Genomic DNA, 112770 nt, shown 5'->3' on the forward strand with positions numbered 1-112770 from the left:
GGTGCGCTACAGCGGCTCCCCCCTGCCGCTGGCGGTGGACGAGGAGCCCTACCCGCATCAGGTGGTGCTGGCCGATTTCGCGGAGGGACGGCTGGCTAATGTCGAATCGCTGCGGGTGCCCCGCTTCGTCGCCATCCGGCGAATCCCCGGCGGCGGGCGGTTCACGGCGCCGGAGGACGCGCTGACGGCGCTGGCTACGCTGGAACTGGACGAGGAGCTGCCGCGCGAGGCTTGGCCTTACATAGAGGTCTCGGTGGAACTGCCGGCGCCCCGGCCGGCCCTGCGCGAGGAGGTGGTCGCGGCGCTGGTCGGGCGCCCGGCGCGGCTGGTCAAGCTGGCCCTGCGGCTGACCGGAAGCGGCGCGGCGCTGGCCGAATCGGTGCCTCTGGCCGATCTGGCCGACTTGGCGCCGGAGGACGTCTTCCTACGGCTCTACCGCCGCCATCACGAGGGCGAGCCAGAACCGGCCTTGCTTGCCGCCTTCCACGAACTGGTGGCGACCGTGCAGGAGGGTGCGTGATGCGAATTCTGGCGATTCGCGGCGGCAATCTGGCCAGCCTGGACGGCACCTTCGCGGTGGAACTGGCCGGGGGGCCGCTGCGCCACGCCGGCCTCTTCGCCATCACCGGTCCGACCGGCGCGGGCAAGAGCACGATCCTGGACGCGCTGTGCCTCGCCTTGTTCGACCGCATGCCGCGGCTGCCGGACGGGCGCGGCGTGGCGCTGGGCGCCAGCGGCGACACCGACGCCATCAGCACCACCGACGTGCGCAGCGTCCTGCGCCGCGGCGCCGGGGCCGGCTGGGCCGAGGTGGATTTCGCCGGGATCGACGGCGCCGCCTACCGGGCGCGCTGGGAGCTGCGGCGGGCGCGGCAGAACGCGCGCGGCCAGTTGCAGAAGCAGACGATGAGCCTGACCGCGCTGGCCGACGGCAAGCGGCTGGGCGACGGCAAAACCAGCGTGCTGGACGAGATTTCCAACCGGCTGGGGCTGAGCTTCGAGCAGTTCCGCCGCGCCGTCCTGCTGGCCCAGGGCGATTTCGCCAACTTCCTGAAGGCCCCGGCGACCGAGCGCTCCGCCCTGCTGGAGCTGCTGACCGGCACCGAGATCTACTCCCGCATCTCCGTCGCCGCGCATGAGCGCTCCCGCGAGGAGCATCGGGCGCTGGAGGCGCTGGAGGCGCAAGGCGCGGGAATCGGCGTGCTGAGCGACGAGGAACGCACCGCCCTGGACGCCGAGGCCGGCGCGGCGGCCGAGGCGGTCCGCCGGGAGGAAGCGGCGTTTGAACAGGCCCGCGCCGCGGTCGCCTGGCACGAGCAGGACGCCCGGCTGGCCAAAGCGGAGAACGAGGCCGCCGCCGCGAGCCTGCAAGCCGAGCGGGTCTGGGAGGAGGCCGGGACGCGGCGCGAGGAGGCCGCTCTGCTGCGCCGTCTCCAGCCGATGCGGGCCCGGTTGAGCGAGGCGGACCGCTGCGCCGCGGCCGCTGCGGAGGCGCGGGAAGCGCTGGACCGGGCCCACGCCACGGTGACGGAGGCGCAGGAGCGGCTGGTCCAGGCCGAGGCGCGTCATCGCACGGTGCGCGGCGCCTACGAGGCGGCCCGCGGCGCCATCGAGGCCGCCGAGCCGGAGCTGGAGCGGGCCGCGGCGCTGGATGCCGAGATCGCCGCGCTGGCCGGCCAACAGGCCGGGGCGCTCGCCGACGCGGCGACCGCGGAGGCGGACGGTCACGGGATTCGGGAGGCTTGCACCGCCATCGGGACGGCGCTGGAGAAGGCCCGCGCCGACGCGGCGGAGCGGGAGAGCTGGCTGGCCGGCCAGACGGCGCTGGTTCCGGTGGCCGACCAATGGGCGCGCTGGGACGCGCTGCTGCTGCGCCACCGCGATTCGGCGCGGGCGGCGCAGGACGCCGAGGGGGAGGCGGACCGCGCCGCCGCGGAGGCCGCCGGCCATGAGACGGAACGGACCCGCCTGACCGCCGTCCGCCAGGACGCTGCCGCGCGGCGGGAGGAGGCGGAGCGGGCCCTGGCCGCGCTGAAGGGCGAGGCGGTGGAGTCGCTGGACACCCTGCACGGCCGCCGCACGGCGCTGGCGCAGCGGCGTGACGGACTGGCGGCCTTGGCCCAACTGGCGGAGCGGGCCGCGCGGCTGGCGGCGGACGCCGCGGAGGCCGGGACGGAACGGGAGCGCCAGCGCACCGCCGCCATGGAGGGGGAAACCCGCGCGGCGGACAGCAAGGCCCGGCTGGACCGGCGCCGTGCGGCCTTGGCGGAGGCGGACGGCACCCTCCATCGCCTGCGCCTCGCCCGCAGTGAGGATGTGGCGTCGCTGCGCGCCCAACTGTCGGAGGGCGAGGCCTGCCCGGTCTGCGGCGCCACGGAGCATCCCTGGGGCGCCGGCCACACCCCGCTCGACCGGCTTGCCGAGGAGCAGGAGCGCCACGTCGCCGCGCTGCACGCCGAGGTGACCGGGCTGGCCACCGATCAGGGCGCCCACAGCGCCGCGGCGCGGGCGGCGCGGGAGCGCGCGGCGGTCCTGGATGGACGGTTGGCCGCCCTGGCGGCGGAGCGGACGGCCGCGGCGGAGCGCTGGGCGGAACAGGCGCCGGGCTTCGACCTGCCTGCCGAACCGGACGCGGAAACCGTCACCCGGCGGTTGGCCGATGTGGACGCGGAGCTGGCGGAGGCCGGTCGGGCCGAGGCCAAGGCGCTGGATCACAAGGCGCGGTTCGACGCGGCGGTGCAGGCGTGCCGGGAACGGGACGCGGCGCTGGCCGATGCCGAGCGGGCGATCGAGACGCGGACCCGTCAGGGCGACTCCGCCCGCCACGCCGAATCCCTGGCCGTGGCGCGGCGCGACCAGGCGGCGGGCGCACGGGCGGCGGCGCGGGCGGAACTGGCCCAGCCCTTCGCCGGGCTGGCGGGCTGGGAGAGCGGCCTCGACCGCGATCCCGACGCGTTCCGCGAGACGATCGGCAAGCGGGTCGCCGAGGTGCTGCGCCAGCGCGAGGGGTTGGTCCAGGCGCAACGCGACGTGGAGGCCCTGGAGCGGCAGGCCGGCGCCAAGGCGGCGGCGCTGGAGGGGGCGCGGCAGGCTGAACAGGCGGCACGGCGGCGGTGCGAGGGTCTGGCCGCGACGATGGCGGAGCGGCGCGCGGCGCGGGCGGCCCTGCTGGGCGGACGGGCGGTGGCCGCGGTGAAGAAGGACTTGGCCGACGCCTGCCAACGGGCGGAAGCCCTGGTCGAGCAGGCCACGATCGCCCGGCAGGACGCGGCGGCCCGCCTGTCCGGGGCGGAACAGACCGTCGCCGCGCGTGGCGACTCCGCCCGCCGTTGCGCCGCCGAGGCGGACGCGGCGGCGGACGCCCTGGCCGCGGCGGCGGAGCGTTGCGGTGTCGGCGTGGAGGCGGCGCGCGCCCATCTGGTCCGGGACGAGGCTTGGCTGACCGAGGAGGAGCGGACTCTCGCCGCCCTCGAGTCGGCGCGGCGCGAGGGCGCGCTCCTGGTCGCGGAACGGACGCGGCTGCGTCAGGAGCATCACGCCGCCGGCCGGCCCGCACTCGGTGCGCCGGAGGCCGGCGAGGCCATGCCCGAGGCCGGCCGGCGCCTGCAGGAGGCCCGCGGCCGGCTGGGCGAGGCCCAGGCCCGGCTGCGCGCCGATACGGAGAACCGCGGTCGCCTCGCCGCCGTGCTCGACCGGGTGGAGGCCCAGCGCAAGACGCAGGCGCTGTGGGCGACCATGGCGCAGCTCATCGGCTCGGCCGACGGGCGGAAGCTGCGCAACTTCGCTCAGAGCCTCAGCCTCGACCTGCTTCTGGTGCAGGCAAACCACCATCTGGCGGATCTCGCCCGCCGCTACCGGCTGGAGCGGGTGGGCGGGGCCGACCTGGAGATCCAGGTGGTGGACGGCGAGATGGGCGACGAGCGGCGCGGCGTGCACAGCCTGTCCGGCGGCGAGATGTTCCTGGTGTCGCTGGCCCTGGCGCTCGGCCTGTCGGCCATGGCGGGGGGTGGCGGCGCCGGGATCGGCACGCTGTTCATCGACGAGGGGTTCGGCACGCTGGACCCCGGCAGCCTCGATCTGGCGCTGTCCTGTTTGGAGGCGCTCCAGGCCACCGGGCGGCAGGTCGGCGTCATCAGCCACGTCCCAGCGCTGGTGGAGCGGATCGGCGTCCAGGTGCGCGTCATGCCGCAGGGCGGCGGGCGCAGCGCCGTGACGGTCACCCGCGGGGCGCTGGCGACGCCGGAGGCGACGGCGGAGCGGGAGCAGCTGCTGCCGCTGTAGCGCCGCCGGTTCCGGGCGGCGTCAGGCCAGACGGAAGGCCAGATAGCTGTCGGCGCCGACCTGCCCGGGCATGGTGATGACCGAGCCGACGGCTTTCCCCGTGAAGGTGATGCTGCCGTCGATGCTGCCGTTGCCGTCGAAGTCGATGTGCGCCGTGGCGCCCTTGAACCCCTCGGCGCCCGCCATGGCCTCCCAGGTGAGCGTCGAGACCCCCGGCCTCCATCCCCAGGCGGTGGCCCACTCGTTCGGCTCGAAATCGGTGATGGTGGACCAGGTCACTCCACCGCCGCGCCCGTCCAGGAAGAAGGTGTCGGTGCCGGAACCGCCCGTCAGGAAGTTCGAGCCGGTGCCGCCGTCCAGAACGTCGTCGCCGTCCTTGCCGTCCGCGGCGTCGTCGCCGGCGCCCAGGTTGAAGAAATCGCCGACGTTGCTGCCGACGATGATCTCGATGGACCTGCCGCCCAGAAACAGGTTCTTCAGCGTGGCGACCGGACCGACATAGATTTCCATCTGCACCTCGCGGCTGGAGGTGCCGTCGTTCACCACCGCGCGCCGCTCCGATTCGGGAGCCGGCGGAGCGTTCGAGATGTAGGAGTCGTTGGCCGACAGGGCGTCCTTCAGCCAATAGGCGTGGCCGCCGAGCGCGGTGGCCCCGACGGCGGTCGACACGACGCCGACCGCGAAGACCTTGTCTCCGGAGCTGTAATAGATCGGTCCGCCGGAATTCCCCGGATTGATCTCCAGATCCCCGTTCACATAGTAGACCGTATCGACGGCCGAGCGGCGGATGGTGCCGCTGTCGAAGGTCTCGTAACGCCCGTACTTGGCGGGATAGCCCAGCACGCTGGCCGGACCGCCGCTGTAGCTCCAGTCGATCCCGAAATAGCCGTAGGTGTCGCCGATGGGCTGGGACAGGGTGAGCAGGGCCACGTCGATCTCCGACCCGCTCTGGGTGGTCCGGTAGAAATCGCCGGTGATGAGCTTGCCGTCCGAATCCGGGTCGAAATTGGTGAAGAACTGGGATTTGGCCACGCCGTAGGCGACGTTGTCCGTTTTGCCGGGATTGTAGGACGGGTAGATCTTCAGGCTGCTCGGCTTGCCACCGAGCGCGGCGTTGTAGACCATGTGGGACGCGGTGATGACGTCGTTGCGGCCGACCAGGAAGCCTGAGCCGACAAAGCTCCGGCTTCCCCACGTGGCCTCGATCGAGACCACGGCGCGCGCTGGGTAGAGATCGTCGTCGACCCTGTAGGACATTGGACCCGGTCCTTTCACGGCATCCGATGCGGGAACCACGCCGGATGGTTGCAACCGGTGAACAATGTCACGCCCTGGTCGTGTCTTTCAACAGCGCTCGTCGCCCTTCGGGCCGATCCGCCCGCGGCACACAACCGCAACCTCGGTCCACGCGTCCTTGCCCGCGCGTCCTCAGCCGCGGACGGGGCGCAGGACGAGGTGCTTGTTCGACGGCACGGCCGGCGCCGAGGGGCGCAGAACGAGGCCCTTGGAAGTCGGCTCGATGTTCGCGTCGGGATAGACGGCCATGACGTCCTTCAGCGCTTCCTTCAGGCGGAAGGCCAGGACGCGGTGCTCGCTGACCGAGCCGAAATGCTGCGACAGGGCGTGCCACGGCACCACCGTCTGCTTGTCCAGCCGGTGCAGGCGGTGGACCAGCCACACATAGGCGTCGAGCGCCAGGGCGGAGTTCTTGAGCTTGGCGATGGCGTGCTCGTCCAGCGGGACGGCGTGTTCCATCAGATGCTCGAAGAAGCTCTGGGTCAGGCGGACGAAGCGCACCCATTCGCCGCCGGTGCGGAAGAGGTCGGGCGTGTCCTCCTCGTCGCGCCACAGCTTGATGCCGTCGATCAGGCGCTGGTCGGAGATCTCCGCCGTCGAGGGTCCGGTGGTGGTGCGCAGGGTGAACTCGCTACGGGCGATCCGCAGCACCTGCTCGCGCACCGGCTTGTAGTTGCCGCGCTCGCCCCCCGTCGGAGCCAGCCCGAGGCGGCGCAGCCACGCGCTCATGCTCGGCCCCAGATCGACGTGGGCGCTGCGCGTCTTGCGGGCCTCGGTCTGCAGGTAGATCATGATCAGGCGCGCCTTGGCGCCGTAGGGAACGCCGACGTCCAGGACCGTGCCGTCGCGCAGCGGCAGGATGCCGGGACGGACGACGAGCTGGTACTTGCCGTTGTTGCGCACCCAGGGGGCGGTCTCGTCCTTGGGCTTGCGGTGCGGCAGGGAGGCTTGGCAGAAGCCGGCGTGGAGATAGCCGATCGCGTCCATCTCGTTGGACAGCGCTTCATGGGCCATCATCACACGGCGGCGCTCCTTGGGGTCTTCGGTGCGGGCAAGAACCGCCTCGAATCCCTCCAGGGTAAGCTGCTCGTGGATTTTCGCCATGGGACCCCTCCGGCCTCGTTCGGTCACGTTCCTGTCATTTCAGAAAACACAAAATGTGGTGGCTGTGAAGCGCGTCCATCCCACGAATCGCTGAAGTTGCAACGGAAGCTGCAGATTCCGACTCAACTTCAGCGAAGCGCCCACCCGACCTCGCCACCGCCCTCCCCACCGGCCCGGCCGCGGCCGGCAACCGCCGAGCCGGCGTTTCAAAATCAGCGTCGCCAACGGATTGCCCAGCCCCGGAGGAGCGCTTGTCCACAGCCTCGGCGGCTTGTCCACGCTGAGTTGGAATCGCAACGGGCGAAACGGGCCGGATCGGCTCGCTGATTCCGCAACGGCGAGGACGCCGAAGTCGCAACGGGGACTCGCTCATCCACGCTGAAGACGAGTCACGAAAGGCGGTTATCCACGCTGAACTCGCAACCATGTCCTATATGAGTCCCTATAGGATTCTCCGGTTAGACCGGTTGCGCGAGTGCTGGCGCGACCCCCTTCGCTGAAAACGCAACGTCGGCAGGGGCGAAGAATCGCCAACCGGGCATTCGAGGGTGATCCGGACCCTGATCCTCCACCGGAGCGAGCATCGACGCGGATCGAGGTTTTCCGACCGGGACCGTCAACTGTCAACCGGCTCCAACGCTGAATTTGAAACAAAGACGACTCGCGTCCGACGCTGAATTGGTAACATTCGACTCGGAAACCCAAGGCTTTCCAGGGCTTAGCCGAACTCGACGAGTCTCGCGCAGATCTTGCAACGCATACACAAACCAGCGAATCGAAGACCAACGCTGAATTTGAAACATCAGAATCCAGGCGATTCAAGGCCCGAATCGAAACCACCCCCGCCAGCCAACGCTGAATTGGTAACGCTTTGGAAAATGGGCTTGACGGGGTCCCATTCGATTCGCCACCGGAACGGTTTTCCGGCGTGCGGAATGGCCGATAATGGCGGCGCTTTTCTATGACCATAGTCCCATACGACGTCGCATGACCCAGGATCCCGCCGCCGTTTGACGCAATTCGGCGCGCTCCGGCTTGACCAGTTGCGTCAAATTTTGCAAGAAAGGACCACACACAGGGAAAGCCGGAGGCCCGATGAACGGGGAAGAACTGCGCGCCATCCGCGAACGGCGCGCCGAGGACCAGTTGAGCTTCGCGACTTGGCTCAACGGCGCACTGAACCGCCGCTACGACCGTTCCCGGATCAGCCGGTGGGAAAGCGGGGCGGAGCGCATCCCCCAGCAGGTCGCCGGCTTCCTGGCGGGCCAGGGCGGGATGGCCGCCGTGCCGCAGAACATCGGAATGCCCAAGATTCAGCGCGCCGTGGTGGCGGTGGCCAACCAGAAGGGCGGCGTCGGCAAGACGACGACGGCGGTCAACCTGTCCTATGCGCTGTCCACGCTGGGCCTGAAGGTGATGCTTCTCGACAGCGATCCCCAGGGCAACGCCACCGTCCATATGGGGCTCGACCCCGGCGAGATCGAAACCCAGCGCAAGGGCATCTATAATGTGGTGCGCGGCGGGGCGTCCTTCGACAGCATCCTCCAGCCGGTGTGCGGCGGGGCCGTCATGCTCGCCCCGTCCAGCATCGGGCTGGCCGCGGCGGAGACGGAGCTGGTGGCCGAGCCGGACAACTCCCTGGTGCTCAAGGAGAAGCTGGCGGAGGTGCGGAACCGTTACGACGTCATCGTGATCGACTGCCCGCCCAACCTCGGCCTTCTCACCATCAACGCGCTGGCGGCCAGCGACCTCGTGCTGATTCCCGTGCAGACCGAGGTGTTCGCCGGGCTCGGCGTGCCGCTGCTGCTGGAAACCATCGCCAAGATCCGCCGCCGTTCGAACCCGTCGCTGAACATCTTCGGCATCCTGCCGACCATGTTCTCGTCCCGCTTGACGCAGGATCAAGCCAGCCTGCGCGAGATTCAGGAGCATTACGAGGGGCGCACCCGCGTTCTGAACGCGGTGCCGCGCGCCACCCTGTTCGCCCAGGCGTCGGGCGCCGGCCGTCCGGCCATCGAGGCCGATCCGAATTCCAACAGCGTCCAGGCCTACGGCGAACTGGCGCGTGAACTGGCCGCCCACCTCCAGACTGCGGAAGACGCCCATGTCTCGTAAACTCGAACGGACCAGCACCCGCATTTTCGACAAGGCGGCGCAGCGCGGCGGGGACGCGCTGTTCGGGCTGTCCGCCGACTTCCCGCGGCTGATCGAGGTCGATCTCGACCGGGTGCACCCCAATCCCGACCAGCCGCGTCGCCATTTCGACGACCAGTCGCTGCAGGAGCTGGCCAACTCCATCGCCCGCCACGGGCTGAAGCAACCGGTCCTCGTCCAGGATCTCGGCGATGGGGACTACCGGCTGATCGCCGGTGAGCGGCGCCTGCGCGCCTGCGGGCTGGCCGGGCGCCAGACCATCTTCGCCATCGTCACCGACGGCGATCCCGACGAACTGGCGCTGATCGAGAACATCCAGCGCGTTGACCTCGACGCCATGGAGCTGGCCCGCGCCTTCGCCCGGCTGATCGAGCGGCACGACTACACGCACGAGGCGCTGGGGCAGGTGATCGGGCGCAGCCAGGCGGAGGTGACGCGCACCCTGTCGCTGCTGCGTCTGCCGGCCGACATCGTCGCTGAATTTGAAACGCGTCACCGCTCCGTCCCGAAAAGCATCCTGACGGAGATCGCCGCGGTGGACGATCCGGTGCTGCAAAGGAAGCTGTGGGACACCATCAAGGACGGCGGCACCGTCAAGGCGCTGCGCGAGGCCAAGCGCGCCCAGATGGGCGGGGGCGAGCCGGAGTCCGCGGCAACGGCGCGGGTTCAGCCGGCCCCGGCGGTGCGCTTCGTCTCCGCCGTCCAGCGCATCGCCAAGGACTTTTCCGCCGTCGATGCCGGCGAGCTGCGGGCCCACCGCAAGCAGCTCAGCGAGGCGCAATGGCAGGAGCTGCGCCGCCTCCACGCCCTTCTCGATGAGCTGCTGGCCTGACCGTCAGCAACGCTGAATTTGTAACGGATACCCGCTGACGTCAGCGGCGGGTGTCAACTTCAGCGTCGATGACCCGCCTGACCTCGCGGAACCAGCGCAGCTTTTCCGCGAAGGGCAGGCGGGCGAGCCCGCTGGGCGAGGGCAGCACGACGTCCACCGGACCGTCGAACAGGCGGTCCGGCTGCACGCCCCACTCCGCCCGCGCGCGGTCGGCGGCGGCGAGATAGACTCCTTTTCCCGTGTAGGCGATCACCCGCGGCCGGAATTCCGCGACCAGCGCGCGCAGCCGCGGCACGCCGCCGCGCAACTCCGCGCGGCTGAGATCGGCGGCGCTCGCCGTCGCCCGCGCCACGAGGTTGGTGGAGCCCAGCCCGAACTCCGGCAACAGCCGGTCCTCCTCCGGGCGCAACAGGCGCGGCGTCAGGCCGGCCGCGGCCAGCAGTCTCCAGAACTGGTTGCCCGGTCCCGCGTAATTGTGGCCGAGCCGGCCGGAGCGCGTTCCCGGATTGAATCCGACGAACAGGGCGTCCAGGCCGGGGGCGATGATGTCGGGGATCGGGCCTTCGGAATCGGTCATGTTGTGTCAACACTTGAAAGCGGCGTCCGGCAACGCTGAATTTGAAACGCTTCTACTCCGCCGTCCGCCATTCGGCGAGAATCACCGGGGCGGCGAAGCCGGCGAGGATGGCCGCCAGCGTCACGAACAGCATGGCGCCCCAGGCGCTGTAGCCCAGAACTCCCAAGACGCCGCCCAGGAAGAAGGACCCGACGGTCGGCAGATGCGTCTTCAGCTTGTCGAGCGTCACCCGGATGCGATCCCGGCCGTTGCGGTGGTAGAGATCGTCGATCAGGTTGCCGAGTTCGATCCCGATGTCGGTGATCATGCCGGTGACGTGGGTGGTGCGGACGCGGGCGTTGGAAATGCGCGTGACGATGGCGTTCTGCAACCCCATCAGGAAGCTCAACCCCATGACCAGCGCGGCGCCGCGCAACTCGTGCAGCCAGACGTCGGCGGCGCCGAGCCCGGCGAGCAGCAGGGCTTCGAGGCAGACGCTGTAGGCGTAGATCGCCGACAGGCCGCGGCGCTGCCCGGCGTTGATGAGCATCGCCGACACCATTGCCCCGGCGATGAAGGTCGCCACGATGGCCAGCGCCACGCCGAAGGCGCCCATCTCACCCAGCGCCAGATGATCGGCCATGGTCGAGACGGTGCCGGTCATGTGCGAGGAGTAGAGGCCGGCGGCGTAGAATCCCGCGGCGTTGACGGCGCCGGCGATGCCCGCCAGCGACCAGGCCAGACTGCGGTCCGCCGACACGCCACGATGTTCACCCTGCCGGACCAGCATGCCCCACTCCCTGAACCAAACGGGGCGCCATCATAGTGGCGACCGTAGGCTCCAAGCACCCGCTGGTTTGGAGGATCATCAATGCGTTGCCGCACCGACCGGCATGGTCTTGACGACGTCGAGGAACGCCCGCAGGGCCGGCGGTACGGCGCGGTGTCCGGGGTAATACACCGCCGCCCGCTCCGGCTTGTGCATCCAGGCGGGCAGAACGGTCCGCAACCGCCCCTCCGCCAGCGCGGTTTCGGCCGCCCAGTTCGCCACATAGGCGATCCCCAGCCCCTGGGCGGCGGCCTCCGCCATCAACTCCTCATCGTCGAGGACCACCGGTCCGTTGACGTCGACCGTCAACTCCTGCCCGGCCCGCTCGAACTCCCAGCGGTACAGCCGGCCGCCGGGCAGACGGTGCCCGATGCAGCGATGGCGCTGCAGATCATCGGGCGTCGTCGGCTCCCCGGCGCGGTCGAGATAGGCGGGGGAGGCGACGCAGACAAAGCCGATCGGGTCCGGGAAGGGCACCGCGATCATGTCCTTCGGGATGGATTCGATCAGGCGGACGCCAGCGTCGAAGCCGCCGGACACGATGTCGACCAGCCGCCCCTCGACGACGATGTCCACCGTCACGTCGGGAAACCGCTCGACCATGCGGGGAAGGACGCCGCGGACGAGAACCGCAGCGGCGACGCGCGGCGCGTTGATCCGGACCCGTCCGGCGACGTTGCCGCGAAAGGCGGTGACCGCGTCGAGCGCTTCATCCAGCGAGGTCAGCGCGATCGTCAGACGGCCGAGCAATTCGAGCCCCGCTTCGGTCGGCGACACGCTGCGGGTCGTGCGGTTGAGGAGGCGCACGCCCAGCCGATCCTCAAGGCCGCGCATCGCGTGGCTCAGCGTGGACGGCGCCGTTCCCAGCTCATCCGCCGCGCGGCGAAAGCTGCGGTGGGTGGCGACGGCCACGAAGGCATTGAGGTCGTTCAGGGAGGGGCGCGTCATTAATGGTGATTTTGCATCAGCTTGTGCCGATTTCAACGTCTAATCGCGCAGTTCCCAAGCGGCTATCTCCTGCTCCAGGTCCAATCCGAACGGGAGACTTCGATGTCCAAGCGCGACGCCCTCTTTCCTGCCGGCCGGCAGGCGCTCTACGAGATCCACCGCTACTCCGCCGCCATCCGGTCGGGCGATCTGCTCTTCGTGTCGGGACAGGTCGGCGGCCGCGAGGACGGTTCGCCCGAGCCCGACTTCGCCAAGCAGGTTCAACGGGCCTTCGACAATCTGCGCGAGGTCCTGAAGGCGGCCGGAGCCACCTTCGACGACATCGTGGACGTGACGACCTTCCACACCGATCCGGAGGCGCAGTTCGAGACCGTCCTGTCGGTCAAGGACCGGATGTTTCCGCGGGAGCCCTATCCCAACTGGACCGCGGTCGGCGTGACGTGGCTGGCCGGCTTTGATTTTGAAATCAAGGTGATCGCACGGGTTCCACAGACCGCCTGAACCGCATCGATTCTGATGGAACTGGCCTGATGGAGCGGGCGGGGTCGCATCGTCGCTGACGCGTCGGCGCCGTCCCGTTCCCTGGCCTGCGAGCCGGGGCCATGCGGACGGCTTGCCGCGACTCGCGCTCTTTGGCACTATTGAGGGGACGCACCGTCACCGGTCCGACCGAACCTTGATCACCCGGTCTGAGAAGTGAATTGGCGTTTCAGTATAATCGATTGACTAAGGGCTTGAAGTGAAACGCCTCACAGCCCGATCTGGGCCGCGGTGATGACGCTTTGCGCGATGTCGGCGATGCGGCGGCCCTGCTTCATGGCGGCCTTGCGCAAGGCGGTGTAGGCCGCCTCCTCCGTCAGGGATTTCTGCTGCATCAGGATGCCCTTCGCCCGCTCGATCAGCTTGCGGTCGGCGAGCTGCGAACGCGCCTCGTCGCGTTCGCGTTTCAGCGTTTCAAAAGCAGCGAATCTGGCCAGCGCGGTTTCCAGGATCGGCCGCACGCGGGCGGGATGCAGCCCGTCGAGGACGAAGGCGGCCACCCCGGCCTCGGCCGCCTGGGCCGCCGCCCCCGGCGGGGCCTTGTCGGCGAACAGGACGACGGCGCAGGCTCCCGACCGGGCCAGCCGGAAGACGCCGTCCAACACCGCTGGGGCCGATGTTTCCAAAACAGCGACCACCGCGTCCGGCGCCAGCGCGGCGACGCGGGCCGGCAGATCGGTGATGCCATGCACCAGGGTGATCCGGTCGCGGCCCCCCGCCCCGGCCAAGCCGTCCTCCACCGGCCGTGTGGCGTCGGCGTCGGGGCCGGCCACCAGAATGGTCAGGGGTTTGTTCGCCATGGCCGCTCCGCCCTCCCCTTCACGCCGCCTTCACCGTCCCGTGGTGCCCGCCTTCCAGGAAGTTCAGCAACTCCTCCCGGTAGGCGTAATAACGGGGGTGCTCCAGCAGGGCCTGCCGGGTCCGGGGGTGGGGGATGTCCACCTCCAGGATGTGGCCGATACGGGCGTTCGGCCCGTTGGACATCATCACCACACGGTCGGCCAGCAGGATCGCCTCGTCGACGTCGTGGGTGACGCAGATGGCGGTGACCTGGGTGCGCGCCCACACCTCCATCAGCACCTCCTGCAGCTCCCAGCGGGTCAGGCTGTCCAGCATGCCGAAGGGCTCGTCCAGCAGCAGCAGCTTCGGCGACAGGGCGAAGGCCCGCGCGATGCCGACGCGCTGCTTCATGCCGTTGGACAGCTCCGCCGCCCTCTTGTGCATGGCGTCGCCCAGCCCGACCCGCGACAGGTAGTAGCGGGCGATGTCGTTGCGCTCCGCCCGGCCGGCCTGCGGGTAGACGCGGTCGACCCCCAGCATCACGTTCTCCAGCGCGGTCAGCCAGGGGAACAGGCTGGGCGCCTGGAAGACCACCGCCCGGTCGGGGCCGGCGCCGTCGACCTCCCGACCATCCAGAACGATGCCGCCGCTGGAGACGTCGGCCAGCCCGGCGACCATCGACAGCACCGTCGACTTGCCGCAGCCCGAATGGCCGATCAGCGAGATGAACTCCCCCTTGCGCATCTTCAGGTCGAAGCCGTCCACCACGGTCAGCGGCCCCTTCGGCGTGGCGAAGGTCTTGGTGACCCGGCTGAACTCCACATAGCGGTCGTCGGACAGGCCGCCGGCTTGCCCGGCCAGATAGGATTTCGGCGGAGGGGCAGCGGTGATCGGCGTCGCCGCCGGCAGGGTCAGGCTCTCGTCCACCGCGGCGGCGGCGCGGCTGGCCCCGGCCTCCATCAGCCACGCCGTGACCTCGGCGCGCAGGCGCTTGAAGTCCGGGTCGTGGTTCACGGCGGTGCGGTCGCGCGGGCGCGGCAGGTCCACCGGGAAGGCCGGGCCGAGCGTCGCCCCCGGACCCGGCGTCAGCGGGATGATGCGGTCGGCCAGCAGGATCGCCTCGTCCACGTCGTTGGTGATGAGGACGACGGTCTTGCGGTCCTTGCGCCATATCGCCTCGATCTCGTCCTGGAGCTTGGCGCGGGTCAGCGCGTCCAGCGCCGACAGCGGCTCGTCGAGCAGCAGCATCTCCGGGCTCATGGCGAGCGCACGGGCGAAGCCGACGCGCTGGCGCATGCCGCCCGACAGCTCCTTGGGGCGGCGGTCGGTGGCATGGCCCAGGCCGACCGTCTCCACCGCCCGGCGGGTCAGCACGCCGCGCTCCGGCGAAGCCTTGCCCTTGTGCACGGCGTCCACGGCCAGCGCCACGTTGTCCTTCACGCTCAGCCAGGGCATCAGCGAGTAGTTCTGGAACACGACGCCGCGCTCCGCCCCCGGCCCGCGCACCGGCGCGCCGCGGAACAGCACCTCCCCCGCGTCGGGGGCGGCCAGCCCGCCCATCAGGTTGACCAGCGTGGTCTTGCCGGCGCCGGAGAAGCCGACGATGGCGACGAACTCCCCCTCCGCGATGGACAGGTCGATTCCGCGCAGCACCTCGGTCCCGCCGTAGAACTTCGCGACGTTCTTCAGCTCAAGGATGGCCATGCTCGGGGACTCCTCAGCGGGTGCCGGTGTGGGAAACGGCGGCCTGGAAGGCCAGCATGACGCGGTCCAGCAGGAAGCCGATCAGGCCGATGGTGAAGACCGCCACCATGATGCGGGCGAGCGAGGAGGAGGAGCCGTTCTGGAACTCGTCCCACACGAACTTGCCGAGGCCGGGGTTCTGGGCCAGCATCTCCGCCGCGATCAGCACCATCCAGCCCACGCCCAGCGACAGCCGCAGGCCCGTGAAGATGTAGGGCAGCGCCGAGGGCAGCACGAGCCGGCGCACCATCGTCGGGCCGGAGAGTTGCAGCACCTTGCCGACATTCATCAGGTCCTTGTCGATGGAGGACACGCCGACCGCCGTGTTGATCAGCGTCGGCCACAGCGAGCAGAGCGTGACCGTGATGGCGGAGGTGAGGAAGGATTTCTCGAAGGTCGGGTTGTCGCTCGACACGGTGGCGCTGACCACCATGGTGACCAGCGGCAGCCAGGCCAGCGGCGACACCGGCTTGAAGATCTGGATCAGCGGGTTCATCGCCGCGTTGACCGTGCGCGACAGGCCGCAGGCCACCCCCAGCGGCACCGCCACCAGCGCGCCGAGCAGGAAGCCGGTGAAGACCGTCTTCAGGCTGGTCAGGATCTGGTCGAGGTAGGTCGGCTTGCCGGCGTAGGGGCGGGTCTTTACCTCGGCGCTCGGGTCCTTCGCCAGCAGCTCGGCGTTGCGCTTGGCCTGCCGGTCGTAGAAGGCGGCCTCCTTGGCGCGTTCGGCCTGATGGTCGGCGTGCAGGACGCCGACCTGCTCCCACACCTGGGCCGGGCCGGGGATGGCGCCCAGGCTGGTGTTCACCTGCGGCGCCAGCCACGCCCAGGCGGCGAGGAACAGCATCAGGGCGGTCAGCGGCACGCCCATCTGCTGCCACAGCTCCCGCCCCTGCTGGCGCGGGCTGTCGCCGGCGGCCATGCGGAGCAACGGGCTGAGCCAGCCGAGCCCGACGATCTGCATGGTCGCGGCGGCACGGTTCAGGCCATGGGCGAGGCGGGCCTTGCGCCGGGCGCGCATCGCCTCGGCGGAGGAGAGGGTGGAGGCTTCGGTCACGCTGGTCATGGGGTGATCTTTCTGTTTGGCGCGGGGCGCCGCGGCCCCCCTCCCAACCTCCCCCCGCTTCGCAGGGGGAGGAGTGGATTCCCTCCCCTGCGTAGCGGGGGAGGGTTAGGGTGGGGGCCCGTCGCGACCACTGCGCAGGTCATCCGGGGAGAAAGGCGCTCAACCGCCGACCAGTTGGCCGCCCTGCACCGCCTGCCCGCCCTTCAGGCCGATGGGCAGCTTCGTCAGGTACTCGTTGGGCTTGCGGCCGTCGTAGGCGATGCCGTCGATGAAGCCCTCGTCCAGCGGCTTGTAGCCGTCGCTGGCCCAGGGAAAGTCGGCCTCCTTGGCCTTGCCCTCCTCCACCAGCAGCCGCGCGGCCTTCAGGTAGATCTCCGGCTTGTAGACCTTGCGGGCGGTCTCGTCGTACCAGGAGTCCGGCTTGGCCTCGGCGATCTGGCCCCAGCGGCGCATCTGCGTCAGGTACCAGACCGCGTCGGAATAGAAGGGATAGGTGGCGTTGTAGCGGAAGAAGACGTTGAAGTCGGGAACCGCCCGCTTGTCGCCCTTCTCATACTCGAAGGTGCCGGTCATCGAGTTGGCGATGACCGTGGCGTCGGCCCCCACATACTCCGACTTCGCCAGGATCTTCACCGCCTCGGCGCGGTTGGCGTTGCCGTTCTCGTCCAGCCACATGGCGGCGCGGATCAGCGCCTTGACCAGAGCCAGATGGGTCTTGGGATTCTTGGCGGCCCAGCCCTCGGTGACGCCGAAGACCTTCTCCGGGTTGTTCTTCCAGATCTCGGTGTCGGTGATGACCGGCACGCCGATGCCCTTCATCACCGCCTGCTGGTTCCACGGCTCGCCGACGCTGTAGCCGAAGATGGTCCCGGCCTCCAGCGTCGCCGGCATCTGCGGCGGCGGGGTGACCGACAGCAGCGCGTCGGCCTGAATCTGCCCCGACACGTCGTTGGGGGCGTAATAGCCGGGGTTGATGCCGCCGGCGGCCAGCCAGTAGCGAAGCTCGTAATTGTGGGTGGAGACGGGGAAGACCATGCCCATGGTGAAGGGCTTGCCCTCCGCCCGGTACTGGGCGATGACCGGCTTCAGCGCGTCCGCCTTGATCGGATGCAGCGGCTTGCCGTCCGGCCCCTTGGGCAGGTTGGGCTTCATCCGCTCCCAGACCTCGTTCGACAGGGTGATGCCGTTGCCGTTGAGGTCCATTGAGAAGGCGGTCACCACGTTGGCCTGGGTGCCGAAGCCAATGGTGGCGCCCAGCGGCTGACCGGCCAGCATGTGGGCGCCGTCCAGCTCCCCGGAGATCACGCGGTCGAGCAGCACCTTCCAGTTGGCCTGCGGCTCCAGCGTCACCGACAGGCCCTCGTCCTCGAAGAAGCCCTTCTCCGCGGCGATGGCGAGCGGGGCCATGTCGGTCAGCTTGATGAAGCCCAGCTTGAGCTGGTCCTTCTCCACGTCGAGCGGAGCGGCCTGGGCGGAGCCGAGCGCCAGCGCCAGCGTGGCGGCGGCGGACAGCAGGGCGGTGCGGGGGGAGGCGGGCAGTCGGGTCACGGCTCGGATCACGTCTCGCGTCACGTTGGTCGCTCCATCTCTCGTTCCGGACCCCCGCGGCACGCCCGACCTCGATCCAACGCCCCACCGGCGACGCGCCGTTGAGGGCTCTCCAGCCATGAAGGGCTGTCGAACCGGGTCAGCGACGGTGCCGAGGGGCCCAACCTTGGGCGTATGGGATGGACGCGTCGCCGTTGGCGCGTCCCGCCGTTCCTCTCGCAAGGACCATGCCAAAGGCTGAAACGGCGTCCAAACAGAGCCAAAAGTCTTTGTTTCTGCGGCTTTGACGCGAGTTGCCTATTCTTTGTGCTAGTACCTTGGTGGTGACGCGTTGCACAAATTGTCGGCTTTCGGACCGCTTTTTGGTCGAAGCGGGACAAAAGCGCGTGTTCCGGTCCCGACATTCCCGTCCCGCATCCGCGCGGGCGAGGTCGTAAAAACGGCGGAAATCCGCTGTTCTGGCCCCTTTCTCATACCTTGGTGCCGGTGTTGGCACGCGGATTGCCAGAAGGACGGGCAGATCAGGGCCAGGGCAACGGCGCCATGGCCGGTTCGACGGCGAACCATCCGGACAACGGCGTCCGAAACCCTGGGAATCCCGCGGGAGTCCCCAGGGCTTCGGGCGCCTTTTTCTTTTCGGCCTCGCGGCCTCGCAAGAGGGCACACAGCATGAGCACGCACACCAATCCACCGACGAAGCGCGAACGGCTGGTCGTCGTCGGCAACGGCATGGCCGGCATCCGCACGCTGGAGGAACTGCTGGCCAAGGCGCCGGACCGTTACGACATCACCGTCTTCGGCGCCGAGCCTCATCCCAACTACAACCGCATCATGCTCTCCCCCGTGCTGGCCGGGGAGAAGACCTTCGAGCAGATCGTGCTGAACGGGCGCGACTGGTACGAGGCCAACGGAATCAATCTGTTGACCGGCGACCGGGTGGAGGTGATCGACCGGGCGAACCGCACCGTCACGGCCATGTCCGGCCTGACCGTGGGTTACGACAAACTGCTGATCGCCACCGGCTCCACCCCCGTCATCATCCCGGTTCCGGGCTCCACCCTGCCCGGCGTCGTCGGTTTCCGCGACCTCGCCGACGTCGACACGATGCTGGAGGCGGCGGCGAAGGGCGGGCGCGCCGTGGTCATCGGCGGCGGCCTGCTCGGGCTGGAGGCGGCCAATGGGCTGACGGTCAAGGGCATGGACGTCACGGTCCTGCATCTGATGGACACGCTGATGGAACGGCAGCTCGACCGCTCCGCCGGGGCGCTGCTGCGGCACGAACTGGAAGGCCGCGGCATCGCTGTGCTGACTGGTGCCGACACTGCCGAAATTGTGGGCAACGAGAAAGTTTCCGCGGTTCGCCTGAAAAATGGGCAGGAGCTTCCCGCCGATCTGGTGGTCATGGCCGTGGGCATCCGCCCGAACACGACGCTGGGCAAGGCGGCGGGGCTGGCCTGCGGGCGCGGCATCCAGGTGGACGACGCCATGACCACCTCCGATCCGGCGATCCTGTCGGTCGGCGAGTGCGTGGAGCACCGCGGCCAGACCTACGGCCTCGTCGCCCCGCTGTTCGAGATGGCCAAGGTCGCCGCCGCCCGGCTGGCCGGCGGTGCGGAGGCCGCCTACACCGGCTCCGTCACCTCGACCAAGCTGAAGGTGACGGGGGTGGACGTCTTCTCGGCCGGCGACTTCACCGGCGGCAAGGACTGCGAGGACATCGTGTTCCGCGACGCCGCCCGCGGCGTCTACAAGCGCGTGGTGGTCAAGGAGAACCGCATCCTCGGCGCCGTGCTCTACGGCGACACCAAGGACGGCGGCTGGTACTTCCAGATGCTGAAGGACGGGACCGAGGTGGCGCCGGTCCGCGACACCCTGATCTTCGGCCAGAGCTTTGGAGGCGAGGGGGCGGCAAACCCTAAGGCCGCCGTTGCGGCGCTCCCCGACAGTGCGGAGATCTGCGGTTGCAACGGCGTGTGCAAGGGCACCATCGTCACGGCGATCACCGAAAAGGGCCTGTCCAGCCTGGACGAGGTGCGGGCTCATACCAAAGCCTCGGCCTCCTGCGGAAGCTGCACCGGTCAGGTGGAGCAGCTCCTGGCCCTGACGCTGGGCGACGGCTACGCGGGCGAGGCGAAGGCCAAGCCGATGTGCAAGTGCACCGACCGCACCCACGACGAGGTGCGTCGGGCCATCACCGCTCTGGACCTGAAGTCCATCCCCGACGTGATGCAGCGGCTGGAATGGCGCACGCCCGACGGCTGCCACCATTGCCGCCCGGCGCTGAACTATTACCTGCTCTGCGAATGGCCGGGCGACTACAAGGACGACAGCCGGTCCCGTTACATCAACGAGCGCGTCCACGCCAACATCCAGAAGGACGGCACCTACTCCGTCGTCCCGCGCATGTGGGGCGGGCTGACCAGCGCGAAGGAGCTGCGCGCCATCGCCGACGTGGTGGACAAGTTCGCCATTCCCACGGTGAAGGTGACGGGCGGCCAGCGCATCGACCTGTTCGGCGTGAAGAAGGAGGATCTGCCCGCGGTGTGGGCAGACCTGAACGCTGCCGGCATGGTGTCCGGCCACGCCTACGCCAAGGGGCTGCGCACGGTGAAGACCTGCGTCGGGTCGGAATGGTGCCGCTTCGGCACGCAGGACAGCACCGGCCTGGGCGTCAAGCTGGAGCGGATGACCTGGGGCACCTGGACCCCGCACAAGGTGAAGTTGGCCGTCTCCGGCTGCCCGCGCAATTGCGCGGAGGCCACCATCAAGGACCTCGGCGTCGTCTGCGTGGACAGCGGCTACGAGCTGCATGTCGGCGGCAACGGCGGCATGCATGTCCGGGCCTGCGACCTTCTGGTGAAGGTGGAGACCGAGGCGGAGGTGCTGGAATACACCGGCGCCTACATGCAGCTCTACCGCGAGGAGGCCCGCTATCTGGAGCGCACTGCCCCGTGGGTCGAGCGCGTCGGGCTGGACCACATCAAGCGGCGGCTGGTCGAGGACGCTGAGGGCCGCGCGGCGCTCAACGCCCGCTTCCTCTTCTCCCAAAGCTTTTCGCAGGACGATCCGTGGGCCGAGCGGGCCAGCGGGTCGGTCGACCGTCACGAATTCGCGCCGCTCGCTCAGGTGGGGTAACGACACATGGATCAGAGCATTTCCTGGATCACCGTCGGCTCGGTCGAGGACATCCCCCGCCAGGGCTCCCGCGTGGTGCGGACCGGCTTCGGCGACATCGCCCTGTTCCGCACCGTGGCGGACGAGGTCTACGCGCTGGAGGACCGCTGCCCGCACGCCGGCGGCCCGCTGTCGCAGGGCATCGTCCACGGGGCGCGGGTGACCTGCCCGCTGCACAGCTGGGTGATCGACCTCGCCAGCGGCGAGGCGGTCGGCCCCGATGAGGGCTGTGCCGGCCACTGCCCGGTGCGGGTGGTGGACGGCGCGGTGCAACTCGGGCTGGCCGCCTTCCGTCCGGGACGCGGAGGCTGCGGCCATGGGTGAGGAAAGGCCCTATTCCCCTCTTTCTTCCCCCTCTCCCCCCGGGGAGAGGGTTGGGGTGAGGGGGTTGCGCGTGTCGGTACGTTCGGCACAAGCGCAACCCCCTCACCCTCCCCTCTCCCCGGAGGGGAGAGGGAAATCGCGGCGGGGAAGCCCATCCGCACCACCTGCCCTTACTGCGGCGTCGGCTGCGGCGTGCTGGCCTCCGTCTTCAGCGACGGCACCGTCTCCGTCTCCGGCGATCCCGACCACCCCGCCAACCGGGGGAAGCTCTGCTCCAAGGGCACCAACCTGCCCGACACGCTGGGCCTCGGCGAGCGTCTGCTGCACCCGGAGGTGGACGGGCGGCGCGTCGCCTGGGACGAGGCCATCGCCGCCGTCGCAACGCGTCTCTCCGACACCATCGCCAGGCACGGGCTGGACTCGGTGGCCTTCTACGTCTCCGGCCAGTTGCTGACCGAGGACTATTACGCCGTCAACAAGCTGGCGAAGGGCTTCCTCGGCACCGCCAACATCGACACCAACTCGCGCCTCTGCATGGCCTCCAGCGTGGCGGGCCACAAGCGCGGCTTCGGCGCCGACGCGGTGCCGGTGACCTACGAGGATCTGGAGGAAGCCGATCTGGTCGTGCTGGTCGGCTCCAACCTCGCCTGGTGCCACCCGATCCTGAACCAGAGGCTGCTGGCGGCCAAGCACACGCGCGGCACCCGCATCGTCGTCATCGACCCGCGCCGCACCGCCACGGTGGACGGGGCCGACCGTCACCTGCCCATCCGACCCGGCACCGACGCCCTGCTGTTCAACGGGCTGCTCGTCCATCTCGCCGACAACGGCGTTCTGGACGCCCGCTTCGTGGCCGAGCACACCGCCGGTCTGGCCAAGGCGCTGGAGGCCGCCCGCGCCGACGCCCCCTCCCCCGCCCATGTCGCCGCCCGCTGCGGTCTGCCGCTGGCCGAGATCGAGGCCTTCTACGCTGAAGTCGCAACGGTCCGCCGCACCGTCACCGTCTATTCCCAGGGGGTGAACCAGTCCTCCCAGGGGACGGACACGGTCAACGCCATCCTGAACGTCCATTTCCTGACCGGGCGGATCGGCGCGCCGGGCATGGGGCCCTTCTCGGTCACCGGCCAGCCCAACGCCATGGGCGGTCGGGAGGTCGGCGGGCTCGCCAACCAGCTCGCCGCCCATATGGGGTTCGAGCCGGAGTCGCTGGACCGGCTGCGCCGCTTCTGGAACGCTCCGCGCGTGGCCGACAAGCCCGGCCTGAAGGCGGTGGACCTGTTCCGCGCGGTGGAGGCGGGCACGGTCCGCGCCGTCTGGGTGATGGCGACCAACCCGGCGGTCAGCATGCCCGACGCCGCCCGCGTCCGCCGCGCGCTGGCCAAATGCGAAACCGTCATCGTCTCCGACTGCATCGCCGACACCGACACGGCGCGGCTGGCCCACATCCGCCTGCCCGCCGCGGGCTGGAGCGAGAAGGACGGCACCGTCACCAACTCCGACCGGACGATCTCCCGCCAGCGGGCCTTCCGTCCCCTGGCGGGCGAGGCGCGGCCCGACTGGTGGATCGTCACCCAGGTCGCCCGCGCGATGGGCTTCGCCGACGCCTTCCCCTTCGAGACGCCCGCCGCCGTTTTTCGCGAGCACGCCGCCCTCTCCGCCTTCGAGAACGACGGCACACGGGCCTTCGACATCGGCGGCCTCGCCAAGCTGTCCGACGCTGAATTTGAAACGCTCGCTCCCGCCCCCTGGCCGCGGCGGGTCGGCGAGGGTCCGACGCGCCGTCTCTTCACCGACGGGCGCTTCTTCACCGAGGACGGGCGGGCGCGCTTCATCCCGGTCATCTCCCGCCCCCTGCCCCGCTCCGTGGAGCCGGGTTCGCTGATGTTGAACACCGGCCGCCTGCGCGACCAGTGGCACACCATGACGCGCACCGGCCTGTCGCCGCGCCTGTCCGCCCACGCGCCGGAGCCCTGCCTGGACCTGCACTCGCAGGACGCCGCGGCGCGCGGCCTGGCGGACGGCGCCCTGGTCAGCCTCTCGACTCCCGTCGGCACGGCCCTGGCCCGGCTGCGCGTGACCGAGGCGCAGCGGGTGGGGGACGCCTTCCTGCCCATGCACTGGACCGACCGCTTCACCGCCGCCTGCGTCGTCGGGCGGCTGGTCGACGACATGGCCGTGGATCCCATGTCGGGCCAGCCGGACCTGAAGCGGATGCCGGTGACGCTCACCCCCTACCCCGCCGCCTGGACCGGCTTCCTGATCGCCCGCGAGCCGGTGGAGCCCACCCATGGCGGCTACTGGTCGCGCCGCGCCGTCCCCGGCGGCCACCTGATCGAACTGGCCGGCGAGGGCGCCCTGCCCGCTCCGGAGACGCTGGCGTTCGGCTTCGCCGGGGCGACGGTCGATTACAGCGACGCGGCCCGCGGCGTGCTGCGCCGCGCCTGGGTGACCCACGACCGGCTTGAGGCCTGCCTGTTCCTGTCCACCTCCGGTGGTTTGCCCAGCCGGGGCTGGCTGGTCGAACTGCTGTCGGCGGAGGCGCTGGACGGTGCCGCCCGCCGCGCCTTGCTCTCCGGCCGCTCGCCGGTTCCCACGGCCGACGAGGGACGGACGGTCTGTTCCTGCTTCGGCGTCGGCGTCAACCGCCTGATCGCCGCCATCCAAAGCCAAGGTCTGACCACGGTCCAGGAGGTCGGAGCGGCCCTGCGGGCCGGGACCAACTGCGGCTCCTGCATCCCCGAACTGAAGGAGATCCTTGCCGATGCCCAGCGCAGCCATGTGGCTTGACGGTCTTGTCTCCCGGTCCGGAGGCAAGCGTTTCAACTTCATCGTCGCCCTGCGCGCCGCGTTCGGCTCGGCGCTGCGTCCGCGCACGGCCCGCCGCGTCGCCCGCGCCATCCCGGAGGTCTCCGGGCGGACGCCCCACGTCACTTTGGTTGGTGCCGGGCCGGGGGACCCCGACCTGCTGACCGTCGCGGCGGCGCGGGCCATCGCGCAGGCCGAGGTGATCCTCTACGACCATCTCGTCGGGCCGGGCATCCTCGCCCTGGCGCAGCCGGGGGCCGAGCTGATCTGCGTCGGCAAGCGGTCGGGCCGGCACTCCCATTCCCAGGAGGCCATCAACGCGCTGATCGCAGCGCAGGCCCGCAGCGGGCGGCGCACCGTCCGGCTGAAGGGCGGCGACCCGATGATCTTCGGCCGGGCCGGCGAGGAGATCGAGCATCTGGAGCGTATCGGAATCAGCGTGTCGGTGATCCCCGGCATCACCGCAGCGCTCGGCTGCGCGTCGAGCGCCGGGCTGTCGCTGACCAAGCGCGGCGTGTCGCGCGCCGTCACCTTCGTCACCGCCCACGCCCGCGAAGGCGACGCGACCGAGCCGGACTGGGCGCGGCTGGCCGACCCCAAAGGCACGCTGGCGATCTACATGGGGCGTGAGGCCGCCCGCCGCGTCGGGCGCGGCCTGACCGCCGGCGGGCTGTCCCCTGACACGCCGGTTCTGGCGGTGGAGAACGGCTGCCGTCCCGACGAACGCCACCACCGCACGACGCTGGGCGCCATGGCCGAGCGGGGCGTGGCGGCGGGCGACGGCCCGACGCTGCTTTTGATCGGCTGGGCGCTAGAGAGCCGGGCGGCGCACGCCGGTGATGCCCTCGGCGCGGGCGGTCACGTCGGCCAGGGGCTCGGTCACGACTGACATGGTGAAGACGGTGGCGTGCAGCAGCGTGGCGCCGTCCAGCATGATGCCGACATGGCCGGGGAAGAACACGACGTCGCCGCGGCGGTAGTCCATCCCCTGCCCGTCCGTTGAGACCATCGGTCCCAGCCGGTCGTCGTTGCGCTGCATCCCGCTGCTGTGGTGGGTGGTGATCCCCGCCGCGCGCAGCGCCACCTGGACGAGGCCGGAGCAGTCGATGCCGAAGGCGCTCCGCCCGCCCCAGACATAGGGGGTTTCCAGGAAGCGCAGCGCCGTCTCCACCGGGACGCGGTCCTGCGGCACGGCTACCGGCTCCAGCCGCTTGCCGAAGGTCCACAGCCCGTTGTCGAGCCGGACCCAGCCGCTATCCAACTGTTCCGCTACGGTCACCAGACTGCCGAAGCTCAGCGCCCCCACCGGCACCGCCTTGTGGGTGGGCGCCGGGTGCAGGTTCGCCACGCGCCCGGACACGCGGTGGGTCGGGGAGACCGGCTCCGTCAGGTCCGTGCCGGGGGGAAGCCAGCCGACATGGCCATCGGTGCGGTTTTCCACCTTCACCCAGTCGCCATCCCGATCGAGCGGCGTACATGTTTCACCGAACAGCATCTCGCTGGTTTGCGGGACGCCGTGCCTCGGCTGTTCCAGAAGAACGGCCAGCGGAGCGGCGAGCCGGCGAATTGGGGTGGTCAGTGCATCGGTCATGCCGGTCACGCTAGAGCCCGCCCCGCCGGAATGCAAGCCAGAGGACCGTTCCGGACAATCCTCCGGGAGATGGGGATTTGCTATGGATTTGACGCTTTTCGACAGGAGAGTGCGATGGGCAACCGTGTGAGGCGTCTGGGACTCGCGGCGGCGGTGGGCTCATGCCTGCTGGCCGGTGTGGCCACGGCGCAGACGGCCTCCCAGGCGGCCACCCAAGGCCCCCTGCGGCTCCTGCCGCAGCCCAGTCCTTCTCCAGCGGTGGAGCCGTCTTCTCCCCCGTCGAGCCTCGTTCCACCGCAGCCGGCGCCGGCAACCGCGGTGGTCCGGCCGGGTCAGCCCGCGGCCAACCCTGCGCCCATCCCGCAGGCGGCCCCGAGCGCTGACCCGGCCCAATTCACTCCGCCGACGCACCGCCCCCAACCGACCGACCGGGTCGCGGCGGTGCGCGCCTTCTATGACGCCTTGGGGCAGGCGGACGCCGCGCGGGCCAACACCTACGTCATTCCCGAAAAGCGGGGCAGCGGGGCCTACGACATCGCGTCGATGAACCGCTTCTACGGCAACATGAGCGTCCCCATCCGCCTGCTGGCCGCGGAGGCCGCCGGGCGGGATGCCGTGCGCGTGCGCTACCACTATGTCCATGTGAGCGGCCGCGCCTGCGACGGCGCCGCCGAGGTCGCGCTGGCCGAGCGCGATGGGCTGGCGCTGATCGAGCGCATCAAGGCCCTCAACGGCTGCTGAGGTCTTGTCCCCTCTCCCCTCCGGGGAGAGGGTTAAGGTGAGGGGGATGCGCGTGACGTCACGTCCGGCACACGCGCAACCCCCTCACCCTCCCCACGCCGTAGGCGTGGGTCCCCTCCCTCTCCCCGGAGGGGAGAGGGCTACCGTGCCCGTCCCATCGGCTTGCCGGCCTTGGCCGGCGCCCGGCGGCCCTTGCCCGCTTGCTGGGTGTAGAAGGTCTTGCCCGGCTTCGGCTTGTCCGTCTTTCCCACGCCCCCCGTCGTCTGCCAGGCCGGAACGAGCTGGTGCTCGCCCGGCCCGATCAGGTCGCTGCGGCCCATCGCCTTCAGCGCGTCGCGCAGCACCGGCCAGTTCTCCGGGTCGTGGTAGCGCAGGAAGGCCTTGTGCAGGCGGCGCTGCTTCAGCCCCTTGGCCGAGAACACCGTCTCCGAGCCCTCGCGGCGGATCGGGCGCAGCGGGTTGCGGTCGCTGTGGTACATCGCCGTGGCGAGCGCCATGGGCGAGGGCAGATAGGTCTGCACCTGATCGGCCTTGAAGCCGTTCCGCTTCAGCCACAGGGCGAGGTTCATCATGTCCTCGTCGCTGGTGCCGGGGTGGGCGGCGATGAAGTAGGGGATCAGGTAGAGCTTCTTGCCCGCCGCCTTGGCCGCCTGCTCGAACATCTCCTTGAAGCGGTCGTAGGTGCCGATGCCCGGCTTCATCATCTTGGACAGCGGGCCGGGCTCGGTGTGCTCCGGAGCGATCTTCAGATAACCGCCGACATGGTGGGTCACCAGCTCCTTTACATATTCCGGGCTGCGGACGGCGAGGTCGTAGCGCAGGCCCGAGGCGATGTTGATCTTCTTCACGCCGGGGATGGCGCGCGCCTTGCGGTAGAGCTGGATCAGGTCGCTGTGGTCGGTGTTCAGGTTCTTGCAGATGTCCGGGAAGACGCAGGACGGGCGGCGGCAGACCTTCTCGATCTCCGGGTCCTTGCAGGCCATGCGGTACATGTTGGCGGTCGGCCCGCCCATGTCGGAGATGACCCCGGTAAAGCCCTTCACCTTGTCGCGGATCTCCTCGATCTCCTTGAGGATCGAGCCCTCCGACCGGCTCTGGATGATGCGCCCCTCATGCTCGGTGATCGAGCAGAAGGAACAGCCGCCGAAGCAGCCGCGCATGATGTTCACCGAGAAGCGGATCATCTCCCAGGCCGGGATGCGCGCGTCGCCGTAGGCCGGGTGGGGCGCGCGGGCGTAGGGCAGGCCGTAGACCCCGTCCATCTCCGCCGTGGTCAGCGGGATCGGCGGGGTGGTCAGCCAGACCTCGCGGTCGCCGTGCCGCTGCACCAGCGCGCGGGCGTTGCCGGGGTTGCTCTCCTGGTGCAGCACGCGCGAGGCGTGGGCGTAGAGCACCTTGTCGGCGCTGACCTGCTCGAAGGAGGGCAGGCGCACCACCGTGCGGTCGGCCCCGGCGGCGCGGGGGGCGGCGGGGGTCAGCTCGTCGATGCTGCTGCTGTCGATGACGGTCCAGCCGTCCGGCACGCGGCTGCGGACGATGGAGGTGCCGCGGACGTCGTCGATCTCCCGCGCCTTCTCCCCGGCGGCGATGCGGTGGGCGACGTCGATGATCGCGCGCTCGGCGTTGCCGTAGCACAGGATGTCCGCCTTGGAATCCACGAGGACGGAGCGGCGGACCTTCTCGCTCCAATGGTCGTACTGGGCGATGCGGCGGAGGCTCGCCTCGATGCCGCCGAGCACGATGGGCACGTCCTTGTAGGCCTCGCGGCAGCGCTGGCTGTAGACGATCACCGCGCGGTCGGGCCGCTTGCCGCCCTCGTCGTTGGGAGTGTAGCTGTCGTTGTGACGCAGGCGGCGGTCCGAGGTGTAGTGGTTCACCATCGAGTCCATGTTGCCGCCGGTCACCCCGAAGAACAGGTTCGGCTTGCCCAGCGCCTTGAACGGCTCCGCGCTGCTCCAATCCGGCTGGGCGATGATGCCGACGCGGAAGCCCTGCGCCTCCAGCAGCCGCCCGATGATCGCCATGCCGAAGCTGGGATGGTCGACATAGGCGTCGCCCGTCACCACGACGATGTCGCAGGAATCCCAGCCCAGCCGGTCCATCTCCGCCCGCGTCATCGGCAGGAAGGGCGCCGGCCGCCGGGCCTCCGTCCGGTGCCGGGGGAGGGAGAAGATGTCCCGCGCCGCCGGAACGGCGACGGTGGGCGTGGCTTCGTTGAGCATGACGCTCTCCGTTCGGGCCGCCGGTGCGCGGGACGCGCGGCCGGGGCGGGGTGCTTGATGGTCGGGTGCCGGTTTCATACCGGCAATGTCCGGCATGGTCCACCGCGCGAGTCCCTACGGAAGTGCCGCGGCGCGGTCAAGGATTGCCTGACCGTCGGGGTCAACTTTATACGCGATTATGACGCCGTGATGTGTGCAGCCGGGCCTCCATCGGCAAGGGGCCACGGGAAAGAGGGGCCGCAACAGGTGTTCCGGCACCCTGTTGGGAAGGGCGGAGATGCAAGCCTCACTCACGGATAGGAATTGTTCATGAGCACCGACAAGCGTTACGGCGACCAGCGCGACGAGCCGCTCGACATCAAGAACACCCGCGCCGACCCCGATATCGACGAGGAAAAGATGGGCTTCCAGAACATCGAAGGGCCGGGTGCCGAAACCAGAAAGGATAAGGCGCCAAAGGAGAGGGCGCCGGGCACGGACGACTCTCCGGACAGCGCACCCCAGCCGTGAATGGGACCCCCACGGGCACCACGGGCGTTGTTCGTTGGAAGCACAACAAAACGGAGGTTCGCCATGGCTGATGAGAAGACACCGGACAACCCGCCCGAGGCGGGGGCCGGGAAGGATGCCCCGTTGGATGACAAGACCAAGACGCCCGGCGACGGGACGCTCCAGGACGCCGTTCCCGCCGGAGCCACGTCCGACGAGCTGCGGCGTCGGGCCGAAGAGGATGACGGGTCCGTCCAGCCGGGCACCGGCTGACGCGTCGTCGGCGTCGTCGGTTTCATCATACGACGTCGTATGAGAGCTACCGGGTGACGCTCTCACCCGCGGGCGCGGCCAGTCCGACCATGGCATAGCTGCTGCGGATGGCCGCGTCCAGCGTCGGGGGCAGCGGCTGGATGCGCTGCTCCCGCGCCGCCCGGCGGGCGAAATCGGGGTCCGCCGCCAGGGCCCGTGTCGCCGCCGCCTTGGCCTCGTCCATCCGGCCCATCTCCACATAGGCGACGGCCAGGGCGGCCTGGGCAGGCGCGGCGGCGGTCACCTCGAACTCCAGCTTGGTGCTGTCCGGGTGGCCGTGGCGCTGGAGGGCGAGGCTGTAGGCGGGCAGGAGCCGTTCCCGCTGCGCCGGGTCGCGCTCCATGGCCTGTTCGAGCAGGGGCAGGCCTTTCGCGGATTGTCCGGCTTCGACATGCCACAGGCCGAGGTCGCCCAGCACATGGGCGTTTCCGGGCGACGCCTGAAGGGCGCGGTGCCCGGCGGCGAAGCAAGGGCCGTATTGACCGCGCAGGCAGTAGGCGGTGTAGAGCGCCGTCAGCGGGCGCAGACCGGCCGGCTCCAGTTCGGTGGCGCGCAGGGCGGCGGCCAGCGCGTCATTCAGGGCGGCCTCGTTCCGGTCCACCCGATAGGCGTCCGATTGCAGAAGGGACAGCGCCGACCAGAAGCGGGCCGCCTCGCCGGCGCTGGTCGCGAGAGCGCTGGCCGCGGAGGTCAGGCAGCCGCTCAAGGCGCTCCGCTCGGCCGGCTGGGTCTCGTGCCGTCCGGTGGCGAGGGCGGCGCACTCGCGCGGCGACAGGCTGGCGGCCGGTTTGGCGCGCAGGCGCGCGGTGACGGCGGGCAGCAGAGGGCCTTGCGGAGCGGTCATCGGCTCGATGATGCCGGCCGCCAAGGCCTGCGGCATCGGCACGCCCTGCGGTCCGGACGGGTGGTCCAGGCTGGTGGACCACAGCACCGTCCCGGTGGCGAGGTCGGTGAGATGCACGACCAGACGCACCGCCGCGTCGTGACCCTGAAGGCTGCCGGACAGGCGAAGTCCGTGATGGGGCGGGGCAGCGGTCAGTGGCGGATCGATCCGCACCGGCAGGTCGGTCCGGTTGGCGAGGCCGCCAGCGATCTCGTCGGTCAGCATGGCAGCGAGGGCGGCGTCCTCCGCCGACTGCCCGGTGGTTCGGAAGGGACCGACGACGAGGGTCAGGGACGTGGTGTCCCTTGCCGACGGGAGCGCCGACGGGGGTACCGATGCGGGCGTGGGCGCGGGTGTCACGGGCTCGCTGTCCCGAGGCTCCACGCCGGCCATGATCGGGTGGGGGCCGAGCGCCAGCGCCTCCTCCAGCTCGGCGGGCGTGGCGAGGGTCCGGCCGACCAGCAGGCCGGCCAGCGCGACCGCGATCAGCACCACGGCGGCCAGCCCGGCGAGGCGCGGAGACATGGCGCGCCGGGGCGGGTCCCCGGCCGGCACGGCGCGGGGGGCGGGCAGGGCGGTGGGCGGTTCTTCGCTCATCCGCTCGAAGCGGGGGGCGTAGCCGCCCTTCGGCACGACGATGCGGATCGGGTCGTCGCGGCCGGCGGTCAGATAGTAATGCTCCAGGCTGCGGCGCAGCCGCCCGGCCTCCAGCCGCACGATGGGGTCGGATTGCGGGTCGAAGCTCGGCTCGCGGTTGAAGACGCTGACGGCGATGCAGTAGGCCTTGATCTGCTGCGCCCGCCCGTCCAGGCACTCCTCGACCACATAGCGCAGGAAGCGGCGGTTGCGCTCCGACGCGTCGAAATGGTCGCTCGCCAAAATCCGCTCAAGCTGAGTCCTGACGGCACGATCATCCAATGCCCACCCCTGCGCGGGCGGCGTTTCCTCGGTCATTCGTGACATCTCCCGAACGTTGAGACAGACGACGTGCGATCTTTCTCAAAAGGGGTGGGTCGATGTGTTGCCGGCATTCTTTCATCGGGAAAAATTGATGTCCATCAACCCTGTGCTTTTAGGCCGGGCGCTATTCCCGAAGTCCGCTCCGATCTCTGTTCGTTGGGGTGGGGCGCTCATCCGAAGGTGGAGGCGGCCCGGCCGAAGGCGGCGAGGACCACCCCCGCCGAACGGGGCGTAAACTACCGTATGCTACCCGCCGCTGCGGAACGGTCGGGCCATTGTCCGGGTTACCCGCCGCCGGACAGGGGACTCGACAGGGAAGGGTCCGAACGATGGCTGAAGACCCTTCCCGTTCCCACGGCACGCCTGGATCACCGACGCGCGTCCCCCGCTGTCATCAGCGCGTGCCGACATTTTCCGGTTTTCCCTGTTCACGGCTTCGGTAACGCAACGCACCGGTGGTTCCATGCCTTTTCTGTCTTCGTCTTTTTTGCCGTCCCTGAACGCTTCCTCCCTTCGCTCTCCCGCTTCCCACCCTCAAGCGTCGTCCCCAAAATCCCGGATGGCCCAGTCCGCCGCCGCCGCGCTGACGCGCCGCGGCATCTTCGGGCTGGGGGCTGCCGTCGCGGTCGGCGTCTGCAACAGCCGCAGCGCCGCGGCGTGGGAGCCGGCGCCGGAGCGCACGCTGCGGATCTACAATTGTCTGACGGGAGAAAGCTTCGACGGCGTCTATTGGGCGGAGGGGCGCCCGATCGCGGAGGCGATGGCCCGCATCGACTGGGTTCTGCGCGACCATCGCAGCGACGACTGTCACCGCATCGACCTCGCCCTGCTGAACCGGATGTCGGAAATGCAGGAAAAGTTGGACAGCCAGCATCCGTTCGAGGTGCTGTCGGCCTTCCGCTCCAAGGAAACCAACCGCCGCGTGAAGGGGGCGGCGTCGGGCAGCCTGCATCTGCAGGGGCGGGCGGTCGACCTGCGTTTGCAGGGTCGGCGCGCCGTGGACCTCTACCGCTGCGCCCTCTCCTTCGGTGACGGCGGGGCCGGTTGCTACGCCAAGCGGAACTTCGTCCATGTCGACACAGGGCCGACGCGGCGCTGGGTTGGGGCCTGAGGAACAGCGGGGCGGAATCGGGACTTTTCGTCGCAGAACCTTTTGCCAGGGGGCATCGGGCGAAGGGCATTACGCCGATGGATGGATTGTGCGCAGGACGGAGGAAGCGCACCATAGCCCGAAAAAGAAGGCCATACGATTAGGCCAATGCTCTTTGGGAGGAGCCCATGCTAACCCCAACCGACCTTGCGGACCCCCGGGGCCGCAGCTTGTCGGCGCGCCGTCACCCACTCACCGATCCGGCCCGGATGGCCCAGGCCCGCACGCTGGCGGGCTGGATCGCCGTGATCGCCGAGGACCGCGGCCTGGACGAGCGGGGCGTGGCGGCCGCCACCGGCCTGGACATCGAGGATGTCCGGGCGGTTCTGGGCGGCACCGTGTTCATGATGCCCGTGAGCACGCTCGACCGCGCCCTGCGCCGCCTGGAAGGCCGCCCGCACTGAGGAGCCGCAGAGCCCCGCCTTCCCCCGTTGGCCCGGGAGGATCGGCACAGGAGGACCGCATGAACCACCACGTCCGCAAACGGAGCAGCGCCATGGACCGTACGGAGAAACGCGACGCCATCACTCGCATCCGCCACGCCGCCGAACAGCAGGGGCTGGACGCCGGCGATCTGGCCCGCATGACCGGTCTGGCACCGGGGCACGCCCGCGCGATCCTGTCCGGTTTCGGCTCGACGGTTCCGCGCGCGGCTTTGGACCAGACCCTTACCGTCCTGCCGGAGTGATGGAACGCTCGTGACGGCACGCTGAAATGGAAACGGCGGCGCACCGGGTGCGCCGCCGTTTCCATATAAGATGTGCTGTGGCTCAGGCGACCGAGAGCACGTCCAGATAGACGTTCGCCGGCTCGGTCAGGTGAATGCGGTACAGCATGCCTGTCTGGTCGACGATGATGCTGGCGACGGGGTTCTTCGCGGCCATGTCGGTGACGGCGGCGCGCACGTTGCGCGGCAGGCTGTCGAGTTCGACGTCGCGGTAACCGTTCTTGTCGGAGAACTTGATGGTCTTCTGGCCCATGGTCAGGCGCCTTGTGCATATGCTCTGTTTGCGGTGGGCGGACCATGATCCCGCCGGGTTAAGGAAGCACTAACCAAAAACCGCGCAAACGCAGGACTGATGAGCGGCGGCTGCATCGGTGTCCTTGGAATAATTCGCGCGGCACTTTGCCCCCACCCTTCCCACGGCTTTGCCGCGGGCCCCTTCCCTCCCCCGCTTCGCAGGAGAGGGAGGCTTGTCCCCTCCCCTGCGAAGCTCTCGCGCAAACCAGAGGTTTGCGCTGACGCGGCAGGCGGACCTTTGGTCCGCCGAGAGCGGGGGAGGGTTAGGGAGGGGGCATCAACTTACCCATGAAAACTACCCATGAAAATGCTCGAACACCCGCCGGGCCAGCGCGGCGCTGATGCCGGGGGTGGCCTCCAGATCCTTCAGCCCGGCCGAGGCCACCGCGGTGGAACTGCCGAAATGATGCAGCAGGGCCTTCTTGCGCGACGGGCCGACGCCGGGGATGCCGTCGATGCGGGTGTGGTCCATCGCCTTCAGGCGGCGGGTGCGGTGGGCGTCGATGGCCGTCCGGTGGGCCTCGTCGCGCAGCCGTTGCAGGAAGTAGAGGACCGGGTCGTTGGGCTCCAGCCGGAAGGGCTCGCGGTCCGGCAGGAAGAAGCGCTCGCGCCCGGCGTCGCGGTCCGGTCCCTTGGCGATGGCGGCCAGCGGAACCCCCGCGATGCCCAGCCCGTCGAGAACCGCGCGGGCGGTGTTCAATTGGCCGAGGCCGCCGTCGATCAGCACCAGATCGGGCCATTGGCCGCCGCTGCGCTGCGGGTCCTCGCGCAGGGCGCGCCCGAAGCGGCGAGTCAGCACCTCGCGCAGCATCGCGTAATCGTCGCCGGCCGCGGCGGGGTCCTTGATGTGGAAGCGGCGGCACGCGTTGCGCTGGATGCCCTCCGGCCCGGCGACCACCATGGCGCCGACCGGGAAGGCCCCCTGGATGTGCGAGTTGTCGTAGATCTCGATACGGGTCGGAGTTTTCGGAAGGCCGAAGACGCGCGCCACCCCGGCCAGCAGCTTGCCCTGGGCGGAGCGTTCGGCCATGCGGCGGCCATGCGCCTCGCGCGCGTTGGTCAGGGCGTGTTCGACGACGCGGCGCTTGGGGCCGCGCTGCGGGACCTCGACCTCCACCCGCCGCCCGGCGGCGAGCGTCAGCGCCTCGGCGAGCAGGGCGCGCTCTGCGATGGCGTGGCTGAGCAGCAGGTGGCGGGGCGGCGGCGCGCCTTCGTAGAGCTGCGCGGCGAAGGCGGCGAGGATCGCGGCGGGCTCGTCCTCCCCGTCATGCCGGGGAAAGAAGGCGCGGGTGCCCTGGTTGCGCCCACCGCGGAAGAAGAAGGCCTGGACGCAGGCGGTCCCGCCCTCGGCATGGACGGCCAGCACGTCGGCGTCCTCCAGCACGCCTTCCAGATTGATGTCCTGGCGGCTCTGCAGGGCGGTCAGGGCGCGGATGCGGTCGCGCCAGCGGGCGGCGTCCTCGTAGGCCAGCCGGTCGGAGCAGTCCATCATGTGACGGGCGAACTCCGCCTGGACGGCGGCGCTGCGCCCGGTCAGCACGTCGCGCACGCCCTGCATCTGCGCGGCATAGTCCTCCGCCGAGACGCGGCCGACGCAGGGGGCGGAACAGCGCTTGATCTGGTGCTGAAGGCAGGGCCGCGTGCGCGCGGTGAAGGTGGCGTCGTCGCAGTTGCGCAGCAGGAAGGCGCGCTGCAACGCCCCGATGGTCATGCCGACCAGGGCAGGGGAGGCGTAGGGGCCGAACAGGTCGCGCTTCTTCCCATGCCGGTCGGCACTGCCGCGATGGTGCATCAGGCGCGGAAATTCGTGACCCTCGCCAAGCGCGATGTAGGAGAAGGAGCGGTCGTCCTTCACCAGCACGTTGAAGGGCGGCAGCAGGCGGCGGATCAGGTTCGCCTCCAGCAGGAGGGCCTCCGCCTCGGTGTGGGTGGTGACGAACTCCATGGAGCGGGTCAGCGCCACCATGCGGCGGGTGCGGTTGGGCAGCCCGTCCGTCCGGGTGTAGCTGGCCACCCGGCGTTTCAAGTTCTTCGCCTTGCCGACATACAGGATGCGCCCGTCCGCCCCGATCATCCGGTAGACGCCGGGCGTGTCCGGCAGCGTCGGCAGGGTGGCGCGGATCACCGCGACTCCATCCATCGCCCTATTCCGGTGTGTTAACCACGATGGGCCGGAAGGAAGCAGGGGAACGAACCGTGGACAAGGGACAATCGTCGGCCCTGTCCTTCCGGGATAAACTCATTCCGCCGTCTGCCGCTCCACGCCCGCATCGGCGTCCGGGCGGGTGCTGTCGCGGACGACCAGCTCGCAATCCAGCCCGTGGTGCGGCTGGGCCACCGTGGTGCCGTTCAGCCGGGCCAGGATCTGGCCGGCGGCCAGTTCGCCGATCTCGCGCTGCGGTGGGCGGACGGTGGACAGCGGCGGCAGGCAGGCGGCGCTGAAGGTCAGGTCGCCGAAGCCGATCACCGCCAGATCGTCGGGCACGCTCAGCCCGCGCCGGTTCGCCTCGAACAGCACGCCCAGCGCCATGGCGTCGTTGGAGCAGACCACCCCGTCGATGTCCGGATGCAGCGCGAACACCTCGTCGATCAGCCAGATGCCGACGGGGGTCGAGGCGGTGTCGGGGGCGGTGAAGGCGATCGGCTCGTGCAGGCCGCGGCGGCGCACCTCGTCCTCATAGCCGTCAGTGCGGCTGCGCACGCGCATGTCCTGGTGCACGGCGGCGCCGATGTAGGCAACCTTGCGGCTGCCCTGGTCGTAAAGGTGGCTTGCCTGCCGGCGCCCGACCTCGAAGTGGGAAAAGCCGACCGTCATGTCCACCGCCGGGGTCTGGGCGGAGGGGATGTCCCACATCTCCACCACCGGCACACCGGAGGAGCGCAGCATGGCGCGCGTCCGCTCGGTGTGGTGCAGGCCGGTGACCACCACCGCGGCGGGCGACCAGGCGAGGAAGGCGCGGATCAGCTCCTCCTCGCGCTCCGGATCGAACTCGCTGACGCCGAGCAGCGTCTGGTAATGGGCGGTCTGGAAGGCGCTTTGCAGCGTGTTGTAGGTCTCCGCGAAGAAGGAGTTGGTGATGGAGGGCAGGATCACCCCCACCGTCCGGCTCTTCGCCGCGGCGAGGCTGCCCGCCACGAGGTTGGGCACGTAGCCGAGCTGATCGATCACCGTCCGCACACGGGTCGCCAACTCCTCCGACACCGCCTCCGGCTTGCGCAGATAGAGCGAGACGGTGCTGGGCGACACGCCGGCGGCGTTGGCCACGTCCGTCATGGTCAGCCGCTGGGTGGCGCGGCGGGTTTTCTTGCGGATGGGCTTGGCGGGCTTCGGCGGGATCGGCTTGGCGGGCGGCTGTGCGGTCATTCTCGTCCTTCCCTGCGGCGAACCCCGCCGCGCGGCGTGGCGGCATCATAGCACGCCGTTGGAAAAGCGGGGGAAAAGCGGGAACGGTCAGGGCGCGGCATGGGGTTCCGCCTCGGCCGGCGCCGTTTCCGCCAGGGCGGCGCGCGCCTGCTCCGCGAAGAAGTCGATGAAGACGCGGATCTTTGCGGGCAGCAGGTTGCGGTGGGGGTAGAGCACGGCGAGCGTCACCGGCTCCGGCGGGCAGTGCGGCAGGACGACGCGCAGATCCCCACGGCGCAGATGGTCGGCGACTTCCCATAATGGTTTCAGCACGATGCCTTCCCCGGCCAGCGCCCAGCCGGTCAGCACGTCGCCGTCGTCGGCGTCGAACTGGCCGGACACCGGCAGGGTCATCGGGCCTTGCGGGGTGTTCAGCGTCCACTGGAACTGCTGCGATCCGGGAAAGCGCAGCAGCAGGCAGTGGTGGGACAGCAGCTCCTCCGGCCGGGCCGGCACGCCCCGCCGCTCCAGATAGGACGGCGCGGCGCAGAGCACCCGCGGCAGGTCGGCGATCTTGCGCGCGACGAAGCTGGAATCCTTCAGCGGCGCCATGCGGATGGCGACGTCGGTCGCCTCGCGCAGCAGGTCGAGCAGATGGTCGGACAGGCGCAGCCGCAGGTCCACCTGGGGGTAGGCGGCGTGGAAGCGCGGCACCATCGGGGCGAGGATGCGTCGCCCGAAGCCCAGCGGCGCCGTCACCCGCAGGCTGCCCACCGGCGCCCCGCCGATGGCGCCGACGCTGCTCTCCGCCCGCTCCGCCGCCTCCAGAACCTCCAGGCAGTGTTCGAAGAAGACCTTGCCGGCCTCGGTGAACTGCACCTGCCGGGTGGTGCGGTTGAGCAGGCGGGCGTTCAGATGCTCCTCCAGGCTTTGCAGCCGGTGGCTGACCACGGCGGGCGACAGGCGCAGGCTGCGCCCGGCGGCGGACAGGCTGCCCAGTTCCACCACCCGCACGAACACCCGCATGTTCTCCAGCAGCGCCACGCTTCTTGGCCCTTTCCCCACACGCCATGGGGAATCCTCCCACCTTTCCGTTTTTTTTGAAAGTGCTGGCGCACGCATCCGCTTCCCCGCTGCGCTGCGGCAACCGTAGAGTTCAGGGTGGGGATCACCGAACGGAAGAGGCCGCGACGCATGGAGCCGATCGTCTGGGAGTGGGTCAATTTTCTGGTGCGCTGGCTGCACGTCATCACAGCCATCGCCTGGATCGGGTCGAGCTTCTATTTCATCCACCTCGACCTGTCCCTGCGGCGGCGCGACGGCCTGCCCAACGGCGTGGCGGGGGAGGCGTGGCAGGTCCACGGCGGCGGCTTCTACAACATGATGAAATACACGGTCGCCCCGCCGGAGCTGCCGGAGAAGCTGACCTGGTTCAAATGGGAAGCCTACGCCACCTGGCTCAGCGGCTTCTGCCTGCTGTCGGTGCTCTACTACCACGGCGCCGCGCTTTACATGATCGACCCGGCGGTGCTGGACATCCCCTGGTGGGGCGCGGTGCTGCTCAGCCTGGGCGCGCTGGGGCTGGGCTGGCACGTCTATGACCGGCTGTGCAAGTCGCCGCTCGGCAAGGACGACGTGAAGCTGGCGGCGGCGGGCTTCGTCTTCCTGGTGCTGGTCGCCTGGGGCCTCAGCCATGTCTTCAGCGGGCGGGCGGCGATGCTGCATGTCGGCGCGCTGATCGGCACGATGATGTCGGCCAACGTCTTCCGCATCATCATCCCCAACCAGACCAAGGCGGTGGCCGCCATGAAGGCGGGGCAGGTGCCCGACCCGGCGCTGGGCAAGCAGGCCAAGCAGCGGTCGCTGCACAACAATTACCTGACCCTGCCGGTCGTCTTCCTGATGATCTCCAACCACTACCCGCTGGCCTTCGGCACGCGCTACAGCTGGGTGATCGTCGCGGTGGTGCTGGTGGTGGGGGCGGTGATCCGCCACTTCTTCAACAGCCGCCACGCCGGCAAGCCGGCGCCCTGGTGGACCTGGGCGGTGGCCGCCGCGGGCGTCGCCGTCATCGTGGGCCTGAGCGCCGCCGGGACGCGGACCGAGAGCGCCGCCGCAGCACCGGCCAGGGTCGAGTTCGCGCAGGTGGAAGAGGTGGTGCTGTCCCGCTGCTCCATGTGCCACGCGGCGCAGCCGGTGTGGGAGGGGATCGGCGTGGCGCCGCGCGGCGTGATGCTGGACAGCGCGGAGGCGATCGGCCGCCACGCCCCTCAGATCCGCGTCTGGGCGGCGCTGTCCGACGCGATGCCCCCCGGCAACGTCACCGGGATCACGCCGGAGGAGCGCCGCCTGCTCGCCGCCTGGACCGATCAGCTTCCCCGGTAGGTCGAGTAGCTGTAGGGGGAGACGAGCAGCGGCACATGGTAATGCTGGTCCGCGTTGGCGACGCCGAAGCGGATCGGCACCACGTCGAGGAAGGCGGGTTCGACGATCTCCAGGCCGGAGGCGCGGAAATAGGCGCCGGCCTCGAACACCAGCTCATAGACGCCCGGCGTCAGGTCGGCCCCGGCGAGGAGCGGCGCGTCGCAGCGCCCGTCGGCGTTGGTGCGCGTCTGGGTCAGCCGCTCCCGCTGGTCTCCGTCGATGCGGTAGAGGGTGACGGCGATCCCGGCGCCGGGCCGTCCGTGCGTCGTGTCGAGAACATGGGTGGTCAGGCGCCCGCTTCCGGACATGGGTTTCTCCTCGCCATGGAATGCCGCGAAGAGACCTTATACCGCACCCCATGCCGCACCGCCGCGCGGTCCGAACGGGGCCTGCGCAAAAAGACTTTCAAACGGATCGAAAAAGCGGACCTCGGCGATTGCGGTTATGCTGCGGGGCAGGGGACCGATCAGGGAAGGCCGGGATGCGACCGAGCGAGATGGACCGTGCAAGTTTCGTCGCCCGATTCGGCGGCGTGTTCGAACATTCGCCCTGGGTCGCCGAAGGCACCTGGGATGCCGTCAATCAGGGGGAAACCTGCCGGACGACGCGGAGGGCTTGCACGCCGCCATGATCGCCGTCCTGCGCGCCGCCGATCATGACCGGAAGCTGGCGTTGCTGAACGCCCATCCCGATCTGGCGGGCCGGCTGGCGCTGCGCGGCGAGCTGACGGCCGACAGCACGGCGGAGCAGGCCAGCGCCGGGCTGGACCGCTGCACGCCGGAGGAGTTCGCCCGCTTCACCGAGTTGAACGACGCCTACAAGGCGCGCTTCGGCTTCCCCTTCATCCTGGCGGTCAAGGGCCGCAGCCGCGCCGACATCCTGGAGGCCTTCGAAACCCGCCTGTCCAACGGGCCGGAGGAGGAGTTCGCCACGGCGCTGGCCCAGGTCGAGCGCATCACCTGGCTCCGTCTCCAGGATTTGCTGCCCAAGGACATCGAGCCATGACGACGTTCGGCGCGGACCTGATGGCGCGGCTGGACGCCTTCGCCGGCTTCACGGAGGAGCCGGGGCTGCTGACCCGCCTGTTCCTGACCCCGCAGCACCGCGCCGCCGCGGATTGGCTGATGGAGCTGATGGGCAAGGCCGGGATGAACGCCCGGCTGGACCCGGCGGGGACGGTGGTCGGCCGCTACGAGGGGACCGTGCCGGGCGCGCCGGCCCTGCTGATCGGTTCCCACATCGACACGGTGCGCAACGCCGGCCGGTATGACGGGAATCTGGGCGTGCTCGCCGCCGTCGCGGCGGTGGCGGAGCTGGACCGGCGTGGCGAGCGCCTGCCCTTCGCCATCGAGGTGCTGGGTTTCGGCGACGAGGAGGGGGTGCGCTTCCCCGTGACCCTGACCGGCAGCCGCGCCGTGGCCGGCCGCTTCGACCGGGCGGCGCTGGAGACGCGCGACCGCGACGGCGTGCGCATGGCCGACGCGCTGCGCGCCTTCGGCGGCGACCCGGAGGCCATCGCCACGGCGGCCCGCAAGCCGGGCGAGGCGCTGGCCTTTCTGGAGGTCCACATCGAGCAGGGGCCGGTGCTGGAGGCCGAAGGGTTGCCGGTCGGCATCGTCACCGCCATCAACGGCGCCACGCGCTTCGCCATCCGGTTGCGCGGCATGGCCGGCCATGCCGGCACGGTGCCCATGGCGCTGCGCCGCGACGCGCTGGCCGCCGCCGCCGAGATGACCCTGGCGGCGGAGCGGGTGGCCGCGGCCTCGGACGCCGGGGCCCCCGAAGCTGGATTGGTGGCGACGGTGGGCCGGATCGAGGCGAAGCCGGGCGCCGTCAACGTCATCCCCGGCGAAGTCGCCTTCACCCTCGACGTCCGCGCGCCGGAGGACGCCGTGCGGCGCGACGCCTGCGCCGCCATCCTCGCCGATTTCGAGGCGATTGCCGCCCGCCGCGGCGTGGAACTGACGGTGGAGACCACCCACGACGCGGCGGCCGCCCCCTGCTCCCCCGGCATCCGGCGGCAGATCGAGGCGGCGGTGGTCCGCGCCGGCGTCCGTCCCCGGTCGCTGCCCAGCGGCGCCGGGCACGACGCCATGGCCTTCGCCGGCGTGCTGCCGATGGGCATGCTGTTCGTCCGCTGCGCGGGCGGCATCAGCCACAACCCCGCCGAATCCATCACTGCGGAGGACGCCGACCTCTCGGTGCGCATCCTCCTGGACATCATCCGCCACTTCGAGCACGAGACCGCGACAGCATGACCGACGCCGCCCAACAGGCCATCCACGCGTTCCTGGAACAGACCCGCGACGCGCAGGTCCGCTTCCTGGCCGAACTGGTCAAGGTGCCCTCCGACAACCCGGCCGGCGACTGCGCCCCCCATGCCGAGCGCGCCGCCGCGCTGCTGGAGGCCATGGGGCTGACGGTGGAGCGCCACCCGGTCCCGGCGGATCTGGTGCAGGCCAACGGCATGATTTCCGCCACCAACCTGATCGTGCGCCGCCGCTTCGGCGACGGGCCGACGGTGGCGCTGAACGCCCACGGCGACGTGGTGCCGCCGGGCGAGGGCTGGACCCGCGACCCCTACGGGGCGGAGGTGGTGGACGGCTGGATGTACGGGCGCGGCGTCGCCGTCTCGAAGTCCGACTTCGTCACCTACACCTACGCCCTGCTGGCGCTGGAGAAGGCCGGGCTGGCGCGCGGCACGGTGGAGCTGCACCTGACCTACGACGAGGAGGCGGGCGGCGAGATCGGGCCGAAATGGCTGCTCGACGAGGGGCTGACCAAGCCGGACCTCGCCATCGCCGCGGGCTTCAGCTACGGCGTCGTCACCGCGCACAATGGCTGCCTGCATCTGGAGGTCGAGGTCACCGGAAAATCCGCCCACGCCGCCCTGCCGATGACCGGCATCGACGCGCTGGAGGCGACCACCGCGATCCTCGGCGCGCTCTACGAGCACCGCAAGGGCTACGCGGACACCGTGTCGGCGGTGGGCGGCATCGGCTCGCCGCAGTTGACGGTCGGCCTCATCAAGGGCGGCATCAACACCAACGTCGTTCCCGACCGCGTGACCCTGCGCCTCGACCGCCGCATGATCCCGGAGGAGGCGCCGGAGACGGTGGAGGAGACCTTGCGCGCGGTCATCGCCGCGGCTGCTGCAGCCTTCCCGACGGCCCGCGTCGAGGTCCGCCGCATCCTGCTGGCCCGCCCGCTGACCCCGCTGCCCGGCACCGACCGGCTGGCCGCCGTCCTCTGCGCCCAGGCCAGCCGCGTGATGGGCGAGCCGGTGGAAACCAAGGGCGTGCCGCTCTACACCGACGCGCGCCATTACTCGGACGCGGGCGTGCCCATCGCCCTGTTCGGCGCCGGCCCCCACACCATCGAGGAGGCCAACGCCCACCGCGCCGACGAGCGCCTGCCGCTGTCCGACCTGTTCAAGGCGACGGAGGTTGTGGCGCTGTCGCTGTTGGAGGTGTTGGGCGAGGGGTGAGGCCCCCACCCTAACCCTCCCCCGCTGGGCGGGGGAGGGGACTGCCGCCGCTTCGCGAATATCTCCCTCCCCCGCCCAGCGGGGGAGGGCCGGGGTGGGGGCAATGGCGCTTCCACAACGATAAGAACGACAAGGACGACCCGCCGGTGATCATCGAGAACGATCTGAAGCTGGACTTCAAGGACGTGCTGATCCGCCCGAAGCGCAGCACCCTGGAAAGCCGCAACGACGTGGACATCGAGCGGACCTTCCGCTTCGTCCACAGCGGGCTGGAATGGACGGGCTTCCCGCTGATCGCGGCCAACATGGATGTGGTCGGCACCATGGCCGTCGCCCGCGCCCTGTCGCGCTTCGGCGCGATGACCGCGCTGCACAAGCACTACCCGGCCGACGCGCTGATCCCCTTCTTCCGCGACGAGGACACGGCCAACGTCTTCTATTCGCTGGGCACGACCGAGGCCGACTACGACAAGTTCCAGGCGGTGAAGGCCAAGGCCCCGGTGGCCAAGCTCTGTCTGGACGTCGCCAACGGCTACACGGAGCGCTTCGTGCGCGTCATCAGCCGGTTGCGGACGGAGAACCCGGACATGGTCATCATGGCCGGCAACGTGGTGACCGGCGACATGACCGAGGCGCTGGTGCTCGCCGGGGCCGACATCATCAAGGTCGGGATCGGGCCGGGGTCGGTCTGCACCACCCGCAAGATGACCGGCGTCGGCTATCCGCAGCTCTCCGCCATCATCGAATGCGCCGACGCCGCGCACGGGCTGAAGGGGCAGGTCTGCGGCGACGGCGGTTGCACGGTGCCGGGCGACATCTCCAAGGCCTACGGCGCCGGTGCGGACTTCGTGATGCTCGGCGGAATGCTGGCCGGCCATGACGAGTGCGAGGGCGACATCCGCTACGAGGAGCGCGACGGTCGGAAGGTGCCGGTGGCGATGACCTTCTACGGCATGTCGTCCGACACGGCGATGCACAAGTACGCGGGCGGCGTCGCCTCCTACCGCGCGTCGGAAGGCAAGACCGTGGAGGTCCCCTACCGCGGACCGATCGACGGTACGATGCAGGAGATCATGGGCGGCGTGCGCAGCATGATGACCTACATCGGCGCCACCAAGCTGAAGGAGGTGTCGAAGCGGACCACCTTCGTCCGAGTCGGCGCGCAGCTCAACACCGTCTTCGGAGGCTGACGCCACGGGAGGTACCCAGCCCCGGGTACCTCCGTCTCCACCGCCTTCCTCCGGAACCACCGGCGGGTTCCACCGTTCGCAGGATGTGCGGACGGGTGGGGCGCCGGACGGTGTGCTCCCCTTGTCCGCCTTTTGGCAGGACGAGGAAGGCAGAGCTTATGCGTGATTTCGATGGGGCTGCTCCGGCGTATGTGGGGCGGACGGACGGACCGGCGGTCTTTGATTACCTGATCGTCGGCGCCGGCTTCGCCGGCAGCGTGCTGGCGGAGCGGCTGGCGGCCGGGCTGGGGAAGCGGGTGCTGCTGATCGACCGGCGCCCGCACATCGGCGGCAACGCCTACGACCATCACGACGACGCGGGCGTGCTGATCCATCGCTACGGCCCGCACATCTTCCACACCAATTCGCAGCCGGTGGCGGACTATCTGTCCCGCTTCACCCAGTGGCGCCCCTACGAGCACCGGGTGCTCGCCCACGTCGACAGGCAGCTCGTCCCCATCCCGATCAACCGGACGACGGTGAACAAACTGTACGGGCTGGACCTCGACGAGGCCGGCGTGGCGGCGTTCCTGAAGAGCCGGGCGGAGCCGGTCGCCGACGTCCGCACCTCCGAGGACGTGGTGGTCGGCGCGGTCGGGCGGGAGCTGTACGAGAAGTTCTTCCGCGGCTACACGCGCAAGCAATGGGGCCTCGATCCGTCGCAGCTCGACAAGGCGGTGACGGCGCGGGTGCCGACGCGGACCAACGACGACGACCGCTATTTCGGCGACAGCTTCCAGAACATGCCGCTGCACGGCTACACGCGGATGTTCGAGACCATGCTCGACCACCCGAACATCACCATCCGCCTGGGCGCCGATTTCCGCGACGTGGTGCGCGACGCGCGCTACCGCAACCTGATCTTCACCGGCCCGGTGGACGAGTATTTCGAGTACCGTTTCGGCAAGCTGCCCTACCGCTCGCTGACCTTCCGGCACGAGACGGTGGACCAGGAATGGTTTCAGCCCGTCGCCGTGGTGAACTACCCCGGCGAGGAGGTTCCGCACACCCGCATCACCGAATACAAGCATCTGACCGGCCAGACCAACCCGCGGACCAGCCTGACCTACGAATACCCGTCAGCGGAGGGCGACCCCTACTACCCGATCCCCCGCGCTGAGAACGCGGCCCTCTACCGCAAGTACCAGGAGCTGGCCGACGCGACGCCGAACGTCCATTTCGTCGGGCGGCTGGCGACCTACCGCTACTACAACATGGATCAGGTGGTGGCGCAGGCGCTGGCGCTCTACACCCGCATCGCCAAGGCCGAAGGCGCGGTGGCGGAGGGCGCGCGCGGCATTTCCGGGATCGGCACCGCCCAACCGGCCTCCCCATCGTCCGCGCCGGTCCACAGCAGGAGGGAAGCCTCATGAAAGCGTTCGGAATGGCCCTGGCCACCGCGGTTGTCCTCGCCATCGGCGCCAGCGTGATCCTGGAAGGCACGCTGGGCCGCACCGCCGACCAGACCTACGCGGCACCCTCGGTCCGGTTGAGCCAGGACAACACCGTGCAGTACCGGAACTTCATGGGCCACCCGGCGGAGTGACGGCTGCCGCTCCGCAGGTTCGATCCCGTCACTGAAGCCAGGGCGAGATGAGGGATGTGTGGACGCCGCGGCCGGGTCAGGCGGCGTCCTTCACCGCCTCCAGCACGATGGTGATCTCGTCGACCACGTTGTTCTGGCTCTCGATGGCCTCGGCGATGTCCTGGTTGGTGACCTGCCCCGCCTTCAGCCGTTGTTGCCAGCGCGGCATCAGCTTGTAGCCGACCGACAGGATGCGGAAATCCACGTTCAGATGCATGGCCAGCCGCGTGTTCGGCCAGCCGCGCTCGATGAACTTCCGGTTCTCCTCCATCGAGAACAGGCTCAGCACGTTGGGCGTGATCGGCCGGACATGGGTCGGGTCGCCGAGGAAGCCGTCGCTGCGCGGGTGCGGCACCTTGATGGTGATCCGCGCGCCGTGCCGGCAGACGCGGTGCATCTCCGTCATGATGTTCAGGAACTGCCCGGTTGTCTGGCCCATATGCTCCAGCGCGTGGATGAGCTGGATGTCGGCGACGCTGTTCGTCTCGAACGGCCAGGGCACGGCTTCCAGGTCGGCCTGGATGTCCGGCCCGAAGGTGCCGTACTTGTCCACATTCACATAGCCGGGAAGCCGCGTGTCGCCGCAGCCGAGGTTGAGCTTGAGGTCCGACATCCTGCGCGCCTTCGGTCCGCCGTTGTTGCCACCGGCAGGACCGTACACCGCCCGCGGCCCAAACGACAGATCGGGGACGCCCACCCTACATGTCCAAACCAACGTCCAAATTCGGCGCGCTGTGGGTCAGCCAGCCGACCGAGATCATGTCGACGCCCGCTTCGGCGATGGCCCGCACGGTGGACAGGGTGACGTTGCCCGACGCCTCCGTCACCATGCGGCCGTCGACCATGGCGACGGCGCGGCGCAGCGTCGGCGGGTCCATGTTGTCGAGCAGGACGACGTCGACCGGCAGGGTCAGCAGCTCCTCCAGTTGGGCCAGCGTGTCCACCTCGACCTCCACTTTCACCATGTGGCCGATGGCGGCGCGGACGCGCTCGACCGCCGGGAGGATGCCGCCGGCCACGGCGATGTGGTTGTCCTTGACCAGAACCGCGTCGTCCAGCCCGAAGCGGTGGTTGAAGCCGCCGCCCAGCCGCACCGCGTGCTTTTCCAGGACGCGCAGGCCGGGGGTGGTCTTGCGGGTGCAGACGATGCGGGCGCGGGTTCCCTCGACCTCGCGGACCAGCGCGCGGGTCGCGGTGGCGATGCCGGACAGGCGGCCCAGCAGGTTCAGCGCCGTGCGCTCCGCCGTCAGCAGGGCGCGGGCGCGGGCCGTCACGGTGGCGATGGTGGCGCCGGGGGCCACGTCGGCGCCATCGCCATGCTCCACCCGCAGCTCCGCCGCCGGGTCGAGCATGCGGAAGGCGGACAGGGCGACCTCCAGCCCGGCGACGCGCCCGTCCCTGCGGGTGGCCACCCGCGCCGTCGCCACGGCGTCCGCCGGGACGATGCTGTCGGTGGTGATGTCGCCGGCCCGCCCGAGGTCCTCCGCCAGGGCGGCGCGGACGATCGGCTCATAGGTCAGAGGATGGAGCATGCGGCGTCTCCGGAAAGGGGGCCGGCGGCCCCGGTCAGGTCGGTGAGGGTGAAGCGGTGGCGCTGCGCCGCCGGGTCTTCCTGCGGGAAGTCGGTTCGGAAATGCGCCCCGCGGCTTTCGCTGCGGGCGAGCGCCGCGTGGACGATCAGCCGCCCGGCCAGCAGGCGGTTGCGCGCCTCGCCCCAGCGGCGGACGGCGACGAGGTCCACCGGGCCGTAGCCGCACAGCGCGTCGAGCGCCACGGCGAGCCGGTCCAGCTTGCGCCGGGCGGTCCACAGACCCACCCCGTCGCGCACCAGCCCGGCGCCCTGGTAGAGCGTGCGGCGGGATTCGTCGGTGATGGCGTCGAGCAGGCCGGCCCCGATCTCCCCGGCGACGGCCGGGATGTCGGGCAGGGCGAAGGGCGGCAGGGGAGGCAGCTCCCGCCCGGCCACGTCGCGGGCCACCCGCGCACCGAACACCAGGGCCTCCAGCAGGGAATTGCTGGCCAGCCGGTTGGCGCCGTGGACGCCGGTGCAGGCGACCTCGCCGCAGGCCCACAGCCCGTCCAGGCTGGTCCGCCCGGCGGGATCGGTGACCACCCCGCCCATGTGGTAATGCGCCGCCGGGGCGACCGGCACCGGCTCCCGCCAGGGGTCCAGCCCGTGGGCGGCGCAGAGCGCCAGCACGGTGGGGAAGCCGTCCGGCCTGGCGGCCAGCGCCGGGCGCAGGTCCAGCCGCACCGGCTCCCCCGCGGCGACGCGGGCGCCGATGGCGCGGGCCACCACGTCGCGCGGCGCCAGTTCGGCCAACGGGTGTTCCGCCGCCATGAAACGGACCCCTCGCCGGTCGAGCAGCAGCGCCCCGGCGCCGCGCAGCGCCTCGGTCAGCAGCGGGGCGGGGTCGGCGTTCACGGCGAGCGCCGTGGGGTGGAACTGCACGAATTCCACATCGGCGAGCAGAGCCCCGGCCCGCGCAGCCAGCGCCAGCCCGTCGCCGGTCGCCTCCGGCGGGTTGGTGGTGCGGGCGTAGGCCCCACCGACCCCGCCGGTCGCCAGCACCACGCGCGGCGCGCGGTGGAACACCCAACCTTCGGCGTGGCAGGCCAGCACGCCGCAGACCCGCCCGTGGCGCACCGCCAGATCGACGGCGAAGGCATTGCTCTCCACCCGGATCGACGGGGTGGCGCGCACCCGCTCGGCCAGCGCCGCGACCAGCGTCGCCCCGGTGGCGTCGCCGCCGGCATGGACGATGCGCGCCGCCCCGTGCGCCGCCTCCCGCCCCAGCAGGGGGGCGCCGCCGGCGTCGCGGTCGAAGGGCAGCCCGGCGAGGAGCAGCGCCCGCACCCGCTCCGCCCCCTCGCGGGTCAGCAGCAGGGCGCGGTCCGCGTCCACGAAGCCGGCCCCGGCGGCCACCGTGTCGGCGGCGTGCGCCTCCGGCCCGTCGCCGGGGCCGATGGCGGCGGCGATGCCGCCCTGGGCGTGGTTGCTGGAGCCGCCCGGCAGGTCCGGCGTCTTGGTCAGCAGCGTGACGGCGCGCGGCGCCAGATGCAGGGCGGCGGTCAGCCCGGCCATGCCGGAGCCGATGACGACCACCTCCGAATCGCGGACCGTGTAAGGGGTGGGCATGGAAGGCCTCCCGACGAGGGGGAATTGTGACGAAGGCATCCCCTCTCCCGTCCCGGGAGAGGGAGGGGCCCGCCGCGGCGCGGCGGGAGGGTGAGGGTACCGGCAAGGATCAGCGCCTTGATCCTCGCGCAACCCTCACCCGGCCCTTCGGGCCACCCTCTCCCGGGACGGGAGAGGGGATGGACGATGGAGATCAGCGCGGCTTCACCGCCAGCATCCGTTCCACCGAACGGCGGGCGCGGTCGGCCACCTCCGGGGCGATGGTCACCTGCGGTTCCAGCGTGCGCAGGCTGTCCAGGATGTTCGCCAGCGTGATCTTCTTCATGTGCGGGCACAGGTTGCAGGGCCGCACGAACTCCGTCTCCGGCGCGGCGGCGGCGATGTTGTCGCTCATCGAGCATTCGGTGACCATCAGCACCCGCGGCGGGCGGCGGTCCGCCACGAAATCGACCATGCGGGCGGTGGAGCCGACGAAGTCCGCGGCTTCCAGGACGTCGGGCGGGCATTCCGGATGGGCGATGACGACCAACTCGTCGAAGCGTCCGCGGAACTCGCGGATCTCGTCGCCGGTGAAGCGCTCGTGCACCTCGCAGTGGCCCTTCCAGGCGATGATCTCGACGCTGGTCTGGGTGGCGACGTATTTCGCCAGATACTCGTCGGGCAGCATGATGACGCGCGGCGCGCCCAGCGATTCCACCACCTCCACCGCGTTGCCGGAGGTGCAGCAGATGTCCACCTCCGCCTTCACGTCGGCCGAGGTGTTGACGTAGGCGACCACCGGCACGCCCGGATAGCGCTCGCGCAGCAGCCGCACGTCGGCGGCGGTGATCGATTCGGCCAGGGAGCAGCCCGCCCCGGTGTCGGGAATCAGCACCGTCTTGGCCGGGTTCAGCAGCTTCGCCGTCTCCGCCATGAAATGCACGCCGGCCACGACGATCACGTCGGCGTCGGTCTCGGTCGCCCGTGCGGCCAGCGCCAAGCTGTCGCCGACGATGTCGGCCACGCCGTGGAAGATCTCCGGCGTCTGGTAATTGTGCGCCAGGATCACCGCGTTGCGCTCGCGCTTCAGGCGGTTGATCTCGTGGACCAGCGGAGCGTGGAACGGCCACTCGACGGCGGGCATCACGCGCTTCATGCGCTCGTAGATCGGCTGCGTCGCCGCGGCGATGTCGGGCGTGTAGGCAAGGCCGGTGGTGTCGCGCATGGCGCCTTCCTTTAATGCTCGCTGTGAGCAAAACCATAAATGCTCGATTGGAGCATATCAAGCGGAAAAGAATGCGTCGTGCGGAACGTCGGTGATTCGCCCTACTTGGCTTCCTGGCTGCTCAGGTCGGACGGGTTTTCGGAGCGGGTCGGCTCGTGCCCCATGTCGGGTTCGCTGGCCCATTGGTTGGGGCGCGGCACCGGGTTGCCGTGAAGGTCGGGCGGCGCCCGGCGCAGGTCGGTCAAGGCCTGCTGCAACTCCGCTCCCTGGGTCTCGCCGCTGGTGCTGGATTTGGGCGCGCGGACGCCCTGTTCGTTGGGCGGCGGCTCCTGGCTCTGCTGCACCTTGATGTCGTTGGACAGCGACTCCTTGTTGACTTCCTGGGCGATGACGTTGCCGGTCATCAAAAGCCCGGCGACAAGGCCGGAAGAGACGAGACCGGAAGAAATGAGGGCGGCGAGCAAGGCGGCGGACTCCTTTTGAAGGAAGGGGTGGCAAGGCCGTCCCTCCCACCAACAGGCGTTGGCACCAACCCTCCCGTTCGCGCGTTATCAGGGGCATGGACCCGACCGACGCCCCGACTCTGCCGCCCATTTTCCAGCCCTGGCCCGCCGAGGCGGACGGCCCCTTCGCCACCGCCCGCCGCTTCGCCGCGGAGGGGGCGGCGCCCGGCACGCTTGTCCACAGCGGCCGGCGCGACCGGCTGGACGTGGCGGTGGTGCTGGTTCCCGACCGCCCGGACGCCGGCGACGGCCTTGCCGCCGTCACCCTGGTCGCGCTGGCCGACGCGCTGGAGGCGCTGGGGCCGCCGAACCAGAGCATCCGCTTCGACGGCGCGGGCCGCCTGCTGTTGAACGGCGCGGTGGCCGGCGGGGTGACCGTCGCGCTCGGCCCCGGCGCCGAAGACGGGCTGCCCGCCTGGGCCGTGGTCGGGGCGGAGCTGGAGGTGCTGGGCGATCCCGACGACCCCGACCCGGGGCGACACCCCGATCGCACGGCGCTGCGCGAGGAGGGCTTTGGCGACACCGACGCCGTGGCGGTGCTGGAGAGCTTCACCCGGCATTTCCTGACCTGGATCGACCGCTGGATGGACGCGGGGTTCGAGCCGGTGCGGCGGGTCTGGGAACAGCGGTTGATCGCAACGGCACAGGGAAGGCGATCATGAGCGGGCAGGCCGAACGGCGCGGCGTCGGGATCACGGTGGAGCGCCAGCGCATCGACAATCCGTGGGTGGACGCCCGCTGGCGCGTCACCGGCGCCCTGCCGGCGCTGCCCGACCGCGCGCCCTGGACCGTGCTGGCGCAGGATGGCGAGCGCACCGGCTATTACGCGGGTGCGGCGGAGATCGTGCTCCATCCCGGCGAGACGGAGAATTACGTCGAGAATCTGAAGGGCGGCCACCCGATGCTCTACGTCATCCTGCGCCGCTGCGCGGAGGAGCCGGGGCTGCGGCTGCTCGCCGTCACCGTCGATCCCGGCGAGGTCGACGCCCATTCCGACGCGGGCGACGACCTGATCGAAGCGATTCCGCTGCCGCCCGATCTTTCGGAATGGATGTGCGACTTCGTGGCCCGGCACCACACCGAACGGCCCTTCTACAAGCGCCAGCGCGACCGCGCCGACCCGGAGGCGCTGGCCCGCCGTGCCCCGGTTGCTCATCCTGAAAAGGATCACCGCCATGGATGACGGGTCCGAAGGATTCCTGTCCCGCTGGTCGCGGCGCAAGCAGGAGGCGCGTACGGCGCCCGTCGAGACCCCCGAGCCTCATGAGAATCAGGAGGCGGCGGAGGAGCCGCAGGCCATTGCCGTTCCAACGCCGGAACCCTTCGATCCGGAAAGCCTGCCGCCGGTGGAGAGTCTGGGCGCGGACAGCGACTACACCGGTTTCCTCGCCAGCAACGTCCCGCAGGAGCTGAAACGGCTGGCCCTGCGCAAGGCCTGGACCAGCGACCCGGTGATCGCGGGCTTCCGCGGCTTCGCCGAGTATGACTGGGACTGCAACGCTCCCGGTTACGGCAAGCTGCTCGCCACCGACCGCATCGCCGACCTGCTGGACCGCATCGCCACCGACGAGAAGCCGGCGGAGGAGGAGAAGGTGGAGGAGGTGGTGGTTGCCGAGGTGGACGAGTCTGAGGAAGTGGACAGTGCTGCCCCCACCCCGGCCCTCCCCCGCTCCGCGGGAGAGGGAGATGATCGCGAAGTGGCGGCAGTCCCATCCCCTGCGAAAGCGGTGGAGGGTTAAGGGTGGGGGCAGCACCGAGGCGCGAAGGCAAGTCCACCCCGCTTAGACTGCGCAACCTTTGAGCATTCCCGCTGTTGTCCCTGATGAGCCGGACCTTAACCGGCCACGGAAAAGGCGAAGCGGGGCAAGGGCATGGCGGAAACGGCCATCATCGACGACGCGGATCGGCTGCGGGCGCAGGCGTACGGCCTGCTGGCCCACCTGTTGGCGCGTCCGCCGTCGCGCGACCTGCTGGCCACGGTCGGCGCTCTGGCCGGGGACGGTTTGCCGCTCGGCCGGGCCATCAGCGATCTGGCCGTACGCGCCCGTACGCTCGCCGACGCCCTGGACGGCGAACACCGGGCCGAGCGCGAGTATCATGAGCTGTTCCTCGGGGTGACGCGGGGCGAGCTGGTTCCCTTCGCCTCCTACTACCGCACCGGCTTCCTGATCGACCGGCCGCTGGCCCGCCTGCGCGAGGACATGCAGGCGCTGGGCATCGAGCGCGCCCCCGGCGTCAGCGAGCCCGAGGACCACATCGCCGCCATCGTCGAGATCATGGGGGCGATGGCCGCCGGGACCGTCGGCACGGCGGACGGCGAGCCGGACCTGCCGCGCCAGAAGCGCTTCTTCGAGCGCCACCTCGCCCCGTGGGCGGGCCGCTTCTTCCAGGATCTGGAGGAGGCGTCGGCGGCGCATTTCTACCGGCCCGTGGGCACCTTCGGGCGGCTGTTCCTGGACATCGAGACCAACGCCTTCGCGATGATCGCGTCCGCCCCTCCGGGCGCGCCGCGCGGGGCCGACCAGCGGGAGGGCACGATCCATGCACCGTGACGACAGCCAGAAGAAAACCGGACTGGAACGCCGCAGCCTGCTGAAGGGCCTTGGGCTGGGTGCGGCGGGTGCCGCCGCCGTGGCCGCGACCTTGCGCGCCACCCCGGCGGAAGCGATGGAATCGCGGCAGGAACAGGTGAAATCCCGCTACCGCGAAACCGACCATGTGAAGCGTTTCTACGCGCTGAACCGACTCTGACCGCGACGTTTCTTATCCAAAGGGCCGCCCCATGCTCGTCAAGCGCAACGCCGGAACCGCCGCCACCCGCGCCTCCCTCGCCCGCCGCCTGAACGGATTGTCGGCCAACGGACTGTCCGCGGGCACCGCCGGGCTGGGGGAAACCGTCGACCGCCGCGGCTTCCTGAAGACCTCCGGCCTCGCCGCCGGGGGCATGGCGGCTCTGAGCGCGCTGCCCGCCGCGATGATCCGGAAGGCCGAGGCCGGGCCGACCCTGCCCAACGTCGAGGTCGTCACCCGCAAGAACGTCTGCACCCACTGCTCGGTCGGCTGCACGGTGATCGCGGAGGTGCAGAACGGCGTCTGGACCGGGCAGGAACCGGGCTGGGAAAGCCCGATCAGCCAGGGCGCGCACTGCGCCAAGGGCGCCTCGGTGCGCGAGCTGACCAAGGGCGAGCGGCGGGTGAAGTACCCGATGAAGCTGGTCGACGGCCAGTGGCAGCGCATCTCCTGGGATCAGGCCATCGAGGAGATCGGGACCAAGCTGCTGGAGATCCGCCAACAGTCCGGGCCGGACGCCACATTCTGGCTGGGCTCCGCCAAATTCTCCAACGAGGGCGCCTATCTCTTCCGCAAGCTGGCGGCCTTCTGGGGAACCAACAACGTCGATCATCAGGCGCGCATCTGCCACAGCACCACGGTCGCCGGGGTGGCGAACACCTGGGGCTACGGCGCGATGACCAACAGCTACAACGACATCCAGAATTCCAAGGCGCTGCTGATCATCGGCGGCAACCCGGCGGAGGCCCATCCCGTCTCGCTGCCGCACATGCTGCGCGGCAAGGAGCACAACCGCGCCCCCTTCATCGTCATCGACCCGCGCTTCACCCGCACCGCCGCCCATGCCACCGACTATGTGCGCATCCGTCCCGGCACCGACATCCCGGTCACCTGGGGCATCCTCTGGCACATCTTCGAGAACGGCTGGGAGGACAAGGAATACATCCGCCAGCGGGTCTACGGCATGGACGAGATCCGCGCCGAGGTGAAGAAGTGGGACCCCGCGACGGTGGAGAAGGTCAGCGGCGTGCCCGGCGAGCAGCTTTACCGCGTGGCGGAGGCGCTGGCGAAGAACCGGCCGTCCACCGTCATCTGGTGCATGGGCATCACCCAGAAGACCACCGGCACCGCCAACGTCCGCGCCCTGTCGATCCTGCAGCTGGCGCTGGGCAACATCGGGGTGGCCGGCGGCGGCGCCAACATCTACCGCGGCCACTGCAACGTGCAGGGCGCCACCGACTTCGGGCTCGACGTCTCCACGCTGCCCTCCTACTACGGGCTGGCCGAGGGGGCGTGGAAGCATTTCTGCCGCGTCTGGGACGTCGACTACGACTGGATGAAGGCCCGCTTCTCCTCCAAGGAGCTGATGGAGGCCAAGGGCATCCCGACCACCCGCTGGTTCGACGGCGTCACCTACAAGCCGGAGGAAATCCAGCAGCCGTCGCCGCTGAAGGCGATGGTCGTCTTCGGCCACGGCGGCAACACCGTCACCCGCATGCCGGAGATGCTGAAGGGGCTGGAGCAGCTGTCCCTGCTGGTCATCGCCGATCCGCACCCGACCACCTTCGCCGCCTTCAAGGAACGCAAGAACGGCACCTACATCCTGCCCGCCTGCACGCAGTTCGAGACGGACGGTTCGCGCACCTGCTCCAACCGGTCGATGCAGTGGGGCGAGAAGGTCGTGGAGCCGATCTTCGAGTCCAAGGACGACTACACGATCATCTATCTGCTCGCCCGCAAGTTCGGCTTCGCCGACGAGATGTTCAAGCACATCACGGTGGAGGAGACCCGCCCGGTGCCCGAGGACATCCTGCGCGAGATCAACCGCGGCTGCCTGTCCACCGGCTACACCGGCCAGTCGCCGGAGCGGCTGAAGATGCACATGAAGCATCAGGCCGACTTCGACAAGATCACCATGCAGGCGACCAGCGGCCCGCTGAAGGGCGAGTATTACGGCCTGCCCTGGCCCTGCTGGGGCCATCCGGAGCTTCGCCACCCCGGCTGCGCCGTGCTCTACGACACCTCCAAGCATGTGATGGAGGGCGGCGGCGTCTTCCGCGCCCGCTTCGGGGTGGAGCGCAACGGCGTCAGCCTGCTCGCCGACGGCTCCTATTCCAAGGGGTCGGAGATCGAGGACGGCTATCCCGAATTCACCATGGCGATGCTGCGCAAGCTGGGCTGGGACAAGGACCTGACGGCGGAGGAGATGCGCGTCATCCAGGCCATCGGCGGCGACAAGGTGGACGAGGTGAGCTGGCAGACCGACCTGTCCATGGGCATCATCCGCGTCGCGCTGAAGCATGGGTGTTCGCCGCACGGCAACGCCAAGGCGCGTGCCGTCGCCTGGAACCTGCCCGACCCGGTGCCGCTGCACCGCGAGCCTATCTACTCGCCACGGCCGGAGCTGGTGAAGGAATACCCGGCGATCGAGGATCGGCGCGACTACCGCCTGCCGCAGCTCGCCCGCTCGCTCCAGTTCAAGATAGCGGACAGCGACATCCGCCAGCGCTTCCCCTTCATCCTGACCTCCGGACGGCTGGTCGAATACGAGGGCGGCGGCGAGGAGACCCGCTCCAACCCATGGCTGGCCGAGCTGCAACAGACGATGTTCGTGGAGATCAACCCCAAGGACGCCGAGCGTCTGGGCATCCGCGATGGCGGCATGGTCTGGGTCTACGGGCCGGAGGACAGCTCCAAGGCGCGGATGCGCGCCCTGGTGACCGAACGCATCGGCACCGGCACGGTCTTCATGCCCTTCCACTTCTCCGGCTACTGGCAGGGCAACAGCCTGCGGGAGAACTACCCGCCGGGCACCGACCCCATCGTCCTGGGCGAGCCGGCCAACGGGGTGACGACCTACGGCTACGACCCCATGACCTTCATGCAGGAAACCAAGGTGACGCTGTGCCGCGTCGAACCGGCCTGACGCGCAAGGAGGACAGACAACCATGGCCCGCATGAAATTCCTGTGCGACGCGGAACGCTGCATCGAATGCAACGCCTGCGTCACCGCCTGCAAGAACGAGCACGACATCCCCTGGGGCATCAACCGGCGCCGCGTCATCACGCTGAAGGACGGCGTGCCGGGCGAGCGGTCGATCTCCATGGCCTGCATGCACTGCAACGATCCGCCCTGCGCGGCGGTCTGCCCGGTGGACTGCTTCTACCAGACGGCGGACGGGGTGGTGCTGCACTCGAAGGACCTGTGCATCGGCTGCGGCTATTGCTTCTACGCCTGCCCCTTCGGTGCGCCGCAGTACCCGCAAGCGACCAACTTCGGCGGGCGCGGCAAGATGGACAAATGCACCTTCTGCACCGGCGGTCCCGAAGAGGACAACACGATGGAGGAGTACCAGAAATACGGCACCAACCGGCTGGCCGAGGGCAAGCTGCCGCTCTGCGCGGAAATGTGTTCCACTCGCGCGCTGATGGCCGGTGACGGGGACGTCCTAGCCGACATTTACAAGGAGCGGACGGTGCGCCGCGGCTACGGCTCCGGCGCCTGGGGCTGGTCGACCGCCTATGGCCGGAACGACCGCGGCGACGCCTTCAGCCCGGGCCGCGAGGGCACCGGCGGGAGCTGAGCGGGTGGGGTTTTGCCCCCTCCCTAACCCTCCCCCGCTGGCGCGGTGGAGGGGACTGCCGCCGCTTCGTGTACAGCCCCCTCTCCCGCGCAGCGGGGGAGGGCCGGGGAGGGGGCAACAGCATTCCAACGCAAAGCCCCCGCCAAGGCAAAGCGCACACTCTCTAGGGAAGGACGCGCCATGACGAAGCTCCTGCGCCCCCTGCTGGTCCTGTTCGTTCTGCTGCTCGCCGCCCCGGCGGTGCAGGCGCAGTTCTACCAGACGCCGGGGCCGACCTCGCCGACCTCGAAGGACGAGGTGCAGCTCTACCAGACGCCGGACGGCAAGCTCACCGGGCGGGTCAGCATCCCCGACGGGAAGCTGGGCGTCCTGGTCCAGCCGGAAGGGCGGGAGTGGCGCGAGTTCCGCATGGTCTGGCTGAAGATCATCGCCGGCGCCCTGATTCTGGGGCCGATCGCGGTGCTGGCGATCTTCTACCTGATCCGCGGCACCATCCGCATCCAGGGCGGTCGGTCGGGGCGCCCGGTGCCGCGCTTCAGCGGCATGGACCGCTTCGCCCACTGGACGACGGCGGTCAGCTTCCTGCTGATGGCGCTGACCGGGCTGATCCTGACCTTCGGGCGCATGCTGCTGATCCCGCTGATCGGCCACCCGAACTTCACGATGCTGGCCGAGGCCAGCAAGTACATGCACAATTTCTTCAGCGTGCCCTTCGTCCTTGGCCTGCTCATGATCTTCGTGCTGTGGGTGCGCGACAACATCCCGGAGAAGGCCGATCTCGTCTGGCTGAAGACGCTCGGCGGCGTGTTGAGCAAGTCCGGCGAGCATCCGGAGGCCGGGCGCTTCAACGCCGGTCAGAAGGGCGTCTTCTGGGCGGTGGTGTTCGGCGGCTTCGCGCTGTCGCTCACCGGCTTCCTGCTGATGATGCCCTTCGCCGTCACCGGGATCGGCGGCATGCAGATCCTGCATGTGGCGCACGGGGTGGTGGCCGCGCTGATGATCGCGCTGATCATCGGGCACATCTACATCGGCACCATCGGCATGGAGGGCGCGTTCGACGCCATGGGCAGCGGCGTGGTGGACGAGAACTGGGCCAAGGACCATCACCGCCGCTGGTACGAGGAGCAGCTCCGCAACGGGCAGGCCAATCAGGACGGACGGCTGCGGCATCATGCGGCGGAGTGAGGCGCGGAACCGCTCGACAGGCGCGCCGGCATGACCGATCCTTCCGCACAACCAATTGTGCGCAGGGGGGATGCATGCCGCTCGATCAACGGGAGTCGCTGTTCCGCCGCATCGCGGAGCGGCGCGACGACCTCGTCGCGCTGACCCGCGACCTGATCCGCATCCCGACCGTGAACCCGCCCGGCGACGTCTACACCGACTGCGCGGAATTCCTCGGGCGACGGCTGGCCGGGCGCGGCTTCGCCGTGGAGTATGTGCGGGCCGACGGCGCGCCGGGCGACAGCGACCGCTACCCGCGCACCAACGTCGTCGCCCGCGTCGAGGGGCGCGAGCCCGGCCCCTGCGTGCACTTCAACGGCCACATCGACGTGGTGCCCGCCGGCCAGGGCTGGACGGTCGATCCCTTCGAAGGCGTGGTGAAGGACGGGCGCGTCTACGGCCGCGGCGCCTGCGACATGAAGGGCGGGATCGCCGCCTCCATCATCGCCGTGGAAGCGATCCTGGAGGCCGGCATCCCTTTCCCCGGCGCGTTGGAAATCTCCGGCACGGTGGACGAGGAGTCCGGCGGCTACGGCGGGGTCGGGCACCTCGCCACGCTCGGCTACTTCTCCCGCCCGCGGGTCGATCACGTCATCATCCCGGAACCGCTGAACGTCGACCGCGTGTGCATCGGCCACCGCGGCGTCTGGTGGGCGGAGATCGAGACCAAGGGCCGCGTCGCCCACGGCTCCATGCCCTTCCTCGGCAACTGCGCGGTGCGCCACATGGGGGCCGTGCTGCACCGGATCGAGACGGAGCTGATCCCCCGTCTGGCCGCCAAGCGCACCACCATGCCGGTGGTCCCGGAGGGGGCCCGGCAGTCCACCTTGAACATCAACGCCATCCACGGCGGCCAGCCCGAGGACCATGGCGGCCTGCCCAGCCCGATGGTGCCCGACCGCTGCCGCATGGTCATCGACCGCCGCTACCTGATCGAGGAGGACCCGGAGGAGGTGCGGGCGGAGATCGTCGGCATCCTGGAGGGTCTGCGCCGCGAACGCCCCGGCTTCGATTACGAGCTGCGCGAGGTGCTGGCCTTCCTGCCCACCCTGACCGACGCCGACGCGCCGGTGGTACGGGCGGTGGGGGCGGCCATCGAGACGGTGCTGGGCCGCCCGGCGGCGCAGGTGGTGTCCCCCGGCACCTACGACCAGAAGCACATCGCGCGGGTCGGGCATCTCAAGGACTGCATCGCCTACGGTCCCGGCATTCTCGACCTCGCCCACCAGCCGGACGAGTATGTGGACATCGACGACATGGTCCATTCCGCGCAGGTCATGGCGATGGCCGCCCTGTCTTTGCTGCGGCGGGAGGTGTAGGGGAAAGAGCGCCGGCTACTTCCAGGTGACCCGGCCGCCGACCTCCTCGGCGATGAAGTCCGACCAGCGCTCGCGGTCACCCAGGAGGTTCGCCGGGAAATAGTCGTTCAGCTCCACGGACTGCCAGCGGTAGCCGGGACGGTTGAAGAGGTCGCTGCCCTCCGCCAGGAAGCGCGGCACGTCGATGCCGTCGAGGATGTCGTCGCGGTTCAGCTCCTGGTGCGAGAAGCTCTGGATCTTGTGCCGGATGGCGGCGTCGTCGCCGATGTAGGAGAAATGCCAGCCCGCGTGGGGCAGGATGTCCACGTAGGCGGGCCGGGTCTCGGGGGTGTAGCGGTCCAGCGTGCCGCGGCTCTCCCGGATCTGCTGCGGCGTGGTCATCCGGGCCATCAGCCCGCGGACGGCGACGGGGAAGACCGAGAAGTTCTCGCCCTCCACGTTCATGAAGTTGACCTTGAAGTAGAACAGCGGCACGCGGAACCCGGCGATCATCGCCGAACTGTCGCGCAGCGACGCGAGCGAGCGGGCGCGCAAAATCTCGTCCACGTCGGAGACGACGACGATGTCGTCCGGCTCCACCTTGTCCAGCCCGAGCGCGATGGCGTTCCGCTGCGCCCGCTCGCGCACCCAGGGATTGTCGGTTTCCGGGAAGTCGGGGGCGACGATCAGCTTCACCTTGTCCAGGAAGGGCAGGAAGCGGTCGCGCTCCTCCATGAAATGCAGGGGCTTGGTCGCGCCGGTGAAGGTCTGCTTGGCCTCGACGATCACGAACTGGTCGACGGTGTCGTACAGCTCGCGGAAGCGCAGCTCCAGAAGGTCGAGTTCGTTGTGGAAGGTGAAGCAGTCGTAGATCTTCGGCTGGCGGCGCTGCGGCGCGGCCACCGCCGGCCAGCGCGACCCCGGCGCCGCCGTCGTCTGCACGGCATCGGCCAGGGCCAGCACATAGTCCCGCGCGGCACCGCTCGTCCATTCGGTGATCTGGGAGCGCAGGACCGTCTCGTCCCGCCGCGCCACCAGCTTGCGGACCATGGAGGCGAAGGGGGCCTTGCGTCCGGACAGCGCGAGGCTGGTCATCAGGTCCGTGTACTCCCGCCGGTCGAGGAGCGGGCCGTCCATCACCTCGATCCGCTCCTCCAGCGCGCGGTCCCCCAGCACCTTGCCGAAGTTGAACAGGCCGTGAAAGCCGAAGGCCGGTCCCGGCACCGGCGTCCGCTCGAAGGCGAAGCGGTCGGCCACCGCCTCCGGGGCGAAGCGGATGCCGGCCTTCTCCAACGCCGGGCGCTCGGTCCGGCAGATGACGTGGTCCTCGGGGATGCCGGCTTCGAAAGGCAGGTCGCGCAGCCGGTCGAGCAGGGCGGCGGAGCGCAGGGAGAAGCCGCCGTTCCCCACCGTCATGCCGTCGTCGTACCAGCCCCAGCGGGCGCCGATGTAGTCGAAGGCGCGGAACGCCTCCGTCCAGGCCTGCGGATCGGCGACGAAGCCGTCCCACTGCGCGATCAGGACATGCTTCGTCGTCACCAGCCGGCGCAGGCGGACGTTGATGGTGTCCGAATAGTCGTCGATGTCGTTGATCGGGGCGATGCGGTGGAAATCGACGCCCGGAATCCTCGGGTCGCGGTCGGAAAGGAGCAGGACGCTGGAGAAGCGGCAGGCGGCGATGCTGTCCCGGATGGCCATCTCGACCAGGGCGTGGTTCGCCGTGTCGGCGAACACCAGCGTGCAGTCCTCGATCCTCACCATCCCGTTCCCCGTTCTGCCGCCGGCGTCGGCCGCCCGCGGGCGCGGATCCTATCACGGCGGTTGTGGGGCTGCCACGGGCGGAGCGCCGGCCATCCTTGAGCAGTCCGTCTCAGAGCCCGACCTCCTTGACGGGCGGGGGCCGGTCCCTTAGCTTGCGAATGTTCCCTGGGGGGCCTCGCTAGGAGGCTGAGACTCCGCCGGTCCGGCGCTTTCATCCGGACAACGCGGTGACCCATCGAACCTGATCCGGGTCATACCGGCGTAGGGACGGGACTGAAGGGCGGCACGGCGTACCCCCATTCCATCCAGACACCGCTTGTCCCGGCAACAGTTTGTTGGCGTTGCAAAAGGTGTGCGGACGTGACCGAAGCCCGACTTGTCGAAGAGCTGCTGGCCTTCATCGCCGCCGGAGAGGCGGACGAGGAGGCGTTCAACCGCATGGCGCTGGCCGTCTTCGCGCACCAGTTCGAGACCAACGCCCCCTACCGCCGCTTCGCCACCCAGCGCGCGCGCACCCTGCGCACGGTGAAGAGCTGGCGCGACGTGCCCGCCGTGCCGATCAGCGCCTTCAAGGACCTGACGCTGAGCGGCCGCCCGCCGGAGGAATGCCCGCACGTCTTCATGACCAGCGGCACCACCAAGGGCGTGCGGGGCAAGAGCCACCATCCGACGCTGGCGGTCTACGACCGCTCGATGACCGTCAATTTCCGCCGCCGCTTCATGGGCGAGTATGAGCGGCTGCGCATGGGCATCCTGTTCCCGACCGAGCAGGCGATGCCCAGCTCCTCGCTCGCCCATTATCTGGCGCTGGCCAAGAGCGAATTCGGGACGGCGGAGAGCCGGTACTTCGTCTCCGACGCCGGGCTGGACGTGGACGGGGCCATCGCCGAGCTGTCCCGCGCCGAGGCCACCGGCGAACCCTACGCCCTGCTGGGGGCGAGCTTCAGCGTCGTGCATCTGATGGACGCGCTGGCCGAGCGGGGGCGGAGCTTCGCCCTGCCGGCGGGCAGCCGCGTCCTCGACACCGGCGGTTTCAAGGGCCAGTCGCGCGAGATGGCGGCGGAGGAGTTCTACGGCCGCCTGTCCGCGACCTTCGGCGTGCCGCGCCGGCTGTGCATCAACATGTACGGCATGACGGAGCTGAGCACCCAGTTCTACGACGACGGCAACGAGGCCTGCCCGTCGGTGAAGTCCGGCCCGCATTGGATCCGCAGCCGGGTCATCAACCCGCTGACCGGGCAGGAGGTGCCGCGCGGCAGCGTCGGCGTTCTGGTCCATCACGATCTGGCCCATTTCAACTGCGCGTCGGCCATCCTGACCGAGGATGCGGGGGTGGAGGTGGACGGCGGCTTCCAGCTTCTCGGCCGGGCCGACGGGGCGGACGCCAAGGGCTGCTCCATGGCGGTCGAGGATTTCCTCAAAGCGGCGCGGGCGACTTGATGGAGCGCGCCGGGCATCTGCCGGGGCTGTCCGCCGACGCGGTGGACTGGCGGACGCTGACCTTCCGGCGCGGCGCCGAGACGCTCGACGTGGCGGTGCCGGTGCTGAGCGAGGCGCAGATCGCCGAATTGGCAACGCGGGTGCGCGCCAACGCACGGGCTTATCTGAAAAGCCGCACCGTGGCGGAGATCGCCGCCGCCATCGACCGCGCCGTCGCCCGGCTGCTCGACCGCGGCGACCCGTGGCGGCGAAAGGCCGAACGTCTGCTGCCGCTGGTCACCGGCTACGACGCGGAGATGGTCCGGCTGGGGCTGACCGGCTATCTGAAGACCTTCCGCGGGCCGGAGCTTCGGAAATTCATCGCGGAGGATTTCGCCAATCCGGCGGTGCTCGACGATTTCCAGCCGATGCCCAAGGGCGGCTTCGCCCGCGCCTTCGGGCCGGAACTGCTGCTGCATGTCTGGGCGGGCAACGTGCCGGGCCTGCCGCTGTGGAGCCTGATTTCCGGTCTGCTGGTGAAGGCCGGCACGGTCGGCAAGCTGCCGAGCGCCGAGCCGCTGTTCGCCGGCTGGTTCGCGCAGATCCTGGCGGAGATCGACCCGGAGCTGGCCGACTGCATCGCCATCGTCTGGTGGAAGGGCGGCGACGAAGCGACGGAGCGCGCGTGGCTGGGCCGCGCCGACACGGTGGTCGCCTATGGCGGCAACGACGCGCTGGAGGCCATCCGCTCGCGGGTGCCGATCACCACGCGCTTCCTGCCCTACGGTCACAAGATCAGCTTCGGCATGGTCGCCCGCTCCGCGCTCGACGCCGGGAAGGCGGGGGCGGTGGCGCGGCAGGCGGCCTACGACGTGGCGCGCTACGACCAGCAGGGCTGCTACTCGCCCCAGACCTTTTTCGTGGAGCGCGGCGGGCGGGTGTCGCCGCGTGAATTCGCCGGCTATCTGGCGCACGAGCTGGACGCGCTGGGCAGCAAGTTCCCGCGCCGCCCTCTGTCGATGGGCGAGGCGGGCAGCGTCGCGTCCTGGCGCAACGCGGAGGAGACGAAGGGCTTTGCCGACCCCAGCCGCGCCCTGCTGGGCGATCCGGCGGGAAGCTGGGCGGTCGCCTACACGGACGCCGCGGACGGTCTCTCGCCTTGCGGGCTGAACCGCACGGTGACGGTGGTGGCGGTGGACCGGCTGGCCGAGGCGGTGCCGGGGCTGGCGCCCTACCGCGCCTTCCTCCAGACCGTGGGCATCGCCGCCGCGCCGGAGGAGCTGTTCGCGCTCGCCGGAGCGCTGGGGGCGGTCGGTGTGACGCGCCTCTGCGCGCTCGGCCGCATGACCGCGCCGGAAGCGGGCTGGCACCATGACGGGCGGTTCAACCTGCTGGACCTCGTCACCATGACCGAGATCGAAGGCTCGGCGGAACGGGCGGCGGACGCGTTCGCTCCCTACACGGATTGAGGCGCCGGCCATGAGCTTCGTCAGCATCGAACAGGCCGGCTACGGCGTCCCGAGCGGCGGCACCATCCTGGACCGCATCGACTGGACCATCGGGGAGGGCGAGTTCCACGCGCTGGTCGGGCGCAGCGGCTGCGGCAAGACGACCCTGCTGAAGCTGGTCGCCGGGCTGCTCGCCCCCTCGACCGGAACCGTCCGCATCCAGGGGGAGCCGGTGCGGGGGCCGGGTGCCCAGGTCGGCTTCGTCTTCCAGGCGCCGACGCTTCTGGAGTGGCGGACGGTGCTCGACAACCTGCTGCTGCCGGTGTCGCTGACGCGCCGTCCGCAGCCGGCGGACCGCCGCAAGGCGGAGGAGCTGCTGGACCTCGTCGGCCTGTCCGGACTCGAAGGGCGCTACCCCAGCCAACTGTCGGGCGGACAGCAGAGCCGCGTCGCTCTGGCCCGCGCGCTGGTCACCGAGCCGCCGCTGCTCCTGCTCGACGAGCCCTTCGCCGCGCTCGACGCCATCACGCGGGAGGAGTTGCAGAACGACCTCTTGAAGCTCTGCGCCCGGCACCGCACCACCGTGCTGTTCGTCACCCACGACATCGCGGAGGCGGTCTATCTGGCCGACCGGGTGGCGGTGATGGAGGGCGGGCAATTGCGCCACGCCCTGCCGGTGCCGCTGGCCCGCCCGCGCGGGCGCGACGTCCGCTACAGCCCCCGCTTCAACGCCCTGTGCCTGGAGCTGCGCCACGCCATGGATGGCGCGGGCTCCGGCGTGGCACTGGAGCGCGCGTCGTGATGGTGCGTGCCGCCTCCGCCCTGCTGCTCGTCCTGCTGCTGGCGGGGTGGGAGGTCTATTGCCGGGTGGCGGGGGTGTCGGCGCTGGTCGTGCCGCTGCCCTCGGCGGTGCTGCGCACGCTGTGGGACGGGCTGGCCGGGGGCTATCTGCTGCCGCACCTCTGGGTCACCACGGCGGAGATGGCGATGGGCCTCGCCGCCGGCTGCACCGTGGGTTTCCTCGCCGGGGTGCTGCTGGCCGAGGTGCCGGTGCTGCGCCGCCTGTTCTACCCCTACATCCTCGCCAGCCAAGTGGTGCCGAAGCTGGCGCTGGGGCCGCTGTTCATCGTCTGGTTCGGCTTCGGCATGACCTCGACCGTCGTCATCACGGCGCTGATCTGCTTCTTCCCGCTGCTGGAAAACACCATGACCGGCCTCCAGCAGGTCGATCCCAACAAGCGGGAGCTGTTCCGGATGCTGCGGGCGACGCGCCTGCAAACCCTGCTGCGCCTCAAGATTCCCTCCGGCCTGCCGGTGATCCTGGCGGGCTTGCGCGTCGCCGTGGTGCTGGCGCTGGTCGGCGCCGTCGTCGGCGAGTTCATCGGGGGCCGGCAGGGGCTGGGCGCCTCGATCATCGCGGCGCAGGGGATGATGGATTCGACCATGATGTTCGCCCTGTTCATCGTCATCACGGTGCTGGGCATGATCGTTTATCAGGCCGCCGCCGGGCTCGAACGGTGGCTGCTGCGCCGTCCGTGGAAAGGATAATCACACGATGTTCGGGTTCCTGCGCACCCTGGGTGCCGTCGCCGTTTCCGCCTTCCTGCTGTCCTCCCCCGCGCTGGCGCTCGACAAGGTGACCGTGGCGGGCTGGAGCCAGCCGATCAGCGAGATCACCAACCTGCTGGCCGAGCCGGACAAGGGCTTCTTCAAGGCCAAGGGGATCGATCTCGGCTATGTGCCGGGGACCGGCGGCGGCTCGGCCATCCAGAACATGCTGACCGGTCAGGCCGACGTGGCCTTCACCGACCCAGCCTCCTTCTATCTGGCGCTCGACAAGGGCGAGAAGCTGATCGCCATCTACAACATCTACCCGCAGAACGTCTTCAACGTGGTGTCGCCGAAGGAGCGCAACATCACCAAGCCCGAGGACCTCAAGGGCAAGCGCATCGGCGTCTACAGCCTGTCCAGCGGCACGCGCCAGAACCTCCAAGTGCTGCTGCATCAGGTGGGGCTGAGCGAGAAGGACGTGACCATCGAGGTGACCGGCCTGCTGAACTTCGCCCCCGTCATCCAGGGTCAGGTGGACGCCACCGCGGCGACCGACACCGGCCTGTATGTCGGGATGCAGAAGGGGCTCAAGGACATCAACGTCATCGAGGTCAAGGACACGCTGAACCTGCCCTCCGACATCTTCGTGGTGACGGAGGAGACCTACCGCACGAAGAAGGACGTTCTGAAGCGCTTCCTCGCCGCCTACCGCGACAGCGCCGCCTGGATGATCGCCGAGCCGGAGGAAGCCGCCCGCCTCGCCGTGACCCGCGCCATCAACGGCCGTGACGAGGCCACCAACCTCGCCATCATCAAGCTGCGCAACGAATCCAGCGTGTCGGAGACGACCAAGGCCAAGGGCCTCGGCCACTTCGACCCGGAACTGATGCAGAAGGGGGCGGACACCTTCAAGCAGCTCGGCCTGATCGCGGCGGACCTCGACATGGGCAAGCTGGTCCAGTCCGACCTGATCCCCGAGTAAGGAAGGCTTGGCCCGCCATGGATTTCCGCGACAAGACCGTCCTCGTCACCGGCGCCAGCCGCGGCATCGGCGCGGCCATCGCCAAGGCCTTCGCGGCGGAGGGGGCGGCGGTCGCCGTCAACTACCTCCAGAATGGGGACGCCGCCGAGGCGGTGGCGTCGGCCTGCCGCGAGGCGGGCGGCGACGCCTGGGCGGTGCAGGCCGACGTGACCGACGCCGACGCGGTGCAGCGCATGGTGGAGCGCACGGCGGAGGAGTTCGGCAAGATCGACGTGGTGGTGAACAACGCCTTCCGCCCCTACGCCTTCGACCCGGAGAAGCGCAAGCTGTTCTGGGACACCGACTGGGCGGACTACCGGGGGCAGGTGGATGGGGCGCTGCTCGGCACCTACAACGTCTGCCGGGCGGTGCTGCCGGTGATGCGGCGGCGGCCCGGCGGCAGCATCGTGAACATGGCGACCGACCTCGTCGCCCGGCCCACCGTGCCCTATCACGACTACACTACGGCCAAGGCGGCGCTGGTCGGCTTCAGCCGCAATCTGGCGGCGGAGCTGGGGCCGCTGGGCATCCGCGTCAATTGCGTGGCGCCGGGGCTGGTCTACCCCACCGACGCCAGCCGGGCGACGAAGGAGGACGTCAAGGACGCCATCGTCGCCCAGACTCCGCTGCGCCGCATCGCCACGCCGGAGGACGTGACCGGCCCGGTGCTGTTCCTGGCGTCCGGCTGGAGCCGGTTCATGACCGGGCAGGTGCTGTATGTGGATGGCGGGTTGGTGATGGGGTGAGGTGTGGGCGCCGTTGCCCCCACCCCGGCCCTCCCCCGCTGGGCGGGGAAGGGAGGTTTTATTAAGCCCTCCCCTGCGTTAGCGGGGGAGGGTTGGGTGGGGGCCCGTCGCAAGCACTTCCCCGCTACTCCAACGCGATCTCCCCCTTGATCTCATGCTCCAGCCCGATGCCCTCGACGGTCAGCACGACGCGGGCCTGAAGCGTCTCGTTGCCCTTCAGCTTTCCGGACTCGATCGCTTCGGTCACGGCGCGCTCGATCTCGCGCTGCGAGGTGACGCCGACGACCTTCAGGTACTTCCGGATGCCCATGTTGAAGGTGTCGTGGTCCATGATGCTCCTCCCTCTCTGATCGCTCCCGAAGACAACCGTCGCGGCAACGCTTTGTCCCGCCCCGTCAGTCGTCCTCGTACAGGCCGCGGGCGGCGTCGCGGTGGCAGGCTTCGCAGTTGGCCTTGGACAGCACGTCCTTGCGCAGCCAGACCTCCGGGCGGAAGCGGTGCTCGCGCAGCCACCAGCGCTGTTCGGTGATGCGCAGCAGCGCGGGGTCGCCGCGCCCGGCGGCGTTGCCGGTCAGATAGGCGCGGATCTCCGCCGCCGGGCCGGGCGGCAGGCTGGCCTTCTCGCCGAAATGGTCGTCCAGCCCGTCCATGATCCGGGTCCAGCTTCCCGCCGGCAGCAGGCCGGGCTGGAAGGCCATGTGGCATTCTCCGCATTCCTTGCGGGTGGCGTCGTTGGTGACGGGGCGGACGCGTTCGAACTCGTTGGCCGAGGCGGTGACGCCGGACAGCAGAAGCAGGACGGACGCGGCGGCGAGGCGGCGGGGCATGGTGGGGGTCCTCACTGTCCGGCGAGATAGGTGATGAAGTCGCCCTTCTCCTGCGCCGTGCAGGCGCGGCCGAGGACGTTGGGGCAGTCGCGGTCGAAGCGCTTCTCCACCTCCGCAGGGTCGGTGAAGCGCTTGGGGGTGGCGGAGACGGCCATCGGCTCGATCGCGCGCCCGGTCCGCTGGTGGCGCCCCTGGGCGGTGGGATTGGGGGTGTGGCAGGCGGCGCAGGCGTTTGTCTCCGGCTTGCCGCCGGTGTGCGGGCCGAGATAGAGGGCGCGTCCGCGCTCGGCGGAGAAGCCGGCGAAGGTCGCCGACTGCGCTTTCGCCTGGGCGGCGTAGCCGTCGAGCAGGGCGGTGCGGGCCGGGTTCGCGGTGGCGGCGATGGCCCCACCCACGGCGAAGACCGCCAGCGTCGGCATAAGGAAGCGGATCATGGTGCGGTGACCTCGTGGCGGATGTTGGAGCGGGCGCGCCGGCCGGCGACGGTCTTCAGGCCGAGCAACGCGACGACCAGGGCGACATGGGCCAGCACGACGGGCAGGGAGGCCTCGCCCAGCGCCTCGTGCAGCTTTTCGAAGGGGACGACGAAGTCGGCGAACGCCCCGCTGAGCGCGGCGGCGCCGACCACGGCCAGCAGCGCCAGCGCCATCCAGGCGAGCAGCGGGCTGCGCTGCCCCCAGGCCCGCGCCTCGCCCAGGGCGACGCGCCGCAGCCAGTCCCGCGCGGCGGTCAGGGACGGGTAGGGCAGGCGCAGCGGCCCCACCGGCATCAGCAGCCCGGCCAGCAGCCGCACCGCCAGCGCGGCCAGCGCCGTGTAGCCGGCGACCTGATGCATGGCGTAGGTGTCCTCGTCCCCCGTCAGGTAGGCGACGATGAAGGCGCCCGACAGTGCGGCGTGGAAGGCGAACAGGAACAGCAGCCGACCCGGCGTGCGGCGCGCCGTGGTGGGGCGGGGATCAGTCGGCGTCATGATCGCCCCCCGCGATGGCGGTGGCCAGCGACCCGGCGGTGCGGGCGACGCCCTCCCCACCGGCAAGGGCCTGGAAGGCGAAGGCCGCCACGGCGATGACGAGCGTCGCGGCGGCGGTGTGGGTCAGCATCCTGCGGATCATCGGCGGTCTCCAGTCCGGCGGGTTCGTTGCCGCGGAGACTGCGCCGCTCCCGCTGAACACAGCCTGAGCGGTTCGTTCAGGTGCCGTTCAGCCCGCTTTGTGCTAACTGGGGGTGTCTTTTCGTCCGCCGGTTCCGACCATGAACGCCGTCCGCGCCGTCCTGCTGTCCCTGGCCCTCCTCGCCGCCCTCGACGGTGCCGCCCTGCCGGCGGCGGCCGATGACGACCGCGACCATGAGCGGGCGCGGGAGGCGTTCCGGTCGGGCCGGGCGCTGCCGCTGGAGGCCATCGTCGCCCGCGCGCAGGCCGATTTCCCCGGCGACATCCTGGACGTCGAGTTCGAGGACGAGGACGGGCAGATCGTCTACGAGATCAAGACCATCACCGCCGAAGGCCGCGTCCTGAAGCTGAAATACGACGCCGCCACCGGCGACCTGCTGCGGGTGCGCGGGCGGAACGGCAAGGGCGAGGGCAAGGGCGAGGGCGGCCATCATGGGAAGAGGTGAGCGCCATGCGCCTGCTCGTCGTCGAGGATGATCCGGCGCTCGCCCAGCAGCTCGCCGAGCGGCTGGAGGGCGAGGGCTACGCCGTGGACCGCGCCGCCGACGGCGAGGAGGGGCAGTTCCTCGGCGAGACGGAGCCCTACGACGCCATCGTGCTCGACCTCGGCCTGCCGCGGGTCGACGGGCTGACGGTGCTGCGCTCCTGGCGCGCGGGCGGGATCACAGCACCGGTCATCATCCTGACCGCCCGCGGCGCCTGGACGGAGAAGGTCCAGGGCATCGACGCCGGGGCCGACGACTATCTGGCGAAGCCCTTCAGCATGGAGGAGCTGCTCGCCCGCATCCGCGCGCTGATCCGCCGCTCCAAGGGCCACGCCTCGGCGGAGATCGCCTGCGGCGGGGTGGTGCTGGACACCCGCTCGGGCCGGGTCACGCTGGACGGGCGGCCGGTGGACCTGACCGGGCACGAGTTCCGCGTGCTTGATTACCTGATGCACCGCAAGGGGCAGCTCGTCTCGCGGACGGAGCTGACCGAGCACATCTACGCCCAGGATTTCGACCGCGATTCCAACACCATCGAGGTCTTCGTCGGGCGCTTGCGCCGCAAGCTGGGCGCCGACCTGATCAAGACCGTGCGCGGGCTCGGCTACAAGCTGGAGGCGCCGTGAGCGGGGATGGGCGGCGGCTGACCGGGTCGCTGCGCTTCCGCCTGCTGGCCGGGGCGGCCGTGTGGATCGCGCTGGCCCTGGCGCTGGCCGGGCTGGTGCTGTCCGGCCTGTTCCGCGACCATGTGGCCCGCCGCTTCGAGGCGGAGCTGACCAACCATCTCGACCAGCTCGCCGCGCTGACCGAGCTGGGGGCGGACGGCGTGCCGGTGCTGCGCCAGCCGCTCAGCGACCCGCGCTTCCGCCGGCCGCTGTCGGGGCTCTACTGGCAGGTGGGGCCGGGGGACACGCCCGCCCTGCGCTCCCGCTCCCTGTGGGACGAGGCGCTGGCCCTGCCGCCGGACGAGGTGGCGGATGGCGACATCCACCGCCACAGCGTCGTCGGGCCCGCCGGGCGCCATCTGTCGGTGCTGGAGCGCGCGGTGACCCTTCCCAACGGGACCGCACCCCTGCGCATGGCGGTGGCGCAGGATGAGGCGGAACTGCGGGCGGTGGTGGCCGACTTCAACCGGGTGCTCTGGCTGTCGCTGGGGGCGCTGGCGCTGGCGCTGATCGCCGCGGCGGTGGTCCAGGTGTCGGTGGGGCTGCGCCCGCTGGTCCGGCTGCGCGCCGAACTGGCCGCGGTGCGGGCCGGGCGCCGGAAGCGCTTCGGCGGCGACTCCCCGCGCGAGGTGCAGCCGCTGCTCGACGACCTGAACGCCCTGCTCGACCATTCGGAGGAGGTGGTGGTGCGGGCGCGGCTCCAGGCCGGGAATCTCGCCCACGCGCTGAAGACGAACCTCGCCGTGCTGGCGAACGAGGCGGAGGGGGAGGCGGCCGCCCGGCGGGTGGCGGAAATGCGCCGCCACATCGACCACCACATGGCCCGCGCCCGCGCCGCCGCCGCCCGCGGCCTGCCCGGCGTCGCCACCCCGGTGGCCGACCGCGCCGCGGCGCTGGCGCGGGTGATGGACAAGCTCCAGGGCGGAGGCCGGGGGGGAGGACGGGTGGCGGTCACCGTCCGCGTCCCGCGCGAGCATGTCTTCGCCGGGGAGCGCGAGGATCTCGACGAGATGCTGGGCAACCTGCTGGACAACGCCATGAAATGGGCGGGGTCGCGGGTGGAGGTGGCGTCGCGGCTGGAGGCGGGCGGGATGCTGGCGGTGGTGGTGGACGACGACGGACCGGGCCTGCCCGCCGACCGGCGCGACGCCGTGCTGGCCCCCGGCGTGCGGCTGGACGAAAGCACGCCGGGCAGCGGCCTCGGCCTGGCCGTGGTGCGCGACGTGGCGCGGCTCTACGGCGGCGACCTGCGGCTGGGCGATTCGCCGCTCGGCGGGTTGCGGGTGGAGCTGGTCCTGCCCGCGGCGGCGCCCTCCTGACCGGCGCAATATTTCCGTCACATCTCCGCGCTGGCGGCGGACCGTCCCTTGTGGTCTGAATGGCGCCCCTTCGCGTGCTCCGGAGACGACGCATGACCCAGGCGGACAGCGCCAACGCACCCGGTGCGGACACCGCCGGCCACGGGGTGAGCCTCGGCGAGGCCACGCGGGTCTGGGCGCGGATCGCGGCGCTGAGCTTCGGCGGGCCGGCCGGCCAGATCGCCATGATGCACCGCATCGTGGTGGACGAGAAGAAGTGGATCGGCGAGGAGCGGTTCCTCCACGCCCTGAACTACTGCATGCTGCTGCCGGGGCCGGAGGCGCAGCAGTTGGCCGTCTACATCGGCTGGCTGATGCACCGGACGGTGGGCGGGCTGATCGCCGGCGTCCTGTTCGTCCTGCCCGGCGCGCTGGCCATCATGGCGCTCAGCCTGATCTACGCGACGCTGGGGCACACCGGGGCGGTGCAGGGGCTGTTCTTCGGGCTGAAGGCGGCGGTGCTCGCCGTCGTGCTGGAGGCGGTGGTCCGCGTCGGGCGGCGCACGCTGAAGAACGGGGCGATGGTCGCCCTGTCGGCGGCGGCCTTCCTGGCGATCTTCGCCTTCAATGTCCCGTTCCCGCTGATCATCCTGACCGCCGCGCTGATCGGGCTGGGAGGGGCGCGGCTGGGCGTCTCCGCCTTCCGGCCGATGCCCCACGGGGCGGCTGCGTCCACGCACGGGAGCAGCCTGCTGGGCGAGGGGACGCCGGACCACGCGCGGCCCTCCACCGCTTGGTCGCTGCGGGTCGGGGCGGTCTGCCTCGCCCTGTGGCTGGGTCCGGTGCTGGCGCTGCTGCTGACGCTGGGGCCGGACAACACGTTCACCGGCATCGCCGTCTTCTTTTCCAAGATGGCGGTGGTGACCTTCGGCGGCGCCTACGCCGTGCTGGCCTATGTGGCGCAGCAGGCGGTGGAGACCTACGGCTGGCTCCATCCCGGCGAGATGCTCGACGGGCTGGGCATGGCGGAGACGACGCCGGGGCCGCTGATCATGGTGGTGCAGTTCGTCGGCTTCCTCGGCGCGTTGCGCGATCCGGGGGCGCTGCCGCCGCTGCTGGCCGGGGTGCTGGGCGGGCTGCTGACCAGCTGGGTGACCTTCGTGCCCTGTTTCCTGTGGATCTTCCTCGGCGCGCCCTATGTCGAGGCGCTGCGCGGCAACCGGATGCTCGGCGCCGCCCTGTCGGCGATCACCGCGGCGGTGGTCGGGGTGATCCTGAATCTGGCGCTGTGGTTCGCCCTGCACACGCTGTTCGCCCGGCTGGAAACGGTGTCCGTCGCCGGCATGGCGCTGGACCTGCCCGTTCTCGCCAGCGTCAACCAGCCCGCCCTGGCGCTGACCGTGGCGGCGGTGCTGGCGGTGTTCCGCTTCAAGGCGGGGATGCTGCCCACCCTCGGCGCCTGCGCGCTGGCCGGTGTGGCGCTGCGCATGGCGGGGGTGGCGTAGCGGGACAAAGGCCGCGCCCGGACCGGCGCGGCCCTGCCGCCATCAATGCATCTCCTGAACCTGGGCGATGCGTTCGGTGATTCCTTCGAGGCGGCGGGACAGCTGGTCCTCGTCCTCCGGCGCGATCTGGCCCTTGCGTTGGGCAAGCCGCAGGGCCGCTTGCGCCTCCTCCAGGCAATCGAGCGTGTGACGCACGTAGTCGTGTTGGGCCATGCCCCCATCCTCCTCTGCCGTTCTGCAACCAAAGCGAAACAGACCGGTACGGATGGGGTTCCACCTTCAGGCGGGGCCTATCCCGGCCGGACAGATCGGCTCAGAAATCCAGGTCGGCGTAATGGCGGGGCGGCGGGCAGCCGGGGACGCTGTCGGCCAGCAGGCCGCGGAAGCTGGGGCGCGACTTGATGCGGGCGTACCAGTCCTTGGCCTCCGGCACCTTGTCCCACGGAACGTTGTCCACGTAATCGACGCAGGACAGCGCCGCCGCCGCTGCGATGTCGGCCACCGTGAAGCTGGAGCCGGCCAACCAGGGGCGGCGTTCCGACAGGAAGGCGATGTATTCCATGTGGTACTGGATGTTCGCCAGACCGGCGCGGATCGCCGGGGCGTAGGGGTGGCCCTGGCCGGACAGCCGCTTGATCAGCTTCTCGCCGACCAGATTCTCGGTCACCTCGCGGTCGAAGGTCCGGGTGAACCAGTCGACGATCCGGCGCACCTCGGCGCGGGCCGCCACCTCCCGCGGCATCAGCGCCACGTCGGGGTAGGCCTCCTCCAGATACTCCAGAACGGGCAGCCCGCCGGCCACGACGGTTCCGTCCTCCTCCACCAGCACCGGCGGCTCGCCGGCGGGGTTCAGCATCAGGAAATCCTCGCGCCGTTCCCACGGCTTCTCGATGACCGTGTCGAAGGGAAGACCCTTCTCGGCCAGCATCACCCGCGCGACGCGGGACAAGGGATGGAGGGGGTGGTGATGGAGTGTCCGCATGCCGGGCCGGACTGTAGCGTATGGGAAGCGTGGAAAACAGTCTGCGCTTTGGCCTGTGACGCCGCTCCTTCGGCTTATGGATCAACCGTGCCGGGAGGGTGTCAAAGGGCGGATTTGCGGTAGACCACCAGGGGGGCGGCGTCGCCCTCCGGACCGGCGTCGGGGACCGGGGTCCAGCCGTTGTGCTCGTAGAAGGCGCGGGCCGCCGCGTTGCGCGAGGCGCAGGCCAGTTCGGCGGAGCCGCGCAGCAGGCTCAGCGCCTCGCGCAGCAGCGCGCTGCCGATGCCCTGCCCGCGCCACAGCGGGTCGATGAACAGGGTGTGGATGAAACGGTCGCCGGCATCGACGGAGATGAAGCCGACGACCAGCCGGGTCGTCGCCCAGGCGCCGGCTCCGGCCCCGTCCAACTCGGCCACCAGCACCTCTTCCCCATCCACGCAGTCGTAGTAGTCGTCCAGGCCGAACCGGTCCTGGGGTTGCCAGGAAAAGGCGGCGCGACGCCCGTGCAGGAAGATGTCGGCGCAGCGCGGCCCGTCGGCCGCCGTGGCGAAGCGAATGTTGATGCGCAAGCCGTCCTCTGCCGGCATAACGCCCTCCCGTGTGGTTGCGGATGCCCCCAGGCGGTCCTAACAACCCGTGCCGAACCAGATTATTCCCAACCAGATTATTCCAGGGAACGGCGCCCTGAAAAGGACGGCCATGGCGCGGCCGGCGTGAAAAACGGCGGCCCGGTTGCCCCGGACCGCCGTTTCGCATATGCGCAATCGACCTGAGATTTACGCCGCGGGTTTTACTCCGCCGAGATGGCCTTCGGCAGATGGACCGGCACTTCCAGGCGGTTCAGCATTTCCTTCGGAACAACCTGCCAGAACTTGGTCACCTCACGCGCCCAATCGTTGAGGATCTCGGCGGCGAAGCGGCTCTGCGTCTCCGCCACATGCTCCTCGATCAGGTGCTTGAGCTGGCTTTCGTAATGGCCGACCTCGATGCGCTGGAAGATCACGCTCTCGTCGTTGATGTACAGCGGCAGGCTGTCGTCCAGGTCGTAGACGTAGGCCATGCCGCCCGTCATGCCGGCGGCGAAGTTGTCGCCGACGCGGCCGAGGATGACCGCCGTGCCGCCCGTCATGTACTCGCAGCCGTTGGAGCCGCAGCCCTCGACCACCACGGTGGCGCCGGAGTTGCGGACGGCGAACCGCTCGCCGGCTTGGCCCGCGGCGAACAGCTTGCCCGCCGTCGCGCCGTAGAGGACCGTGTTGCCGATGATCGTGTTCTTGTTGGTCTCCAGCGGGCTGGAGGTCGTCGGACGGACGACGATGGTGCCGCCCGACAGGCCCTTGCCGACATAGTCGTTGGCGTCGCCCATCACCTCCAGCTTGATGCCCTGCACCGCGAAGGCGCCGAGCGACTGGCCGGCGGTGCCGCGCAGGCGGATGGTGATGTGGCCGGGCTGCAGCCCGAACATCCCGAACTTGCGGGTCACCATCGAGGACAGCCGCGTGCCGATGGCGCGCTGCGTGTTGCGGGCGTTGTAGGCGAGCTGCATCTTCTCGCCCTCCTCGAACAGCGGGCGGGCGTCGGCGACGATGCGGGCGTCCAGCGTGTCCGGCACCTCGTTGCGGCCCTGCAGCGTGCAGTAGCGGGCGTTCTCGCCGGGATCGACCTGGGCCAGCAGCGGGTTCAGGTCGAGGTCGTCGAGATGCTCCGCGCCGCGGCTGACCTGATGCAGCAGGTCGGTGCGGCCGATCACCTCGTTCAGTGAGCGGAAGCCGAGGCCGGCCAGGATCTCGCGCACTTCTTCAGCCAGGAAGGTGAAGAGGTTGACCACCTTCTCCGGCGTGCCGACGAACTTCTGGCGCAGCTTGTCGTCCTGCACGCAGACGCCGACCGGGCAGGTGTTGCTGTGGCACTGGCGGACCATGATGCAGCCCATGGCGATCAGGCTGGCCGTGCCGATGCCGAACTCCTCCGCACCCAGCATGGCGGCGATCACGATGTCGCGGCCGGTCTTCAGGCCGCCATCGGTGCGCAGCCGCACGCGGTGGCGCAGGCGGTTCAGCGTCAGGACCTGATGGACCTCCGACAGGCCCATCTCCCAGGGCAGGCCGGCGAACTTGATCGAGGTCTGCGGGGAAGCGCCGGTGCCGCCGCTGTTGCCGGAGATCAGGATGATGTCGGCGTTGGCCTTGGCGACGCCCGCGGCAATCGTTCCGATACCGGAACGGCTGACCAGCTTCACCGTCACTTTCGCATCCGGATTGATCTGCTTCAGGTCATAGATGAGCTGGGCGAGATCCTCGATCGAGTAGATGTCGTGGTGCGGCGGCGGGCTGATGAGCATCACGCCTGGCGTCGAGTGACGCAGCCGCGCGATCATCTCGGTCACCTTGAAGCCGGGGAGCTGGCCGCCCTCGCCGGGCTTGGCGCCCTGGGCGACCTTGATCTCCAGCTCGCGGCACTGGTTCAGGTACTCGGCGGTGACGCCGAAGCGGCCCGAGGCCACCTGCTTGATGGCGCTGTTCCAGTTGTCGCCGTTCTTGTCCGGGCGGAAGCGCGCCGGATCCTCGCCGCCCTCGCCGCTGTCGGACTTGGCGCCGATGCGGTTCATGGCGACGTTCAGCGTGCCGTGGGCCTCGGGCGACAGGGCGCCCATGGACATGCCCGGCGTGATGAAGCGCTTGCGGATCGCGGTGATGCTCTCCACCTCGTCCACCGGCACCGGGGCCTTGGTGGAGCGCAGCTCCAGCAGGTCGCGGAGTTGCATCGGCGGGCGCTTGTTCACCTGCTCGCTGTACTTCTTGAAGGTGGTGTAGCTGTCGTTGGTCACCGCCTGCTGCAGCGTGTGGATCACGCCGCCTTCCCAGCCGTGGCGGTCGCCCGACTTGCGGAAGCGGTAGAAGCCGCCGACCGGCAGGGCCACGACCTCCTCGTTGTAGGCGGTGGCGTGCTGCTCCAGCACCTTCTTCTGGATGCCGTTCAGGCCGATGCCGGAGATGCGGCTGACCATCGCCGGGAAATGCTCGGCGACCAGCGCGCGCGACAGGCCGATGGCCTCGAAGTTGCCGCCGCCGCGGTAGCTGCTGATGACCGAGATGCCCATCTTGGACATGATCTTCAGCAGGCCGTCGTCGATGGCCTTCTTGTAGTTGGCCATGCCCTTTTCCAGCGGCATGGCGCCGAACAGGCCGCGGCGGTGACGCTCGGCGATGGCCTCCTGCGCGAGGTAGGCGTTGACCGTGGTGGCGCCGACGCCGATCAGAACGGCGAAGTAGTGGGTGTCCAGCCCCTCCGCCGTGCGCACGTTCAGCGAGGTGAAGGTGCGCAGGTTGGAGCGGATCAGGTGCGTGTGCACCGCACCGGTGGCGAGGATCGCCGGGATGGCGGCGCGCGCCGGGCCCATCGCCTCGTCGGTCAGGATGACGTGGGTGGCGCCGCCGCGAACGGCGTCCTCCGTCTCCTGGCGGATGCGGCGCAGCGCGTCGCGCAGAGCCTCCGGGCCGCCGTCGACCGGGAAGGTCGCGTCGATCTCGGCCGCCGTGTCGCCCATGTAGTCGCGCATGGCGCGGAACTCGGCGGTCGTCAGGACCGGCGATTCGAGCTGCAGCAGGCGGGTCTGCGTCTCGTCCTCGTCCAGGATGTTGCCGAGGTTGCCGAGCCGCGTCTTCAGGCTCATCACCCGGCGCTCACGCAAGCTGTCGATGGGCGGGTTGGTGACCTGAGAGAAGTTCTGGCGGAAGAAGTGGTGCAGGCCGCGGTACTTGTCGGACAGCACGGCGATGGGGCTGTCGTCGCCCATCGAGCCGATGGCCTCCTTCCCGTCCTCCACCATCGGGTGCAGGATCAGCTCCATGTCTTCCATGGTCAGGCCGAAGGCCTGCTGGCGGCGGCGTAGCTCGGCCTTGTCCATGTCCGACGGCTCGCCCTTCAGCGAGGCGGTCTTCACCAGCTCGTCCAGGTGGGTGGTGTTCTGCACCCACTTGTCCCACGGCTTCAGCGTGGCGAGATGGTCCTTCAGCTCGCGGTCGCGGTAGAGCTTGCCGGACTGGAGGTCGACGGCGATCATCTCGCCCGGGCCGAGGCGGCCCTTCTCGATGACCTGGGTCTCGTCGATCTTCACCATGCCCGTCTCGGACCCGCCGATGATCAGGCCGTCGGTGGTGATCGTGTAGCGCATCGGACGCAGGCCGTTGCGGTCCATGCCGCCGACGACCCAGCGGCCGTCGGTCATGGCCAGCGCGGCCGGGCCGTCCCACGGCTCCATGACGGAGTTGCAGTACTGGATCAGCGCCTTGTGGTTGTCGGGCGTGGTCTGCGAGCTGGTCAGCGCCTGCGGCACCAGCATCATCTTGACCATCGGGGCGGTGCGGCCGGCGCGGACCATCACCTCGAACACGGTGTCGAGCGAGCCGGAGTCCGACAGGCCGACGCCGATCACCGGCTTCAGGTCCTGCATGTGGGTGCCGAAGGCCGGATGCTCCATCCGGGTTTCGTGCGCCTTCATCCAGTTGACGTTGCCCTTGACCGTGTTGATCTCGCCGTTGTGGGCGAGCATGCGGAAGGGCTGGGCCAGCGGCCAGGTCGGGAAGGTGTTGGTCGAATAGCGCTGGTGGTAGATGGCGAAGTCGGACTCGAAGCGCTCGTCCAGCAGGTCCGGGTAGAAGGTGGTCAGCTGCTCCGCCAGGAACATGCCCTTGTAGATGATCGAGCGCGCCGACAGCGAGCAGATGTAGAAGTCGTTGATCTGTTCACCCTTCACCGCCTTCTCGATGCGGCGGCGGATGATGTAGAGGTCGAGCTCGAACTGCTCGTCGGACACGCCCTTGTTGTTGCCGACGATGATCTGCTCGATCTCCGGACGGGTCGCGTTGGCCTTCTCGCCGATGATGTCGACGTTGATCGGCACCTGGCGCCAGCCGTAGATGTAGTAGCCGAAGGCCAGGATCTCGGTCTCGACGATGCAGCGGCAGGCTTCCTGCGCGTCCAGGCTGATGCGCGGCAGGAAGACCTGGCCGACGGCCAGCTTGTTGTCCGGCGCGCGGTGGCCGATGACCTTCACATGGTCCTTGAAGAACTTCTGCGGCACGGCGACGTGGATGCCCGCACCGTCGCCGGTCTTGCCGTCGGCGTCCACGGCGCCGCGGTGCCAGACGGCCTTCAGCGCCTCGATGCCTTTCTCGACCACCGAGCGGCGGGGCTTGCCGTCGATCGCGGCGATGAAGCCGACGCCGCAGGCGTCGTGCTCATCCTCCGGGTTGTAGGCGTTGGCAGTGGTCAGCGCCGCGGCGTTGGCGCGGAAGTCGGCGACGAACTGCTCACCCTGGTTCAACTCGGTGGTCATCGGTGGACCCTTTCAGTCAGTCTGTTTGACGGGGGCAGTCTGTTCGAAAGGGGGACTTCGCCCCTTCACCCCCGCCAGGGGCCGAAATGGACCCCTGGAACCCGCGGAATTATGGATTGTTGCGGCTTTATTCCGCCGCGACGGCGACCGGCGCCTCGGCCTTCGCCCTGGCGTAGGCGTGGATGCCCTCCGCCGCGTCGCGGCCGTCGCGGATGGCCCACACCACCAGCGAGGCGCCGCGCACGATGTCGCCGGCGGCGAAGACGCCGTCCATGTTGGTCATCTTGGTGCGATGATCGACCAGCAGCGTGCCCCAGCGGGTCACCTTCAGTTCCGGCTCGTCGAAGGCGTTCGGCAGGTCCTCGGGCTCGAAGCCGAGCGCCTTGATGACCAGATCGGCCTGGACGGTGAACTCCGACCCCTCGATCACCTGCGGGGTCTGGCGGCCGGTGGCGTCGGCGACGCCCAGATGGATGCGCACGGCGCGCACGCCGGTCACCACCGTGTCGCCGGTGAAGCCTTCCGGGGCGGCCTGCCAGATGAACTCCACGCCCTCTTCCTCGGCGTGGGCGACCTCGCGCTGCGAACCCGGCATGTTCTTGCGGTCGCGGCGGTACAGACACTTGACCGACACAGCGCCCTGGCGGATGGCCGTGCGCACGCAGTCCATGGCGGTATCGCCGCCGCCCAAAACCACCACATGCTTGCCGGCGGCGTTCAGGGAGCCGTTCTCGTACGCCTCCACCGTGTCGCCCAGGCTGACCTTGTTGGAGGTGGTCAGATAGTCCAGCGCTGCCACGATGTTGCCCAGGCCCGAACCCGGCGCCTTGATGTCGCGCGCCTTGTAGACGCCGGTGGCGACCAGCACGGCGACGTGCTTGCGGCGCAGCTCCGGCAGGGAGGCGTCGCGGCCGACCTCGAAGTTCGGATGGTAGATCACCCCGGCGTCGGCCAGCAGCTTCACGCGGCGCTCGACCACCGACTTCTCCAGCTTGAAGCCGGGGATGCCGTAGACCAGCAGGCCGCCCATGCGGTCGTAGCGGTCGTAGACGTGCACCTCGTAGCCCTTGGCGCGCAGCTCCTCGGCGGCGGCGAGGCCGGCGGGACCGGCGCCGATGACGCCGACCGAGACGCCCAGCTCACGCGACGGCGTGCGCGGCTTCACCCAGCCCTGATCCCAGGCGGTGTCGTTGATGTACTTCTCCACCGACCCGATGGTGACGGCGCCGTGGGTGGACTGCTCGATGACGCAGTTGCCCTCGCACAGACGGTCCTGCGGGCAGATGCGGCCGCAGATCTCCGGGAAGTTGTTGGTGGCCTGGGAGACCTCGTACGCCTCCTCCAGCCGGCCTTCGGAGGTCAGCTTCAGCCAGTCGGGGATGTTGTTGGAGACCGGGCAATGCACCTGGCAGAAGGGAACGCCGCACTGCGAGCAACGGTTGGCCTGCTCGTTGGCGCGGTCGTCGCTGAAGCGGGCGTAGATCTCGGCGAAATCCTGGCGGCGCTCCGCGGCCGGGCGTTTGTCGGGCATCCGCTGCGCGGTGTGCACGAAGCCCAACATCCTCTGGTTCGCCATAACGCCTGCTCCTTCTTCCCGTGTCCCGTGCATGGGGACGGCGCCGGCGGCCGGGCGACCCTTTTTCGCGCCGATGAGGCGCGGGGAGGGGCGTGGCCGCAGTGAAAACGAAAGCCCGCGGTCACGCGGTCTGAACGTCATATACCGCAAGCGAAGGCGCCGCGCGAGCATATTTTCGCCGTTATGGCAGTATGGCTGACCAAACCGTGACTCGATGTCGCGGAAGCCTCCGCAGAGTGCCGGAGAGCCTGAAAAACAAGCAAGAAAATTAGGACCGATCCGGGACTATCGCCCAATTCGGGGTATCGCCCCATGGGTCGTCGCCTTCGCCATGTTGCGCTGCTATAAGCCGGACATTGCCATCCGCCATCCTGTCAGAGGCCACGCGCCGCATGCTGATCGACCAATATCTGGACGCCGCTCTGCTCGGCCTGATCGAAGGGCTGACCGAATTCCTGCCGGTCTCGTCCACCGGCCACCTGATCATTTTCGACACCCTGCTGGGCTTCGAAGGCCCGCCGGGCAAGGTGTTCGAGGTGGTGATCCAGCTCGGTGCGATCCTGGCGATCTGCACGGTCTATTTCGCCCGGCTGTGGAACGTGGTCACCGGGCTGAAGGACGATCCGGGCGCCCGCCACTTCGCCATGGCGGTGATCCTGGCCTTCCTGCCGGCGATGGTGCTGGGGGCGGCGCTGCACGGCGTCATCAAGGCGGTGCTGTTCAACCCGACGGTGGTCAGCATCGCGCTGATCGTCGGCGGCATCGGAATCCTGATGGCGGAACGGTTGGTGCCGGTGCCGCGCTACAACCAGATCGAGCGTTTCCCGGCGCCGCTCGCCCTCAAGATCGGCCTGTGCCAGTGCTTGGCGCTGGTGCCGGGCGTGTCGCGCTCGGGCGCCACGATCATCGGCTCGCTGCTGATGGGGGTGGACCGGCGGACCGCCGCGGAGTTCTCCTTCTTCCTGGCGATCCCGACCATGGCCGGCGCCACGGTCTACGACCTCTACAAGAACTGGAGCCTGATGAACGTCGACTCCGCGCTGCTGATCGGGGTCGGCTTCGTCACCGCCTTCGTCGCGGCGGCGCTGGTGGTCAAGGTGCTGGTCGACTTCGTCGGGCGCTACGGCTTCGCGCCCTTCGCCTGGTACCGCATCGCCATCGGCACGGGGATGCTGGCGTTCCTCTATCTCTGACCGGAACCCCTCCCGCGCGCCTCAGCCCTGCCGGGCGACGGCGCGCGAGGAGGCCGCGGCGATGACCAGCGCCAGCGCGGCGACCAGGGCGAAGGAAAAGCCCACCGTGCTGGCCTCCGCCACGAAACCCAGAAGGGCCGGACCGGTCAGCACCCCGGCGTAGCCGAGGGTCGCCACCGCGGCGATGGCCTGACCCGCTTCCCCCTCCGCCTTGGCCCCGGCGGCGCTGAACAGCACCGGCACCACGTTCGACAGGCCGAGCCCGGTCAGCCCGAAGCCGGCGACCGCCACCACCGGCCCGCCGCCGGTCAGGGCGACGGCCAGTCCGGCGAAGGCCAGAACCGCCCCGGCGCGGACCAGCACCGGCCCGCCGAACCGCTGGCGAAGCCGGTCGCCGCAGAAGCGGCCCACCGCCATGGCGCCGGAAAAGACGGCGAAGCCCAGCGCCGCGATCGACGCCGCCCCCCCCAGATCCTCGCGCAGATAGACGGCGCTCCAGTCCAGGATCGCGCCCTCGCTCATGAAGGCCAGGAAGGTCAGCGCGCCCAGCAGCAACGTGCCGCGGTCGGGCAGGGCGAGGCCCGTCGGCTCGGCCTGCTGATCGGCGCTTCCGGGCAGGAAGCGGCGGTGCAGCGCGAAGAACAGGAGCAGCAGGGTCGCCGCGAGCAGGGACGCCTGGACCGGCGGCGGCAGGACTTGCAGCAGCAGGCCGCCGACCCCGGCGCCGAACAGGCCGCCCAGGCTCCACATGCCGTGCAGCGATGACATGATCGGCCGCCCGAGATGGCGCTCCACCAGGGCGCCGTGGGCGTTCATCGCCACGTCCATGGTGCCGCCCGCCGCCCCGAACAGGAACAGCACGGCGCACAGCGACAGCAGGTCCGGCATCAGCGCCGGCAGCGGCAGGATCAGGGCGAAGGCCACGGCGGTGAGCCGGATCACCGGGGCGCTGCCGACGCGGCCGAGCAGCGGGCCGCTGCCGACCATCGCGGTCAGCGCCCCGGCGGCGAGGCAGAGCAGGGCGACGCCGAGCACGCCGGGGCTGAGGTCCAGATGGTCCTTGATCGCCGGGATCTGGGTCGCCCAGACGCCGAAGACCGAGCCGTTGACGAAGAAGGCCGCCAGGGAGGCCAGCCGGGCGCCCGGGGCGCGGTCGGCGAATTCCCGTATGGTGAAATCCTGCGTTGCGGCCTGCATGATCCTCCGCGCCCCTTCCGTCGCCCCGATGAAGGGGCCAGATGCGGCAGGCGGGCGCGGGAATCAAGGCCGCGCGCCGCAGGGCACCCTTGCGCGGGTTCGCCGGAACCGAAAACGGCGAAAGCCCCGGCGACGAGCCAGGGCTTTCGTGTCGATGGCGCGGGCCTGTGGGATCAGTGCGCGCCGGAATGGTTGCCGGCGTCGCGCGGCGTCGTGTTGGAGCGGCCGCCGACGATGAAGCGCGACAGGTAGGTCGGCAGGACCACCTCGCAGCTCGACAGGTTGGCGATGCCCAGCTCCTTGAAGCCCGGCGCGCCGGCGGCGGCGACGTTGTCGGTCCGCAGCATCTCCACCTGATCGCGGGTCAGCGGCGGGGCGACGATCGGCGGAACCTTCTCCAGCAGGCCGCCCAGCGTCTCCGCGACGTTCCAGGGAACCGGCACGAGGAAGCGCTTGCGGCGGATCTCCCGCAGCATGAGCTGCATCAGCTCCTTGAAGCTGTAGACGCGCGGGCCGCCCAGCTCGAAGGTCCGGCCGGCGGCCGAATCCAGCGTCGCGGCGGCGGCGATGGCGTCGGCCAGATCGCCGACATAGACCGGCTGGAACTTCGTCGCCCCGCCGATCAGCGGCAGCGCCGGGGACACCTGCGCCATGGCGGCGAACTTGTTGAAGAAGCCGTCCTCCGGCCCGAAGACGATGCTCGGGCGGATGATGGTGGCGCCGGGGAAGGCCTGCGCCACCGCCTGCTCGCCCGCCGCCTTGGACTTGGCGTAGGCCGAGGCCGACTTGGCGTCGGCGCCGATGGCCGAGACATGGACGAGGCGGCGCACGCCGCTGGCCTTGGCGATGCGGGCGATGCGCGCCGGGGCGTCGACATGCACGGTCTGGAAATTCCAGGCGCCGCGCTCGTACAGCGTGCCGATCAGGTTGATGACGGTGTCCGCGCCCTGGATGGCCCGCGCGACCGACTGGTCGTCCTTCACGTCGGCGGCCATCGGCACGATCTGGCCGACCGAGCCGGCGGTCTTCAGGAAGTTGGCCTTGTTCGGATGGCGCGACACCACGCGCACGATGGCGCCGGTCTTGGCGAGGCGGCGAATGAGATGGCGGCCGACGAATCCCGAACCGCCGAACACCGTGACCACTTCAGAGCGATAGGACATCGACCTTCTCCCGTGCCGTTGGGCCCGCAAATTCTTTCCCTCCGGGCCGCCCGCCAGCGGGGCGGGGCGACCGGATCGGGGGTTGCTTATATAGAAACCTCCCCGGAGAGGCTAGGGCCTGACGCGCCGCCCGCCGCCCATTTCGCGCCCGGCGGATCTTTCCGCGCGAAAGTGAAAAAAGCTGTTGACGGGCCCCCACCAGCCGGCTACATAAGCGGCCCACACCGAGCCCAGGTGGCGGAATTGGTAGACGCGCAGGTTTCAGGTACCTGTGGCAGAAATGTCGTGGAAGTTCGAGTCTTCTCCTGGGCACCATATCTACCCGGCTGCGCCGCATGCTACGGTCCTCCCCCAACGGGACGGAAAGGTAGCAGAGCGGCGTTCGTCGTTTCTGGGGTCCGTGGCCGGGGGCCGTCCTACTGAGCGGGAAGCCACCCAATGCCCATCGACCTCCATGACGGCGACCTGCCGGACGGTCTCGACCTGAAGTCCCTTGCCCGCGACGGCGCCGTCGCCATCGACACCGAGACCATGGGGCTGAACCCCCACCGCGACCGGCTTTGCCTGGTCCAGCTTTCCCCCGGCGACGGCACGGTGCATCTGGTCCAGTTCCGCAAGGGCCAGTACGAGGCGCCGAACCTGAAGCGTTTGCTCGCCGACCCCGAGGTCACCAAGCTGTTCCACTTCGCCCGCTTCGACGTGGCGGTGATGCGCGCCTATCTCGGCGTCGCCTGCCAGCCGGTTTACTGCACCAAGGTGGCGTCCAAGCTGGTCCGCACCTTCACCGACCGGCACGGGCTGAAGGATCTGGTGAAGGACCTGCTGGGGGTGGAGCTGTCCAAGCAGCAGCAGTCCTCCGACTGGGGTGCTGCGGAGCTGACGCCGGAGCAGATGAAATACGCCGCCTCCGACGTGCTGCACCTGCACGACCTCAAGGAGAAGCTCGACGTCATGCTGGCGCGCGAGGGGCGAACCCATCTCGCCAAGGCCTGCTTCGACTTCCTGCCGGCCCGCGGCGAACTGGACCTCGGCGGCTGGGAGCAGCCGGACATCCTGTCGCATTGAGGGCTGTCGCATCGACGGCCGGCGGCGGGGCGGGAGCCCTGGTGGAATAGGTCAAGCCCTCCGGACGTTGATTTGACCGGACGCGCGCGGGTGGGCATACTGCCCGCGCGGCGGCTGGCGCGTTGTCGCGGATACGCGGGCTGCCAGTCGGAGTACCCTTTTTCGGCCCCTTGGGCCAACCAGAAGAGGCAAGCACCGCCTTGACGAGCCTGACCGCATCCAGCCTGGCACCCAGCCTGATCGATCGCCCAGCCGATCGCCCATCCGACGGCGCGGCCGATCGCGACATCGCGAGCGCCCGGCGCGTCCTGCGGATGGAGGCCGAGGCCCTGACCGCTCTGGCGGACGGGCTGGACGGCGCCTTCGTGCGCGCGCTGGACCGGCTGGCCGCGATCGCCGGGCGCGTCGTCGTCTCGGGCATGGGCAAGTCCGGCCATGTGGCGCGCAAGATCGCCGCGACCCTGGCCTCCACCGGCACGCCGGCCTTCTTCGTCCATCCGGGCGAGGCGAGCCACGGCGACCTCGGCATGATCGCCCGGCAGGACGCGGTCATCGCCCTGTCCAACTCCGGCGAGACGCACGAGCTGTCGGACATCGTCGCCTACACCCGCCGCTTCGACATCCCGCTGATCGGCATCACCCGGCGCGCCGGCTCCTCCCTGGCCGAGCAGTCGGACGTGGCGCTGGTGCTGCCGCCGGCCCCGGAGGCCTGCCCGCTCGGGCTGGCCCCGACCACGTCGAGCACGATGATGCTGGCGCTGGGCGACGCGCTGGCGGTGGCCCTGCTGGAGCGGCGCGGCTTCACGGCGGCGGATTTCAAGCAGTTCCACCCCGGCGGCCAGCTCGGCCGGGCGCTGCTGAAGGTGACCGACGTGATGCACAAGGGTGAGGATATGCCCCTGTGCGCCTTGGATACGCCGCTTTCCACCGTCATATTCGAGATGACGGCCAAGCGGCTCGGCTGCGTCGGCGTGGTCGACGCCGCGGGCGCGCTGGCCGGCGTCATCACCGACGGCGACCTCCGCCGCCACCTGACGCCGGAGCTGTGGGCGGAGCGCGCCGACAGCATCATGTCGCCGCGGCCCAAGACGATCCGCCCCAAGGCGCTGGTCGAGGAGGCGCTGCGGGAAATGAACGCGAAGCAGATCACCAGCCTGTTCGTGGTGGAAGCGGACCGGCCGCTCGGTGTTGTGCACATTCACGATTGCCTGCGCGCCGGGGCGGCGTGACGGGCAGCCGGAGGACGGTTGACGCCATGGACAGCGACCTGAAGGATCGGACGGTGAACACGCAGGAGCGGCGCGCGGATGCGCCTTCCCTTGCCGCGCAGCTCATGGCGATGCCGGGAGCGCTGCCGGAAGGGGAGTCGGAGGGCGAGGCCGCCAAGCGCGTCCACCGCCGCCGGGACATCCGCCCGGTCAGCCGCGGGTACAGCCGGTTCGTCACCGGCATGAAGTTCGCGCTGCCGGCGCTGGCGCTGGCGGTGATGGCGCTGATCGCCGTCTGGCCCTCGCTGACCGAGCTGCCGACCCTGCGCATCTCGGCCGACAAGGGCCAGCTGGAGATGATCAAGCCGCGCTACATCGCGGTGGACGAGGACAACCAGCCCTTCTCGCTGGTGGCGGCCAAGGCCGACCGCATCGCCGACCAGCCGGACGTCATGCTGCTCGACCAGCCGGAGGCCGAGATGACCCAGACCGACGGCACCTGGGTGACCATCCGCTCCGACAAGGGCTGGTACAACCAGGTCACCGGCATCCTGCTGATGCGCGGCCATGTCCGCGTCATGCGCGACGACGGCAACGAATTCACCACCGAGGAAGCGGAATCCGACATCCGCAAAGGCACCGCCTGGGGCGATGTCCATGTCGTGGGCCAGGGGCCGCAGGGCGTCATCAACGCCGAGGGCTTCCGCCTGTCCGACCGTGGCAAGACGATGGTGTTCCTGAACCAGTCCAAGGCCGACGTCCAGGCCGCCGAAAGCCCGGGAGGAAAGACGCGTTGAGTGCAGCCACCCTTGCGGCCCCGCTGATGGCCGCGTTCCTTCTGCTGTCGGGGGCGGCGATTCCGGCGGCGGCCCAGGGGCTGCCCGGCCTCGGCGGCGGCCCGAACCCGGTCGAGGTCAACGCCGATCAGGCCATCGAATGGCACCAGGACGTGCGCGCCTATGTGGCGCGCGGCAACGCCTCGGCCAAGCGCACCGACAGCACCGTCTACGCCGACGTGCTGACCGCCTATTACCGCGAGGTGCCCGGCAAGGGGAACGAGGTGTTCCAGCTCCTCGCCGAGGGCAACGTGCGCATCGTCAGCCCGACCCAGGAGGTCTTCGGCGAGCGTGGTGTCTACGACGTGGACAAGCAGGTGGCGGTGGTCACCGGGCGCAACCTCAAGCTGGTCACCCGCACCGACATCGTGACGGCGCGCGACACGCTGGAATATTACGAGGCGAAGAACCTGACGGTGGCCCGCGGCGACGCCGTGGCGGTGCGCATCGCCAACGGCGACCGGCTGCGCGCCGACATCCTGATCGGCCAGCTCAAGAAGATGCCGGACGGCTCGACCCAGATGGAGCGCATCGACGGCGCCGGCAGCGTGGTGGTGACCACCGCGACCGACGTGGCGCTGTCGGACAAGCTGGTCTATTCGGTGGCCGACGAGACGGCGGTGCTGCTGGGAAACGTCAAGATCACCCGCAACGACAACCAGCTCAATGGCGACGCCGCCGAGATGAACATGAAGACCAAGGTCAACCGGGTGATCGCCGGTCCCGCCACCGGCGGGCGGGTGATGGGCCTGCTGATCCCCGGCCAGGAGCCGGGCGCCCCGGGGGGCCGGCCCACCGCCCAGGCGGGCGGAAAACCCACGGCCCAGCCGGGCGGCACGCCCACCGCGCAGACGGGCGCCAAGCCCGCCGCGAAGCCCTGACGACCCGGCAGCGAATCAATGGCCATGGACATCGAAGACCGGGGCCTCGGCGGCCCGACCCTTTCCGCCCCGAACCAGCCGGGCCACCCGTCGGCCCACCCGGCGGGCCATCCCGCCACCGACGTGCGCCCCAGCGAGGGGCTGGTGGCCCTGCATCTGGGCAAGGCCTACAAGAAGCGCCCGGTCGTCCGCGACGTGACCGTGACGGTCCAGCGCGGCGAGGCGGTCGGCCTGCTCGGCCCCAACGGCGCGGGCAAGACGACCTGCTTCTACATGATCACCGGGCTGATCGCCGCCGACTCCGGGACCATCCTGCTCGACGGGCAGGACATCACGGCGCTGCCCATGTACCGCCGGGCGCGGCTGGGCATCGGCTATCTGCCGCAGGAGGCGTCGATCTTCCGCGGCATGTCGGTCGAGAACAACATCCGCTCCGTGCTGGAGGTCGTGGAACCCAACCGCGACACGCGCGAGCAGATGCTGGACGAGCTGCTGGCGGAGTTCTCGATCACCCACCTGCGCCGGGCCCCGGCGCTGGCGCTGTCGGGCGGCGAGCGGCGGCGCGTCGAGATCGCCCGCGCGCTGGCCTCCCAGCCGCATTTCATCCTGCTCGACGAGCCGCTGGCCGGCATCGATCCGATCGCGGTGAACGACATCCGCGAACTGGTCAGCCACCTGCGCGACCGTGGCATCGGCGTGCTCATCACCGACCACAACGTGCGTGAAACGCTCGACCTCGTCGATCGGGCATACATCTTGCACGATGGTGTGGTACTAATGGAGGGAGAGCCGGCCGAGATCGTGGCGCACGAGGATGTGCGCCGGGTCTACCTCGGCGACCGGTTCAGCCTCTAGTGCGGTTTCCCTGCCCATGGCGCTCAGCCAACGCCTCGATCTTCGTCAGACCCAGTCCCTGGTGATGACTCCGCAGCTGCAGCAGGCCATCAAGCTGCTGCAGCTGTCGAACATCGAACTGTCGGACTTCGTCGATCGCGAGATCGAGCAGAACCCCCTGCTGGAACGCGACGGCGGTCCCGGCGAGGGCGGTGGCGATGGTGGCGGAGAGGCGGGGGGCGACGGGGCCGGTGACGGCGGGGGGGCGCCCGGCGCGGTGGACCTCGCCGCTCCGGAGGAACGCCAGCCGCCGATGACCGACGGGCGGACCCGCGACACGGTGGAGATGACCGCGTCGGAAACCATGGGGTCGGCGTCCGACGCGCCGCTCGACACCGATTTCGAGAATGTCTATTCCGACGACCGCTTCTCCGACGGAACGGACGGGGCGAGCGACGTCTACGGCTCCTGGCAGGAGCGCGGCGGGCGCGGCGGCTTCGAGGACGACGAGTCCAACCTGGAAGCCACGCTGACCGGCCAGAAGAGCCTGCGCGACCATCTGACCGAGCAGCTGAAGATCGACTTGCCGGACCTCGGCGACCAGCTCATCGGTCTGGCGCTGATCGACATGCTGGACGAGGCCGGCTGGATCACCGGGTTGGAGGTCGAGAGCCTCGCCGGGCAGCTCGGCTGCGCACCGGAGCGGGTGGAGCGGGTTCTGGCCGCCTGCCAGCGCTTCGACCCGCCGGGCATCTTCGCGCGGTCGCTGAAGGAATGTCTGGCGATCCAGCTGCGCGAGAAGAACCGCTTCGACCCGGCGATAGAGGCCCTGCTCGACCATCTGGAGCTGCTGGCGGCGCGCAACCTGCCGGCGCTGATGAAGGTCTGCGGCGTGGACGCCGAGGACATCGCCGACATGGTCGCGGAGATCCGCAAGCTGAACCCCAAGCCGGCGCTCAGCTTCGACCACACGCCGGCCCAGCTCGTCACCCCCGACATCCTGATGCGCGCCAACCCGGGTGGCGGCTGGCTGATCGACCTGAACCCGGACACGTTGCCGCGGGTGCTGGTCAACCACCGCTATTTCGCGCGCATCTCCGGCACCGCCCGCAACAAGGCGGACAAGGAATACATCACCGAGCGCTTCCAGTCGGCCAACTGGCTGGTCAAGTCGCTGCACCAGCGCGCCACCACGATCCTGAAGGTGGCCAGCGAGATCATCCGGCAGCAGGACGCCTTTTTCATCCATGGCGTCTCGCATTTGAAGCCGCTGATCCTGCGCGACATCGCCGAGGCGATCGGCATGCACGAGAGCACAGTCAGCCGCGTCACGACCAACAAGTTCATGGCGACGCCGCGCGGCGTGTTCGAGTTGAAATACTTCTTCACTTCCGCCATCCAGGGGGCCGACGGGCAGGCCGCCCACTCGGCGGAGGCCGTGCGCTACCGCATCAAGGCGATGATCGACGCCGAGAAGCCCGAGGACGTGCTGTCGGACGATAAAATCGTCGAAATCCTTCGTGGTGAAGGGATCGACATTGCGCGCCGGACGGTCGCGAAGTATCGTGAAGCGATGCGCATTCCGTCATCGGTGCAGCGACGCCGTGCCAAGATGTCACGCATGTAACCGGGCCGGGAGGGGGCCGTCCTTGATTGACAGCCCATACCGCCGTCACTATGGTCCCCGTCCGCACGTGGCGGCCTTCCGTCGTCCTATGTCTATCGCGGACCAGATTGGAAACATCCCAAAATGCAACTGACCGTCAAAGGCAAGCAGCTTGACGTTGGTGATGCTCTGCGCACCCACGTCGCGGACAGCCTGAACACCATCGTCGGCAAGTATTTCAACAAGCCGATCGAGGCCAACGTCGTCCTGACGCGCGAAGCGCATCTGTTCAAGGCCGACATCCAGGTGCATGTCGGTCGTGGGATCGTCCTTCAGAGCGCGTCCGAGGCCACCGAGCCGTACCCCGCCTTCGACACCGCGTGCGAGAAGCTGGCCAAGCGCCTGCGCCGCTACAAGCGCCGTCTGCGCGACCACCACAGCGTCGAAGCCCCCGCGCAGGAAGCCTTCCCGGCCCGCTACCAGATCCTGGAAGCGGAGAAGGACGAGGCCCATGTGGAGAGCGACGAGGCCGCCGCCGAGGAGGCGCAGCCCATCGTGATCGCCGAGATGGAAACCAACATCGCGACCCTGGCGGTCAGCGAGGCGGTGATGCGCATGGAACTCGCCGACGCTCCCGCGCTGATGTTCCGCAACGGCGCCCACGGCCGCCTGAACCTGGTCTACCGCCGCGCCGATGGCAACATCGGCTGGGTGGACCCGGCGGAGAAGGCCGGCGCCTGAGTCCGGTCTCTGTTCCAACCACACCCATAGCGTCATGCTCGATCTCATCACGCCGCACGCCATCCTCCCGAACCTGAAGGCCGGCAGCAAAAAGCAGGCCCTGCAGGACTTGGCGCGCAAGGCGTCCGAGCTGACCGGCCAGCACGAACGGGCGATCTTCGACGTCCTCCTGGAGCGCGAGCGGTTGGGCACCACCGGCGTGGGTCATGGCATCGCCATCCCGCACGGCAAGCTGCCCAACCTCGACCGCGTCCACGGCGTCTTCGCCCGGCTGGAGCGGCCCATCGACTTCGATGCGATCGATGAGCAGCCGGTCGATCTTATTTTCCTGCTGTTGGCTCCGGATCATGCCGGCGCCGACCATCTGAAGGCGCTGGCCCGTGTGTCGCGCCTGCTGCGCGACCAGTCCATGTGCGAGAAGCTGCGCGGTTCGGACTCGGCGGACGCAATCTACGCGCTGCTGACCCAGCATGAAGCCAGCCACGCGGCGTAAGGCGCGTTCTCTTGCGAACACGAAAAACGGGAGAGCCGGCGGCTCTCCCGTTTTTTTGTTGTCCGGCACCCGGTGCCGCCGTCTTTCCGGGCTCTGGCGGCAGGACGTACGTATGTACGTCCGTACGCCTCGCCGCCGCCCCGTACGTTCAGGCCCGCTCGGCCCAGCCCATGTAGTTCACGTCGAGATCGCGCGGGTTGAGCCGGAACTCGTCGGACAGCGGGTTGTAGGTGATGCCGGTCAGGTCGCGGATCGCCAGCCCCTCGGCGCGCACGGCGGCGGCCAACTCGCCGGGGCGCAGGAACTGGCGCCAATTGTGGGTGCCGCGGGGCAGCCAGCGCAGGATGTACTCGGCCCCGACGATGGCCAGCGCGAAGGATTTCGGCGTGCGGTTCAGCGTCGCCAGGAACAGCGCGCCGCCCGGCGCCGTCAGTTCCGCGCAGGACTTCACGAACAGCGGCACGTCGGCGACATGCTCGATCACCTCCATCGCCAGGACGGCGTCGAAGCGCTCGCCGCTGGCTGCAAGGGCCTCGGCGGTGGTGGCGCGGTAATCGACGGGGGTGCCGGTCTCCGCGGCGTGGGCGGCGGCGGTGTGGACGTTGCGCTCCGCCGCGTCGACGCCGACCACGGTGGCGCCCATGCGGGCGACGGGCTCCGACAGCAGGCCGCCGCCGCAGCCGATGTCGACGATGCGCAGGCCCTTCAACGGCTCGGCCGCGAGCGGATCGCGGCCCAGGCGGCGGCACAGCGTGTCTCGGATGTAGGCCAGCCGCAGCGGGTTCAGCCGGTGCAGGGGCCGGAACTTGCCGGTGGGGTCCCACCACTCCGCGGCGATGGCCGAAAAGCGGGCGACGTCCTGGGGGTCGACAGTGCCTGCGGTGCCTGCGGTTCCGGCGGTCGCGGTCATGAAAGAAATCCCGTATGCTTGGATTGCGAGAACAATTGCGGGGCGAACTTGCCTCGCTGTGAGCGACAGAGTATGGATACGCCGCCCCGCGCCGGCAACGGTAGAGCGGGGGCGCGGACTGCCGGCTTTTTTGCCGGCCCAGACATGGTGTGAGGTATGGCGCGGATCGTCCTCAAGTTCGGCGGCACGTCGGTCGGCGACATCGACCGCATCAAGAACGTGGCCCGAAAGGTCGAGCAGGAAGTCAAGGCGGGGCATCAGGTCGCCGTCGTCGTGTCGGCGATGTCCGGCGTGACCAACCAGCTCGTGAAATACTGCAACGACATCGACAAACTGCACGACGCGCGCGAGTACGACGCCATCGTCGCTTCGGGCGAGCAGGTGACCTCCGGTCTCCTCGCCATCGCGCTGCAGTCGCTCGGCATCCAGGCGCGGTCCTGGCTCGGCTGGCAGATTCCGATCTACAGCGACGAGACGCACGGCAAGGCGCGCATCGTGTCCATCGACACGGCGGAGCTGGACAAGCGGATGAACACCGGCGAGGTCGCCGTGGTCGCCGGTTTCCAGGGCGTGACCGAAAGCGGGCGCATCACCACGCTGGGCCGCGGCGGCTCCGACACCTCGGCGGTCGCGCTCGCGGCGGCGCTGAAGGCCGACCGCTGCGACATCTACACCGATGTGGACGGCGTCTACACCACCGACCCGCGCATCGTCACCAAGGCCCGCAAGCTCTCCAAGATCACCTACGAGGAGATGCTGGAGCTGGCGTCGCAGGGCGCGAAGGTCCTGCAGACCCGCTCGGTCGAGATGGCGATGAACCACCGCGTGCGCGTGCAGGTTCTGTCGAGCTTCGAGGAGGCCGCCGGCAGCGCGCTTCCCGGTACCCTTGTTGTTGACGAGGACGAGATCGTGGAAAAGGAAGTTGTGAGCGGCATCGCCTACAGCCGCGACGAGGCGAAGATCACCCTCATCGGCGTCGCCGACCGTCCGGGCGTGGCGGCCAGCATCTTCGGTCCGCTGACCGACGCCGCCGTCAATGTGGACATGATCGTCCAGAACGTGTCGGAAGACGGCAAGTCCACCGACATGACCTTTACGGTCGGCAAGGCCGACATCGCCCGCGCCGTCAAGGTGCTGGAGGACGCCCAGGCCGAGCTGAACTACAAGCGCATCGTCTCCGACGCCAACGTGGTGAAGGTGTCGGTGATCGGCGTCGGCATGCGCAGCCACGCCGGCGTCGCGCAGCGCATGTTCAAGGCGCTGGCCGACAAGGGCATCAACATCCAGGTCATCTCCACCTCCGAGATCAAGATTTCCGTCCTGATCGCCGAGGAGTATGCGGAGCTGGCGCTGCGCGCGCTGCACACCGCCTACGGGCTGGACGCGGCCTGAGCCGGGTGAAGGGGGAGGGGCGGCGATGACCGACGCCAGGTCCGACGCGGTCGCAGGCGCCCGACTCGACCGGCTGTGGGAGCGTGGCTGCGCCTTCCTCGGCACGCGCACCGCCATCATGGGCGGTGCGATGAGCTGGGTGTCGGAGCGTCATCTCGTCTCCGCCATCTCCAACGCCGGGGGGTTCGGCGTGCTGGCCTGCGGCTCGATGCCGCCGGACCTGCTGGCGGCGGAGATCGCCGCCACGCGGGCACTGACCGCGAAGCCCTTCGGCGTCAACCTCATCAACATGCACCCGGACCTCGACCGTCTGATCGACGTCTGCCGGGAGCTGGCGGTGAGCCATGTGGTGATCGCCGGGGGCTTCCCCAGCGGCGCCACCATCAAGCGGATCAAGGACGGCGGCGCCCGCGCCATGGCTTTCGCCCCGACGCTGGTCAGCGGCCGGCGGATGGTCAAGATCGGCATCGACGCCCTGGTGATCGAGGGCACGGAGGCCGGCGGCCACATCGGCCCCGTCTCCACCACCGTCCTGGCGCAGGAGATCCTGCCCGACCTGCGCGAGGTCCCGGTCTTCGTGGCCGGCGGCATCGGGCGCGGCGAGGCCATCCTGTCCTATCTGGAGCAGGGGGCGGCGGGCGTGCAGATCGGCACACGCTTCGTCTGCGCCACCGAATCCATCGCGCACCCGCGCTTCAAGCAGGTCTTCATCAAGGCCTCGGCGCGCGACGCCCAGGCGTCGGTGCAGATCGACCCGCGCTTTCCGGTGATCCCGGTGCGGGCGCTGACCAACGCCGGGTCCAAACGCTTCATGGAGCTTCAGCGCGAGGTCATCGCCCGCGTCGACCGCGGCGAGACGACGCGCGACGCCGGCATCCTGGAGATCGAGCATTTCTGGGCCGGCGCGCTGCGCCGCGCGGTGATCGACGGCGACGTGGAGAGCGGCTCGCTGATGGCCGGCCAGAGCGTCGGGCTGGTCACGCGCGAGCAGCCGGTGGCCGAGATCATCGGCGACCTGATCGTCCAGGCCGAAGCGGCGCTGGCCGCCCGCTGCCCGGCATCATCCGACCGGGCTTCCGACCAGCCGGTCATATTGGGGGCGGCGTGAGATGAACGGCGTCGTGGGCGACATCCCCGCCGGTTCGCCGGGCTTCGACGGTGCCGCCTCGCGCCGCCTGCTGGCGCGGCTGCGCGACGTCATGGCCGGCTCCGGCTCCGGCCAGGAGCGTCTCGACAAGATCGTCACCCTGATCGGCATGGAGATGGGGGCGGACGTCTGCTCCTGCTACGTCATGCGGGCGGGCGAGGTGCTGGAGCTGTTCTCCACGCTCGGCCTGAACCAGGACGCTGTGCACAACACCCGCCTGCGCGTGGGCGAGGGCATCGTCGGCGACATCGCCGGACACGCGCGGCCCATCGCGCTGGACAACGCGCCGTCGCACCCCAGCTTCGCCTACCGCCCGGAAACCGGGGAGGACCCGTTCCTGTCGCTGGCCGGCGTGCCGATCCTGCGCGGCGGCAAGGTCCGCGGCGTCCTGGTCATCCAGCACAAGGACCGCCGCCGCTACACCGAGGTCGAGGTCGAGACGCTCCAGACCATCGCCATGGTGGTGGCCGAGCTGGTCGCCCAGGGCGAGCTGGTCAACCCGCAGGAGGTCGCCTCCACCGGCGACCCGGCGCTGCTGCCGGCCCGCCTGTCGGGCACCTCGCTGGCCAGCGGCTTGGCGATGGGGCTGGCGGTGATCCACCGCCCGCAGCTGACCATCCGCCAGATGGTGTCCGAGGACGCGGAGAGCGAGCTGGCGCGGCTGAACGCCGCCATCGCCACCATGCACAGCGCCATCGACGACCTGCTGAACGCGGCGGCGCTGGCGGGGCTGAGCGAGCCCAAGGACATCCTGGAAACCTACCGGATGTTCGCCGAGGACCGCGGGTGGCTGTCGCGCATCCGCGAGGCGATCCGCATGGGCCTGACGGCGGAAGGGGCGGTGCAGCAGGTGCAGAACGACACCCGCGCCCGCATGAGCCACCTGACGGACCCCTACATCCGCGAACGTCTGCTCGACCTGGAGGACCTGACCAACCGGCTGCTCCAGCACCTCGCCGGGCGCAAGTCGGAGGCCGACGGCGGCACGCTGCCGGAGGACATCGTCCTGGTCGCGCGGTCGATGGGGCCGGCGGAGCTTCTCGATTACGACCAGCGCCGCCTGCGCGGCGTGATCCTGGAGGAAGGCTCGCCGTCCAGCCACGTCTGCATCGTGGCGCGCGCGCTGAACATCCCGGTGGTGCAGGCGCCCGACGCGCTGAACCGGATCGAGCCGCTGGACCCGGTGATCGTCGACGGCGACCACGGGCAGGCCTTCGTCCGCCCGGCCGAGGACATCCAGATGGCCTTCGCGGAGGCCGTCGCCTTGCGCGCCCGCAAGGAGCAGATGTACGAGGCGATCCGCGCGCAACCCTCGGTGACGCGGGACGGCGTGCCGATCTCCATCCAGCTCAACTGCGGCCTGCTGATCGACCTGCCGCACCTGAAGGCCAGCGGGGCGGAGGGCATCGGCCTCTACCGCACCGAAATCCCCTTCATGGTGCGCTCGACCTACCCGGACGTCCACGCGCAGACCGACCTCTATTCCCGCATCCTCGACCAGACCGACGACAAGCCGGTGGTCTTCCGCACGCTCGACGTCGGCGGCGACAAGATGCTGCCCTACATCGCGGCCAGCGAGGGGGAGGAGAATCCGGCGCTCGGCTGGCGGGCCATCCGCATCGGGCTGGACCACCCGTCGCTGCTGCGCCAGCAACTGCGCGCCCTGCTGCGGGCGTCGGCCGGGCGTCCGCTGTCGGTGATGTTCCCGATGATCGCCGAGGTGGCGGAGTTCGACGCCGCCCGCCGCCTGCTCGACCTCGAGATCGCCCGGCTGGAGGGGCAGGGCGGCGAGCCGCCCAGCCGCGTGCGCGTCGGCACGATGATCGAGGTACCGGCGCTGCTCTGGCAGTTGCCCGCCCTGCTGCCGCGGGTGGACTTCCTGTCGGTCGGCTCCAATGACCTGACCCAGTACATCTTCGCCAGCGACCGCGGCAACCCGCGCACCTCCGGCCGCTACGACCCGCTGTCGCCGGCCATGATGAGCCTGCTGCGGCGGCTGGTCGAGGCCTGCGGCGACGCCAACGTCCCGGTCAGCATCTGCGGCGAGATGGCCGGCCGGCCGCTCGACGCCATGGCGCTGATCGGCATCGGCTTCCGCACCCTGTCGATGTCGCCGCCCTCGGTCGGACCGGTGAAGACGATGCTGCGCTCGCTCGACGTGGCGGCGCTGCGCCAGTACATGAACGGGCTCTACCTGCGCGGCGACCACAGCCTGCGCGACAAGCTGCGCAGCTTCGCCAAGGACCACGGCGTCCTCATCTGAGGCCGCGCCCGAGCCTTCCGCCACCGCCGCTTCCTCCACCCCGGAGCCATATCCGGCGCCGGCGCTTGCCTTGGCGGCGTTTTGTTACAGCGGTTTGGACGAAGGGCGTATACAAGAGGGCAGGATCAAGGTCTTTCCCGGTTGCGCCGACCCCGCGGCTGGCGTACCCATGCCGGGGGTGCGACCATAAGTCATCCGAGGCGACGGTACGGTTGAGATGATGGCCAAGCGCAAGGTTTTCGGCTCCTACGACCCCGCGCAGGACGGCGCGGCGCAGACCGGCCCCAGCGTGTCCGACACCCTGCGCGAGACGCGCGAGAGCCTCGGCTACGACCTGCGCGAGGTCGCGACGATGCTGCGCATCCGCTACCCGTACCTGCAGGCCATCGAGGCGGGCCGGTTCGAGGATCTGCCGGGCACCACCTACGCCGCCGGCTTCCTGCGCTCCTACGCGGAATGCCTGGGGCTCGACCCCGACACCATCCTCACCCGCTACAAGGACGAGGCGGCGGGCCGCACGCGCAGCCAGCAGCTCTATTTCCCGACTCCGGTGCCGGAAGGCCGCATCCCCGGCGGCACGGTCCTGCTCGGCACGATGGTGCTGGCCGGCATCGTCTACGGCGGCTGGTACTATCTGTCGGCGACCGACCGGTCGATGGTCGATCTGGTCCCGACCCTGCCCGACCGTCTGGTCTCGCTGCTCGACACGCTGCCCTTCAACGCCAATCAGACGGGCGGCCAAACCGCCGCTCTGCCGGCGCCGGCCGAATCGCCCGCCGCCCCGGCCTCGGTGCCGACCGTGATGGCGGAAGCTCCGTCCGTCTCGGCGGTTCCCCCGGTGACCGCTTCGCCTCAGGCAGGCGGCGCCTCCACGGCGGTGCCCGTCCCGTCACCGCCTGCTCCGGTGGCGTCGGTTCCCGCTGCTCCGGTCCCGACCGCCCAGGCTCCCGCGGCTCCGGCCAAGCCCGCCGCGGCCCCCGCTCCGGTGGTCGCCCAGCCGGCGCCGGTCGCTCCCGCCAAGCCGAGCGCTCCCACGGCGGCTCCCGCTCCCGCTGCCGCGCCCCCGTCAGCTGCCCCGTCGGCCATGGTGAACGTCCCGCCGCCGCCGGCCGAAGACGACGAGTCGGAAGGCGCCGCGCAGGAGCCGACGCCGCTCACCCCCGCCGCACCGGTCATCGCCAGCCTGCCGCCCGCGGCTCCGGCGGCGCCGCCGCCCGCCGCCGATGGGGCGCTGCCGTCGAAGGTCTACGGCACGCAGAACACCGCCTCGCGCATCCAGCTCCGCGCCACCCAGGACAGCTGGATCCAGGTGCGGGACAACAGCGGCGAGATCATCTTCACCCGCGTGCTGAAGCCGGGTGACGTCTACCGCGTGCCCGACCGCTCGGGCATCCGGGTGCGCACCGGCAACGCCGGCGGCCTGATCGTCGTCACCGACGGGGTGGATGGCGCGGCGATGGGCGCGGTCGGGCAGGTGCTGCGCGACGTGTCGCTGGACCAGCACGCCCCGACCCTGCGCGGCGCCGCCCCCGCTCATTGACGACGGGCCGTTCCCGACAAGCCGGAAACGGCTTTTTCCCTTGAATCCGGCGCGGCGGACCGCACTTCAGGCGTGATGCCGGCTGCGCTATAAGACGCGCCGGACCCGATTCATGCCCCGAGGCCACAGCCCATGAGCAGCGTGCGCGCCTACCGCCAGATCCTTCGCCGCAAGTCCCGCCAGATCCGGGTGGGCAACGTGCTCGTCGGCGGTGACGCGCCGATTTCGGTGCAGACGATGACCAACACGCCGACCGCCGACATCACCGCCACGGTGGCGCAGATCCAGGCGGCGGAGCGGGTGGGCGCCGACATCGTGCGCGTCTCCTGCCCCGACCAGGAATCGGCGCTGGCGCTGAAGCAGATCGTGCCGCAGGTCTCGGTGCCGATCGTCGCGGACATCCATTTCCACTACAAGCGCGCCATCGAGGCGGCGCAGAGCGGGGCGGCCTGCCTGCGCATCAACCCTGGGAACATCGGTTCGGCCGAGCGGGTGCGCGAGGTCGTGAAGGCGGCCAAGGACTACGGCTGCTCCATGCGCATCGGCGTCAACGCCGGCTCGCTGGAGCAGGACCTGCTGGAGAAGTACGGCGAGCCCTGCCCGGAGGCGCTGGTCGAGAGCGCCCTGAACCACGCCAAGATCCTGGAGGACCATGACTTCACCGAGTTCAAGATCTCGGTGAAGGCGTCCGACGTGTTCCTGGCGGTGGCCGCCTACCAGGGTCTGGCCGAGGCCTGCGACTACCCGCTGCACATCGGCATCACCGAGGCCGGCGGCCTGCGCGCCGGGACGGTAAAGTCGTCCATCGGGCTGGGCATGCTGCTGTGGTCGGGCATCGGCGACACCATCCGCGTGTCCCTGTCGGCCGAGCCGGCGGAGGAGGTCCAGGTCGGCTACGAGATGCTGAAGTCGCTGGGCCTGCGGCGGCGCGGCGTCACGGTCATCTCCTGCCCGAGCTGCGCGCGGCAGAATTTCAACGTCATCAAGACGGTGGAGACGCTGGAGGCGCGGCTGGCTCACATCACCACGCCGCTGACCCTGTCGGTCATCGGCTGCGTGGTCAACGGCCCCGGCGAGGCGCGCGAGACCGACATCGGCCTGACCGGCGGGGGCAACAACACCCATCAGGTCTATCTGTCCGGCGTCACCGACCACCGGCTGAAGGACCAGAACATCGTCGACCACCTTGTCGGGCTGGTCGAGAAGAAGGCCGCCGAGATCGAAGCGGCCAAAGCCGCCGAGAAGGCCACCGAAAAGGCGGCGGAAAACGCCGCCGAGTGACGGAACCGGCGCGGGCGGACAAATTGAACTAGGGACGCTCCGCGCCATCCGTGCTTAAATCCGCGGCAACCGTACCATCCTTGTCGGCCGTGCCGCGGCCTGGGCCAGAGTCAGAGTGACCGCTTCCTATTTCGTCATCGGCGCCAGCCACCGGTCCTGCTCCGGCGCGATCCGCGACCGTCTGACGACGGAGGAGGCGGAGGTGCCGGCGATGCTGGAGCGGCTGAGCGCCGCCGGCATCACCCAGGCGATGTGGCTCAGCACCTGCGACCGGGTCGAGGTGCAGGCGGTGCACGAGCGCCCGAACGAGGCCGCTCTCACCATCGCCGGGATCATGGCGGAGCGGGTGGGGCTGAGCGAGCCCGACCTCGCCGGGCAGCTCTACACCCTGACCGGCCCGGCGGCGGTGCGCCACGTCTTCGCCGTCGCCTGCTCGCTCGACAGCCAGATCGTCGGGGAGCCGCACATCCTCGGGCAGGTCAAGGCCGCCCACCGCCACGCCGCCGCCGCCGGCCTGTCCGGGCCGGAGCTGGAGGGGATTCTCCAGGCCGCCTATGGTGCTGCCAAGCGGGTGCGGCGCGAGACGCCGATCGCCGAGGGCGCCACCTCGCTGGTCGCGGCGGCGGTCCAGGTGGCCCGCGACCTGCACGGCGACCTGAGGCGCTGCACCGGCCTGCTGATGGGGTTGGGCGACATGGGCGCCCTGGTGCTGGAAGGCTTGCGCGAGGCCGGGCTGGGACGGCTGATCGTCGCCGCCCCGGTGGACCGCCGGGCCGAAGCGGCGGCGCGGCGGATGGACAGCCACTTCGCGCCCTGGGCCGATCTCGATTCGGCGCTGACCAGCGCGGATATCGTGGTGACCGCGGCGGGTCTGGGGCGCTATATCCTCTCCGCACCGCAGTTGGGGGCGGCGTTGAAGCGCCGCCGCCGGCGCCCGGTGTTCGTGGTGGACGCGGCGATCCCAGCCGACGTCGATCCGGACGTCGCCGGGCTGGACGAGGCCTTCGTCTACGACCTCGCCGATCTGGAGCGCGTGGCGTTGCAGGGGCGGGTGGGGCGCGAGGCGGCGACCCAGGCGGCCTGGACCATCGTGGACGAGGCCCTGGCGGCCTTCGCCCGCCACCGGGCCGAGCGCGCCGCGGTGCCCGCCGTGGCGGCGCTGCGGACGCATTTCGAGATGGAGCGGCGGCGCCTGCTGGACGAGCAGCGGGGGCTGGACGCGGCGTCGGCGACGCGGCTGCTGGTCAACCGGCTGCTGCACGGCCCGTCGGAGGCGCTGCGCGCCATGGCGGCGGACCCGGACGGCGCCGGTCTGGCGGAGCGGGCGGCGGCGGAACGGCTGCTGTTCCGGCTGTTCCGGCTGGACGAGCCCGCCGGCGGTGGCTTGGCCGAAACCGGTCAGGGTGCCGGAAGCGATTTGGATAAGGACGAGCGACGTGAGCCTGGACGAGAAGTTCAATAGGGTCGTGGCCCGCCATGACGAGCTGCGGGACGCGATGGCGGCGGGGACGGTGGACCCGGCGGACTTCGCCCGGCTGTCGAAGGAATACGCCGACCTGACGCCGGTGGCCGAGGCCATCGCCGAGTTGAAGAAGGCGAAGGCGGAGGCCGCCGATCTGGCCGGCATGATCGCCGACCCGGCGGGCGATGCCGAGATGAAGGCGCTGGCCGAGGAGGAGTTCGCCGAGCTCACCCGTGGCATCCCCGCCCTGGAGCGCCGGGTGCAGATCGCCCTGCTGCCCAAGGACGAGGCGGACGAGAAGAACGCCATCCTGGAGGTGCGCGCCGGCACCGGCGGCGACGAGGCGGCCCTGTTCGCCGCGGAGCTGTTCGAGATGTACCGCCGCTACGCCGGGCTTCGGGGCTGGCGGTTCGAGACGATGGAGGTCAGCGAGACCGGCATCGGCGGCTACAAGGAGGCCATCGCCAACATCACCGGCCGCAACGTCTTCGCCCGGCTGAAGTTCGAATCGGGTGTCCACCGTGTGCAGCGCGTCCCGGCGACCGAGACGCAGGGGCGCATCCACACCTCCGCCGCCACCGTCGCGGTGCTGCCCGAAGCGGAGGAGGTGGACATCCACATCGACGAGAAGGACCTGCGCATCGACGTGTTCCGTTCCAGCGGTCCCGGCGGCCAGTCGGTGAACACGACGGACAGCGCGGTGCGCATCACCCACCTGCCGACCGGCCTCGTCGTCAGCCAGCAGGACGAGAAGAGCCAGCACAAGAACAAGGCCAAGGCCCTGAAGGTGCTGCGTGCCCGTCTCTACGAGCGGGAGCGCGCCGAGAAGGACAAGGCCCGCGCCGCCGACCGCAAGAGCCAGGTGGGCTCCGGCGACCGCTCGGAGCGCATCCGCACCTACAACTTCCCGCAAGGGCGCGTGACCGACCACCGCATCAACCTGACGCTCTACAAGATCGAGAAGGTGATGGCCGGCGAGGCGCTGGACGAGCTGATCGACGCGCTGACGGCGGAAGACGAGGCGGCGCGGCTGTCGGAGCTGCAGTAGGGCGGTCTAATCTCCCTCCCCCGCCAACGGCGGGGGAGGGTCGGGGAGGGGGCCGAGCGCCTCGCCGATGATGCGGGCCACCCCCTCCGGGTTGTTCAGCACGTCGTTGTTCCAGAAGCGTAGGACCCGCCAGCCATGGTGCCGCAGATGCTCGTCCCGAATGGAGTTGTAGGCCGAGTCAGCGTGCTGGCCACCGTCCGTCTCGACCACCAGCCGCGCTTCGACGCAGGCGAAATCGGCGATGTAGGGAGGGATCGGGTGCTGACGCCGAAAGTACCATCCACCAATCTGGCGCCGCCGCACAATCGCCCAAAGCTTGCGCTCCGCGTCGGTCGGGACATGGCGCATGGTTCGGGCGCGGTCGCGCGTGTCTTCCTTGATGCGGGGCATGGCGGGCAACCTCTTGCCCCCTCCCTAACCCTCCCCCGCTGCGCGGTGGAGGGGACAAAGCGACGCAGCGTTCAAGCTCCCTCCACCGCCTATGGCGGGGGAGGGCTGGGGAGGGGGCCATGACCATCACGCTTCACCAACTCCGCCGCACCGCCGAGGCCCGCCTGCGCGAGGCCGGGGTGGACACGCCCGACCTCGACGCGCGCCTGCTCGTCGAGCACGCGCTGGGTCTCACCCGCCACGACCTGTTCACCCGGGCCAACGACCCCGTGCCCGAATCAGACGCCGCGCGCCTCCTCGCCCTGGTCGAGCGGCGGGCGGCGCGGGAGCCGGTGGGGCGCATCCTCGGCCATCGCGATTTCTGGACGATCGACCTCGCTCTCAACCCCGACACGCTGGAACCCCGGCCCGACACCGAGACGCTGGTCGAGGCGGTGCTGAAGGCGCTGCCGGACCGGAGCGCGCCGCTGCGGCTGCTCGACCTCGGCACCGGCACCGGCTGCATCCTGCTCGCCCTGCTGGCGGAACTGCCCAACGCCAGCGGCCTCGGCGTCGATCTCAGCCCCGGCGCGGTGGCCGCCGCCACCGAGAACGCGGCGCGCAACGGGCTGGCGGAGCGGGCGCGCTTCCAGACCGGCAACTGGGGTGCCGGGCTGGCCGAGCGGTTCGCCGTTGTCGTTTCCAACCCGCCCTACATCCCCAGCGCCGACATCGCCGCGCTCGATCCGGAAGTGCGGGAGCACGACCCGCTGCGGGCGCTGGACGGTGGTGCCGATGGGCTGGATGCCTACCGGATCATCGCTGCGCAGTTGCCCGACCTGCTCCGGCCGGGTGGTCTGGCCGGGCTGGAGGTCGGGCAGGGGCAGGCGGCGGACGTGGCCGGGCTGCTGGCCGCCGCGGGGCTGGAGCCGGCAGGCGTCTTGCGCGACCTGGGCGGCGTGGAACGCTGCGTCCTGGGGCGGAAGCGGCCGTGATTTCGCCCCATCCCCCCAAAAAAAAGGTTGGATTGACGCGCGGTCCCCAGTAGGGTGCAAGGACGACGATGGCCCGGGGACGATCATCCCAGGGCGTACCCATGGCCTCCGGAAACCCCGCGCGGTTGGGCGGACGTCCGAGAAGGCAGACCGGTTGATCGGTTGGGCGCGTCGATTTGATCCCTGCGACCCATCCGCGGTTGGTTCCGCGGCGGGCCCGGCGACCGGATGGTCAGCCAGGGCGTTTGCGGGATTGCACTTCTCTTACATGGGGCCATAAGAGCCAAATGAGACAAGGACCGAACTCCAGGCGCTCGCGCGGTCGTGGCAACGGCGGCGGTGGTGGCGGAGGTGGCGGCGGCGGAGGTGGCGGCGGCAACCGCCGGCAGAACGTTCCGCTGCGTCACCAGACCTTCGACAGCAATGGTCCGGACGTGCGCATCCGCGGCAACGCGTGGCAGGTCCATGAAAAGTATCTGGCGCTGGCCCGCGACGCCTCCTCGTCCGGCGACCGCGTCCAGGCCGAAAACTACCTTCAGCATGCGGAGCATTATTTCCGCATCATCAACCAGATCCAGGAATCCGAGAACCGCCAGCGCGGCAACGTCGGCGCCGCGGGCCTTGGCCCGCAGCCCAGCCTGGGCGGTTCGGCGGAGGACGAGGACGGTGGCGAGATGGGCGACGAGTCCGAGACGGCCGCCGACGAACGCACCCCGATGAGCGCCTGACCGTCCGTTTGATGACCATCGGTCCTGAGGCCGGGGAGTTCCGGCTTCAGGCCTGACGGGTTTCAGGCCTGACAGTGTTCAGGATTGCGGGTTTTTTCAGGCCGGCAGGTCGTCGGCCAGCGCCACCGGGTCGCCCACCGCGATCCGGCCCCCATGCACCACCCGGGCATAAACTCCACACTGCGTGTGGTCGTAACCGCGCTCCAGAATGGGGAGCGTGTTGAGGTCGCGCGCACCGGTCGCCGGGTTGACCTCGCTGGACGGCCGGCAATCCTTGTGGTCGCAGATGCGCAGCGTGACCTCGCCGACGATCAGCAGCGCGCCGATCCATTGGCGTTCCACCCAGGGCTCCAGCCCGTCGATCATCAGGTTGGCGCGGAAGCGCCGCGGGTCGACCGGCTGCTTGGCCACCCGCTCCTCCAGATCGCGCACGCTGGCGAGATTGAGGATGGAGACCGCGGCCTCTTCCCGGTCGGTGAAGGAGAAACCGCCGCCCTGCGCCGGGTTCCTGGCCTCGGCCAGCTTGGGCAGGCCGGGAGCGGCGCCGGCCAGATAGGCGGCGAAGAACTGCTCCACCAGCATCCGGCCCATCGGCTGGTCCAGACGCCCGCGCGACACCTGCTTGCCACCGCGCCGGATGATCAGCGACTGGGTGGCCTCGTCGAACTCGGAATCGAGCAGCGCCAGCTTCTCGTTCCGGTCGAGCGTGAAGAAATCCTCGTTCGGGCGCCAGCCCTCGACATCCGGGGTCAGGGCGGCCGGGCCGTGCAGCAGGCCGAAGCGCCGGTCAAAGGGGATGGGTTGGCCGGTGACGAGGTCAACGGCGGGAAGATCCTGGCCGCTCAGCCCCTTCACGGGGTAACGGCGTATGGCGGCGACGGTCGCGGGCATTGCATCGCACAATGGTGGGACCGGTTCGCTTCTGTCAACCGTCGCAATCGAAAACCGTTACCAGCGCTCGGCCAAAGGCTCCCGACCCTGGAACTCGGCGATTCGCCGCCGCGTCGCGGGGGAGGTGTCCTCCGGCAGTCGGTCCAGCGGGAAGAAGCGCGCCTCCAGGATCTCCACCCCGTCGGCCTGGAGCGTTCCCGACCATCCGCGCGCGACGAAGACCGCCACATGGTCGCTCGCGCCGTGCCGGAAGCGGGCGTAGACGCCGAAGGGCTGCGGGCCGCTCTCCACGGTCAACCCGACCTCCTCCCGCACCTCACGGCGCATCGCCTCCACCAAAGTCTCGCCTTTTCCGACCCCGCCGCCCGGAAAATGCCAGCCGCCGACGTAGCTGTGCCGGATCAGCAGGACCGAGGCCGTGCCGCCCCCAGGGGCCGAGTTGTCCAGGATGATCCCCCGCACCCCCATGGTCAGCGGGCGCGCCACCCAATGCCACATGTTGCGGCCGTGCCAGGCCAGCCGCATCAGGGGGGTGGTCAGGGCGGGCCGCAGGGTCGTGGGCGAGGGGTTGCGCGGGGTGCTGGTGGGCGTCGCCGTCATGAAAAAGGCATTCCGTGGCTTTGGACGAAAACCCTAGCCCTTTCCGGCGGGCCGCGGAAAGCCACCCTTTCGGCGCGGGTCCGACAAAAGCAATAACCACGCGTACCGGGGGGTCTTGCATACGGATGGGCCTCTCCCACATCTACGGCGACGCATGCATCCTTGCGGATCGCACTGGTAACGTGGATCGGACTGACCGGGCTGCCTCGCGGACGGTCGGCGATGAAGGGAGCACATTATGGACTTCGAAAAATACACCGAGCGCAGCCGAGGCTTCGTGCAGGCGGCGCAGACCCTGGCCCTGCGGCGCGGCCACCAGCGGCTGACGCCGGAACATCTGCTGAAGACCCTTCTGGACGACAAGGAAGGCTTGGCCGCCAACCTGATCCGGGCGGCCGGCGGCGACCCCGCCCTGGCGCTGTCGGGCGTGGACGCCGAACTGGACAAGCAGCCCAAGGTGGAAGGCGCCGGCGCCGGGCAGGTGTATCTGACGCCGGAACTGTCCCGCGTGTTCGAGCAGGCCGAGACGGTCGCTAAGAAGGCCGGCGACAGCTACGTCACGGCGGAGCGCATCCTGCTGGCGCTCGCCATGGCCGACGGCACGCCGTCCGCCGCGGTTCTGAAGCGCGCGGGCGTCACCCCGCAGGCGCTGAACACCGCGATCAACGAGGTGCGCAAGGGCCGCACCGCCGACACCGCCAGCGCCGAGCAGGGCTACGACGCGCTGAAGAAATACGCCCGCGACCTGACCGAGTTGGCGCGCGAGGGCAAGCTCGACCCCGTCATCGGGCGCGACGAGGAAATCCGCCGCACCATCCAGGTGCTGGCGCGGCGCACCAAGAACAACCCCGTCCTGATCGGCGAGCCGGGCGTCGGCAAGACCGCCATCGTCGAGGGACTCGCCCAGCGCATCGTCAAGGGCGACGTGCCGGAAGGGCTGAAGAACAAGAAGCTGCTGTCGCTCGACCTCGCCGGCATGGTGGCCGGCGCCAAATACCGCGGCGAGTTCGAGGAGCGGCTGAAGGCCGTGCTCCAGGAAATCCAGGCGGCGGCGGGCGAGATCATCGTCTTCATCGACGAGCTGCACACGCTGGTCGGCGCCGGCAAGGCGGACGGCGCCATGGACGCCTCCAACATGCTGAAGCCGGCGCTGGCGCGCGGCGAGCTGCATTGCGTCGGCGCGACCACGCTGGACGAGTACCGCAAGCACATCGAGAAGGACGCGGCGCTGGCTCGCCGCTTCCAGCCCGTCTTCGTGCCCGAGCCGACGGTGGAGGACACCATCTCCATCCTGCGCGGCCTGAAGGAGCGCTACGAGGTGCACCACGGCGTGCGCATCACCGACGCGGCCATCGTGTCGGCGGCAACCCTGTCGAACCGCTACATCACCGACCGCTTCCTGCCCGACAAGGCCATCGACCTGATCGACGAGGCGGCGAGCCGCCTGCGCATGGCCGTGGACAGCAAGCCGGAGAACATCGACGAGCTGGACCGCCGCATCATCCAGCTGAAGATCGAGCGGGAGGCGCTGAAGCGCGAGTCCGACGAGGCCTCGCGCGCCCGGCTTGCCAATCTGGAAGGCGAGCTGGCCGACCTGGAGCAGGAATCCGCCGAGCTGACCGCCAAGTGGCAGGCCGAGAAGGACCAGCTCCAGGGTGCGCAGAAGATCAAGGAGGATCTGGAGAAGGCCCGCACCGAGCTGGAGCAGGCCCAGCGCGACGGCAATTGGGGACGGGCCGGCGAGCTGGCCTACGGCGTCATCCCCGACCTGGAGAAGCGTCTGAAGGAGGCGGAGGCCCACGCCGCCAACCGCATGCTGAACGAGGAGGTGCGCGACAGCGACATCGCCGCCGTGGTCAGCCGCTGGACCGGCGTGCCGGTGGACAAGATGCTGGCCGGCGAGCGGGAGAAGCTGCTGGCGATGGAAACCCGCCTGAAGACCCGCGTGATCGGGCAGGACGAGGCCATCGTGGCGGTCTCCAACGCCGTCCGCCGCGCCCGCGCCGGCCTGCAGGACCCCAACCGGCCGATCGGCTCCTTCCTGTTCCTCGGCCCGACCGGCGTCGGCAAGACCGAGCTGACCAAGGCGTTGGCCGAGTTCCTGTTCGACGACGAGACGGCGATGGTCCGGCTCGACATGTCGGAATACATGGAGAAGCACTCCGTCGCCCGCATGATCGGCGCGCCTCCGGGCTATGTCGGCTATGAGGAGGGCGGGGCGCTGACCGAGGCGGTGCGCCGCCGGCCCTATCAGGTCGTGCTGTTCGACGAGGTCGAGAAGGCCCACCCGGACGTCTTCAACGTGCTGCTCCAGGTGCTCGACGACGGGCGCCTGACCGACGGGCAGGGGCGGACGGTGGATTTCCGCAACGTGGTCATCATCATGACCTCGAACCTCGGCTCCGAGGTGCTGGCGGCCCAGCCGGAAGGCCAGGACAGCGGCGCCGTGCGCGACGAGGTGATGGAGGTGGTCCGCGCCCATTTCCGGCCGGAGTTCCTGAACCGGCTGGACGAGATCCTGCTGTTCCACCGTCTGGACCGCAGCCACATGGGCGGGATCGTGACGATCCAGCTCGGCCGGCTGGTCCGCATGCTCGCCGATCGCGACATCACGCTGGAGGTGGACGAGGCGGCGACGCAGTGGCTGGCCGAGGCCGGCTACGACCCGGTCTACGGCGCGCGCCCGCTGAAGCGGGTGATCCAGCGGGAGCTGCAGAACCCGCTGGCCACCATGATCCTGGAGGGCCGCGTCGCCGACGGCCAGACGGTCAAGGTGGGGGCGGAAGGCGGCGAGCTGACCATCAACGGCCTGCCCGTCTCCGCCCAGGTGCGCAGCGCGGCGACGCAGCCGGTGACCACGGTTCATTGATGGGTGTGCATTGATGATGCGGGCGGGGGCCTTTCGCGAGGCCCCTCGCCCGTCACGTCACCACGAACTCCCGGGCCACCGCGGCGAAGTGGCAGGAAGCCGCCACGATGACCAGCGCGTGCCAGACCGGAATGTTGTAGGGCAGGCGGTCCAGCGTGTGGATGAAGGCCCCCACCGTGTAGACCACCCCGCCGACCGCCAGCAGAAGCAGCGTCGTCGGCGACAGCGACCGCCACAGCGGTTCGGCCACCGACAGGATGGCCCAGCCGAGCCCGAGATAGAGCACGAAGCCCAGCCGTTCGTACCGCCAGGAGGCGAACAGCTTCAGCGTCACCCCGCCCAGCGCCACCACCCACACCGCGACGCCCAGCGGGAGTCCCGCGGCGCCGTCCAGCCGGTTCAGGGTGAAAGGGGTGTAGCTGCCGGCGATCATCACATAGATCATCGCGTGGTCGACTCGCCGCAGCACCGCCTTGCGCCGGCCCGGCTGGGCCAGGTTGTAGGCGGCCGACGCGCTCAGCATGCCGACCAGCCCGGCGCCGTAGGCCGCCAGCGACACCATCTCGGTCGCGGAAACATGGCCCGCCGTCACGGCCAGCAGCCAGGACGCGCCGATCAGGCCGGCGATCACGCCGATGGCGTGGATGACCGCGTCCGCCGCACGCTCCCCCGCCGTGTGGACGGGAAACTCGAAGCAGGAATCGGGTTTCATGGGACCAGCCTGCCGGAAAGGCGAGCGGATGGAAAGCCCTCCCCCGGCACGCCGGCCCCATCGGAATCGTTAACTCCGCAGATAGACCCGGTTGATGTAGGGGTCGTAACGGCGGTCCGGATTCGGCAGCACCGGCTGGAGCGGACCGAAGCGGTTGCGCAGCAGCGTGTATTCGGTGACGACGATCAGCCGGTCGCTGTGCGTCGGCTGGAGAGCCTTGTGCATCCCGCTGTTGTCGGCCAGGAAGCAGTCGCCCGCCCGCCCGGTCAGCGCGACGGGCGCCGACGCGCCGTAGACTGCCTCGACCTCGGCGTCGGAATGATTGCGCCGCTCCAGAAGCTCCTGCCCGTGCTGGGAGGCTGGGACGTAGATGTGCGGCCCGCCGCCCATGTCGGTGTCCGTCAGATACAGGAACATCTTGAAATGACGGACCTGATTGTAGTCCCGGTGATAGTTCTGCGTGCTGATCCGCGGGTTGGGCCGGGCCAGCGACCACCAGACCGACATGCCGTCGATGGTCGGCTTGCAGCCATGGAACGCCTCCGCGACCTCCAGGACGAGCGGGTGGTCGATGGTGTCCAGCAGGTGAGGAGCGGCGAGGAACTGCTCCTCCACATAGCGGGCCATCTGGATGTCCGGTGACGGCACCTTGTCGATGGTGAAGGAGCCATATTGCCGGTGGCCGCCATCGAAGCAGGGCTGTTCCTCGAAGTAGCGCCGCATCGCCGCGACCTGCTCGTCGGTCATCAGGCGGAACGCCTCGGTGTAGCCGCGTGTCTCCAACTGGGTCTTCAGGCTCAACGCCCGTTCGGATGGCGTGAAGCCGGGGGTGCGCGGCCGGAAGGGCGCGACCAGCGACGCGGCGAGCTTGCGCCGCGGCTCGATCTTCAGACGGTGGATCTGATGCCAGATGGCATCGTCGATCCAACGGGCCTTGTTGTTGAACGGTACCTTCACGCGAATGGGCTCCACGGCAGGTGCGGCGGGTGCGAGGGTGGCGAAGAAATACCCTAAATACGGGAATTTTTCATCATTCGTTCGCATGCGGCATTTTGCGCGGGGCAGAATGGATGGACTTGTCTCCCGGACAATAAAAGGCGGGCGGCGTGCTCGTCGCAGCGCTATGGTCCGCAACCCGACGCTGTTCCAAGGAACGGTTCAAGAAGACGCATCAGAACGATCATGACCAGACGATCCAGCTTCGCCGCCGGCGCCCGCGACACCCTGCCGATGGTCATCGGCGCGGCGCCCTTCGGGGTGATCTTCGGCACGCTGGTGGCCGCCGGGCCGCTGGCGGCGTGGCAGGGGCAGCTGATGTCCCTGTCGGTTTATGCGGGGTCCAGCCAGTTCATCGCGCTGGGTCTGGTGGCCGGGCACGCCGGGCTGGCGGTGATCTGGCTGACCACGCTGATCGTGAACCTGCGCCACGCCCTCTACGCCGCCACGCTGCTGCCGCACGTCGCCCATCTGCCGGCGCGCTGGCGCTGGACGCTGGGCTTCTTCCTGACGGACGAGACCTTCGCGGTGATGGCCGGCTATTACGCGCGGCACCCGCGGGCGCCGCTCGGGCACTGGTACTTCCTGGGCTCCTGCCTGTCGATGTACGCGAACTGGCAATTCTGGACCCTGGTCGGCCTGCTGTTCGGCGCGGCCTTCCCGCAGCTCCAGTCGCTGGGGCTCGACTTCGCGATGGTCGCCACCTTCATCGCCATCGTCGTGCCGCAGCTTGCCAGCCTGCCCAACTTCGCGGCGGCGGTGGCGGCGGGCGCCGTGGCCTATCTGGGGCAGGACGTGCCCTACAAGCTGGGGCTGATGGCCGCCGTGGTGGCCGGCGTCGCCGTCGGGATGGCCCTGCAGCGCTGGCGCTCCGGCGGGCTGGAGGCCGGCCGGCGGGAGGAGGAAGCGGCATGACCGGGACCGTCCTGACCAACACCGTCATGATCCTGGGCATGGCGGCGGTCACCGTCTTCGTCAAGGCGGCGCTTTTCGTGCTGGGCGACCGCGTGGTCTTCCCGCCGCTGCTGAAGCAGGCGCTGGGCTTCGTCCCGGTGACGGTGCTGACCGCCATCATCGTGCCGATGATCCTGTCGCCGAACGGCGAGGGGCTGGAACTGACCTGGAGGAACCCGCAGCTGGTCGGCGCGCTGGCTGCGGTTCTCGCCTGCGTGGTGACGGGTAAGCAGCTCCTCACCATCGCCGTGGCGCTGGGCGTCTTCTTCGTCTGGCAGTTGGGCGTCCTCGCCTAGGCGTTGGGCGTAAGGGCCGGCGCCACTTTCCTGCCACAAACAGTGCATAGCCGTTCTGCCGCGGCGCTGTGGCGCGGGTGGGGGCGCATCCTGTATGGTCGCCCGATCGAAAGGGCTACCCAACCGAGTCCGTGATGACCAGACGTCT

General features: G+C 69.9%; 104 protein-coding genes, 1 tRNA gene and 1 riboswitch (2 of these 106 running past the window's edge). Of the genes, 64 read left to right on the plus strand and 41 right to left on the minus strand.

The window, feature by feature from the left end; all coding sequences use genetic code 11:
• Both ACWPN5_RS23740 and ACWPN5_RS23745 read left to right on the plus strand, forming a co-directional pair.
• A protein-coding gene (locus ACWPN5_RS23740) for an exonuclease SbcCD subunit D C-terminal domain-containing protein (protein WP_492297725.1) crosses the window boundary here: on the plus strand, positions 1-520 show its 3' portion. 428 nt of this gene lie to the left of the window's left edge; only the last 520 of its 948 coding nucleotides appear in the window; its start codon lies beyond the left edge, outside the window; the stop codon is at positions 518-520.
• Positions 520-4281 (plus strand): AAA family ATPase, encoded by a 3762-nt coding sequence (locus ACWPN5_RS23745; protein ID WP_492297727.1) that lies wholly within the window; start codon positions 520-522, stop codon positions 4279-4281. The genes ACWPN5_RS23740 and ACWPN5_RS23745 overlap by 1 nt, the downstream gene beginning before the upstream one ends.
• A 21-nt stretch (positions 4282-4302) precedes the next feature.
• Here the strand turns inward: ACWPN5_RS23745 and ACWPN5_RS23750 are convergent, their stop codons facing one another.
• Positions 4303-5538: a trypsin-like serine peptidase gene (locus ACWPN5_RS23750; protein WP_200478731.1), complete on the minus strand. Its 1236-nt coding sequence runs from the start codon at positions 5536-5538 to the stop codon at positions 4303-4305.
• A 171-nt stretch (positions 5539-5709) separates the two neighbouring features.
• A complete protein-coding gene (locus ACWPN5_RS23755; RefSeq protein WP_014197970.1) occupies positions 5710-6681 on the minus strand; it encodes a replication protein RepA in 972 nt (323 codons plus the stop codon).
• Positions 6682-7776: 1095 nt separating this feature from the next.
• Between ACWPN5_RS23755 and ACWPN5_RS23760 the strand changes: the two genes are divergently transcribed.
• Both ACWPN5_RS23760 and ACWPN5_RS23765 read left to right on the plus strand, forming a co-directional pair.
• Positions 7777-8796 carry a ParA family protein gene (locus tag ACWPN5_RS23760; protein WP_492297729.1) on the plus strand — a complete coding sequence of 340 codons (1020 nt, stop codon included), beginning with the start codon at positions 7777-7779 and terminating at the stop codon, positions 8794-8796.
• The gene (locus ACWPN5_RS23765) at positions 8786-9667 is read left to right on the plus strand and encodes a ParB/RepB/Spo0J family partition protein (RefSeq protein WP_145689143.1); all 882 of its coding nucleotides are present in this window, start codon (positions 8786-8788) and stop codon (positions 9665-9667) included. Before ACWPN5_RS23760 ends, ACWPN5_RS23765 begins: the two co-directional genes overlap by 11 nt.
• Before the next feature lie 40 nt (positions 9668-9707).
• Here the strand turns inward: ACWPN5_RS23765 and ACWPN5_RS23770 are convergent, their stop codons facing one another.
• From ACWPN5_RS23770 to ACWPN5_RS23780, 3 genes are all read right to left on the minus strand, one after another.
• Positions 9708-10244: a mismatch-specific DNA-glycosylase gene (locus tag ACWPN5_RS23770; protein WP_145689144.1), complete on the minus strand. Its 537-nt coding sequence runs from the start codon at positions 10242-10244 to the stop codon at positions 9708-9710.
• Between the two features lie 52 nt (positions 10245-10296).
• On the minus strand, positions 10297-11013 hold the full coding sequence (locus tag ACWPN5_RS23775; protein ID WP_492297732.1) for a YoaK family protein: 717 nt from the start codon (positions 11011-11013) through the stop codon (positions 10297-10299).
• Between the two features lie 78 nt (positions 11014-11091).
• A complete protein-coding gene (locus ACWPN5_RS23780) occupies positions 11092-12000 on the minus strand; it encodes a LysR family transcriptional regulator (protein WP_492297734.1) in 909 nt (302 codons plus the stop codon).
• A gap of 102 nt (positions 12001-12102) precedes the next feature.
• Between ACWPN5_RS23780 and ACWPN5_RS23785 the strand changes: the two genes are divergently transcribed.
• Positions 12103-12501 carry a RidA family protein gene (locus ACWPN5_RS23785; protein ID WP_145689147.1) on the plus strand — a complete coding sequence of 133 codons (399 nt, stop codon included), beginning with the start codon at positions 12103-12105 and terminating at the stop codon, positions 12499-12501.
• Positions 12502-12749: 248 nt separating this feature from the next.
• Here the strand turns inward: ACWPN5_RS23785 and ACWPN5_RS23790 are convergent, their stop codons facing one another.
• The 4 genes from ACWPN5_RS23790 to ACWPN5_RS23805 form a co-directional block, all read right to left on the minus strand.
• Entirely contained in the window at positions 12750-13340 is a 591-nt protein-coding gene (locus ACWPN5_RS23790) for an ANTAR domain-containing response regulator (RefSeq protein ID WP_145689148.1), read from the minus strand.
• Positions 13341-13359: 19 nt separating this feature from the next.
• Entirely contained in the window at positions 13360-15024 is a 1665-nt protein-coding gene (locus ACWPN5_RS23795; protein ID WP_492297737.1) for an ABC transporter ATP-binding protein, read from the minus strand.
• A gap of 13 nt (positions 15025-15037) precedes the next feature.
• The gene (locus tag ACWPN5_RS23800; protein ID WP_492297739.1) at positions 15038-16129 is read right to left on the minus strand and encodes an ABC transporter permease; all 1092 of its coding nucleotides are present in this window, start codon (positions 16127-16129) and stop codon (positions 15038-15040) included.
• 159 nt (positions 16130-16288) lie between these two features.
• Positions 16289-17677: a CmpA/NrtA family ABC transporter substrate-binding protein gene (locus tag ACWPN5_RS23805; RefSeq protein WP_492297741.1), complete on the minus strand. Its 1389-nt coding sequence runs from the start codon at positions 17675-17677 to the stop codon at positions 16289-16291.
• A gap of 669 nt (positions 17678-18346) precedes the next feature.
• On the opposite strand from ACWPN5_RS23805, the gene nirB reads away from it, so the two are divergent.
• From nirB to cobA, 4 genes are all read left to right on the plus strand, one after another.
• Entirely contained in the window at positions 18347-20812 is a 2466-nt protein-coding gene (gene nirB / locus ACWPN5_RS23810) for a nitrite reductase large subunit NirB (RefSeq protein WP_492297743.1), read from the plus strand.
• A gap of 6 nt (positions 20813-20818) precedes the next feature.
• Positions 20819-21175, plus strand: coding sequence for a nitrite reductase small subunit NirD (nirD, locus tag ACWPN5_RS23815; protein WP_014197984.1), 357 nt, complete (start codon positions 20819-20821; stop codon positions 21173-21175).
• 192 nt (positions 21176-21367) lie between these two features.
• The gene (locus ACWPN5_RS23820) at positions 21368-23962 is read left to right on the plus strand and encodes a molybdopterin-dependent oxidoreductase (protein ID WP_492297745.1); all 2595 of its coding nucleotides are present in this window, start codon (positions 21368-21370) and stop codon (positions 23960-23962) included.
• Positions 23937-24869: a uroporphyrinogen-III C-methyltransferase gene (gene cobA, locus ACWPN5_RS23825; protein WP_374191493.1), complete on the plus strand. Its 933-nt coding sequence runs from the start codon at positions 23937-23939 to the stop codon at positions 24867-24869. Before ACWPN5_RS23820 ends, cobA begins: the two co-directional genes overlap by 26 nt.
• On the opposite strand, the gene ACWPN5_RS23830 is transcribed toward cobA, so the two are convergent.
• Positions 24792-25571 carry a C40 family peptidase gene (locus ACWPN5_RS23830; protein WP_492297748.1) on the minus strand — a complete coding sequence of 260 codons (780 nt, stop codon included), beginning with the start codon at positions 25569-25571 and terminating at the stop codon, positions 24792-24794. The two genes, cobA and ACWPN5_RS23830, sit on opposite strands and share 78 nt — an antisense overlap.
• 114 nt (positions 25572-25685) lie before the next feature.
• Here ACWPN5_RS23830 and ACWPN5_RS23835 point away from each other — a divergent pair, with 114 nt between their 5' ends.
• Positions 25686-26312, plus strand: a complete 627-nt coding sequence (locus ACWPN5_RS23835) for a hypothetical protein (RefSeq protein WP_492297750.1) — start codon at positions 25686-25688, stop codon at positions 26310-26312.
• 140 nt (positions 26313-26452) lie between these two features.
• On the opposite strand, the gene ACWPN5_RS23840 is transcribed toward ACWPN5_RS23835, so the two are convergent.
• A complete protein-coding gene (locus tag ACWPN5_RS23840; RefSeq protein WP_492297752.1) occupies positions 26453-28534 on the minus strand; it encodes a YgiQ family radical SAM protein in 2082 nt (693 codons plus the stop codon).
• Between the two features lie 309 nt (positions 28535-28843).
• Here ACWPN5_RS23840 and ACWPN5_RS23845 point away from each other — a divergent pair, with 309 nt between their 5' ends.
• A complete protein-coding gene (locus tag ACWPN5_RS23845) occupies positions 28844-29044 on the plus strand; it encodes a hypothetical protein (RefSeq protein ID WP_145689159.1) in 201 nt (66 codons plus the stop codon).
• Between the two features lie 63 nt (positions 29045-29107).
• A complete protein-coding gene (locus tag ACWPN5_RS23850; protein ID WP_492297754.1) occupies positions 29108-29296 on the plus strand; it encodes a hypothetical protein in 189 nt (62 codons plus the stop codon).
• 46 nt (positions 29297-29342) lie between these two features.
• Here ACWPN5_RS23850 and ACWPN5_RS23855 read toward each other — a convergent pair whose 3' ends face one another.
• Positions 29343-31172 (minus strand): hypothetical protein, encoded by a 1830-nt coding sequence (locus ACWPN5_RS23855; protein ID WP_492297755.1) that lies wholly within the window; start codon positions 31170-31172, stop codon positions 29343-29345.
• Between the two features lie 565 nt (positions 31173-31737).
• On the opposite strand from ACWPN5_RS23855, the gene ACWPN5_RS23860 reads away from it, so the two are divergent.
• The 3 genes from ACWPN5_RS23860 (at position 31738) to ACWPN5_RS23870 (ending at position 33016) form a co-directional block, all read left to right on the plus strand.
• On the plus strand, positions 31738-32289 hold the full coding sequence (locus tag ACWPN5_RS23860; RefSeq protein WP_145689161.1) for a YcbK family protein: 552 nt from the start codon (positions 31738-31740) through the stop codon (positions 32287-32289).
• Between the two features lie 248 nt (positions 32290-32537).
• On the plus strand, positions 32538-32732 hold the full coding sequence (locus tag ACWPN5_RS23865; protein WP_014197998.1) for a hypothetical protein: 195 nt from the start codon (positions 32538-32540) through the stop codon (positions 32730-32732).
• Positions 32733-32791: 59 nt separating this feature from the next.
• Positions 32792-33016, plus strand: a complete 225-nt coding sequence (locus tag ACWPN5_RS23870; RefSeq protein ID WP_247888444.1) for a hypothetical protein — start codon at positions 32792-32794, stop codon at positions 33014-33016.
• Between the two features lie 82 nt (positions 33017-33098).
• Here the strand turns inward: ACWPN5_RS23870 and ACWPN5_RS23875 are convergent, their stop codons facing one another.
• From ACWPN5_RS23875 to ACWPN5_RS23890, 4 genes are all read right to left on the minus strand, one after another.
• The gene (locus ACWPN5_RS23875) at positions 33099-33308 is read right to left on the minus strand and encodes a hypothetical protein (protein WP_014198000.1); all 210 of its coding nucleotides are present in this window, start codon (positions 33306-33308) and stop codon (positions 33099-33101) included.
• A 336-nt stretch (positions 33309-33644) separates the two neighbouring features.
• Positions 33645-35489 (minus strand): excinuclease ABC subunit UvrC, encoded by a 1845-nt coding sequence (gene uvrC / locus ACWPN5_RS23880; protein ID WP_492297758.1) that lies wholly within the window; start codon positions 35487-35489, stop codon positions 33645-33647.
• A 99-nt stretch (positions 35490-35588) separates the two neighbouring features.
• The gene (locus ACWPN5_RS23885) at positions 35589-36713 is read right to left on the minus strand and encodes a LacI family DNA-binding transcriptional regulator (protein ID WP_145689164.1); all 1125 of its coding nucleotides are present in this window, start codon (positions 36711-36713) and stop codon (positions 35589-35591) included.
• Between the two features lie 87 nt (positions 36714-36800).
• On the minus strand, positions 36801-37736 hold the full coding sequence (locus tag ACWPN5_RS23890; RefSeq protein ID WP_492297761.1) for a LysR family transcriptional regulator: 936 nt from the start codon (positions 37734-37736) through the stop codon (positions 36801-36803).
• Positions 37737-37886: 150 nt separating this feature from the next.
• Here ACWPN5_RS23890 and ACWPN5_RS23895 point away from each other — a divergent pair, with 150 nt between their 5' ends.
• Positions 37887-39077: a urate hydroxylase PuuD gene (locus ACWPN5_RS23895; protein WP_492297763.1), complete on the plus strand. Its 1191-nt coding sequence runs from the start codon at positions 37887-37889 to the stop codon at positions 39075-39077.
• Here ACWPN5_RS23895 and uraH read toward each other — a convergent pair.
• Positions 39062-39424 carry a hydroxyisourate hydrolase gene (uraH, locus tag ACWPN5_RS23900; protein WP_492297765.1) on the minus strand — a complete coding sequence of 121 codons (363 nt, stop codon included), beginning with the start codon at positions 39422-39424 and terminating at the stop codon, positions 39062-39064. The two genes, ACWPN5_RS23895 and uraH, sit on opposite strands and share 16 nt — an antisense overlap.
• A 307-nt stretch (positions 39425-39731) precedes the next feature.
• On the opposite strand from uraH, the gene uraD reads away from it, so the two are divergent.
• From uraD to ACWPN5_RS23930, 6 genes are all read left to right on the plus strand, one after another.
• On the plus strand, positions 39732-40121 hold the full coding sequence (gene uraD, locus ACWPN5_RS23905) for a 2-oxo-4-hydroxy-4-carboxy-5-ureidoimidazoline decarboxylase (RefSeq protein WP_492297767.1): 390 nt from the start codon (positions 39732-39734) through the stop codon (positions 40119-40121).
• Entirely contained in the window at positions 40118-41374 is a 1257-nt protein-coding gene (locus ACWPN5_RS23910; protein WP_492297769.1) for an allantoate amidohydrolase, read from the plus strand. Before uraD ends, ACWPN5_RS23910 begins: the two co-directional genes overlap by 4 nt.
• The gene (locus ACWPN5_RS23915) at positions 41371-42603 is read left to right on the plus strand and encodes a M20/M25/M40 family metallo-hydrolase (protein WP_492297770.1); all 1233 of its coding nucleotides are present in this window, start codon (positions 41371-41373) and stop codon (positions 42601-42603) included. Before ACWPN5_RS23910 ends, ACWPN5_RS23915 begins: the two co-directional genes overlap by 4 nt.
• A gap of 146 nt (positions 42604-42749) precedes the next feature.
• On the plus strand, positions 42750-43793 hold the full coding sequence (locus ACWPN5_RS23920; protein ID WP_145678702.1) for a GMP reductase: 1044 nt from the start codon (positions 42750-42752) through the stop codon (positions 43791-43793).
• Between the two features lie 158 nt (positions 43794-43951).
• Entirely contained in the window at positions 43952-45205 is a 1254-nt protein-coding gene (glf, locus tag ACWPN5_RS23925) for a UDP-galactopyranose mutase (protein ID WP_145689172.1), read from the plus strand.
• A complete protein-coding gene (locus ACWPN5_RS23930; protein WP_186466174.1) occupies positions 45202-45378 on the plus strand; it encodes a hypothetical protein in 177 nt (58 codons plus the stop codon). Before glf ends, ACWPN5_RS23930 begins: the two co-directional genes overlap by 4 nt.
• A gap of 76 nt (positions 45379-45454) precedes the next feature.
• Here ACWPN5_RS23930 and ACWPN5_RS23935 read toward each other — a convergent pair whose 3' ends face one another.
• The 5 genes from ACWPN5_RS23935 to ACWPN5_RS23955 all read right to left on the minus strand — a co-directional run bounded on the left by ACWPN5_RS23935 (position 45455) and on the right by ACWPN5_RS23955 (position 50224).
• Positions 45455-46030, minus strand: coding sequence for a class I SAM-dependent methyltransferase (locus tag ACWPN5_RS23935; protein WP_200479387.1), 576 nt, complete (start codon positions 46028-46030; stop codon positions 45455-45457).
• Positions 46031-46115: 85 nt separating this feature from the next.
• The gene (gene nadC / locus ACWPN5_RS23940; protein WP_492297773.1) at positions 46116-46949 is read right to left on the minus strand and encodes a carboxylating nicotinate-nucleotide diphosphorylase; all 834 of its coding nucleotides are present in this window, start codon (positions 46947-46949) and stop codon (positions 46116-46118) included.
• Positions 46934-48556: an L-aspartate oxidase gene (locus ACWPN5_RS23945; RefSeq protein WP_492297775.1), complete on the minus strand. Its 1623-nt coding sequence runs from the start codon at positions 48554-48556 to the stop codon at positions 46934-46936. Before ACWPN5_RS23945 ends, nadC begins: the two co-directional genes overlap by 16 nt.
• 193 nt (positions 48557-48749) lie before the next feature.
• On the minus strand, positions 48750-49760 hold the full coding sequence (gene nadA, locus ACWPN5_RS23950) for a quinolinate synthase NadA (RefSeq protein ID WP_492297776.1): 1011 nt from the start codon (positions 49758-49760) through the stop codon (positions 48750-48752).
• Between the two features lie 101 nt (positions 49761-49861).
• Positions 49862-50224, minus strand: coding sequence for a hypothetical protein (locus tag ACWPN5_RS23955; protein WP_145689177.1), 363 nt, complete (start codon positions 50222-50224; stop codon positions 49862-49864).
• A gap of 95 nt (positions 50225-50319) precedes the next feature.
• Between ACWPN5_RS23955 and ACWPN5_RS23960 the strand changes: the two genes are divergently transcribed.
• From ACWPN5_RS23960 to ACWPN5_RS24000, 9 genes are all read left to right on the plus strand, one after another.
• Positions 50320-50925, plus strand: coding sequence for a biotin/lipoate--protein ligase family protein (locus ACWPN5_RS23960; RefSeq protein WP_492297777.1), 606 nt, complete (start codon positions 50320-50322; stop codon positions 50923-50925).
• Positions 50922-51446: a DUF3305 domain-containing protein gene (locus ACWPN5_RS23965; RefSeq protein WP_492297779.1), complete on the plus strand. Its 525-nt coding sequence runs from the start codon at positions 50922-50924 to the stop codon at positions 51444-51446. Before ACWPN5_RS23960 ends, ACWPN5_RS23965 begins: the two co-directional genes overlap by 4 nt.
• Entirely contained in the window at positions 51439-52002 is a 564-nt protein-coding gene (locus tag ACWPN5_RS23970) for a DUF3306 domain-containing protein (RefSeq protein WP_492297781.1), read from the plus strand. Before ACWPN5_RS23965 ends, ACWPN5_RS23970 begins: the two co-directional genes overlap by 8 nt.
• Before the next feature lie 132 nt (positions 52003-52134).
• Positions 52135-52815: a TorD/DmsD family molecular chaperone gene (locus ACWPN5_RS23975; RefSeq protein ID WP_492297782.1), complete on the plus strand. Its 681-nt coding sequence runs from the start codon at positions 52135-52137 to the stop codon at positions 52813-52815.
• Positions 52805-53014 (plus strand): twin-arginine translocation signal domain-containing protein, encoded by a 210-nt coding sequence (locus ACWPN5_RS23980; RefSeq protein WP_492297784.1) that lies wholly within the window; start codon positions 52805-52807, stop codon positions 53012-53014. Before ACWPN5_RS23975 ends, ACWPN5_RS23980 begins: the two co-directional genes overlap by 11 nt.
• Before the next feature lie 31 nt (positions 53015-53045).
• Positions 53046-55979 carry a formate dehydrogenase subunit alpha gene (locus ACWPN5_RS23985; protein WP_492297786.1) on the plus strand — a complete coding sequence of 978 codons (2934 nt, stop codon included), beginning with the start codon at positions 53046-53048 and terminating at the stop codon, positions 55977-55979.
• A gap of 22 nt (positions 55980-56001) precedes the next feature.
• Positions 56002-56637, plus strand: a complete 636-nt coding sequence (gene fdh3B, locus ACWPN5_RS23990; protein ID WP_492297788.1) for a formate dehydrogenase FDH3 subunit beta — start codon at positions 56002-56004, stop codon at positions 56635-56637.
• A gap of 180 nt (positions 56638-56817) precedes the next feature.
• The gene (locus ACWPN5_RS23995) at positions 56818-57822 is read left to right on the plus strand and encodes a formate dehydrogenase subunit gamma (protein ID WP_492297790.1); all 1005 of its coding nucleotides are present in this window, start codon (positions 56818-56820) and stop codon (positions 57820-57822) included.
• Between the two features lie 74 nt (positions 57823-57896).
• Positions 57897-59180 (plus strand): acetylornithine deacetylase/succinyl-diaminopimelate desuccinylase family protein, encoded by a 1284-nt coding sequence (locus tag ACWPN5_RS24000; RefSeq protein ID WP_492297792.1) that lies wholly within the window; start codon positions 57897-57899, stop codon positions 59178-59180.
• Between the two features lie 15 nt (positions 59181-59195).
• Here the strand turns inward: ACWPN5_RS24000 and ACWPN5_RS24005 are convergent, their stop codons facing one another.
• A complete protein-coding gene (locus tag ACWPN5_RS24005) occupies positions 59196-60920 on the minus strand; it encodes a DUF5672 family protein (protein WP_492297793.1) in 1725 nt (574 codons plus the stop codon).
• A gap of 156 nt (positions 60921-61076) precedes the next feature.
• Positions 61077-61206, plus strand: a riboswitch (TPP riboswitch).
• Positions 61207-61280: 74 nt separating this feature from the next.
• Here ACWPN5_RS24005 and ACWPN5_RS24010 point away from each other — a divergent pair.
• Genes ACWPN5_RS24010 through ACWPN5_RS24035 form a run of 6 tightly spaced genes read left to right on the plus strand, consistent with a single transcriptional unit; the run spans position 61281 to position 67105 of the window.
• Complete coding sequence (locus ACWPN5_RS24010) at positions 61281-62360, plus strand: LuxE/PaaK family acyltransferase (RefSeq protein WP_492297795.1); 1080 nt, start codon at positions 61281-61283, stop codon at positions 62358-62360.
• The gene (locus tag ACWPN5_RS24015; RefSeq protein WP_492297797.1) at positions 62360-63808 is read left to right on the plus strand and encodes an acyl-CoA reductase; all 1449 of its coding nucleotides are present in this window, start codon (positions 62360-62362) and stop codon (positions 63806-63808) included. The genes ACWPN5_RS24010 and ACWPN5_RS24015 overlap by 1 nt, the downstream gene beginning before the upstream one ends.
• A 10-nt stretch (positions 63809-63818) precedes the next feature.
• Positions 63819-64589 carry an ABC transporter ATP-binding protein gene (locus ACWPN5_RS24020; RefSeq protein WP_186466175.1) on the plus strand — a complete coding sequence of 257 codons (771 nt, stop codon included), beginning with the start codon at positions 63819-63821 and terminating at the stop codon, positions 64587-64589.
• Positions 64589-65335 (plus strand): ABC transporter permease, encoded by a 747-nt coding sequence (locus ACWPN5_RS24025; protein WP_137117205.1) that lies wholly within the window; start codon positions 64589-64591, stop codon positions 65333-65335. Before ACWPN5_RS24020 ends, ACWPN5_RS24025 begins: the two co-directional genes overlap by 1 nt.
• Before the next feature lie 7 nt (positions 65336-65342).
• On the plus strand, positions 65343-66320 hold the full coding sequence (locus ACWPN5_RS24030) for an ABC transporter substrate-binding protein (RefSeq protein ID WP_145689190.1): 978 nt from the start codon (positions 65343-65345) through the stop codon (positions 66318-66320).
• Positions 66321-66337: 17 nt separating this feature from the next.
• Positions 66338-67105, plus strand: coding sequence for a 3-oxoacyl-ACP reductase (locus ACWPN5_RS24035; RefSeq protein ID WP_145689191.1), 768 nt, complete (start codon positions 66338-66340; stop codon positions 67103-67105).
• Positions 67106-67229: 124 nt separating this feature from the next.
• Here ACWPN5_RS24035 and ACWPN5_RS24040 read toward each other — a convergent pair whose 3' ends face one another.
• The 5 genes from ACWPN5_RS24040 to ACWPN5_RS24060 form a co-directional block, all read right to left on the minus strand.
• Positions 67230-67436 (minus strand): DUF6494 family protein, encoded by a 207-nt coding sequence (locus ACWPN5_RS24040; protein WP_137104577.1) that lies wholly within the window; start codon positions 67434-67436, stop codon positions 67230-67232.
• 64 nt (positions 67437-67500) lie between these two features.
• The gene (locus ACWPN5_RS24045) at positions 67501-67932 is read right to left on the minus strand and encodes a diheme cytochrome c (RefSeq protein WP_492297798.1); all 432 of its coding nucleotides are present in this window, start codon (positions 67930-67932) and stop codon (positions 67501-67503) included.
• An 11-nt stretch (positions 67933-67943) separates the two neighbouring features.
• Positions 67944-68366, minus strand: coding sequence for a DUF1924 domain-containing protein (locus ACWPN5_RS24050; protein ID WP_145689193.1), 423 nt, complete (start codon positions 68364-68366; stop codon positions 67944-67946).
• Positions 68363-68902 (minus strand): hypothetical protein, encoded by a 540-nt coding sequence (locus tag ACWPN5_RS24055; RefSeq protein ID WP_492297799.1) that lies wholly within the window; start codon positions 68900-68902, stop codon positions 68363-68365. Before ACWPN5_RS24055 ends, ACWPN5_RS24050 begins: the two co-directional genes overlap by 4 nt.
• Positions 68889-69044: a hypothetical protein gene (locus ACWPN5_RS24060; RefSeq protein WP_186466176.1), complete on the minus strand. Its 156-nt coding sequence runs from the start codon at positions 69042-69044 to the stop codon at positions 68889-68891. Before ACWPN5_RS24060 ends, ACWPN5_RS24055 begins: the two co-directional genes overlap by 14 nt.
• Before the next feature lie 139 nt (positions 69045-69183).
• Between ACWPN5_RS24060 and ACWPN5_RS24065 the strand changes: the two genes are divergently transcribed.
• From ACWPN5_RS24065 to chrA, 4 genes are all read left to right on the plus strand, one after another.
• On the plus strand, positions 69184-69549 hold the full coding sequence (locus tag ACWPN5_RS24065) for a PepSY domain-containing protein (RefSeq protein ID WP_492297801.1): 366 nt from the start codon (positions 69184-69186) through the stop codon (positions 69547-69549).
• A 5-nt stretch (positions 69550-69554) separates the two neighbouring features.
• On the plus strand, positions 69555-70214 hold the full coding sequence (locus ACWPN5_RS24070; RefSeq protein WP_454017274.1) for a response regulator: 660 nt from the start codon (positions 69555-69557) through the stop codon (positions 70212-70214).
• Positions 70211-71572: a sensor histidine kinase gene (locus tag ACWPN5_RS24075; RefSeq protein ID WP_492297803.1), complete on the plus strand. Its 1362-nt coding sequence runs from the start codon at positions 70211-70213 to the stop codon at positions 71570-71572. Before ACWPN5_RS24070 ends, ACWPN5_RS24075 begins: the two co-directional genes overlap by 4 nt.
• 92 nt (positions 71573-71664) lie before the next feature.
• Positions 71665-73056: a chromate efflux transporter gene (gene chrA / locus ACWPN5_RS24080; RefSeq protein WP_492297805.1), complete on the plus strand. Its 1392-nt coding sequence runs from the start codon at positions 71665-71667 to the stop codon at positions 73054-73056.
• Positions 73057-73098: 42 nt separating this feature from the next.
• Here the strand turns inward: chrA and ACWPN5_RS24085 are convergent, their stop codons facing one another.
• The 5 genes from ACWPN5_RS24085 to ACWPN5_RS24105 form a co-directional block, all read right to left on the minus strand.
• Positions 73099-73269 carry a hypothetical protein gene (locus ACWPN5_RS24085; RefSeq protein ID WP_014198041.1) on the minus strand — a complete coding sequence of 57 codons (171 nt, stop codon included), beginning with the start codon at positions 73267-73269 and terminating at the stop codon, positions 73099-73101.
• A gap of 100 nt (positions 73270-73369) precedes the next feature.
• Positions 73370-74038 carry a glutathione S-transferase family protein gene (locus ACWPN5_RS24090; RefSeq protein ID WP_174451809.1) on the minus strand — a complete coding sequence of 223 codons (669 nt, stop codon included), beginning with the start codon at positions 74036-74038 and terminating at the stop codon, positions 73370-73372.
• Positions 74039-74139: 101 nt separating this feature from the next.
• A complete protein-coding gene (locus ACWPN5_RS24095) occupies positions 74140-74625 on the minus strand; it encodes a GNAT family N-acetyltransferase (protein WP_145689200.1) in 486 nt (161 codons plus the stop codon).
• 203 nt (positions 74626-74828) lie between these two features.
• Entirely contained in the window at positions 74829-79376 is a 4548-nt protein-coding gene (gene gltB, locus ACWPN5_RS24100) for a glutamate synthase large subunit (RefSeq protein WP_145689201.1), read from the minus strand.
• A gap of 127 nt (positions 79377-79503) precedes the next feature.
• The gene (locus ACWPN5_RS24105) at positions 79504-80952 is read right to left on the minus strand and encodes an NAD(P)-dependent oxidoreductase (RefSeq protein ID WP_492297807.1); all 1449 of its coding nucleotides are present in this window, start codon (positions 80950-80952) and stop codon (positions 79504-79506) included.
• A 392-nt stretch (positions 80953-81344) separates the two neighbouring features.
• On the opposite strand from ACWPN5_RS24105, the gene ACWPN5_RS24110 reads away from it, so the two are divergent.
• Entirely contained in the window at positions 81345-82145 is an 801-nt protein-coding gene (locus tag ACWPN5_RS24110; RefSeq protein WP_145678734.1) for an undecaprenyl-diphosphate phosphatase, read from the plus strand.
• A 21-nt stretch (positions 82146-82166) separates the two neighbouring features.
• Here the strand turns inward: ACWPN5_RS24110 and ACWPN5_RS24115 are convergent, their stop codons facing one another.
• Positions 82167-83342 carry an MFS transporter gene (locus tag ACWPN5_RS24115; protein ID WP_492297808.1) on the minus strand — a complete coding sequence of 392 codons (1176 nt, stop codon included), beginning with the start codon at positions 83340-83342 and terminating at the stop codon, positions 82167-82169.
• A gap of 173 nt (positions 83343-83515) precedes the next feature.
• Complete coding sequence (locus ACWPN5_RS24120) at positions 83516-84505, minus strand: complex I NDUFA9 subunit family protein (protein ID WP_145689204.1); 990 nt, start codon at positions 84503-84505, stop codon at positions 83516-83518.
• 228 nt (positions 84506-84733) lie between these two features.
• Here ACWPN5_RS24120 and ACWPN5_RS24125 point away from each other — a divergent pair.
• From ACWPN5_RS24125 to ptsN, 9 genes are all read left to right on the plus strand, one after another.
• Positions 84734-84820: transfer RNA gene (locus ACWPN5_RS24125), tRNA-Leu, on the plus strand.
• A gap of 123 nt (positions 84821-84943) precedes the next feature.
• On the plus strand, positions 84944-85570 hold the full coding sequence (locus ACWPN5_RS24130; RefSeq protein ID WP_145689205.1) for a ribonuclease D: 627 nt from the start codon (positions 84944-84946) through the stop codon (positions 85568-85570).
• A gap of 200 nt (positions 85571-85770) precedes the next feature.
• Complete coding sequence (locus ACWPN5_RS24135) at positions 85771-86799, plus strand: KpsF/GutQ family sugar-phosphate isomerase (RefSeq protein ID WP_145689206.1); 1029 nt, start codon at positions 85771-85773, stop codon at positions 86797-86799.
• A gap of 26 nt (positions 86800-86825) precedes the next feature.
• Positions 86826-87575: an LPS export ABC transporter periplasmic protein LptC gene (gene lptC / locus ACWPN5_RS24140; RefSeq protein ID WP_145689207.1), complete on the plus strand. Its 750-nt coding sequence runs from the start codon at positions 86826-86828 to the stop codon at positions 87573-87575.
• Positions 87572-88495, plus strand: coding sequence for an LptA/OstA family protein (locus ACWPN5_RS24145; protein ID WP_145689208.1), 924 nt, complete (start codon positions 87572-87574; stop codon positions 88493-88495). Before lptC ends, ACWPN5_RS24145 begins: the two co-directional genes overlap by 4 nt.
• An 18-nt stretch (positions 88496-88513) precedes the next feature.
• Positions 88514-89350, plus strand: coding sequence for an LPS export ABC transporter ATP-binding protein (gene lptB / locus ACWPN5_RS24150; RefSeq protein WP_145689209.1), 837 nt, complete (start codon positions 88514-88516; stop codon positions 89348-89350).
• 16 nt (positions 89351-89366) lie between these two features.
• On the plus strand, positions 89367-90956 hold the full coding sequence (rpoN, locus tag ACWPN5_RS24155) for an RNA polymerase factor sigma-54 (RefSeq protein WP_145689210.1): 1590 nt from the start codon (positions 89367-89369) through the stop codon (positions 90954-90956).
• Positions 90957-91079: 123 nt separating this feature from the next.
• Entirely contained in the window at positions 91080-91676 is a 597-nt protein-coding gene (hpf, locus tag ACWPN5_RS24160; RefSeq protein WP_145689211.1) for a ribosome hibernation-promoting factor, HPF/YfiA family, read from the plus strand.
• Between the two features lie 34 nt (positions 91677-91710).
• Positions 91711-92169, plus strand: a complete 459-nt coding sequence (gene ptsN, locus ACWPN5_RS24165) for a PTS IIA-like nitrogen regulatory protein PtsN (protein WP_014198055.1) — start codon at positions 91711-91713, stop codon at positions 92167-92169.
• 148 nt (positions 92170-92317) lie between these two features.
• Here the strand turns inward: ptsN and ubiG are convergent, their stop codons facing one another.
• Complete coding sequence (gene ubiG / locus ACWPN5_RS24170) at positions 92318-93079, minus strand: bifunctional 2-polyprenyl-6-hydroxyphenol methylase/3-demethylubiquinol 3-O-methyltransferase UbiG (protein WP_145689212.1); 762 nt, start codon at positions 93077-93079, stop codon at positions 92318-92320.
• Positions 93080-93235: 156 nt separating this feature from the next.
• Here ubiG and ACWPN5_RS24175 point away from each other — a divergent pair, with 156 nt between their 5' ends.
• From ACWPN5_RS24175 to prfA, 7 genes are all read left to right on the plus strand, one after another.
• Positions 93236-94471 (plus strand): aspartate kinase, encoded by a 1236-nt coding sequence (locus tag ACWPN5_RS24175; protein WP_040133868.1) that lies wholly within the window; start codon positions 93236-93238, stop codon positions 94469-94471.
• A gap of 25 nt (positions 94472-94496) precedes the next feature.
• Entirely contained in the window at positions 94497-95579 is a 1083-nt protein-coding gene (locus tag ACWPN5_RS24180) for an NAD(P)H-dependent flavin oxidoreductase (RefSeq protein WP_492297813.1), read from the plus strand.
• A 1-nt stretch (position 95580) separates the two neighbouring features.
• Positions 95581-97881, plus strand: a complete 2301-nt coding sequence (gene ptsP, locus ACWPN5_RS24185) for a phosphoenolpyruvate--protein phosphotransferase (RefSeq protein ID WP_145689214.1) — start codon at positions 95581-95583, stop codon at positions 97879-97881.
• A 217-nt stretch (positions 97882-98098) separates the two neighbouring features.
• Complete coding sequence (locus ACWPN5_RS24190) at positions 98099-99421, plus strand: helix-turn-helix domain-containing protein (RefSeq protein ID WP_492297814.1); 1323 nt, start codon at positions 98099-98101, stop codon at positions 99419-99421.
• Positions 99422-99553: 132 nt separating this feature from the next.
• Positions 99554-100702, plus strand: a complete 1149-nt coding sequence (gene ispG / locus ACWPN5_RS24195; RefSeq protein ID WP_145689215.1) for a flavodoxin-dependent (E)-4-hydroxy-3-methylbut-2-enyl-diphosphate synthase — start codon at positions 99554-99556, stop codon at positions 100700-100702.
• Positions 100703-100817: 115 nt separating this feature from the next.
• Entirely contained in the window at positions 100818-102164 is a 1347-nt protein-coding gene (hemA, locus tag ACWPN5_RS24200; RefSeq protein ID WP_145689216.1) for a glutamyl-tRNA reductase, read from the plus strand.
• Positions 102139-103212 carry a peptide chain release factor 1 gene (gene prfA / locus ACWPN5_RS24205; RefSeq protein ID WP_145689217.1) on the plus strand — a complete coding sequence of 358 codons (1074 nt, stop codon included), beginning with the start codon at positions 102139-102141 and terminating at the stop codon, positions 103210-103212. The genes hemA and prfA overlap by 26 nt, the downstream gene beginning before the upstream one ends.
• Positions 103213-103218: 6 nt before the next feature.
• Here prfA and ACWPN5_RS24210 read toward each other — a convergent pair whose 3' ends face one another.
• A complete protein-coding gene (locus ACWPN5_RS24210) occupies positions 103219-103602 on the minus strand; it encodes an endonuclease domain-containing protein (RefSeq protein WP_492297817.1) in 384 nt (127 codons plus the stop codon).
• A 119-nt stretch (positions 103603-103721) separates the two neighbouring features.
• On the opposite strand from ACWPN5_RS24210, the gene prmC reads away from it, so the two are divergent.
• Positions 103722-104576: a peptide chain release factor N(5)-glutamine methyltransferase gene (prmC, locus tag ACWPN5_RS24215; RefSeq protein WP_492297819.1), complete on the plus strand. Its 855-nt coding sequence runs from the start codon at positions 103722-103724 to the stop codon at positions 104574-104576.
• 287 nt (positions 104577-104863) lie between these two features.
• On the plus strand, positions 104864-105304 hold the full coding sequence (locus tag ACWPN5_RS24220; protein ID WP_145689219.1) for a DUF4167 domain-containing protein: 441 nt from the start codon (positions 104864-104866) through the stop codon (positions 105302-105304).
• A 96-nt stretch (positions 105305-105400) separates the two neighbouring features.
• On the opposite strand, the gene ACWPN5_RS24225 is transcribed toward ACWPN5_RS24220, so the two are convergent.
• Positions 105401-106195, minus strand: coding sequence for an MOSC domain-containing protein (locus ACWPN5_RS24225; protein WP_200479607.1), 795 nt, complete (start codon positions 106193-106195; stop codon positions 105401-105403).
• 57 nt (positions 106196-106252) lie between these two features.
• Positions 106253-106795, minus strand: a complete 543-nt coding sequence (locus tag ACWPN5_RS24230; RefSeq protein ID WP_492297821.1) for an NUDIX domain-containing protein — start codon at positions 106793-106795, stop codon at positions 106253-106255.
• 238 nt (positions 106796-107033) lie between these two features.
• Between ACWPN5_RS24230 and clpB the strand changes: the two genes are divergently transcribed.
• Positions 107034-109664, plus strand: a complete 2631-nt coding sequence (clpB, locus tag ACWPN5_RS24235; protein WP_492297823.1) for an ATP-dependent chaperone ClpB — start codon at positions 107034-107036, stop codon at positions 109662-109664.
• A 52-nt stretch (positions 109665-109716) separates the two neighbouring features.
• Here clpB and trhA read toward each other — a convergent pair whose 3' ends face one another.
• Positions 109717-110376, minus strand: a complete 660-nt coding sequence (gene trhA / locus ACWPN5_RS24240; protein WP_492297825.1) for a PAQR family membrane homeostasis protein TrhA — start codon at positions 110374-110376, stop codon at positions 109717-109719.
• Between the two features lie 69 nt (positions 110377-110445).
• On the minus strand, positions 110446-111333 hold the full coding sequence (locus ACWPN5_RS24245; protein ID WP_492297827.1) for a phytanoyl-CoA dioxygenase family protein: 888 nt from the start codon (positions 111331-111333) through the stop codon (positions 110446-110448).
• Positions 111334-111558: 225 nt separating this feature from the next.
• On the opposite strand from ACWPN5_RS24245, the gene ACWPN5_RS24250 reads away from it, so the two are divergent.
• The 3 genes from ACWPN5_RS24250 to ACWPN5_RS24260 all read left to right on the plus strand — a co-directional run.
• A complete protein-coding gene (locus ACWPN5_RS24250) occupies positions 111559-112287 on the plus strand; it encodes an AzlC family ABC transporter permease (protein ID WP_137141607.1) in 729 nt (242 codons plus the stop codon).
• Complete coding sequence (locus ACWPN5_RS24255; RefSeq protein WP_200479606.1) at positions 112284-112622, plus strand: AzlD domain-containing protein; 339 nt, start codon at positions 112284-112286, stop codon at positions 112620-112622. The genes ACWPN5_RS24250 and ACWPN5_RS24255 overlap by 4 nt, the downstream gene beginning before the upstream one ends.
• Positions 112623-112756: 134 nt before the next feature.
• Positions 112757-112770 carry the 5' end (the start) of an SH3 domain-containing protein gene (locus tag ACWPN5_RS24260; protein WP_492297829.1) on the plus strand. Its footprint extends 448 nt past the window's final position, so the window shows 14 of its 462 coding nt (coding positions 1-14); the start codon lies at positions 112757-112759; its stop codon lies beyond the right edge, outside the window.

It is taken from the genome of Azospirillum sp. UENF 211521, assembly GCF_058780535.1.

Coding starts and splice junctions, on each gene's coding strand:
- ACWPN5_RS23830 (WP_492297748.1), bottom strand. CDS start 25,571: ATGACCGATGCACTGACCACCCCAATTCGCCGGCTCGCCGCTCCGCTG.
- glf (WP_145689172.1), top strand. CDS start 43,952: ATGCGTGATTTCGATGGGGCTGCTCCGGCGTATGTGGGGCGGACGGAC.
- ACWPN5_RS23760 (WP_492297729.1), top strand. CDS start 7,777: ATGAACGGGGAAGAACTGCGCGCCATCCGCGAACGGCGCGCCGAGGAC.
- ACWPN5_RS24070 (WP_454017274.1), top strand. CDS start 69,555: ATGCGCCTGCTCGTCGTCGAGGATGATCCGGCGCTCGCCCAGCAGCTC.
- ubiG (WP_145689212.1), bottom strand. CDS start 93,079: ATGACCGCGACCGCCGGAACCGCAGGCACCGCAGGCACTGTCGACCCC.
- ACWPN5_RS24220 (WP_145689219.1), top strand. CDS start 104,864: ATGAGACAAGGACCGAACTCCAGGCGCTCGCGCGGTCGTGGCAACGGC.
- ACWPN5_RS23945 (WP_492297775.1), bottom strand. CDS start 48,556: ATGCCCACCCCTTACACGGTCCGCGATTCGGAGGTGGTCGTCATCGGC.
- ACWPN5_RS23875 (WP_014198000.1), bottom strand. CDS start 33,308: ATGGGCCAGAAGACCATCAAGTTCTCCGACAAGAACGGTTACCGCGAC.
- ACWPN5_RS23790 (WP_145689148.1), bottom strand. CDS start 13,340: ATGGCGAACAAACCCCTGACCATTCTGGTGGCCGGCCCCGACGCCGAC.
- ACWPN5_RS23755 (WP_014197970.1), bottom strand. CDS start 6,681: ATGGCGAAAATCCACGAGCAGCTTACCCTGGAGGGATTCGAGGCGGTT.
- ACWPN5_RS24255 (WP_200479606.1), top strand. CDS start 112,284: ATGACCGGGACCGTCCTGACCAACACCGTCATGATCCTGGGCATGGCG.
- ACWPN5_RS24015 (WP_492297797.1), top strand. CDS start 62,360: ATGGAGCGCGCCGGGCATCTGCCGGGGCTGTCCGCCGACGCGGTGGAC.
- ACWPN5_RS24035 (WP_145689191.1), top strand. CDS start 66,338: ATGGATTTCCGCGACAAGACCGTCCTCGTCACCGGCGCCAGCCGCGGC.
- ACWPN5_RS24105 (WP_492297807.1), bottom strand. CDS start 80,952: ATGGCGAACCAGAGGATGTTGGGCTTCGTGCACACCGCGCAGCGGATG.
- ACWPN5_RS23865 (WP_014197998.1), top strand. CDS start 32,538: ATGGCCCAGGCCCGCACGCTGGCGGGCTGGATCGCCGTGATCGCCGAG.
- ACWPN5_RS24040 (WP_137104577.1), bottom strand. CDS start 67,436: ATGGACCACGACACCTTCAACATGGGCATCCGGAAGTACCTGAAGGTC.
- ACWPN5_RS23775 (WP_492297732.1), bottom strand. CDS start 11,013: ATGCTGGTCCGGCAGGGTGAACATCGTGGCGTGTCGGCGGACCGCAGT.
- nirB (WP_492297743.1), top strand. CDS start 18,347: ATGAGCACGCACACCAATCCACCGACGAAGCGCGAACGGCTGGTCGTC.
- ACWPN5_RS24090 (WP_174451809.1), bottom strand. CDS start 74,038: ATGCGGACACTCCATCACCACCCCCTCCATCCCTTGTCCCGCGTCGCG.
- rpoN (WP_145689210.1), top strand. CDS start 89,367: ATGGCGCTCAGCCAACGCCTCGATCTTCGTCAGACCCAGTCCCTGGTG.
- ACWPN5_RS24175 (WP_040133868.1), top strand. CDS start 93,236: ATGGCGCGGATCGTCCTCAAGTTCGGCGGCACGTCGGTCGGCGACATC.
- prmC (WP_492297819.1), top strand. CDS start 103,722: ATGACCATCACGCTTCACCAACTCCGCCGCACCGCCGAGGCCCGCCTG.
- uvrC (WP_492297758.1), bottom strand. CDS start 35,489: ATGGATGGAGTCGCGGTGATCCGCGCCACCCTGCCGACGCTGCCGGAC.
- ACWPN5_RS23975 (WP_492297782.1), top strand. CDS start 52,135: ATGGCGGAAACGGCCATCATCGACGACGCGGATCGGCTGCGGGCGCAG.
- ACWPN5_RS24025 (WP_137117205.1), top strand. CDS start 64,589: ATGGTGCGTGCCGCCTCCGCCCTGCTGCTCGTCCTGCTGCTGGCGGGG.
- ACWPN5_RS23785 (WP_145689147.1), top strand. CDS start 12,103: ATGTCCAAGCGCGACGCCCTCTTTCCTGCCGGCCGGCAGGCGCTCTAC.
- ACWPN5_RS23765 (WP_145689143.1), top strand. CDS start 8,786: ATGTCTCGTAAACTCGAACGGACCAGCACCCGCATTTTCGACAAGGCG.
- ACWPN5_RS23750 (WP_200478731.1), bottom strand. CDS start 5,538: ATGTCCTACAGGGTCGACGACGATCTCTACCCAGCGCGCGCCGTGGTC.
- ACWPN5_RS23885 (WP_145689164.1), bottom strand. CDS start 36,713: ATGACCGCACAGCCGCCCGCCAAGCCGATCCCGCCGAAGCCCGCCAAG.
- ACWPN5_RS23780 (WP_492297734.1), bottom strand. CDS start 12,000: ATGACGCGCCCCTCCCTGAACGACCTCAATGCCTTCGTGGCCGTCGCC.
- ACWPN5_RS24180 (WP_492297813.1), top strand. CDS start 94,497: ATGACCGACGCCAGGTCCGACGCGGTCGCAGGCGCCCGACTCGACCGG.
- ACWPN5_RS24065 (WP_492297801.1), top strand. CDS start 69,184: ATGAACGCCGTCCGCGCCGTCCTGCTGTCCCTGGCCCTCCTCGCCGCC.
- ACWPN5_RS24085 (WP_014198041.1), bottom strand. CDS start 73,269: ATGGCCCAACACGACTACGTGCGTCACACGCTCGATTGCCTGGAGGAG.
- ACWPN5_RS24250 (WP_137141607.1), top strand. CDS start 111,559: ATGACCAGACGATCCAGCTTCGCCGCCGGCGCCCGCGACACCCTGCCG.
- ptsP (WP_145689214.1), top strand. CDS start 95,581: ATGAACGGCGTCGTGGGCGACATCCCCGCCGGTTCGCCGGGCTTCGAC.
- fdh3B (WP_492297788.1), top strand. CDS start 56,002: ATGGCCCGCATGAAATTCCTGTGCGACGCGGAACGCTGCATCGAATGC.
- ACWPN5_RS23960 (WP_492297777.1), top strand. CDS start 50,320: ATGGACCCGACCGACGCCCCGACTCTGCCGCCCATTTTCCAGCCCTGG.
- ACWPN5_RS24095 (WP_145689200.1), bottom strand. CDS start 74,625: ATGCCGGCAGAGGACGGCTTGCGCATCAACATTCGCTTCGCCACGGCG.
- nadC (WP_492297773.1), bottom strand. CDS start 46,949: ATGCTCCATCCTCTGACCTATGAGCCGATCGTCCGCGCCGCCCTGGCG.
- ACWPN5_RS23770 (WP_145689144.1), bottom strand. CDS start 10,244: ATGACCGATTCCGAAGGCCCGATCCCCGACATCATCGCCCCCGGCCTG.
- ACWPN5_RS23910 (WP_492297769.1), top strand. CDS start 40,118: ATGACGACGTTCGGCGCGGACCTGATGGCGCGGCTGGACGCCTTCGCC.
- nadA (WP_492297776.1), bottom strand. CDS start 49,760: ATGCGCGACACCACCGGCCTTGCCTACACGCCCGACATCGCCGCGGCG.
- ACWPN5_RS23935 (WP_200479387.1), bottom strand. CDS start 46,030: ATGTCGGACCTCAAGCTCAACCTCGGCTGCGGCGACACGCGGCTTCCC.
- ACWPN5_RS23840 (WP_492297752.1), bottom strand. CDS start 28,534: ATGCTCAACGAAGCCACGCCCACCGTCGCCGTTCCGGCGGCGCGGGAC.
- ACWPN5_RS24115 (WP_492297808.1), bottom strand. CDS start 83,342: ATGCAGGCCGCAACGCAGGATTTCACCATACGGGAATTCGCCGACCGC.
- ACWPN5_RS23800 (WP_492297739.1), bottom strand. CDS start 16,129: ATGACCAGCGTGACCGAAGCCTCCACCCTCTCCTCCGCCGAGGCGATG.
- lptC (WP_145689207.1), top strand. CDS start 86,826: ATGGACAGCGACCTGAAGGATCGGACGGTGAACACGCAGGAGCGGCGC.
- ACWPN5_RS23915 (WP_492297770.1), top strand. CDS start 41,371: ATGACCGACGCCGCCCAACAGGCCATCCACGCGTTCCTGGAACAGACC.
- ACWPN5_RS23795 (WP_492297737.1), bottom strand. CDS start 15,024: ATGGCCATCCTTGAGCTGAAGAACGTCGCGAAGTTCTACGGCGGGACC.
- uraH (WP_492297765.1), bottom strand. CDS start 39,424: ATGTCCGGAAGCGGGCGCCTGACCACCCATGTTCTCGACACGACGCAC.
- ispG (WP_145689215.1), top strand. CDS start 99,554: ATGAGCAGCGTGCGCGCCTACCGCCAGATCCTTCGCCGCAAGTCCCGC.
- ACWPN5_RS23860 (WP_145689161.1), top strand. CDS start 31,738: ATGGCCCAGTCCGCCGCCGCCGCGCTGACGCGCCGCGGCATCTTCGGG.
- nirD (WP_014197984.1), top strand. CDS start 20,819: ATGGATCAGAGCATTTCCTGGATCACCGTCGGCTCGGTCGAGGACATC.
- ACWPN5_RS23930 (WP_186466174.1), top strand. CDS start 45,202: ATGAAAGCGTTCGGAATGGCCCTGGCCACCGCGGTTGTCCTCGCCATC.
- ACWPN5_RS24005 (WP_492297793.1), bottom strand. CDS start 60,920: ATGGTGAGGATCGAGGACTGCACGCTGGTGTTCGCCGACACGGCGAAC.
- ACWPN5_RS24230 (WP_492297821.1), bottom strand. CDS start 106,795: ATGACGGCGACGCCCACCAGCACCCCGCGCAACCCCTCGCCCACGACC.
- ACWPN5_RS23850 (WP_492297754.1), top strand. CDS start 29,108: ATGGCTGATGAGAAGACACCGGACAACCCGCCCGAGGCGGGGGCCGGG.
- ACWPN5_RS24020 (WP_186466175.1), top strand. CDS start 63,819: ATGAGCTTCGTCAGCATCGAACAGGCCGGCTACGGCGTCCCGAGCGGC.
- ACWPN5_RS23970 (WP_492297781.1), top strand. CDS start 51,439: ATGGATGACGGGTCCGAAGGATTCCTGTCCCGCTGGTCGCGGCGCAAG.
- ACWPN5_RS24050 (WP_145689193.1), bottom strand. CDS start 68,366: ATGATCCGCTTCCTTATGCCGACGCTGGCGGTCTTCGCCGTGGGTGGG.
- ptsN (WP_014198055.1), top strand. CDS start 91,711: ATGCTCGATCTCATCACGCCGCACGCCATCCTCCCGAACCTGAAGGCC.
- ACWPN5_RS23845 (WP_145689159.1), top strand. CDS start 28,844: ATGAGCACCGACAAGCGTTACGGCGACCAGCGCGACGAGCCGCTCGAC.
- ACWPN5_RS23835 (WP_492297750.1), top strand. CDS start 25,686: ATGGGCAACCGTGTGAGGCGTCTGGGACTCGCGGCGGCGGTGGGCTCA.
- ACWPN5_RS23995 (WP_492297790.1), top strand. CDS start 56,818: ATGACGAAGCTCCTGCGCCCCCTGCTGGTCCTGTTCGTTCTGCTGCTC.
- ACWPN5_RS23745 (WP_492297727.1), top strand. CDS start 520: ATGCGAATTCTGGCGATTCGCGGCGGCAATCTGGCCAGCCTGGACGGC.
- ACWPN5_RS24210 (WP_492297817.1), bottom strand. CDS start 103,602: ATGCCCCGCATCAAGGAAGACACGCGCGACCGCGCCCGAACCATGCGC.
- ACWPN5_RS24120 (WP_145689204.1), bottom strand. CDS start 84,505: ATGTCCTATCGCTCTGAAGTGGTCACGGTGTTCGGCGGTTCGGGATTC.
- ACWPN5_RS23980 (WP_492297784.1), top strand. CDS start 52,805: ATGCACCGTGACGACAGCCAGAAGAAAACCGGACTGGAACGCCGCAGC.
- ACWPN5_RS24055 (WP_492297799.1), bottom strand. CDS start 68,902: ATGACGCCGACTGATCCCCGCCCCACCACGGCGCGCCGCACGCCGGGT.
- gltB (WP_145689201.1), bottom strand. CDS start 79,376: ATGACCACCGAGTTGAACCAGGGTGAGCAGTTCGTCGCCGACTTCCGC.
- trhA (WP_492297825.1), bottom strand. CDS start 110,376: ATGAAACCCGATTCCTGCTTCGAGTTTCCCGTCCACACGGCGGGGGAG.
- ACWPN5_RS23855 (WP_492297755.1), bottom strand. CDS start 31,172: ATGACCGAGGAAACGCCGCCCGCGCAGGGGTGGGCATTGGATGATCGT.
- ACWPN5_RS24225 (WP_200479607.1), bottom strand. CDS start 106,195: ATGCCCGCGACCGTCGCCGCCATACGCCGTTACCCCGTGAAGGGGCTG.
- ACWPN5_RS23895 (WP_492297763.1), top strand. CDS start 37,887: ATGGAGCCGATCGTCTGGGAGTGGGTCAATTTTCTGGTGCGCTGGCTG.
- lptB (WP_145689209.1), top strand. CDS start 88,514: ATGGCCATGGACATCGAAGACCGGGGCCTCGGCGGCCCGACCCTTTCC.
- hpf (WP_145689211.1), top strand. CDS start 91,080: ATGCAACTGACCGTCAAAGGCAAGCAGCTTGACGTTGGTGATGCTCTG.
- clpB (WP_492297823.1), top strand. CDS start 107,034: ATGGACTTCGAAAAATACACCGAGCGCAGCCGAGGCTTCGTGCAGGCG.
- ACWPN5_RS24030 (WP_145689190.1), top strand. CDS start 65,343: ATGTTCGGGTTCCTGCGCACCCTGGGTGCCGTCGCCGTTTCCGCCTTC.
- ACWPN5_RS24060 (WP_186466176.1), bottom strand. CDS start 69,044: ATGATCCGCAGGATGCTGACCCACACCGCCGCCGCGACGCTCGTCATC.
- cobA (WP_374191493.1), top strand. CDS start 23,937: ATGCCCAGCGCAGCCATGTGGCTTGACGGTCTTGTCTCCCGGTCCGGA.
- ACWPN5_RS24000 (WP_492297792.1), top strand. CDS start 57,897: ATGCCGCTCGATCAACGGGAGTCGCTGTTCCGCCGCATCGCGGAGCGG.
- chrA (WP_492297805.1), top strand. CDS start 71,665: ATGACCCAGGCGGACAGCGCCAACGCACCCGGTGCGGACACCGCCGGC.
- ACWPN5_RS24130 (WP_145689205.1), top strand. CDS start 84,944: ATGCCCATCGACCTCCATGACGGCGACCTGCCGGACGGTCTCGACCTG.
- ACWPN5_RS23985 (WP_492297786.1), top strand. CDS start 53,046: ATGCTCGTCAAGCGCAACGCCGGAACCGCCGCCACCCGCGCCTCCCTC.
- ACWPN5_RS23965 (WP_492297779.1), top strand. CDS start 50,922: ATGAGCGGGCAGGCCGAACGGCGCGGCGTCGGGATCACGGTGGAGCGC.
- ACWPN5_RS23870 (WP_247888444.1), top strand. CDS start 32,792: ATGAACCACCACGTCCGCAAACGGAGCAGCGCCATGGACCGTACGGAG.
- ACWPN5_RS24045 (WP_492297798.1), bottom strand. CDS start 67,932: ATGCCCCGCCGCCTCGCCGCCGCGTCCGTCCTGCTTCTGCTGTCCGGC.
- ACWPN5_RS24190 (WP_492297814.1), top strand. CDS start 98,099: ATGATGGCCAAGCGCAAGGTTTTCGGCTCCTACGACCCCGCGCAGGAC.
- ACWPN5_RS24110 (WP_145678734.1), top strand. CDS start 81,345: ATGCTGATCGACCAATATCTGGACGCCGCTCTGCTCGGCCTGATCGAA.